At 34.8% G+C, this 115,343-nt stretch carries 100 protein-coding genes, 1 other RNA gene, 2 pseudogenes and 4 other annotated features (1 of these 107 cut by a window edge); of the genes and pseudogenes, 13 read left to right on the forward strand and 90 right to left on the reverse strand.

Features of this window, described 5'->3' with window-relative positions:
- The 12 genes from NKR20_RS11540 to alaS all read right to left on the reverse strand — a co-directional run.
- Positions 1-113, reverse strand: the 5' end (the start) of a protein-coding gene (locus NKR20_RS11540; protein ID WP_253426899.1) for a YrrS family protein. It extends 571 nt beyond the left edge of the window; 113 of the gene's 684 nt are visible here — the first part of the coding sequence; it begins with the start codon at positions 111-113; its stop codon lies beyond the left edge, outside the window.
- A gap of 189 nt (positions 114-302) precedes the next feature.
- On the reverse strand, positions 303-788 hold the full coding sequence (greA, locus tag NKR20_RS11545) for a transcription elongation factor GreA (RefSeq protein WP_121213358.1): 486 nt from the start codon (positions 786-788) through the stop codon (positions 303-305).
- 332 nt (positions 789-1,120) lie between these two features.
- Complete coding sequence (gene udk, locus NKR20_RS11550; protein WP_121213359.1) at positions 1,121-1,759, reverse strand: uridine kinase; 639 nt, start codon at positions 1,757-1,759, stop codon at positions 1,121-1,123.
- Complete coding sequence (locus NKR20_RS11555) at positions 1,760-3,025, reverse strand: peptidase U32 family protein (protein ID WP_211330861.1); 1,266 nt, start codon at positions 3,023-3,025, stop codon at positions 1,760-1,762. It lies immediately after the preceding gene.
- Positions 3,026-3,053: 28 nt separating this feature from the next.
- Entirely contained in the window at positions 3,054-3,986 is a 933-nt protein-coding gene (locus NKR20_RS11560; RefSeq protein ID WP_253426900.1) for a peptidase U32 family protein, read from the reverse strand.
- Between the two features lie 5 nt (positions 3,987-3,991).
- Positions 3,992-4,624: an O-methyltransferase gene (locus NKR20_RS11565; RefSeq protein WP_121213362.1), complete on the reverse strand. Its 633-nt coding sequence runs from the start codon at positions 4,622-4,624 to the stop codon at positions 3,992-3,994.
- A 232-nt stretch (positions 4,625-4,856) separates the two neighbouring features.
- A complete protein-coding gene (gene mltG / locus NKR20_RS11570) occupies positions 4,857-5,975 on the reverse strand; it encodes an endolytic transglycosylase MltG (protein ID WP_121213363.1) in 1,119 nt (372 codons plus the stop codon).
- A gap of 551 nt (positions 5,976-6,526) precedes the next feature.
- On the reverse strand, positions 6,527-7,048 hold the full coding sequence (locus NKR20_RS11575; RefSeq protein WP_253426901.1) for a DUF1292 domain-containing protein: 522 nt from the start codon (positions 7,046-7,048) through the stop codon (positions 6,527-6,529).
- A 70-nt stretch (positions 7,049-7,118) separates the two neighbouring features.
- Entirely contained in the window at positions 7,119-7,415 is a 297-nt protein-coding gene (locus NKR20_RS11580; RefSeq protein ID WP_121213365.1) for a DUF1292 domain-containing protein, read from the reverse strand.
- A 57-nt stretch (positions 7,416-7,472) separates the two neighbouring features.
- A complete protein-coding gene (gene ruvX, locus NKR20_RS11585; protein WP_097072701.1) occupies positions 7,473-7,889 on the reverse strand; it encodes a Holliday junction resolvase RuvX in 417 nt (138 codons plus the stop codon).
- Between the two features lie 7 nt (positions 7,890-7,896).
- Positions 7,897-8,163 (reverse strand): IreB family regulatory phosphoprotein, encoded by a 267-nt coding sequence (locus tag NKR20_RS11590; RefSeq protein ID WP_036176121.1) that lies wholly within the window; start codon positions 8,161-8,163, stop codon positions 7,897-7,899.
- A gap of 124 nt (positions 8,164-8,287) precedes the next feature.
- Complete coding sequence (gene alaS / locus NKR20_RS11595) at positions 8,288-10,948, reverse strand: alanine--tRNA ligase (RefSeq protein ID WP_253426902.1); 2,661 nt, start codon at positions 10,946-10,948, stop codon at positions 8,288-8,290.
- A gap of 123 nt (positions 10,949-11,071) precedes the next feature.
- Positions 11,072-11,298 (reverse strand) — a binding site (T-box leader).
- A gap of 123 nt (positions 11,299-11,421) precedes the next feature.
- Here alaS and NKR20_RS11600 point away from each other — a divergent pair.
- Entirely contained in the window at positions 11,422-12,111 is a 690-nt protein-coding gene (locus NKR20_RS11600; RefSeq protein WP_253426903.1) for a TerC family protein, read from the forward strand.
- Positions 12,112-12,507: 396 nt separating this feature from the next.
- Here the strand turns inward: NKR20_RS11600 and NKR20_RS11605 are convergent, their stop codons facing one another.
- From NKR20_RS11605 to recD2, 5 genes are all read right to left on the reverse strand, one after another.
- A complete protein-coding gene (locus NKR20_RS11605; protein ID WP_121213368.1) occupies positions 12,508-13,659 on the reverse strand; it encodes an MFS transporter in 1,152 nt (383 codons plus the stop codon).
- A 184-nt stretch (positions 13,660-13,843) separates the two neighbouring features.
- Positions 13,844-14,614: a sporulation protein gene (locus tag NKR20_RS11610; RefSeq protein WP_121213370.1), complete on the reverse strand. Its 771-nt coding sequence runs from the start codon at positions 14,612-14,614 to the stop codon at positions 13,844-13,846.
- A 58-nt stretch (positions 14,615-14,672) separates the two neighbouring features.
- The gene (locus NKR20_RS11615; RefSeq protein ID WP_121213372.1) at positions 14,673-15,101 is read right to left on the reverse strand and encodes a DUF1801 domain-containing protein; all 429 of its coding nucleotides are present in this window, start codon (positions 15,099-15,101) and stop codon (positions 14,673-14,675) included.
- Between the two features lie 14 nt (positions 15,102-15,115).
- The gene (locus tag NKR20_RS11620; RefSeq protein ID WP_253426904.1) at positions 15,116-15,763 is read right to left on the reverse strand and encodes an SIMPL domain-containing protein; all 648 of its coding nucleotides are present in this window, start codon (positions 15,761-15,763) and stop codon (positions 15,116-15,118) included.
- Between the two features lie 75 nt (positions 15,764-15,838).
- Entirely contained in the window at positions 15,839-18,313 is a 2,475-nt protein-coding gene (recD2, locus tag NKR20_RS11625) for an SF1B family DNA helicase RecD2 (RefSeq protein ID WP_121213376.1), read from the reverse strand.
- Positions 18,314-18,471: 158 nt separating this feature from the next.
- Between recD2 and hisA the strand changes: the two genes are divergently transcribed.
- A complete protein-coding gene (gene hisA, locus NKR20_RS11630; RefSeq protein ID WP_253428127.1) occupies positions 18,472-19,230 on the forward strand; it encodes a phosphoribosylformimino-5-aminoimidazole carboxamide ribotide isomerase in 759 nt (252 codons plus the stop codon).
- Positions 19,231-19,338: 108 nt separating this feature from the next.
- On the opposite strand, the gene NKR20_RS11635 is transcribed toward hisA, so the two are convergent.
- The 4 genes from NKR20_RS11635 to cymR are packed head-to-tail and all read right to left on the reverse strand — an operon-like array spanning position 19,339 to position 22,797.
- The gene (locus tag NKR20_RS11635) at positions 19,339-19,998 is read right to left on the reverse strand and encodes a tetratricopeptide repeat protein (RefSeq protein ID WP_253426905.1); all 660 of its coding nucleotides are present in this window, start codon (positions 19,996-19,998) and stop codon (positions 19,339-19,341) included.
- Positions 19,999-20,052: 54 nt separating this feature from the next.
- A complete protein-coding gene (mnmA, locus tag NKR20_RS11640; RefSeq protein ID WP_121213380.1) occupies positions 20,053-21,174 on the reverse strand; it encodes a tRNA 2-thiouridine(34) synthase MnmA in 1,122 nt (373 codons plus the stop codon).
- Positions 21,175-21,195: 21 nt separating this feature from the next.
- Positions 21,196-22,338 (reverse strand): cysteine desulfurase family protein, encoded by a 1,143-nt coding sequence (locus tag NKR20_RS11645; protein WP_121213382.1) that lies wholly within the window; start codon positions 22,336-22,338, stop codon positions 21,196-21,198.
- Between the two features lie 39 nt (positions 22,339-22,377).
- Positions 22,378-22,797, reverse strand: a complete 420-nt coding sequence (gene cymR / locus NKR20_RS11650; RefSeq protein WP_121213383.1) for a cysteine metabolism transcriptional regulator CymR — start codon at positions 22,795-22,797, stop codon at positions 22,378-22,380.
- A 118-nt stretch (positions 22,798-22,915) separates the two neighbouring features.
- Here cymR and NKR20_RS11655 point away from each other — a divergent pair, with 118 nt between their 5' ends.
- Positions 22,916-24,193 carry a replication-associated recombination protein A gene (locus tag NKR20_RS11655; RefSeq protein ID WP_121213385.1) on the forward strand — a complete coding sequence of 426 codons (1,278 nt, stop codon included), beginning with the start codon at positions 22,916-22,918 and terminating at the stop codon, positions 24,191-24,193.
- Between the two features lie 41 nt (positions 24,194-24,234).
- Here NKR20_RS11655 and NKR20_RS11660 read toward each other — a convergent pair whose 3' ends face one another.
- The 4 genes from NKR20_RS11660 to NKR20_RS11675 all read right to left on the reverse strand — a co-directional run bounded on the left by NKR20_RS11660 (position 24,235) and on the right by NKR20_RS11675 (position 29,631).
- Positions 24,235-26,400 (reverse strand): methyl-accepting chemotaxis protein, encoded by a 2,166-nt coding sequence (locus tag NKR20_RS11660; RefSeq protein WP_121213387.1) that lies wholly within the window; start codon positions 26,398-26,400, stop codon positions 24,235-24,237.
- A gap of 282 nt (positions 26,401-26,682) precedes the next feature.
- Positions 26,683-27,201, reverse strand: a complete 519-nt coding sequence (locus NKR20_RS11665) for a hypothetical protein (protein WP_121213389.1) — start codon at positions 27,199-27,201, stop codon at positions 26,683-26,685.
- Positions 27,202-27,414: 213 nt separating this feature from the next.
- Positions 27,415-27,792 (reverse strand): aminopeptidase, encoded by a 378-nt coding sequence (locus NKR20_RS11670; protein ID WP_121213391.1) that lies wholly within the window; start codon positions 27,790-27,792, stop codon positions 27,415-27,417.
- A 411-nt stretch (positions 27,793-28,203) separates the two neighbouring features.
- The gene (locus NKR20_RS11675; RefSeq protein ID WP_253428046.1) at positions 28,204-29,631 is read right to left on the reverse strand and encodes a DDE-type integrase/transposase/recombinase; all 1,428 of its coding nucleotides are present in this window, start codon (positions 29,629-29,631) and stop codon (positions 28,204-28,206) included.
- 166 nt (positions 29,632-29,797) lie between these two features.
- Between NKR20_RS11675 and NKR20_RS11680 the strand changes: the two genes are divergently transcribed.
- Positions 29,798-31,270: a methyl-accepting chemotaxis protein gene (locus NKR20_RS11680; RefSeq protein ID WP_121212856.1), complete on the forward strand. Its 1,473-nt coding sequence runs from the start codon at positions 29,798-29,800 to the stop codon at positions 31,268-31,270.
- A gap of 68 nt (positions 31,271-31,338) precedes the next feature.
- On the opposite strand, the gene NKR20_RS11685 is transcribed toward NKR20_RS11680, so the two are convergent.
- The 5 genes from NKR20_RS11685 to hisS all read right to left on the reverse strand — a co-directional run bounded on the left by NKR20_RS11685 (position 31,339) and on the right by hisS (position 36,544).
- Positions 31,339-32,100: a tRNA threonylcarbamoyladenosine dehydratase gene (locus NKR20_RS11685; protein ID WP_121212855.1), complete on the reverse strand. Its 762-nt coding sequence runs from the start codon at positions 32,098-32,100 to the stop codon at positions 31,339-31,341.
- 156 nt (positions 32,101-32,256) lie between these two features.
- A non-coding RNA gene (gene ssrS / locus NKR20_RS11690) (6S RNA) lies at positions 32,257-32,450 on the reverse strand.
- Between the two features lie 368 nt (positions 32,451-32,818).
- The gene (gene tnpA / locus NKR20_RS11695) at positions 32,819-33,292 is read right to left on the reverse strand and encodes an IS200/IS605 family transposase (protein WP_253424246.1); all 474 of its coding nucleotides are present in this window, start codon (positions 33,290-33,292) and stop codon (positions 32,819-32,821) included.
- Positions 33,293-33,469: 177 nt separating this feature from the next.
- The gene (aspS, locus tag NKR20_RS11700; RefSeq protein WP_121212854.1) at positions 33,470-35,242 is read right to left on the reverse strand and encodes an aspartate--tRNA ligase; all 1,773 of its coding nucleotides are present in this window, start codon (positions 35,240-35,242) and stop codon (positions 33,470-33,472) included.
- 33 nt (positions 35,243-35,275) lie between these two features.
- The gene (gene hisS, locus NKR20_RS11705; protein WP_121212853.1) at positions 35,276-36,544 is read right to left on the reverse strand and encodes a histidine--tRNA ligase; all 1,269 of its coding nucleotides are present in this window, start codon (positions 36,542-36,544) and stop codon (positions 35,276-35,278) included.
- A gap of 181 nt (positions 36,545-36,725) precedes the next feature.
- Positions 36,726-36,961: a binding site (T-box leader), on the reverse strand.
- 195 nt (positions 36,962-37,156) lie between these two features.
- Here hisS and NKR20_RS11710 point away from each other — a divergent pair.
- Complete coding sequence (locus NKR20_RS11710; protein ID WP_253426906.1) at positions 37,157-38,803, forward strand: N-acetylmuramoyl-L-alanine amidase family protein; 1,647 nt, start codon at positions 37,157-37,159, stop codon at positions 38,801-38,803.
- A 54-nt stretch (positions 38,804-38,857) separates the two neighbouring features.
- On the opposite strand, the gene dtd is transcribed toward NKR20_RS11710, so the two are convergent.
- From dtd to NKR20_RS11740, 6 genes are all read right to left on the reverse strand, one after another.
- On the reverse strand, positions 38,858-39,304 hold the full coding sequence (gene dtd / locus NKR20_RS11715) for a D-aminoacyl-tRNA deacylase (RefSeq protein WP_121212851.1): 447 nt from the start codon (positions 39,302-39,304) through the stop codon (positions 38,858-38,860).
- An 18-nt stretch (positions 39,305-39,322) separates the two neighbouring features.
- The gene (locus NKR20_RS11720; protein WP_253426907.1) at positions 39,323-41,521 is read right to left on the reverse strand and encodes a RelA/SpoT family protein; all 2,199 of its coding nucleotides are present in this window, start codon (positions 41,519-41,521) and stop codon (positions 39,323-39,325) included.
- A 201-nt stretch (positions 41,522-41,722) separates the two neighbouring features.
- Positions 41,723-42,235, reverse strand: a complete 513-nt coding sequence (locus tag NKR20_RS11725; protein ID WP_121212849.1) for an adenine phosphoribosyltransferase — start codon at positions 42,233-42,235, stop codon at positions 41,723-41,725.
- 16 nt (positions 42,236-42,251) lie between these two features.
- Entirely contained in the window at positions 42,252-44,585 is a 2,334-nt protein-coding gene (gene recJ / locus NKR20_RS11730) for a single-stranded-DNA-specific exonuclease RecJ (protein ID WP_253426908.1), read from the reverse strand.
- 150 nt (positions 44,586-44,735) lie between these two features.
- Positions 44,736-47,003: a protein translocase subunit SecDF gene (gene secDF / locus NKR20_RS11735; protein WP_253426909.1), complete on the reverse strand. Its 2,268-nt coding sequence runs from the start codon at positions 47,001-47,003 to the stop codon at positions 44,736-44,738.
- 173 nt (positions 47,004-47,176) lie between these two features.
- Positions 47,177-47,503: a post-transcriptional regulator gene (locus NKR20_RS11740; RefSeq protein WP_121212846.1), complete on the reverse strand. Its 327-nt coding sequence runs from the start codon at positions 47,501-47,503 to the stop codon at positions 47,177-47,179.
- A gap of 91 nt (positions 47,504-47,594) precedes the next feature.
- Between NKR20_RS11740 and NKR20_RS11745 the strand changes: the two genes are divergently transcribed.
- Positions 47,595-49,112, forward strand: coding sequence for a putative polysaccharide biosynthesis protein (locus tag NKR20_RS11745; protein WP_253426910.1), 1,518 nt, complete (start codon positions 47,595-47,597; stop codon positions 49,110-49,112).
- Here NKR20_RS11745 and NKR20_RS11750 read toward each other — a convergent pair.
- The 8 genes from NKR20_RS11750 to NKR20_RS19460 form a co-directional block, all read right to left on the reverse strand.
- Positions 49,083-49,733, reverse strand: coding sequence for a DUF421 domain-containing protein (locus tag NKR20_RS11750; protein WP_253426911.1), 651 nt, complete (start codon positions 49,731-49,733; stop codon positions 49,083-49,085). The two genes, NKR20_RS11745 and NKR20_RS11750, sit on opposite strands and share 30 nt — an antisense overlap.
- A 159-nt stretch (positions 49,734-49,892) precedes the next feature.
- Positions 49,893-50,153: a preprotein translocase subunit YajC gene (gene yajC, locus NKR20_RS11755; protein ID WP_121212843.1), complete on the reverse strand. Its 261-nt coding sequence runs from the start codon at positions 50,151-50,153 to the stop codon at positions 49,893-49,895.
- A gap of 126 nt (positions 50,154-50,279) precedes the next feature.
- Positions 50,280-51,425 carry a tRNA guanosine(34) transglycosylase Tgt gene (tgt, locus tag NKR20_RS11760; protein ID WP_121212842.1) on the reverse strand — a complete coding sequence of 382 codons (1,146 nt, stop codon included), beginning with the start codon at positions 51,423-51,425 and terminating at the stop codon, positions 50,280-50,282.
- 37 nt (positions 51,426-51,462) lie between these two features.
- Positions 51,463-52,500, reverse strand: a complete 1,038-nt coding sequence (gene queA, locus NKR20_RS11765; protein WP_253426912.1) for a tRNA preQ1(34) S-adenosylmethionine ribosyltransferase-isomerase QueA — start codon at positions 52,498-52,500, stop codon at positions 51,463-51,465.
- Between the two features lie 15 nt (positions 52,501-52,515).
- Positions 52,516-53,520: a Holliday junction branch migration DNA helicase RuvB gene (ruvB, locus tag NKR20_RS11770; RefSeq protein WP_121212840.1), complete on the reverse strand. Its 1,005-nt coding sequence runs from the start codon at positions 53,518-53,520 to the stop codon at positions 52,516-52,518.
- A gap of 12 nt (positions 53,521-53,532) precedes the next feature.
- On the reverse strand, positions 53,533-54,153 hold the full coding sequence (ruvA, locus tag NKR20_RS11775; protein WP_121212839.1) for a Holliday junction branch migration protein RuvA: 621 nt from the start codon (positions 54,151-54,153) through the stop codon (positions 53,533-53,535).
- Between the two features lie 144 nt (positions 54,154-54,297).
- Positions 54,298-55,149 (reverse strand): phosphotransferase, encoded by an 852-nt coding sequence (locus tag NKR20_RS11780; protein ID WP_121212838.1) that lies wholly within the window; start codon positions 55,147-55,149, stop codon positions 54,298-54,300.
- A 1-nt stretch (position 55,150) separates the two neighbouring features.
- The gene (locus NKR20_RS19460) at positions 55,151-56,404 is read right to left on the reverse strand and encodes a LysM peptidoglycan-binding domain-containing protein (RefSeq protein WP_366519725.1); all 1,254 of its coding nucleotides are present in this window, start codon (positions 56,402-56,404) and stop codon (positions 55,151-55,153) included.
- Between the two features lie 143 nt (positions 56,405-56,547).
- On the opposite strand from NKR20_RS19460, the gene NKR20_RS11790 reads away from it, so the two are divergent.
- Positions 56,548-57,078, forward strand: coding sequence for a transcription repressor NadR (locus tag NKR20_RS11790; RefSeq protein ID WP_253426913.1), 531 nt, complete (start codon positions 56,548-56,550; stop codon positions 57,076-57,078).
- Between the two features lie 93 nt (positions 57,079-57,171).
- Here the strand turns inward: NKR20_RS11790 and NKR20_RS11795 are convergent, their stop codons facing one another.
- The 23 genes and pseudogenes from NKR20_RS11795 to NKR20_RS11905 form a co-directional block, all read right to left on the reverse strand.
- The gene (locus tag NKR20_RS11795) at positions 57,172-57,558 is read right to left on the reverse strand and encodes a thiol-disulfide oxidoreductase DCC family protein (RefSeq protein WP_253426914.1); all 387 of its coding nucleotides are present in this window, start codon (positions 57,556-57,558) and stop codon (positions 57,172-57,174) included.
- A gap of 13 nt (positions 57,559-57,571) precedes the next feature.
- On the reverse strand, positions 57,572-58,444 hold the full coding sequence (gene pheA / locus NKR20_RS11800) for a prephenate dehydratase (RefSeq protein WP_121212834.1): 873 nt from the start codon (positions 58,442-58,444) through the stop codon (positions 57,572-57,574).
- 123 nt (positions 58,445-58,567) lie between these two features.
- Complete coding sequence (locus NKR20_RS11805; RefSeq protein WP_121212833.1) at positions 58,568-59,023, reverse strand: ACT domain-containing protein; 456 nt, start codon at positions 59,021-59,023, stop codon at positions 58,568-58,570.
- 31 nt (positions 59,024-59,054) lie between these two features.
- The gene (gene obgE / locus NKR20_RS11810) at positions 59,055-60,344 is read right to left on the reverse strand and encodes a GTPase ObgE (protein WP_121212863.1); all 1,290 of its coding nucleotides are present in this window, start codon (positions 60,342-60,344) and stop codon (positions 59,055-59,057) included.
- A 10-nt stretch (positions 60,345-60,354) separates the two neighbouring features.
- The gene (locus tag NKR20_RS11815; RefSeq protein ID WP_253426915.1) at positions 60,355-60,882 is read right to left on the reverse strand and encodes a Spo0B domain-containing protein; all 528 of its coding nucleotides are present in this window, start codon (positions 60,880-60,882) and stop codon (positions 60,355-60,357) included.
- Between the two features lie 230 nt (positions 60,883-61,112).
- The gene (locus NKR20_RS11820) at positions 61,113-62,321 is read right to left on the reverse strand and encodes an ISL3 family transposase (RefSeq protein ID WP_253422723.1); all 1,209 of its coding nucleotides are present in this window, start codon (positions 62,319-62,321) and stop codon (positions 61,113-61,115) included.
- Positions 62,322-62,533: 212 nt separating this feature from the next.
- Positions 62,534-62,833 (reverse strand): 50S ribosomal protein L27, encoded by a 300-nt coding sequence (rpmA, locus tag NKR20_RS11825; RefSeq protein ID WP_121212831.1) that lies wholly within the window; start codon positions 62,831-62,833, stop codon positions 62,534-62,536.
- Positions 62,830-63,186, reverse strand: coding sequence for a ribosomal-processing cysteine protease Prp (locus tag NKR20_RS11830; RefSeq protein WP_253426916.1), 357 nt, complete (start codon positions 63,184-63,186; stop codon positions 62,830-62,832). Before NKR20_RS11830 ends, rpmA begins: the two co-directional genes overlap by 4 nt.
- Before the next feature lie 17 nt (positions 63,187-63,203).
- Positions 63,204-63,512, reverse strand: a complete 309-nt coding sequence (rplU, locus tag NKR20_RS11835) for a 50S ribosomal protein L21 (RefSeq protein ID WP_097072744.1) — start codon at positions 63,510-63,512, stop codon at positions 63,204-63,206.
- 14 nt (positions 63,513-63,526) lie between these two features.
- Positions 63,527-63,605, reverse strand: a sequence feature (ribosomal protein L21 leader region).
- Between the two features lie 39 nt (positions 63,606-63,644).
- Positions 63,645-64,283, reverse strand: coding sequence for a site-2 protease family protein (locus NKR20_RS11840; protein WP_245987380.1), 639 nt, complete (start codon positions 64,281-64,283; stop codon positions 63,645-63,647).
- On the reverse strand, positions 64,256-64,807 hold the full coding sequence (locus NKR20_RS11845; protein ID WP_253426917.1) for a peptidoglycan DD-metalloendopeptidase family protein: 552 nt from the start codon (positions 64,805-64,807) through the stop codon (positions 64,256-64,258). Before NKR20_RS11845 ends, NKR20_RS11840 begins: the two co-directional genes overlap by 28 nt.
- 226 nt (positions 64,808-65,033) lie before the next feature.
- The gene (gene minD, locus NKR20_RS11850; protein WP_121212828.1) at positions 65,034-65,831 is read right to left on the reverse strand and encodes a septum site-determining protein MinD; all 798 of its coding nucleotides are present in this window, start codon (positions 65,829-65,831) and stop codon (positions 65,034-65,036) included.
- Position 65,832: 1 nt separating this feature from the next.
- Entirely contained in the window at positions 65,833-66,501 is a 669-nt protein-coding gene (locus tag NKR20_RS11855) for a septum site-determining protein MinC (protein WP_121212827.1), read from the reverse strand.
- 26 nt (positions 66,502-66,527) lie between these two features.
- Positions 66,528-67,052 carry a rod shape-determining protein MreD gene (gene mreD, locus NKR20_RS11860; protein WP_253426918.1) on the reverse strand — a complete coding sequence of 175 codons (525 nt, stop codon included), beginning with the start codon at positions 67,050-67,052 and terminating at the stop codon, positions 66,528-66,530.
- Positions 67,053-67,055: 3 nt separating this feature from the next.
- Complete coding sequence (gene mreC, locus NKR20_RS11865; protein ID WP_121212825.1) at positions 67,056-67,976, reverse strand: rod shape-determining protein MreC; 921 nt, start codon at positions 67,974-67,976, stop codon at positions 67,056-67,058.
- Between the two features lie 11 nt (positions 67,977-67,987).
- Positions 67,988-69,007, reverse strand: coding sequence for a rod shape-determining protein (locus tag NKR20_RS11870; RefSeq protein WP_121212824.1), 1,020 nt, complete (start codon positions 69,005-69,007; stop codon positions 67,988-67,990).
- Positions 69,008-69,557: 550 nt separating this feature from the next.
- Positions 69,558-69,698: pseudogene (locus NKR20_RS11875) on the reverse strand (JAB domain-containing protein); the annotation flags it as partial.
- 183 nt (positions 69,699-69,881) lie between these two features.
- Positions 69,882-71,084, reverse strand: coding sequence for a reverse transcriptase/maturase family protein (locus NKR20_RS11880; RefSeq protein ID WP_253426919.1), 1,203 nt, complete (start codon positions 71,082-71,084; stop codon positions 69,882-69,884).
- Positions 71,085-71,803: 719 nt separating this feature from the next.
- Entirely contained in the window at positions 71,804-73,717 is a 1,914-nt protein-coding gene (ltrA, locus tag NKR20_RS11885; protein WP_253423357.1) for a group II intron reverse transcriptase/maturase, read from the reverse strand.
- Positions 73,718-74,447: 730 nt separating this feature from the next.
- Positions 74,448-74,969: pseudogene (radC, locus tag NKR20_RS11890) on the reverse strand (RadC family protein); the annotation flags it as partial.
- Between the two features lie 38 nt (positions 74,970-75,007).
- On the reverse strand, positions 75,008-75,595 hold the full coding sequence (locus NKR20_RS11895; protein ID WP_121212821.1) for a Maf family protein: 588 nt from the start codon (positions 75,593-75,595) through the stop codon (positions 75,008-75,010).
- A gap of 95 nt (positions 75,596-75,690) precedes the next feature.
- Positions 75,691-76,335, reverse strand: coding sequence for a hypothetical protein (locus NKR20_RS11900; protein WP_253426920.1), 645 nt, complete (start codon positions 76,333-76,335; stop codon positions 75,691-75,693).
- 152 nt (positions 76,336-76,487) lie between these two features.
- Positions 76,488-77,744, reverse strand: coding sequence for a bifunctional folylpolyglutamate synthase/dihydrofolate synthase (locus tag NKR20_RS11905; protein ID WP_253426921.1), 1,257 nt, complete (start codon positions 77,742-77,744; stop codon positions 76,488-76,490).
- Positions 77,745-77,838: 94 nt separating this feature from the next.
- Between NKR20_RS11905 and NKR20_RS11910 the strand changes: the two genes are divergently transcribed.
- The gene (locus tag NKR20_RS11910; RefSeq protein WP_121212818.1) at positions 77,839-78,708 is read left to right on the forward strand and encodes an ATP-grasp domain-containing protein; all 870 of its coding nucleotides are present in this window, start codon (positions 77,839-77,841) and stop codon (positions 78,706-78,708) included.
- Complete coding sequence (locus NKR20_RS11915; protein ID WP_121212817.1) at positions 78,705-79,499, forward strand: ATP-grasp domain-containing protein; 795 nt, start codon at positions 78,705-78,707, stop codon at positions 79,497-79,499. Before NKR20_RS11910 ends, NKR20_RS11915 begins: the two co-directional genes overlap by 4 nt.
- Before the next feature lie 52 nt (positions 79,500-79,551).
- On the opposite strand, the gene NKR20_RS11920 is transcribed toward NKR20_RS11915, so the two are convergent.
- From NKR20_RS11920 to NKR20_RS11930, 3 genes are all read right to left on the reverse strand, one after another.
- Positions 79,552-80,196 (reverse strand): hypothetical protein, encoded by a 645-nt coding sequence (locus NKR20_RS11920; protein ID WP_121212816.1) that lies wholly within the window; start codon positions 80,194-80,196, stop codon positions 79,552-79,554.
- A 9-nt stretch (positions 80,197-80,205) separates the two neighbouring features.
- The gene (locus NKR20_RS11925) at positions 80,206-81,984 is read right to left on the reverse strand and encodes a hypothetical protein (RefSeq protein ID WP_253426922.1); all 1,779 of its coding nucleotides are present in this window, start codon (positions 81,982-81,984) and stop codon (positions 80,206-80,208) included.
- 81 nt (positions 81,985-82,065) lie between these two features.
- Positions 82,066-84,717 carry a valine--tRNA ligase gene (locus NKR20_RS11930; protein ID WP_253426923.1) on the reverse strand — a complete coding sequence of 884 codons (2,652 nt, stop codon included), beginning with the start codon at positions 84,715-84,717 and terminating at the stop codon, positions 82,066-82,068.
- A 42-nt stretch (positions 84,718-84,759) separates the two neighbouring features.
- Positions 84,760-85,009 (reverse strand) — a binding site (T-box leader).
- A gap of 166 nt (positions 85,010-85,175) precedes the next feature.
- On the opposite strand from NKR20_RS11930, the gene NKR20_RS11935 reads away from it, so the two are divergent.
- Positions 85,176-85,385, forward strand: a complete 210-nt coding sequence (locus tag NKR20_RS11935; RefSeq protein ID WP_121212813.1) for a hypothetical protein — start codon at positions 85,176-85,178, stop codon at positions 85,383-85,385.
- Here NKR20_RS11935 and NKR20_RS11940 read toward each other — a convergent pair.
- From NKR20_RS11940 to NKR20_RS12015, 16 genes are all read right to left on the reverse strand, one after another.
- The gene (locus tag NKR20_RS11940) at positions 85,362-86,546 is read right to left on the reverse strand and encodes a hypothetical protein (protein ID WP_253426924.1); all 1,185 of its coding nucleotides are present in this window, start codon (positions 86,544-86,546) and stop codon (positions 85,362-85,364) included. The genes NKR20_RS11935 and NKR20_RS11940 overlap by 24 nt on opposite strands.
- 625 nt (positions 86,547-87,171) lie before the next feature.
- On the reverse strand, positions 87,172-88,461 hold the full coding sequence (gene hemL / locus NKR20_RS11945; RefSeq protein WP_253426925.1) for a glutamate-1-semialdehyde 2,1-aminomutase: 1,290 nt from the start codon (positions 88,459-88,461) through the stop codon (positions 87,172-87,174).
- A 1-nt stretch (position 88,462) separates the two neighbouring features.
- On the reverse strand, positions 88,463-89,443 hold the full coding sequence (gene hemB / locus NKR20_RS11950; RefSeq protein ID WP_121212810.1) for a porphobilinogen synthase: 981 nt from the start codon (positions 89,441-89,443) through the stop codon (positions 88,463-88,465).
- Positions 89,440-90,201, reverse strand: a complete 762-nt coding sequence (locus NKR20_RS11955; RefSeq protein WP_253426926.1) for a uroporphyrinogen-III synthase — start codon at positions 90,199-90,201, stop codon at positions 89,440-89,442. Before NKR20_RS11955 ends, hemB begins: the two co-directional genes overlap by 4 nt.
- Entirely contained in the window at positions 90,194-91,123 is a 930-nt protein-coding gene (hemC, locus tag NKR20_RS11960; RefSeq protein WP_253426927.1) for a hydroxymethylbilane synthase, read from the reverse strand. Before hemC ends, NKR20_RS11955 begins: the two co-directional genes overlap by 8 nt.
- A 19-nt stretch (positions 91,124-91,142) precedes the next feature.
- A complete protein-coding gene (ccsA, locus tag NKR20_RS11965; RefSeq protein ID WP_253426928.1) occupies positions 91,143-91,970 on the reverse strand; it encodes a cytochrome c biogenesis protein CcsA in 828 nt (275 codons plus the stop codon).
- 152 nt (positions 91,971-92,122) lie between these two features.
- Positions 92,123-93,481 carry a glutamyl-tRNA reductase gene (hemA, locus tag NKR20_RS11970; protein WP_253426929.1) on the reverse strand — a complete coding sequence of 453 codons (1,359 nt, stop codon included), beginning with the start codon at positions 93,479-93,481 and terminating at the stop codon, positions 92,123-92,125.
- A 372-nt stretch (positions 93,482-93,853) separates the two neighbouring features.
- Positions 93,854-96,706 carry a VWA domain-containing protein gene (locus tag NKR20_RS11975; protein ID WP_253426930.1) on the reverse strand — a complete coding sequence of 951 codons (2,853 nt, stop codon included), beginning with the start codon at positions 96,704-96,706 and terminating at the stop codon, positions 93,854-93,856.
- Between the two features lie 14 nt (positions 96,707-96,720).
- Positions 96,721-98,184, reverse strand: coding sequence for an S-layer homology domain-containing protein (locus NKR20_RS11980; RefSeq protein WP_253426931.1), 1,464 nt, complete (start codon positions 98,182-98,184; stop codon positions 96,721-96,723).
- Positions 98,185-98,252: 68 nt separating this feature from the next.
- The gene (locus NKR20_RS11985; protein ID WP_253426932.1) at positions 98,253-99,917 is read right to left on the reverse strand and encodes a DUF5666 domain-containing protein; all 1,665 of its coding nucleotides are present in this window, start codon (positions 99,915-99,917) and stop codon (positions 98,253-98,255) included.
- Positions 99,918-100,112: 195 nt separating this feature from the next.
- Positions 100,113-100,697 carry a ribosome biogenesis GTP-binding protein YihA/YsxC gene (gene yihA / locus NKR20_RS11990; protein ID WP_253426933.1) on the reverse strand — a complete coding sequence of 195 codons (585 nt, stop codon included), beginning with the start codon at positions 100,695-100,697 and terminating at the stop codon, positions 100,113-100,115.
- The gene (gene lon / locus NKR20_RS11995) at positions 100,698-103,019 is read right to left on the reverse strand and encodes an endopeptidase La (protein WP_121212804.1); all 2,322 of its coding nucleotides are present in this window, start codon (positions 103,017-103,019) and stop codon (positions 100,698-100,700) included.
- A 289-nt stretch (positions 103,020-103,308) separates the two neighbouring features.
- Positions 103,309-104,577, reverse strand: a complete 1,269-nt coding sequence (clpX, locus tag NKR20_RS12000) for an ATP-dependent protease ATP-binding subunit ClpX (protein WP_253426934.1) — start codon at positions 104,575-104,577, stop codon at positions 103,309-103,311.
- Between the two features lie 219 nt (positions 104,578-104,796).
- Positions 104,797-106,089: a trigger factor gene (gene tig / locus NKR20_RS12005; RefSeq protein ID WP_121212802.1), complete on the reverse strand. Its 1,293-nt coding sequence runs from the start codon at positions 106,087-106,089 to the stop codon at positions 104,797-104,799.
- A 106-nt stretch (positions 106,090-106,195) separates the two neighbouring features.
- Positions 106,196-107,197, reverse strand: coding sequence for a tetratricopeptide repeat protein (locus NKR20_RS12010; protein ID WP_121212801.1), 1,002 nt, complete (start codon positions 107,195-107,197; stop codon positions 106,196-106,198).
- 274 nt (positions 107,198-107,471) lie between these two features.
- On the reverse strand, positions 107,472-108,356 hold the full coding sequence (locus NKR20_RS12015) for an NAD-dependent epimerase/dehydratase family protein (RefSeq protein ID WP_121212800.1): 885 nt from the start codon (positions 108,354-108,356) through the stop codon (positions 107,472-107,474).
- A gap of 141 nt (positions 108,357-108,497) precedes the next feature.
- On the opposite strand from NKR20_RS12015, the gene NKR20_RS12020 reads away from it, so the two are divergent.
- Positions 108,498-109,010 (forward strand): DUF3231 family protein, encoded by a 513-nt coding sequence (locus NKR20_RS12020; protein WP_121212799.1) that lies wholly within the window; start codon positions 108,498-108,500, stop codon positions 109,008-109,010.
- Between the two features lie 44 nt (positions 109,011-109,054).
- Here NKR20_RS12020 and NKR20_RS12025 read toward each other — a convergent pair whose 3' ends face one another.
- Positions 109,055-110,143 (reverse strand): acyltransferase family protein, encoded by a 1,089-nt coding sequence (locus NKR20_RS12025; protein ID WP_253426935.1) that lies wholly within the window; start codon positions 110,141-110,143, stop codon positions 109,055-109,057.
- Between the two features lie 94 nt (positions 110,144-110,237).
- On the reverse strand, positions 110,238-111,278 hold the full coding sequence (locus NKR20_RS12030) for a Cj0069 family protein (RefSeq protein WP_253426936.1): 1,041 nt from the start codon (positions 111,276-111,278) through the stop codon (positions 110,238-110,240).
- Between the two features lie 168 nt (positions 111,279-111,446).
- Between NKR20_RS12030 and NKR20_RS12035 the strand changes: the two genes are divergently transcribed.
- Positions 111,447-112,193 carry a glucose 1-dehydrogenase gene (locus tag NKR20_RS12035; RefSeq protein WP_253426937.1) on the forward strand — a complete coding sequence of 249 codons (747 nt, stop codon included), beginning with the start codon at positions 111,447-111,449 and terminating at the stop codon, positions 112,191-112,193.
- Positions 112,194-112,422: 229 nt separating this feature from the next.
- Here the strand turns inward: NKR20_RS12035 and NKR20_RS12040 are convergent, their stop codons facing one another.
- Both NKR20_RS12040 and NKR20_RS12045 read right to left on the reverse strand, forming a co-directional pair.
- Positions 112,423-113,700 carry an L-lactate MFS transporter gene (locus NKR20_RS12040; RefSeq protein ID WP_121212794.1) on the reverse strand — a complete coding sequence of 426 codons (1,278 nt, stop codon included), beginning with the start codon at positions 113,698-113,700 and terminating at the stop codon, positions 112,423-112,425.
- Positions 113,701-114,239: 539 nt separating this feature from the next.
- Positions 114,240-114,662: a universal stress protein gene (locus NKR20_RS12045; RefSeq protein ID WP_121212793.1), complete on the reverse strand. Its 423-nt coding sequence runs from the start codon at positions 114,660-114,662 to the stop codon at positions 114,240-114,242.
- Positions 114,663-114,814: 152 nt separating this feature from the next.
- Here NKR20_RS12045 and NKR20_RS12050 point away from each other — a divergent pair, with 152 nt between their 5' ends.
- The gene (locus tag NKR20_RS12050; RefSeq protein ID WP_121212792.1) at positions 114,815-114,991 is read left to right on the forward strand and encodes an asparagine synthase; all 177 of its coding nucleotides are present in this window, start codon (positions 114,815-114,817) and stop codon (positions 114,989-114,991) included.
- Positions 114,992-115,343: the final 352 nt, after the last annotated feature.

Raw genomic sequence — 115,343 nt, forward strand, 5'->3', positions numbered from 1 at the left:
ACGATAGCGATAAGTACATTTAGAAGGCGATCCATCTTTTTACGTGGCTTTTTAGCTTTATAACGTTGTCTTTTTTCATGACGTGTAGAATTTTCAGACTTACCATTATTCATTAGATTGAAACCTCCTTCACATCTTAAATATACTATATTTTATCAATAATCGACCTATCATTTCCATTGTAAGCCCTGTATTTAATATAACTGTTACAAAATTGAAAAAGTCGACAAAATCAAATTGTTGATTTGTCGACTATAAATTAAATGGCTATGTATGAAAAGTTAGCCAAATCAATTATGAAATTATTTTGCAGCGCTAATTGAAACGATGCGAACTTCCATATCTCCACCTGGAGTTGTTAATTTTACGATATCATCTACTTTACGTCCTAATAATGCTTTTGCAATTGGTGAGTCATTTGAGATTCGGCCTTCGAAAGGATCTGCTTCAGCTGAACCAACAATTGTATATTCTTCTTCCTCACCATCAGGTAACTCGATAAATGTAACTGTTTTCCCTAAAGTGACGATATCGCTTGTACCTGCAGTTTCTTCTATAATGATTGCATTACGCAACATTGATTCAATAGCAGAAATACGACCTTCAACGAAGCCTTGTTCTTCTTTTGCTGAATCGTATTCAGAGTTCTCTGATAGGTCTCCAAAACTACGAGCTATTTTAATACGCTCTACTACTTCTTTTCGTTTAACTGTTTTAAGGTACTCTAATTCCTCTTCTAATTTTTGTTTTCCTGCTAATGTCATTGGGTACTGTTTTTCATTTGACAAGACAATCACTCCTTAAATACTCGCAATAAATTTATACGAAACAATACTATACACCTTATTTCGAAAAACGCAATCGTTTTCATTTTTGCGTTTATCAAAGGGTAGAATTTGTTTCATTTGTTTCATTCGGTTTTTAATATTGCTCCAACAGTATATACTTCGTTGAACAATATTAAAAAATCTAATAATAAAACCCGGTTAGTAGTTAAGCATATGAGACACTTACTTCAAATAGAAGCAATATTGTCAACTTAACTAGTAACCGAATTTTACATTTCACATATTAAATATCAATTAGTAATTGTAATTAATACCAACTGTAACACATCATATTACACATTGGTCATAGTTTCAAGAATTGTTTTAATTTTTGTAACCATTAAATCGATTGCGACTTCATTTTCTCCACCTTCTGGGATAATAACGTCAGCATATCTCTTTGTTGGCTCAATAAATAAATTATGCATTGGACGGACAGCAGTTAAATATTGTTCTATAACAGAATCAATTGTTCTACCACGTTCCTTAATATCCCGCTCTATACGACGAATTATACGTAAATCCGCATCGGTATCAACAAAGAGTTTAATATCCATTAATTCTCGTAAACGACTATCTTCTAAAACGAGAATACCTTCTAATATAATTACATCTTTTGGTTCAACATGGATAACTTCCTCTGCACGAGTATGATTAACATAATCATATACCGGCTTTTCGATAGCTTGACGATTCAATAAGCGATTCAAGTGCTCGATTAGTAAATCATTATCGAAGGCTAATGGGTGGTCATAATTTGTTTTTAAACGCTCTTCAAATGTTAGATGACTTTGATTTTTATAATAGAAATCTTGTTCAATGACAACAACAGAATGCTCTCTGAAAACATCATAAATGGCATGGGTTACACTCGTTTTACCCGAGCATGAGCCTCCTGCAATCCCTATTACTAGAGGACGCTTCTTTGACATTTATTTATTCTCCTTCCGCATCATGTTGAACTTGAACAACGGACGATCTACTTTAAACTTCACAATTTGTAATGGATGATTTGCTACTTCAATTTCTTGACCCTCTTCATCCCAAATTTGACCAACTTCCATTTTGAATGAATCAATTTCAGGACCGAAAAATTCAATTGTGTCCCCCGGTTTGAAGTAATTTCGTTGTTGTAATGTCACCATGTTAGTTTCTTCATCATAATCAAGGACTAGTCCTGCAAAATCCCATTTCATTTTTGGTGCATGGAATCCAAACATTTGTTGTTTATAACTTGGTTCACCTTCAAAGAAAGCCGATGCAGTTGCACGATTCGCACAACGATCAAGTTCCTCTAACCATTCTTTTTTGATTTTAAAGTTTTCTGGGTCTGCACAATATGCATCAATCACTTTACGGTATACAGAAATAACTGTTGCCACATAGTGAATAGATTTCATACGACCTTCAACTTTTAATGAATCTATACCTAACTCAATCATGTGAGGAATAGATTCGATTAATTTTAAATCTTTAGGACTCATCGCAAATGGCGCGTCACCTTCATTGAATAACGCTTTTTCTTCTCCATCTACATTTTCATAAAGATCATAGTCCCAACGACAACTTTGACAACATCCACCACGGTTGGAGTCACGAGCAGTCATATGGTTTGATAATACACAACGTCCAGAATACGCAATACACATTGCTCCGTGAACAAATGCTTCAATTTCTATATCCACTTCTTCTTTCATTTTCAGCATTTCTTCTGCACCGACTTCACGTGCTAAAACGACACGATGCAAACCTTCTTGCTTCCAATACTTTACTGCTTTCCAGTTAGATAAAGATTGCTGAGTAGAAAGGTGGATTTCGAGATTAGGTGCTACACGACGACAAGTTTCGATAATTAATGGATCGGCAACAATGATACCTTTAACTCCAGCACCTTCGATGGCTTGTAAGTATTCTTCAAGACCATCCATATTTTCATTATGAGCGAAAATATTTGTTGTAACATAAATTACGGCACCGTATTTATTTGCAAATTCGACACCTTCACGCATTTCTTCAATTGAGAAGTTGTCCGCATTTGAACGCAAGCCGAATTCTTGACCACCAATAAAAACTGCATCTGCCCCATAATGTACTGCAACTTTTAACTTTTCTAAACTTCCAGCTGGTGCTAATAGCTCAGGCTTTTTTGTGATAACAGTTTTTCCATTAACAACTTCACGTATATTTTTATTTTCAATTAGTTGTAACAAGTCGTACCCTCCGTTCTTAATACACTGTTTCTTTGTAGATGAATCCTGTATCTAACGGACGAATAGCAGGTTGAATTTCTTTAATTTTTTCTAATAGTTCGTCCTTAATTTCATCATACGCATCTTCACCGTTATCGAAGTATGCATCAATTGCTTGACGATAACAATTTGTAACAGTCGTAATATATTCTTCAGTTTGTAGAACACCATCAAATTTTAATGAATCAATTCCCGCTTCAAAAAGGTCCGTTAATTCATCAATTAGGCACATATCATTTGGCGAGAAAATATGTGTACCATTTAAGTCTTCATAAATTGGATATTTATTTTTTCTCTCTTTATCATGTAAAAACATATTTTTATTTTCTTTACGGTTCTCAATCTCCATTACTTCACCGCGATATAAGAAATAGTTTCCTAGTAGTGAACGCTTTGATTGGAACATCGCCGTCATACCATGAATTTGGACTTCAATTTCAGCTTTTGCATTTTCTTTTATTTCTACTACTTCATCCAATGACAACTCACGTGCTAGAACTGCACGTTTTGCACCTCGTTCGTTCCAGTAGTTTACTTGGAACCAGTTCGTTGCAATTGTTTCAGGATTCCAATGAAGTGGAATAGTAATGCCTAGTTCACGAACAGCCATTACAACCGCAGGATCACCGAATAAAAGTGCATCAACACCAATTCGTTGCATTTCTTTTAAATATTCATCTAAATCATCTAATCGATCGTTATGGAATATAGCATTTACAGCAACATACACTTTTTTACCAGCTTCATGAATAATTGTTGTTGCTTGTTCTACATCATTTACAGAAAATTCTCCAGCTAAACGTAAGCCAAATTTTTGTTCACCAATCACAAATGCGTCTGCACCAGCTTCAATAAGTGCTTTAATATGATCTACAGATTTTGGTGTAACTAATAATTCTGGTTTTTTCAATTCATTCACCTCTTCAAACAAATTAACAATCCATCACCAATTGGGAAAAATGTACTTTCATAGTCTGGATGGTTCATAATCCAATCGGTAAAATTTTTCAAATTACGTATCATCGTTCTTTTACGACGAGGAACATCTTTTAAATCTAAATCAGATAAGCCGTGCATGTACATATTATCAATATACAAAATTCCTCCTGATGGTACTAGAGGAGAGTACTTTTCAAAAAATCGTTGGTATTGACCTTTTGCGGCATCTATAAAAATTGCTTCAAAAGTAGAGTGTATCGATTCCACATCTACTTCTAATGCATCCCCTTCAATGACTGTAATTCGGTTACCTTCTACAGAACGAGATAGAAAATGTTTTGCCATTGTTACTCGTTCAGGATCCCTTTCAACAGTTACAATTTTACAATCAGGTAAAGCAATAGCCATTCGTAATGCTGAATAACCAATTGCTGTACCTATCTCTAAAATATTTGATGGCTTTTGTATACGAAGAATTTGGTTCAATGCATCAATTGCAGGCAATTGCATAATCGGAACATGATGAATTCTTGCATACTCTTCCATCTCCATTAATAATTCATTACGTGGTTGAACTAAGGATTCTATATAAGCATCTGAAAATTCCATTGACGAACCCCTTTTATACATAATCTTCCGCCGAACTATGTCTGAAAAAGAAAAAAAACCAAACATGAAAGTTGGCACAATAAATTTAATAGTTTATGACAAAAAAATCACAATTTATAATATCACGAAAATAGAAGGAAAGCGAATAAACTTTATTAATTCTCTAGTAAAAAGTTTAAAAGTCAAACTTTTTTACAGAAATAATAAATTACACAATCCTTCTATCTCACAATTACTTTATATATTTTTCAACATTCACAAGGTGTTCATCATATGTTTTTGCAAAATGATTGTTACCTTCACTATCAGCTAAGAAATATAAATATTCTGTATTAGTTGGACTAAGGGCAGCTTCGATAGATATTTTCCCTGCATTAGCAATTGGCCCAGGTGGTAGCCCTTGGTTTACATAAGTATTATATGGATTATCCACTTCCAAATCTTCATATAATACACGATCTTTATGTGATCCTAAAGCATATAACACAGTTGGGTCCGTTTGTAATGGCATATTAATTTCCAAACGATTATAGAAAACACTAGCAATTGTTTCTCGGTCCGTTTTTGCCGTTGCTTCTTCTTCTAGAAGTGAGGCAAAGGTTAATAATTCATGAACAGACATTTCTTTTTCTTCAAGCATAGGTTTGTATTCGACAAGTATATCATTTGTTTGTGAAATCATTGTCGATATTATTTCCTCTAATGTAGGATTTTCTTCATAAAATGGATACGTTGCAGGATACAAATATCCTTCAAGAGCATAGCGAATATTACCATCTAATACTTCTTCTGTGATTAAATCCGGATACGTTGCCATCATATTTTGAATAAACTGTGGATCAACTATCTTATCCATAAATTGCTTAGCGGTATATTCTGTTTTCTTTTCAACTCTTTTTGCAATTTGCTCTAAAGTAAGTCCTTCAGGAATTGTTAATGCAAAGATTGGTTCACGGTATACTTTGCCCGTTTTTAAACTTTCAATAATTTCATCGAAAGTCATTGCCTGGGTCATTGAATAATTACCTGCTTGAAAGCTAGATTCATTTTTAAACTTTGTATAATACTTAAATATCCGCGCATCTTTAATAATCTCTTTTTCTTCAAGGATAGATGAGATTGCACTTATACCAGAACCCATTGGAATCTCCACTGCTATTTCTTTTGTAGATTCTGGATCAATAGGTTTTAATGCAGATTTCACATAAAAATAACCACTAACACCAACTATAAGTACGATTAATAAAACTACAAGTGTCACCATCGAAACTATACGGCGTACTATTTTTCCTTCTTTTTTACGCTGCTTCATTTTATCCATCATTTCTATTTTTTTTGCTTCATTATCCACCGACTTACCCCCTTGTATCTTTTAATATGATACAAGAAAACACAAATTGTGACAACAAAACCTGACACAAGGACTTGTGTCAGGTTTTGTCTGCACCGAAAGCGATAGCGGCAGGCGCAATACACTCTATTGGAAAGAGTTCCAAATTATGGAATAGAGGCGTGTTGTATCTGCACCGAAAGCGTAGCGACAGGTGCAACATTTCACTATTTCGAAGCGAATCTGTTTTGTGTCAGGTTTTGTCTGTGCCGAAAACGAAGTGACAGGCACAATACTTATATCTGCGCCGAAAGCGTAGCGACAGGTGCAACATTTCACTATTTCGATGAGAATCTGCTTTGTGTCAGGTTTTGTCTGCGCCGAAAGCGATAGCGGCAGGCGCAATACACTCTATTGGAAAGAGTTCCGAATTATGGAATGTAGGCGTCTTATATCTGCGCCGATAGCCGTAGCATCAGGTGCAACATATTAAGTATAATTTTTCCCCTTTCCCTACTACCAAATACAAAATAAAAAGTGCTATGACACAAGGCCATAGCACAGAACATTCACTATTCTTGATTATTTAAAGAAGCTAGTTCTTTCTCAACATACTGCCATTCTTCATCTGTTTCAATTGGTAGAAGCTCTAACACTTCTCCCTTTTCTCCAGCAATGTAAGCTGCAGCAAATATTTCGTTAATTTCCTCTTGATCTGCATAAGCATACAATATATACGATTTATTGTATTTTTCAATTTTAAATCGATGCAACACTTCGCAAACGATCTCTTCATCATCTTCGGAAGAGATTGTAAAGAAATCTTCAGCTCCATCAAACTCAGCAATTAACGTATTCATTACTTCATCGACCATATCCCATTCTTCCTCAGATTCAATGTCAGTGAAGTTCGTCATGTTGCCATTTTCATCTAACTCATATTTCAGAGCAGAGATGTCTCCACTTTCTTCATTGTTATTATTCACTAAGGAATAAAGAACATATGAATGTTCATCTGAATCAAAAGTGAAAATCACTTTACATCGTTGTTCTGAACCATCCTCTAATTGTACTGTGAAAAATTGCTCGTCCACACTAACACCTCCAAAAAAATAAAAGGTAGGCAATGCTTGTGCCTACCTAATATGTTCAAAAATTTAATTTTTACTCTTCTTCATCAAATTCATCTTCAAGAGAATTTAAGAAGTCTTCAATTATATCCCATTCTTCTTCAGTTTCGATTGGCTCTAACTCTCCATCTTCACCGTTTTCAGAAGGAACAAATGATGAAGCGAAAATTTCGATTTGACCATCTTCATCTTCTTCTGCACCAACTAATGAATATAAAACATATGATTTACCGAATTGTTCTGAATAGAATGTGTCGATAACCTCACATAGTTGCTCATTGCCATTTTCGTCTACAATTGTAATGTGTCGTTCTTCGTGTTCATGTCCCATAGATGGTCACCTCATCAAAATAGTTATAGTTCTTATGGAGCTCTATTAGTATAAAAATTAATTTTTACTATCTAGATATCCTTGTAAGATCATTACTGCAGCCATTTTATCAATGACTTTTTTACGTTTTTTTCGGCTAACATCAGCTTCAATTAGCATTCGCTCCGCAGCCATTGTCGTTAACCGTTCGTCCCACAATTTTACTGGTAAGTTAAATGTTTCTTCTAGTAATTTTTTATAATTCTCAGAAGCTTCACCACGAGGTCCGACAGTGTTATTCATATTTTTAGGATATCCTACTACAAATTCTGTAATAGAATATTCCTTCACTAGTTCTTTTATACGTTCGATACCAAAATCGCCAGTTTCTTCGTTAATCTTAACGGTTTCGATACCTTGCGCTGTCCAGCCTAGTGCATCACTAATAGCTACACCGACTGTTTTTGAACCAACGTCTAATCCCATTACTCTCATGTTAATATTATGCCTCGTTATTCTTCCTAATATAAAATTTTACGAGCTCTTCTAGAATTTCATCGCGTTCGAGCTTGCGTATTAAGTTTCGTGCATCCTGATGGCGAGGGATGTATGCCGGATCACCAGATAAAAGATAACCTACAATTTGATTAGTAGGGTTATACCCTTTCTCTTCTAGTGAAGAGTACACCTTCAACATCACTTGCTTTACTTCTTGTTCCATTGATTCTTCGGGAAAACTAAATTTCATTGTTTTATCAAACGAACTCAAGACCAGCACCTCGCTTTCAGAAATATAGAGTTGAATCTCACATCTCCATTTTCTTTATTATAACCGATTATATGCTTCAATCAAATAATCAACAGTTATTTCTAACCAATAATTTCAAATATTATTAGATTGATTTAACGTAATCATACACAGAAGATAGTGCTTCTTCAAGTTTTGATGCATCTTTAGCGCCAGCCATCGCCATATCAGGACGACCGCCACCTTTACCGCCACAAGCTTCTGCTACTGTTTTAACAATGTTTCCAGCATGGAAGTTTCCACCTACTAAATCCTTTGTCACTCCAGCACATAACATTACTTTTTCGCCATCAACTGCACCAAGTACGATAACTGCAGATTGAAGTTTTTCTTTTAAATCATCCATCATTTGACGAAGTTGATTGTTATCTTTAGCATCAACACGTGTTGACAATACTGTTACATCGCCAATTTTTTGCGCTGCATCTAAAACTGCGCTACTTTGTGCATTGGCAATTTTTTGTGATAGTGAAGCATTTTCACGTTGTTGTTCTTTTAATTCTTGTTGTAGATTTTCAACTCGTAAAACTAAATCTTTCGGGTTTGCTTTTAATAGAGCAGCAGTTTCTTCTAAAATACGTTGTTCTTCTTTTACAGCTTCATATGCTGCTTTACCAGTAACAGCTTCGATACGGCGAGTTCCTGCACCAATACCGCCTTCTGAAACAATTTTAAATAAACCAATTTCAGAAGTACTTCCTACATGGATACCACCACAAAGCTCAACAGAATAATCACTTACTTGAACTACACGTACAATATCTCCATATTTCTCACCGAATAACGCCATTGCCCCCATTTCTTTTGCTTGTGCGATTGGCATTTCTTCAATGACTACTTTAATATCTTCCCAGATTTTTTCGTTTACAATACGTTCAATTTTCTCCAACTCTTCTTTAGTAGCTGGCCCGAAGTGAGAGAAGTCAAAACGTAGACGATCTGGTCCAACATAAGAACCTGCTTGGTTAACGTGTTCACCTAAAACATCTTTTAATGCGCGTTGCATGATATGAGTTGCTGTATGGTTTTTCACAATTAAGTTACGTTCATCACGATCAACTGTTGCTGTTACAAAGTCGTTTAAATGTAATTCACCTGATTCAATTGTAATTGTGTGAAGGGATTGTCCATTTGGCGCTTTTTGTACGTCTTTCACAAATGCTTTACAAGTATCACTTACAATCGTACCATGGTCAGCTACTTGTCCACCCATTTCAGCGTAGAATGGAGTTTCAGCTAAAATTACTAGAACTTCTTCCCCTTCAGAAGCTACTTCAATATTTTGACCATTACCAACCATAGCAACTACTTTTGTTTCAGTTTCTAATGTGTCATATCCTACAAAGTTTGATTCTACTGTAATATTTGCTAATACTTCAGATTGAACTTGCATTGAATCAACATCAGCACGAGCATTACGAGCACGTTCACGTTGTTCTTCCATTGCTGCTTCAAATCCTTCAAGGTCAACTGTCATACCAGCTTCTGCTGCATATTCTTCTGTTAACTCTACTGGGAAACCATATGTGTCATATAAACGGAATGCATCGCTACCTGGAATTGTGTTTAGTCCAGCTGCCTTTTCTTTTTCGATAACTTCAGAAAGGATTGCTAAACCACCATCTAATGTTTCATGGAAACGATTTTCTTCATTTTTAATCACACGTTGGATAAATTCTGTTTTCTCTTTTACTTCTGGGTAGAAATCTTGCATAATTTCGCCAACAGTTGGAACTAATTCAAACATAAATGGTTTTTCAATTCCGATTTGTTTTGCATAACGTACTGCGCGGCGAAGTAAACGACGTAATACATATCCACGACCTTCATTTGAAGGAAGTGCACCGTCACCGATTGCAAATGCAACTGTACGAATATGGTCTGCAATTACTTTGAATGGTGTGTTTACATCTTCTTCACTACCAAAAATTTCTTTTAAATCAATTTCCCCTGGACGCATATATTTACGGTTAGCAAATTCTTCAATCTTCTCGATGATTGGCATAAATAAGTCTGTATCAAAGTTTGTAGGAACGTTTTGTACAACAGATGCCATACGTTCTAATCCCATACCTGTATCGATGTTTTGTTTTGGTAGTGGTGTATACGTTCCATCAGGATTATGGTTAAATTGAGAAAATACTAAGTTCCATATTTCTAAATAACGTTCATTTTCCCCACCTGGATATAATTCAGGGTCGTTTTCATCATTACCATATTCAGGACCACGATCGTAGAAGATTTCTGAGTTTGGACCAGATGGACCTTCTCCAATATCCCAGAAGTTCCCTTCAATACGAATTAAACGATCTTCCGGAATACCAATTTCATTTTTCCAAACGTCGTACGCTTCTTGGTCTTCAGGATGTAGCGTGATCGATAACTTTTCTGGATCAAAGCCCATCCATTTAGGGTCAGTTAAAAATTCCCAAGCAAAATGAATGGCTTCTTTTTTAAAGTAATCGCCAATTGAGAAGTTCCCTAGCATTTCGAAGAACGTATGGTGACGAGCAGTTTTCCCTACATTTTCAATATCGTTTGTACGGATTGATTTTTGCGCATTTGTAATTCGTGGATTATCTGGAATAACGCGTCCATCAAAATATTTCTTAAGTGTTGCAACACCTGAGTTAATCCAAAGTAGAGATGGATCGTTAATTGGAACAAGTGGTGCGGATGGTTCTTGTGCATGTCCTTTTTCAATGAAAAATTCTAAATACTTTTTGCGTATTTCTGATGCCTTCATTAATTATATCCTCCTAAAATTGCGTTCAATGATGGTGTAAGTATAGTTTTCGTTGAATGTTATCCGCCAAAATATTAAAATATCCGCCTATCTTGTAAACAAAATAAAAAAGCCCCCATCCCATGAAGGGACGAGGACGTAATCTCGCGGTACCACCCTAATTTATAAATCGGCTAGCCAAATATATATAAGCCAACTTATATCTCAAGCACTGTAACGTAAGTGAACGTCAGGGATTAGCTGCACTCTGGAGTAGCATTCAGTTAAAACTCGACGTAAGATTCTTGCAGCCTATGGAATCTCTTTCTTCAACGCTTGTTTAAACTTACTTTTTCCATCATCGTTTTAATTTATTCTGTTGTAAATTATATGAGAATGCAACTGCCCTGTCAATTATAACTAGCTTCTAAAATAATTTGGACAACATATAATGTCACATCTAACAGTATAAAAATAGAAAGGGTGTGGTAATATTGGAGATTTTATCTGTAGAATTTTTTACAGCGCTAATGTCGATTATTTTTATTGATTTGGTTCTTGCAGGTGATAATGCATTATTAATTGGTCTTGTCGCAAAAAACTTACCGCGTAAACAACAAAAAGCCATCATTATTTGGGGAACAGCTGGGGCGATTGCGATTCGAATTGCCTTAACATTAATTGCAGTTCAATTATTACAGTATGATGGACTGCTTCTGGTCGGGGGCATATTGTTAGTATATATATCTTATAAATTATTACTTACTGAAGAAGAAGTAAATGTCAACCCAGGAAAAAAGACTTTTCTAGGAGCAATTGGCACCATCCTTTTAGCAGATTTATTAATGGGTATGGATAATATTATCGCAGTAGCAGGAGCAGCTCAAGGCGATATGCTACTAGTTACCATTGGATTACTTATTTCTATCCCAATTGTTGTGTGGGGAAGCACAATAGTTACTCGTTTAATGGAACGATTTCCAATTATTATTGTTGCTGGTGCAGCGGTTCTAGCATGGACTGCAGCAAAAATGATTGTCAAAGATGCTTATGTAGATCAGTTTTTTCAAACAAAAACAGAAATTTTTACATTTGAAGCAATTCTCGTCATTATCGTTATTTCAATCGGCTTAGTAGTAAAAGGATTCACACAACGAAAAAAACAAACAGAAGAGTCCGTCTGAAAAGCATTTTGAGACGAACACTTTGTGACTGACGCTTACGCTTTCGTCACAGATAATAAGTGACGCAATCACCTCAGGAACAAAGCTTTGTCTTAAAATTTTAATATAAATAAAAGTTTGGGACAAAAAGTGTTCTTTTAAATTTATTTAGAAATATTAGTAATGAAAATCTATTATTTAGAAAAAGTTGATTGGAATGGAGTGTGGCTGACTCCTGCGGGAATAGCATGAGCCGAAAATCCATTTTTGCCGGCCATAGACGGCAAAAATTAGTTGAGGCCATGCCCGCGGAAAGCGTCCACACGGAATGGAAATCAACTTTCCCCACATCAAAAAAATCAACATTTCTATTTAAGAGAAATGTTGATTTTTTTGTTTTGTCCCAGACTCTCTCTTTTAATATTGATATTTTTTCCTAGTGGCATAAATGATTAACACAGCAGGGATCGTAAATACAATCATGCCTAAAAACGAAAGACCCGGTTGAATTTCGTATAAAAAACCACCAAACAAAGTTAACAGTGCAGCACTTAAACTCATTCCTAATGCGGAATAAACACCTTGAGCATTTGATAGCTGTTGTTTTGGTAATGTTTTTGAGATGTACTGGATAAAAGCAAAATGAGCCATCGCAAAGGACAATGAATGCAAAGTTTGAGAGATAATAAATGCCCAAACATTTGGAAATACGAAAATCATTATCCATCGAACTGTTGAAGCAATGCCTGCAACAATTAATAATTTAGAAGTTTTCCAATGCCCAAATCGATCAGCTTTCAATAAGTAAATAATCTCAGAGATAACAGCTATATTAAGGATAATCCCAATATATAAAGGATTAACATCTAAATATTGTTGTAAATATAAATAACTATAATTGTAATAGGATGCCATTGAGCCTTGTAGTAAAACCACTACTAATAGAATAATTGAAAATCCCTTTATTTTAAATAAACCTATCATGGAGGAGGATTTTCCACGGTCCTCTGCTGTAGGTTTTACTAATAACACAGCTGGCGTAGGAAGTGTTTGCATCAAGAGCATAATAGAAAGAAATGCAATCATGCACCATAAGATTGCTCTTTCCCCAGCAATACCAACGATGAAACTTATAATTAAAACTGCAATGACAAAACCAATCGACCCATAAGAACGGCTTTTCCCATAATTAATTTGGCTAGTTTGCATAAGTGTTGTTGCACTGTTTTCTATCGCGGGTAACAATGCGGGATAATTTAAACTAAATAAAAACGTAATCATTAATATTGTTTCAAAAGAATTCGCCGGTAAATATAATAGTGTAACAACAAGGGAGGCAACAACTAAAACAAGGATTAATTTTTTCCCACTCAAAAATTTTGTCGCAAAGGGAAATGCAAACATAGTTGCAACTGCTCGTGCAATCAGACCAATTCCCATAATATAACCAACTTGGGAGGCTGTTAATCCTTTCGCTTCACTAAGCCAACCTGACCAATATTGTAAATACACGCCCCATGTAAAGAAAAATATAAAGTAGCTTTGTGAGAGCCAACGTTGATTGTTCATGTAGATATTAATCCTCCAATTACTGCAAAATCATTGTAGTTAAGAAGTTTATTGCGAATGTAAACCCCACACTAATGTCAGTACACCATAGTTATCAGATTCAATAGAATTCTTTTATATTAACCGAAAACAAATAAAAAGACTAGTTCTTAGGTTTAGACCTAACAACCAGCCTTAAATCGTTTTAAGCGTATCTTGCAATCGTTTGTCTTAAGATTTCCCCCAAATTATGTAAATCTGATTGAGAAATCGTCATACGTACATGTGTTTCATCAGCATCTAATGCTTCCGCTAAGAAACCTACTAACCCACGGGCTTTACGGTCCACTTGCATAATAACATCTACTGATGATTCTGACTGAGAAACAAAGACTATTTCAAGCTCATCTAAACGGCCTCTAAACGTGCCGCCAACTGGAACAAATTCAAACTCTTGAATAAATGGGTATTTGCTACGATATTTATAAGAAGCTTGCTCACATTCTGCTTCTCGAAGTCTAAATCCTAGAGATTGAATTTCATCAAAAATTCTAGATGCGATTTTCGATGGTCGAATTTCAATATAGTCTTTATCTGTCGAGTCAACCCCACTACGAATATCTAATTCTGTTGCAACCCAAACTTTAGTTCTTCCGACAGTGATTGGTAAGTCAACTGGTAAATGGAATGAAAATGGGATGATTTTCGTTTCATTTGCACTAATTGTAAATGGTTCACTTACTTTAAATTTTTCTATCGGTGCTTTTGAAGTATATTTTTTATCATCCACTTCTTTAATGTATGTTGTATAAAGTGTTAAGTAGATAGCATCAATTTGCTGGTCTACATTACCACCGTAAATTTCAACTTCACCACGAAGTAATTCCCCAGCTACATAACTTGATTTTTCTAGTTTCGTATCAACTTTTGCTGAACCTACACCAATACTTGCTAGCATTTTATTGAAAAAAGACAAATTCAACACCCCTTAACAATTGTATGGTTAGTATTACGTGTAATAAATGTTAAAAGTTTCAATTATTAGGATACATTTTTTGTAAGAACCTAATAGATTGTGTGATTAAAGATCTTAATACCTCTATGTCTACATCCGCTAACTTGTTTATATATACACAAGCTTTTCCCGTAGTATGTTTTCCAAACTTCTCTAATAAATTTTCCCTTTCCGTATCGCCCGTTGCAAAATAAAGACTTATTTTTGCTTTTCGAGGGGAAAACCCTACGAGTGGTGCGTCTCCTTCATGACCTGTTTCATATTTGTAATGATACGATCCAAATCCAATAATACTAGGGCCCCACATCTTCGCTTCAAATCCCGATGTCTCTTCGAAAATTTGCAACAATTTATAAGCATCTTCACGTTTTTTAGGACTATCTACAGATTCAATAAATTCAATAACACTTGCATCAGTTTCTTTTGTTTTTTGTTCGTACTTTGCCATAGTGTTTCCTCCGTTTAATATTGATATTTCACCCTAAGAGTAGCCTCAATCATAATCGTTCCTTGTTCAATGGGAGTCGAACCCGTTTCAGCTGACATAGAAACAGTTTTATATAATATTGGCCCGCTAACACTTTCCTCCACAATTTCAATTGCTAGTGGTAAATGGGATAATCGTAAAGATACTGCAAGAGCTTGAGCCTTCTCATTTGCGTTTTGGAGTGCTAATTGAAGAGCACCTTTATAATAATTCTCTTCATTTTCCAATTTAAACGTAAGTTGAGAAGTCGCATTTGCCCCATTTTTTATCGCTGTATCAATTACAACCCCTACTTCAGTGATATTGCGAATTTTAACTGTAATCGCATTTGTTACTTCATAACCCCTAAAAATTCGCTTACCTTCTACGTAATCATAAGCCGGAGTAACATTGTAAAACGAGGTTTGTATGTCATTTCGATCAATATTTAACGCTAATAATGATTGAATTACTTGATTCATCTTTGCTGCATTTTGCCTTTGTGCCTCAGAGACATCTCTTGATTCTGTTCTAACTTCGATTTGCAGCTCTGCATAATCTGGTTTTGTCTCCAATTTTCCATTTCCCGTAACAGTAATCGTCCTAAATCGATGCGAACCATGATGGGCATTAGAATAATCCAATTTTTCCACCTTTCGTTTTGTTCATCTACTAACTATATGCACGAAAAGTATACTATTTGTCACAGGATTAATTCATCAATGTTCGTCATCCATAAAATCATAAGGCGATACCCCATTCATACCAATCATCGGATGAATGTATGGAGCCGTTTCAGCATTTAACACAGGTTCAATAATTTGATCTCCTACAAACATTGATTCTTGTTGTACTTCTTTAGAAGATGTAATCGATACTTCCTTTTCAGTTGTTTGAACAATTTCTATTTCAACAGCCTCTTCTTGCATTGGATTTAACCGCGCTTTTAAGCTGGTGAAACGTTGCAAGTCATCAGTTTTTGAGAGACCATTCGCAAATTCATCCGGATCTCCACATAATATTAAAAAGTTTTTAGCCCGAGTAATCCCTGTATATAGCAAGTTTCGGCGTAACATTTTCGAATAGCTTCGAACAATTGGCATGATAACTGTTTGATACTCACTACCTTGAGATTTATGAATGGAGCAACAGTACGCTAAAGTAATTTGATTTAAGTCTCCTCTGTTGTATGTGACCTCATTTCCATCATATGAGACAACTAATTGATCTTGTTTTTCGATGGTTTCCTTTGCTTTAAAAATGGCTATAACTTCACCCATATCACCATTAAATATATTGCTTTCAGGTTGATTCACCAGTTGTAGCACTTTATCCCCAATACGATAGACAACATCGCCAAAGACTAATTCTTTCCGTGATCCATCTGTATTGGGATTCACTAGTTCTTGAATCTGTTTATTCAACATATCAATTCCCGCAGGACCTTTATACATAGGTGCTAATACTTGGATATCTCGTATTGATTGTCCCTTTGACATGGCACTTTTCACTACTTGTGTGACAACACTTGCTACTTGTTCTGCTGAAGCTTTAATAAAAGAGCGATCTGTCGTCTTTTCAGCTAATGTATTAGGGATATTGCCCTTTTTAATTTGATGGGCTAATTCAATAATAGTAGAACCTTCTGCTTGTCGATAAACATCCTTTAGTTCTACAGTTGGTACCTGTTGTGAAGCTAATAAATCTTTTAAAACTTGTCCAGGTCCAACTGGTGGTAATTGATCTTGGTCTCCAACTAACACTACTTGAACATCTTCTTTTAAACTTTTTAACAACTGATGAGCTAACCATGTATCGACCATAGACATTTCATCAATGATAATAAGTCTACCTTCTACTTCTCTATCTGTTTCTTCCTCTTTTTCTTGACCATTAAACCCTAATAATCGATGAATTGTCATTGCCGGTAATTCTGTTGACTCGGCAAGACGTTTAGCAGCTCTTCCTGTCGGGGCTGCAAGGACAATTGGGAATGGTTCTTCTTTTTGCGCGTAGGTTTTTGGATTTAACGAAAGTCCATGGAGTTCAGCATAAGCCTCAACTAACCCACGAATTACAGTTGTCTTTCCTGTACCTGGACCTCCAGTTAAAATCATAATGGAGGAATTTAGAGCACACTCAATTGCTTTCGCTTGAGTTTCTGCATAGGATACCTCTAGTCGTTCTTCTACTTCACCAATTGCTTTTCGAATTTCGTCATTCGTAAATCGTTGATGTTTATCATTTTGTTGAAGTAACTCTAAAATTTTCGATGCTATTCCAATTTCGCTAAAATAAAGGGATGGTAAATAAAGCCTTGTTTCTTCCCCACATATTTTACTTTCTTCCCGCATTTCTATGATTGCCGATGAAATTTTATCGTAGGGAATATCAACACGTTGGCTTTGTTCTAGCATCGATTTTGCTAACGGCAATACATGTTCCGCATCTAAGTAAACATGCCCTTCTGAAAGTGCAGAATTCGTTAAAATATGCAAGATTGCCGCTTTTATTCGATCTGGATGGGCTCCTGTAATGCCTAGTCTACTTCCTAATTCATCCGCGCGGCCAAACCCTACCCCTTCAACATCTTCAATTAAACGATAAGGATTTTCCGTAAGAAGTTGAATGGTTTCTTCTTGGTAAGTTTGATAAATCTTCATTGCCAATTGTGGTCCAAAACCCCACTCATTTAATTGGATCATTACTCTTTCAAGGCCAAGGTTTTGTTCCAAATTTTGACGAATAAGTTCTTTCTTATCGTTAGATAATCGAGGGACAGCATCTAATGCATTTGGATCTTCTAATATTTTTTTAAATGTATCTAGACCTAATGTTTGAACAATCGTTTCAGCAGTTTTTCGTCCAACACCCGGAAACAAATCGCTCGATAAATAGTGGATAATTCCTTGTTCAGTTGCAGGTACTTCTTTCACAAAAGTTTCAACTTGAAATTGCTGTCCGTACTTTGGATGATTTTTTAAAATACCTGTAAATCGATATAGTTCTTCTTCATTTAAAGGCGGAAAATATCCAACAACAATTATTTCTTTATCATCATATTGTAAATTCGTTTCTTGTATTTTAACTCGAACAATCGAGTACATATTTGTTGCATTATGAAAAATAGAAACAATTGGACGGCCAAGTATAAATAACTTATTGACTTCGAATAAATCATAGTTTTCTGCCATCCTACAAACTCCTTTATGTACATAATTTATTTCGATTTTATCATATGTAAGAGACACTGTCTTACTTAATCCCACCTAAATGGAAACTCGATATTTTTAATGCCTAATGATATGATGAGTATAATCTGTTATTGATAAAGAAGGGATTCGTGAATGTTATGGAATTTAGACCTTGTATCGATTTACATAATGGGCAAGTAAAACAAATTGTCGGTAGCACTTTAGGACATAGTAACCAAGAAGTAGTTGAAAACTTTATTTCTGAGAAAGATTCATCCTATTATGCAAATATGTTTAGAGAGGATCAATTAACAGGTGGGCATGTGATTATGCTTGGCCCTGGGAATGAAGAAGCTGCAATACTGGCTTTAAAAAAGTATCCAAATGGGTTACAAGTTGGAGGCGGAATTAATGCTGAAAATGCAAAAAAATATATCGATGCTGGAGCAACCCATGTAATCGTTACATCATTTATTTTCCATGACGGTAAATTGGACATGGAACGATTAACACAACTAATTGAGGCAGTAGGTAAAGAGCATATAGTAATTGATTTAAGTTGTCGCAAGCGTGATGGAAAGTGGTTCGTTGTAACAGATAAATGGACAAAATTTAGTGACTTTGAAGTTAATGAAAAAACAATACCTTACATAGAACAATTTTGTGATGAATTGCTCATTCACGCAGTAGATGTCGAAGGAAAACGTAGTGGTATGCAAGAAGAATTAGTCCAAGATTTAGCAAATTGGACGTCAATTCCGACTACTTATGCTGGTGGCGTTCGGTCATTAGAGGATTTAGAGAAATTCGAGAAAATATCAAATGGCAAACTTCATGTTACAATTGGAAGTGCACTTGATATTTTTGGCGGAGACCTACCTTATGAGGATGTCGTTTCTTATTGTAAAGATAAATAATAATAAAGGAAAGGCGTATATACTAAACAAAAGTTATACGCCTTTTTCGTTCTAATTTTTCATCACTACACTTCACAAAGAAAAAGCCGACCTCAAATTAAGGTCGACTTAATTTACACGTTGGCTTACCATATCATAAATATATTTTGCTTGATCGAATTTTGGTTCGATTGTAAATGCTTCTTTCAAATGATACATTGCCGCTTCCGTATTGTCAGTTGAAACTGCATATAACACACCTAAATTATAATGTGCATCCGCATTTTTCGGATCTTTTTCTAACACAAATTCAAGTTCAGTCTTTGCATAATCAAACATTTCTAATGTGCAAAGTAAAATTCCATAGGAAAGTCTTATTTGTAAATCTTCAGGTGCAAGCTCTGCTGCTCGTTGCATATATGGTAGGGCTAATTTTTGCTTTTCATCTTTTTCAAATGATTTTGCTAGCATATAATATGCATCTGCACCTTGAATGCCATGTTCAATTGATTTTTGATAAAGCTTTGCCGCTTCTACAAAACGCTCAGCATTATAATATAAATTTGCTAAACCGTAATAAGCAGTAGCCGTACTTTCATCAATTGTAATCGCTTTTTGGAAAAAACGTTCTGCTCTCTCTGCATCATTCATTGCCGCTAATAAATTCCCAAAATTCACGTAACCAATGGCATCATCTGGATTGTTTTCAATTGCTTCTGTGAAAGCTTTTGCAGCATCTTCATATCGTTTTTCTTGAAATGCTTTAATTCCGATTTCATTAAAGTTCATTAAATTTACACCTCAAAATCAAAATGATAGACGACCAAATTGGCCGCCTATAAATTATCCAACATACGTTAATTTTTCATTTTCTTTAAATACTTCATCAATAGTACCGCCACCAAGACAAACTTCCCCATCATATAATACAACTGCTTGACCTGGAGTGATTGCTCGTACAGGTTCAGCAAATGTAATATGAGCTGTTCCATTTTCTAAAAGTTCCACTTCAACAGGTGAATCTTCTTGGCGATAACGGAATTTTGCCGTACAGCTAAATTTAGACGGTTTCGGTTTGTTTGATGTGAAGCTCATCTTAACAGCTTTTAGAGAAGTTGAGTATAATGCATCATGATGGAAACCTTGTCCAACATATAACACATTGCGCTTCAAATCTTTCCCAAGTACAAACCATGGATCCCCATCGCCACCAATACCTAAGCCATGGCGTTGACCAATTGTGTAATACATTAATCCATCGTGAGTACCCATTACACGTCCATCAAAGGTTTCCATTTTGCCTGGTTGAGCCGGTAAATATTGACTTAAAAATTCTTTAAAATTACGCTCCCCAATAAAACAAATACCTGTAGAATCTTTTTTCTTTGCCGTTGCAAGACCAGCTTCTTCCGCGATTTTTCGAACTTCCGGTTTCGCAATATGACCAATTGGGAACATAACATGCTTTAACTGCTCTTGGGATAATTGATTTAAAAAGTACGTTTGGTCTTTATTATTATCAATACCACGAAGCATCAGCACTTCTCCATCACATTCTTCCACACGAGCATAATGACCTGTAGCTAGGTAATCTGCTCCTAATTTCATCGCATGTTCTAAAAATGCTTTGAATTTTATCTCTTTATTGCACATTACATCCGGATTTGGTGTGCGGCCAGCTTTATATTCTTCAAGGAAATAAGTAAATACTTTATCCCAATATTGCTTTTCGAAGTTTACTGCATAATAAGGGATGCCAATTTGGTTACAAACTTTAATTACGTCTTCGTAATCTTCAGTTGCTGTACATACACCAAATTCATCTGTGTCATCCCAGTTTTTCATAAATATTCCGATTACGTCATAACCTTGTTGTTTTAACAAATAGGCAGCAACTGACGAATCTACCCCACCAGACATTCCGACAACTACACGAATTTGTGATGGGTCTTTCGTTTCTACCATTCTCGTTCACCTTTTCTAACTTTAATTCGTAAGTCTTTGTACTATTTTAGCAGTACGTTTTGCTGCTTCTATCACTAACTCTTCAGTTAAACCAAGTCCGAAACTAAAACGAATTGAATTGCGAAGTTCTTCTGCTCCTGATCCAAACATTGCAACTAGTACGTGAGACGGATCTATTGAACCTGCAGTACATGCAGAGCCACTAGAAGCGTACACATTATTCATATCTAAATTTACTAAAAACGATTCAACATCCATTCCTTTAAAGCTGATATTTAATACATGCTGTAAAGAATTATCTCTGTTACCGTTTACATGGTACACGATGTTTTCTTCATCTAAAATTGATAAAAATAACCCTCGGAAATTTTGATAACTTTCGCGTTTTGATTCCATTTCGGCTTGCGCAATTTCTACTGCCTTTGCAAATCCAACTGCAGCCGGGACATTTTCTGTACCTGCACGTCTTTTCTTCTCTTGTGATCCACCAAGAAAAGTCGCATTCAAAGGCGTACCTGTTCTTTGATAAAGGAAGCCAATCCCTTTAGGACCGTTCAATTTATGACTTGATACACTTAATAAATCGACTTTTAACTCTTCAACATTTAGTCGTTCAATTCCAAAAGCTTGAACAGCATCTGTATGAAAAATTGCTTGATGATCTTTTAAAATTTCACCTATTTCTGCAATCGGTTGGATCGTGCCTACTTCATTATTTCCATACATAATTGTTACAAGAATTGTATCTTCACGTAACGCATTCTTAAATGTATCAATTGAAATACGACCGCTTTCATCAACAGGCAAGTAGGTAACTTCAAAGCCATCTTTTTCAAGTTTTTCACATGCATGTAATACAGCATGATGTTCAATTTGAGTTGTAATGATATGTTTGCCTTTTGATTGTAAGGCTTGACTTACTCCAAAAATTGCAGAATTATCAGCTTCCGTACCACCACTTGTAAAAATAATCTCGTTATCTTTAGCACCGATTGCACGTGCTAGAGTTGTGCGAGCATCATCTAAAACCTTTCGCGCTTGTCTTCCTGCTGTATGGATGCTTGAAGGATTTCCAAAAATCGTTTCGAAAGCCTTCGTCATCTCTTTTATTACTTCGGGGTGCATTGGTGAAGTCGCTGCATGGTCTAGATAAATTAATTCCATGAAAATATTACTCCTTTAAATTGAATCGTTTTGATAAGGTTAAATATAGAACATATAACCATCAACTTCTGATGGATCATTGTATTTTGCTAAATCTTCAATTGTTGTTGTATCAAGAACATGCTTAACTGCATCTCGAATACGCATCCACAATTGTTGTTGTGGCGCTTCTTCATTTTCAATACCTTCTACTGGTTGAATTGGCCCTTCAAGCACTTTAATTACATCCGCAGCAGAAATCTTGCTAGGTGGTATTGCTAATAAATATCCACCATAAGCTCCTCGAACACTTTTTACTAACCCAGCAATTCGAAGTGGTGAAACTAATTGTTCTAAATAAGCTTCCGATAAGTCTTTTTCCGCAGCAATTTGTCTTAACGGAATAGGTCCTTCACCATAATGCTTCGCTAATTCAATCATAATCGTTAGTCCGTATCTACCCTTTGTAGAAATTTTCATTATAACACCTCATGTTTCTTTGTCCATAATTTAGCTTAAGTATACCATAACTCCTTTTATTCCACTCGGAAAAGGGCTAATATTAATTAATAAAAAGTATATTTGGAGGATTGCGACAATGCAAAATGAACCGTTAGCTTTCCGAATGCGTCCGCGCAATATTACCGAAATCATTGGGCAACAACATATTATCGGAGAACATACAACTTTATATAAAATGATTCAAAATGGTCATGTTCCTTCAATGCTTTTATATGGGGAGCCAGGCATAGGAAAAACATCTATTGCCTACGCGATTGCAGGCAGCTCAAAGTTACCATTTTTTGCTCTAAATGCAACACATGCTGGAAAAAAAGATGTAGAACAAATAGTTACAGAAGCAAGAATCTCAGGTAAAGTACTACTTTTTTTGGATGAAATTCATCGTTTTAACAAGCTACAGCAAGATACATTGCTTCCCCATGTAGAAAATGGGTCAATTGTATTAATTGGGGCAACTACTGAAAATCCCTTTCACGATGTAAACCCGGCAATTCGTTCTCGTTGTGGGGAAATTTTACAGCTAAAACGTCACGAGCAAAAAGATATCGTCCAACTCATTACAGTTGCTTTACAAGATAAAGAGAGAGGACTAGGAAAATATACTATAAAAATTTCAGATAGCCAAATTGAAAGAATCGCACTTGCTTCAAATGGTGATGCAAGAAAAGCATTAACATTGCTCGAATCAATCTATTACGCTTCAGATGAAGTGGAAGGTGAAACTATTGTGGTGGATTCAACCATCGAACACCTTTCAAATCGTATTGGGGTTTATGGAGATAAAGGCGGTTCCCACTTCTACAATTTACTTTCTGCACTGCAAAAATCTGTTCGTGGAAGTGATACAAATGCCGCACTTTATTATTTAGCCCATTTGCTTGAAAATGGAGATTTAATTGCTGTATGCAGACGTTTATTAGTGATGGCATATGAAGATATCGGCCTTGCTAACCCTTCTGTAGGTGCCCATGTCTATGCTGCATGTGAATCCGCTAAAGTTTTAGGTTTACCAGAAGCTCGCATCCCATTAGCAAATGCGGTGATTGAAATGTGTTTATCACCCAAATCAAATTCTGCCTACTCTGCCCTTGATGCAGCAATTAATGCAATCCATGAAGGGAAAACTGGTGATATCCCATCCCATTTAAAAGACGCTCATTACGCTGGTGCAAAAACATTAGGACATGTTGGTTATAAATATCCCCACGACTATCCAATTGGTACATTTGGTGGTTGGGTAGACCAACAATATTTACCCGATAATGTGAACCTTGAATTTTATAAACCTGTCATAGCTGGCGAAGAGAAAAAGATGGCCGCAATTTATGATAAATTAAAGACCTTTAAAAAATGATAAAACTGGTGAAGAAGAGTTAATCTCTCTCCACCAGTTTTTTATTGTTGGTCAATATGAAACTTTGATACGGTTTGTGCCAAAGTTCCAACTAATAAAGAGCTTCGTTCAGTATCATGTTGGGCACCTCTTATTAATTCAACCATTCGTTTCATTGAATCCTCAACAATTTCAACAACTCTTACATTCTGTTCGCTTCCTGCAGCAATATTTTGAATAATATCTCTCATTTGTTCTGTTACATTAATTTGATTTGAAGGTGCATTGGTCATTGAAGATAATACTTCTTTAACAACGCCAATATACTCAGAACCTTTTTCAACTTCTTGACTATTATTTTCAATGGCATTTTGAATTAATCTGGAGTTACTTTCGATTAAATGTAATGTTTCATCAATTTCTTCCGTTGCATGCTTAGTTTGTAAAGCAAGTTTTCGTATTTCCTCAGCCACAACCGCAAAACCTTTACCATGTTCCCCTGCTCTAGCTGCTTCAATGGATGCATTTAAAGCAAGTAAATTCGTTTGTTCTGCAATTGCATTGATTGTCACTACCACTTTACTAATACTAGTAGAAGATTCCATGAAGGTCTCTGTTAAATGTAACGTTTCTCGAACTTTTTCAACAATTCCATTCATTTTCTCATCAATACCAACCACTTGATCTTGCGCTGCACATAATTGTTCTGTTGATTGCTGTTCCATATGTTCCATAGTTTTACTAATTTGATCAACTTGTAACATAGCATTTCGAACATCATCGAGCTGATGTTGAATGGTTAAAAACATCTCTTCCATTTGAGCGATTAACTCATTCGAACTATATTCTACGTTTTTCGTTTGTTGTTGTAGGTTGGTGTTCGTTAATTGTACATCAGAAGTAGATTTCTGAACTTTCTGAATAAGGGAAGCTTGAGAATCTACAAAATTATTAATCCAGCGTCCCATTTCCCCGGTTTCATCATTCTCAAGTAGTGACTTATCGATTCGAATCGTTAAGTCTCCCTCTCCTTCTGCTATGGTTTGTATCATGGATGTAACTTTATTAATTCGATCGATAATTGGTTTTAATCGTTTCCTAGTAAAATAAAACGTACCTATAATTCCGTAAATAACATTAATTGCAAGAATGATTAAAGGATGAAGAAAATGAAATGCATTTAATACTTGGAATAATAAAATATTCATCATCATAAATGAGATAAAACTAATTCCTAATCGAAAGCCTATTGAACGCGTACGATACACTTCTTCTAAGTCCGCCTCACACATCATACCCCAAACGTCCGGACAGTGGGGCATTTGGAACGTAACACCCTTCCCAATAACTGGTATGTGACGATAGTCTGAATATCCTGGGAACTCTACAAATAAATTCGATCCGTTTTTTATCGTATTCGCAACACCTGGATGCAACTCCTTAGTAGCAGGGTCTGTAAATCGAATTTCAAATTCTGTGTGACGTTTTATTTTTACCGTTCCCCAATGTTTTGTGTTAACACCCGCTTTTAAATTTTCTCCTAAAGTAAACGTTTCATCTTCAAAACGGCTGCGGGATAAGGCAGTTCCAGGTTGAATAAGAGGATCCAAAACAGATTTTGTCATAAATAAATAGTTATCACCAGAATCTTCATAAATATGGCCTGCTTCTCGTTGAATCAAATCAGAAATTACATCATTTGGTACTCGAGCAGCAAGAATAAATTGCACTACATTATCTCGAAAAACTGGTTGTAAAAATAAAAGCGTTACTTCATCATGAAATTTCGATGTTCTTGGTCCAATATCTAAAGTAATTGGATCAATAAATGGCCCATATAAAAGAGGTTTACCTGATTGCCAAACTGAAGCTACAGCTTTTTCATATACTTGTGTATTTTTATAGCTTGTCCCAATGTGTGTTGGAAAACTTGATGCAAATACTTCAATATCTTTATTAAGTAAAAAAAGTTCCGTAAAGTAAGTACTCTTATTTTTAGATTCTACTAAGTATTGGTTCAAGTAATTCGGTGCAATATTCAGGATTTCATAAGCTCGAGTGTCCAAAGAAGCCCAACGATCCTTTGTCCACCCTTGTAATAAATTCACACGAGTTCTCGCAATACTCTCAAAAATCTCTTCCTTTTGTTGTACCGTTCCTTTATTTAATTTAAATGACCACCATAATGGTAATCCTTCTTTAAAATTAAGCCAGCCAAATACACCCATTAACATACCTCCTCAAAACAAACCATTATCAAACAATTAAATTGCACCTTATGTTATAATAGTTTACATGAAAAACCCAAAAACTTACAATACCGAACATACATACGAAACCATCATATCCCTTACAAAGAGGCATTTTTCCAGCTATTCTAGAAACTTTTAACTAAATAAAATTTGTTCAAAAATACATAACCATGTTACAAAACGTAACAATTCTTCTCATTTACGTAGGTTTCATTACAAAAAAAGTGAACCCGACATTTCGGATTCACCTTAAATCTTTTATTTTTTTAATAATTGAACAAATTTCGAAAAATGCTCAAAACAAGTTTGAGGTTTATTATTTTGATTTAATATCGTTCTTTCAAATGATCCCTCTTTAACATTCAAAAGTTCTAATTCTTCATAGCTACTTGCAATTTCATTTAAAAATTGTGCATTAACAATTTTTTGTACATTCGGTATACAATTTGCAGCAATTGTAAATAACTCTTTAACTTCCTCAATTACCTTAACAGATTTTTCAGTTTGCATTTTATAATACGAAAGACTATGGAAAAAAATTAGTTTTGAACTTATATCTAAAAACATCATCCAAAATGTATTTTCTTTAGGGGACTCATCATTTGCCACAGCAGTATTATAATAGTCTACAAAACGTTCTAATAGTTCACCAAGACTTAAATAGGCTCTTTCCCAATTTTGAGATGTATCAATATCATTGAATATTATTTCATCCATCTTTTCCTTCAATCGAATTAACTTCACAGCTTCATTCGTCATTGGAACCTTTGTTGTCATAACTAATCCTCCCATGCTCCGTTTAATATTTTATAAGATAACTATAACAATAATATCCAAATAATTTTCTTTAAAATAAAAACTGATGAAAAAAGTGTGATACAAATGCGAAAAACCTTCATTTTTAAGAATATTCAAGAATGTCCATTTATTATTTCTCACTGCAAAATTTGTCGAAATATACTATTTTATGAAAACAATATAGTATAAACTTTATAATATTCTGAGGACATACTTCTCATATAAATTCTCCACATTATGTATTTCTATAATCTTCTTAACTACCCCATTCTCAAATTTAAAAACCTTACCAGGAATATAAAAAATCCATGTAATTCCTTTCACCCACTCGTTTAAATTTTTATCGTGATTATTACTAAAGAAATATTTGTTATACAATACTTTTGTCATATTAATAAAAGAATCATTCACAACATAACTTTTAGTAGAAAAGTCATACTCAGGTGGTACAACTTGATTCTGGTCATAAAGATGGATCACTTTAGAATCATTATCTATAGCTATTTCCACGACACCAATCTCATCAAAAATATTTAAACCACGATATTCAATTTCAAAAATACTTGACATAATTTTGCTCCTTCAATTTTCAATTATTTTATTAATATATCTAATTTTTTCACTAAATTTAAAATCACTGATGTTTATACACATAAGTACATTGGGTATAGAATATATACCTAAAAACAACATTTTCTCTCTATAATTTTGGTAGTGTCAAAACTTCTATGAAAAATTGAAAAACACAAGGTATTGGGCGATAAGTACTCTCCGAACGAGGGGACAATCGCTCTTGACAAACATTCCGAAAAGGTTGCGCCCATATTTTTGAGGGCGAAGGGGAAAAAGTAGGCACACCAAATAACCCTCGCCAAATACCAATTTTAACCTTTTCTCCATTCGGTTTGTCAAGAGTTCGCTACGCCGATTGTCATTCGTATGTAGTTATTTGAGGACTCTGCTAAAAAAAGTAGGCTGCGGTTATTTCGTTAACTCCAATTGGGCCAGTTCAATCAGTTTTGTCCAACGTGCTGGCATATGTGGCATCTGGTCCAACTCTGGAATCATGACCGGCACACGCTTTTCCAGCTTTGCATGCGGTCGAAGGAAATTAAAATAGGCCACAAACATCGTCACAAACGATACCGAGCCAGCTTCGGAACCAAAGCCTGTTGTCGCACGGTAATGCCCTTTAAATGTCCGGTTTAGACGTTCGATAATTTGTTTCAACCAACGATATTCGGCTGACACTGGATCTTCGTTCGTTAAGCCTATCACTTGTGTCACATCAAACCAAATGTCATGTTGTGCGAAAAAGTGTTGTGCTAATAAGTAAATGGGGTTGCCATCCACGATTAAATTCAGGTTTTCGGGAATCTCCTTGAACTTTTGTAAAACATCATCGATTGCTTTAATGGCAGACAATGTATCGCGATTAGGCGAAACACGGTAAGAGAGAATAACTTTTTTCGCCGCATCAAAGAAAAAGAATAAGTAATGCCATTTCCCATTAACCCGAATATACGTTTCGTCGCCACAAAATTGATCGGACAGTTCATAAGGATAACCATCAACGAAGGGCTTCATCAAGATGGAGACACTGTTCACGTAATTTAATATCGTTTGATGTGAAATGGAAACATTATGTATGTCTTGCATAATCGCTGCTGTTTTCCGTGCTGAAATACCGTAATTCACATGGTATGTCAAAATCAATCCAAGTGTATGGGATGACGTATGAATCCGTGATAAATCTACACGTGGTTTTACTGGTGATGCTGGAGATAAAGGTTGATAATCAAACAAAAATTCACGATAAATATAACGCACTTTAAACGCCTGTGGATCTTGTTTAAATCGGGTCTTTTCTTCCTTACTCATTCGACCTATATTGGATAAATAATAGGAACACTGATTACTTTTACACTTCCAAATGTGAAAATCTTTTCGCTCTTTAATTTTCTCTAAGGTCTTCATACAGTGGGGGCAACGAAGAATAGCCTCTTTCTGATAGCGACTTTTTTGATTAAATAAGCAATCACATACCTTACATTGATATTGTCCTTTTGCACCATTATTCGCATACAAATACGAGGAAGGTGCACCACACTTAGGACAACAGAGGTTTTCAGGTACTTTTGATTTGGACTTGGCGTGTCGTCTTACAGGCTTTAATTCTTTGCCATGTTCATGGAAGTAGGCGATTAGTAAATCCTGAAAGGATGCTTTTTCAGGTTGATACAGAATGGGTAACTTATCAACTTGTAACTTGCGGTATTCTTTATTAATTGGCTGTTCAGGACGCACACTTCCAACAGCCTTACCAAATATTATCACCATTAATATTTTAATTATTTTTTCTTGGTACTTGATAAATTCAATTAAATACGCTAATAATTGAGGGTACAAACTTGTCACTTCCTTTTTGGGTAGTTTTGTGTGTGGTAACCTCAACTAACACCAAAATCCAGGGGGTGGCAAGTTTTTTTGCGTAAAAGACTATAAAACCAACGATTATTAGCGATTTATATATATAAGTTTTGACAATACGATAATTTTTCAGGGGGTGGCTTTTATGAATTTTGACTTGTTAAGAAAGAAAGATTTACAGACGAAAAATAAGATTTTAATTATCGTTTACGCTCTAGCCGCCAATTTAGGAGGCATTGCTCAATTTATCATTGGTCGACCAATCGGAATTGCACTATCTTTAATTATTCCTGTTTTCATTACTTTAATTATTTTTGCTATACAACATAAAATTGAAACAATTCGTCCGATTTTCCCATATGTAGTTATAATCTCTGGTGTCATTACCGTTTTCGGAACCATCGCCAGTTATAAAGTTACTTTAGCAACTATCATACTAAGTTTTTTTGTTTTAGTTTTAGCAAGTATTCATAATCAATTGAGTATATTTATTGTTGGATTTATCGGTTCTGTCATTTGTTTACTTTTTAATGTAATCCTTGATACAACAGGATTTATGGTAGAACCGGCGAATGTATTTGTCGTTCATTTTTTAATGGGTCTCGCAATCTTTTTGCAAGTACGTCAAAACAAAAGATTATTGGAAAGTATCGAATCTTTAAGTTTAGCATCCCATGAAATGGCAGTTAAAGAACAAAATTTACACAATCAACTTGAAATTGCTGTTAAAAAAATTACATCCAAACTTCAAACAATTACTGAAAGTATGACAAAGGCTTCTAGAGCGCAAAGCGAAATGCTCGCATCAATTCACGAAGTAAGTGTTGGTTCCCATAGTCAATCTCAATATGTCTTAAATATAGTAAATAGTGTCGAAGCAACATCAGCTGAATTAACAACTATGTTAAATCAGCTAAATCAAATTGTGAAAAGTGTCAATCTTGCTAGTCAGAGTGCAACAGTTGGAAACGAAGTAATGAATCAACTAAAAATAGAAATTGACTCATTTAGATCATTTTTCAATGAACTAAATGAAACATTTCTACTTCTTTCTAAGAAAATTGAAGAAACAAATCAATTTACATCAGACATTCAAAAAATTACAACACAGACAAATTTACTAGCATTAAACGCCTCTATCGAAGCTGCAAGAGCTGGAGACCACGGAAAAGGGTTTGCAGTAGTAGCAGATGAAATACGAAAATTAGCCAATATAACAGACCAAACTTTAGTAAAAATTGATGAAAATTTAGATCAAGTAAATAGTTACAACAAAGATACACTCCATAATTTGACTACCGGGTTGCAGCGTATTTCATCTCAAATCGAAACAGCTGAAAAATCTAACAATACCTTTACACAATTGTTTCATGCGATGGGACAATTACAAACTGAAATTAAAGATTTCACATTTGCTGTAAATACTATCGAAAATAATAGTAAGTCTATACAAGAAAGTACAAACGAATTTGCAGCAATTATCGAACAAAGCTCCTCTGCGATTGACCAATTGAGCACCATTCTTAGCGAAGTTAATAAAGAACATAATCAAATTTCTGTATTTGTAGAGGAAACATATAATGAAACAACCAATATTCAAGGTGTACAAGCTATATAACGTATAAAGAAAGGTGCGCCCATTAATTTGGACGCACCTTCCCATATAATTATGACTGCGGTGGTTAGTTAATTCTGAACTCTTGTGATTTTTATATCTTTTAAAATATTGTTAATTACCCAACTAGCTGCAATTAAGCCTGCGACAGAAGGACAAAATGCGTTTGAAGATGGTGGCATTTTCGCTTTACGAATTTGAGCATTAGGGTTACCTACGTGTTCCACTACTTCTGGACGAGCGATGATTGGTGACTCATCTGAGAACACAACCGTAACACCTTTTCGAATTCCTTCTTTACGAAGCTTAGTACGTATTACTTTTGCCAATGGATCTGTATGAGTTTTTGAAATATCTGCTATTTGGAATCTTGTTGGATCCATTTTATTTGCAGCACCCATACTTGAAATAATAGGGATATTTCTTTTCAAACATTCTTTCATTAAATGAATTTTATACATAACAGTGTCCGAAGCATCGATTACGTAATCAATTCCTTGTTCAAAGAATTTCTCATATGTTTCTTCTGTATAAAACATATGCATATCAATAACTTCACACTCTGGATTAATATCTGCAATACGCTCTTTCATCACAGCAGATTTTGATTTACCCACTGTCGATAAATAAGCCACTAATTGACGATTAACATTTGTAATATCTACATTATCTTTATCAACTAAAATAATACGGCCTACTCCACTTCTAGCACATGCTTCCGCAGCAAAAGAACCAACGCCACCAACACCTAGTACAGCAACCGTAGTATTTTTTAACTTTTCTAAACCTTCTTTACCAATTGCGAGTTCGTTTCTAGAAAACTGATGTAACATGTTTTATGCCTCTCAATCTATATTTTACTACTCGGAATTATAACATATCGAAATAATGAAGTAAATTTACTTTGTTGCTTATTTAGGATGTACAAAAGTTCGAAAAATAGCAAAAAAATAAAACCCTCCTGCAATTACAGAAGAGTTTTGCATGGTACGAATCCCGATAATACCGTAACCCTTGTTGTTTTGAACCCACTACCCTTGCAGGTGGGTGCTCTCATTAACTTTTTAAACTTCCCTCAGCGTCCAGGGCTTGTTTGCCAAGTTAAAATTTGAACTCCCTTTTAATTGTTGTTCGGTCAAAACTGTAATGTCAAGAAGAGTACTTACGTGTAATTCAGGATTCGTGTTGTTATTATCTTATCATCAATTATCTGAATTTTCAATATAAATTAGAAAAAATATTAAATTTTTTTAAAACTATTACTAAATTTGATTATTATTCTATTAAATAATCTATTAATAATCACACTTGAATATATTATTACCAAAAAAGATATTTTTGTATTAATTTTTAATAATTTTACTAGAGATAAAGCTTTAAACGACTTTTATTTATAAAACGCCAATATACCTAATGAGATAAATAAAAACCACCAGTCGAACTGGTGGTTTTCTCTGCGCGTGAAACGCTGGGTTACTGGCCCACGTCTAAAGACGCGCTGAATGGTCTGCCAACCGCACTACGTTTCCGACTACCGCTAAAGCGGCTATTTTATTTTTTGCTTCGATTTATTTCTTCTCCTGTGAATGGGTCAATGAATTCTTTCATGGTCATTTGATCTTCCAGAATATCTTCTTGCAACTGATTTTTGATATATTCTTGAATCGCTTTTTTATTTCTTCCTACTGTATCGACATAATACCCTCGACACCAAAATTTTCGATTCCCATATCTGTATTTTAAATTTGCATGTCGATCGAATATCATGAGACTACTTTTCCCTTTTAAATACCCTACAAAACTAGAGACACTTAACTTTGGTGGAATACTTACTAACATATGTATATGATCAGGACATGCTGTTGCTTCAATAATTTCCACGCCCTTTCGCTCACATAACTGCCGTAATATTTTACCGATATCTGCTTTAATTCGACCATAAATAATTCGTCTTCTATATTTAGGTGCGAACACAATGTGATACTTACAATTCCATGTTGTATGTGCTAAACTTTTATTATCCATATGGATCTCCTTTCGTACATAATTGGTTGACCAGACCATATATTATTGTACGATTGGAGTATTTTTTTTGTCCATAGCTAAAAGCTTTTTGGAACCCCCTGCATAGCAGGGGGTTTTCATTTAACCAAAAAAAGAAGCATTCCATTTTTAATGGAACGCCTCTCTTATTTCAAATAATTAATCTTCTTTTTTCTTATTTACTGTCAGATTTAACTCTTGTAATTGTGCTTCTGAAACTTCACTTGGTGCTGAAGTTAATAGACAGCTTGCCGTAGCCGTTTTCGGGAAGGCAATTGTATCACGTAAATTTGTGCGTCCAGCAAGTAACATTACAAAACGGTCTAAACCAAATGCAAGTCCTCCATGTGGCGGTACACCATACTCAAAGGCTTCAAGTAAGAAACCAAATTGTTCTTGCGCTTCTTCTTGAGAGAAACCTAAAAGCTTGAACATTTTTTCTTGTAAATCACGTTCAAATATACGTAATGAACCTCCACCTAACTCATAACCATTTAAAACGATATCATAAGCTTGTGCACGTACACTTGCAGGATCAGTTTCCATTTTTTCAATGTCTTCATCAAATGGACGAGTGAATGGATGGTGAGCTGCAGTGTATCTTCCAGCTTCCTCATCATACTCAAGTAATGGCCAATCAGTTACCCATAAGAATGCATATTGATTTTCATCAATTAAGTTAAGTTCTTTACCTAATTTGTTACGTAATGCACCTAATGCCGCGGCTACTACAGATGGTTGGTCAGCAACGAATAATAGTAAGTCTCCAGCCTCTGCATTTGTTGCACTCATTAAGTTTTCTGCAATTTCACCCTCAAAGAACTTCGCGATTGGACCATTTAAGCCTTCTTCTGTTACTTTTAACCAAGCTAAACCTTTTGCACCGTAAATTGCAACAAATTCTGTTAAAGCATCGATATCTTTACGAGAATATTTGTCCGCGCTTCCTTTTACATTAATTGCTTTTACTTCTCCACCATTTTCAACAGTTGAAGCAAATACTTTAAATGACGAACCTTTTACAATTTCAGAAAGCTGAACTAGTTCTAATCCGAAACGCACGTCTGGTTTATCAGAACCGAAACGATCCATTGCTTCTTTATAAGGCATACGTGGGAATGGAAGTTGAACTTCAACACCTTTTGCTTCACGCATTACCGTTTGAATTAAACGTTCGTTCATTTCAATAATTTCGTCCATTGTCATGAAAGAAGTTTCAATATCTACTTGTGTAAATTCTGGTTGACGGTCTGCACGTAAATCTTCATCACGGAAACAACGTGCAATTTGGAAATACTTCTCAAAACCAGAAACCATTAATAATTGTTTAAATAATTGCGGTGATTGTGGTAATGCATAAAATTCACCATCATGTACACGAGATGGCACTAAATAGTCACGAGCGCCTTCAGGTGTTGATTTTGTTAAAATTGGTGTTTCCACTTCTAAGAAACCTTCAGTTTGTAAAAAATTACGAATCGAACGTGTAATGTCTGAACGTAATTTAAACGTGTTGTACATTACCGGTCTACGTAAATCTAAATAACGGTATTTTAAACGAAGATCTTCTCCAATTTCTACTTTATCATCAATTGCAAATGGAGGGTTTTTTGCTTCGTTAATAATTGTAATTGATGAAGCAACAACCTCAATTTTACCTGTTTTTAGGTTCGGGTTAATTTGACTTTCATCGCGAAGTACAACTTTTCCTTCTACTTCAATAACATATTCATTTCGAATTTTATCAGCAATTGCTAGGGCATCTTTTGCTTCATCGCCAAATACAACTTGAACGATACCAGTACGATCGCGAACATCAACGAAAATTAATCCACCTAAGTCACGACGTCTTTGTACCCATCCTTTTAAGACAATTTGTTGTCCCTGATGCTGTTCTGAAATTTCACCGCAAGCATGCGTTCTTTGTGCCATTTTCATTTCCTCCAATTTTTACAACAAAAAAATTTATTTATGTTCTAGTAAATAGTTAACCAAATTATGGAATTCAACCTTTTCTTGGTTTCCTGTTTCCATTTCTTTTACGTTTACAGCGTTTTCTTCTAGTTCAGATTCACCAATTACGATGACAAATTTCGCGCCTAATCGATCAGCAGACTTCATTTGCGCTTTCATTTTACGGTCGACGTAATCCATATCTGCAGCAATTCCTTTTGTACGGAATGAGCTAATTAATTCAGCCGATTTTAATTTTGCTTCTTCACCCATTGCCACAACATAAATATCTAGTGCATCTTCAACTTCTAGTTCAACACCTTCAGCTTCAAGGGCTAATAGAAGTCGTTCAATAGACAATGCAAAGCCGATACCTGGCACATCTGGTCCTCCAATATCTTCGACTAAACCATTGTAACGACCGCCACCACAAAGTGTTGTAATAGCACCGAATCCTTTAGCTGTACTCATGATTTCAAATGCAGTGTGATTGTAATAATCTAATCCACGAACTAAGTTTGGATCAACTTCATATTGAATACCTAATACATCTAAGTAATTTTTCACTTGACTAAAATACTCTGCTGAAGATTCAGTTAAATAATCTGTTAGTGCAGGTGCAGTTTTCATTAATGGGTGTTCGTGATCTTTCTTACAATCTAAAATACGTAAAGGATTTTTTTCTAATCGATTTTGACAATCTGAACAGAATTCTCCGATACTCGGTTCAAAGTGTTTAATTAATGCTGTGCGATGTGCATCTCTTGTTTCTTTATCTCCTAAAGAATTAATGACTAATTTCAGGTCTTTTAATCCGACAGTTTGATAAATATCCATCGCTAATGAGATTACTTCAGCATCAATCGCAGGATCCGCACTTCCAATTGCTTCGACTCCATATTGAACGAATTGACGATAGCGACCTGCTTGTTGTCTTTCATAACGGAACATTGGCCCCATATATGAAAGTTTCACAGGTTGATCAGGATAGCCAAACATTTTATGTTCTACATAAGCACGGACTGCTGCTGCCGTTCCTTCTGGTCGAAGTGTCAGTGAACGTCCTCCACGATCTTCAAATGTGTACATCTCTTTTTGAACGATATCCGTTGTATCTCCAACCCCACGTTGGAATAATTCCGTTTGTTCAAAAATAGGTGTACGAATTTCTTTATAACGATACACCCGACTTAATTCACGTAGAACCGATTCAACTTTCTGCCATTTTGGTGTTTGTTCTGGCAAAATATCTTGTGTTCCTCTAGGTACTTTAAAAGCCAATTTGATTACTCCCTTCTATTAGAAAAGCGAAGAACGCCCGCTATGCTCCGCGTTGCAAAATCACCACGTCCTTATGTCTTATCGACATTACTTACATCAAGTTCGAGAATCTTGTGTTCGCAGTTAGACATTTTAAAAATTTTATTTTCCAAAATAAAAAAGCTTTCATCCCATGCATTACGCAAGGGACGAAAGCTTAAATTCTTCCGCGGTTCCACCCTAGTTGATATACAAAAGTATATCCTCTTCATTACGGATAACGGCCGTTTCCGTTTTTCCCTACTAGGTTTATTACTTTTCGAGAAAAAACCTCCCAAGTGTTTTTCACATTTACTTACTGTAGGAAAGATTTCAGCCTAAGTCTTTCCCTCTCTTGTCAGCAGTGGTAATTGCTACTTGCTTGATCATAGGTGATTTAAATTTTTCACATTAAATTTATCTTAGTCAAGTAAATCATCATTGTCAACTACTTTTAAAATCCTACCAACTAATTCTTCTGGCCTAAAATAGATTAGTACAAATTAAGGGTGGTTTTAGCTTATAATTGAACTTACAATAAGTATTATATGTTAATTCCACTTTTTTTAACCAGTCAATAAAGGTAGGTAAAATATGAAAAAGAAAATAATACCTTTGATACTTACAAGTACTCTACTCTTTCCTACATTTTTCTATAATTCTCATCACACTAATATAGTATATGCAGAAGATAACGAAAATGCAGATTTAATTGTTTCTGCAGAAAAATTATATTTAAGAGAAGGACCCGGTCTATCCTACGCTATTCTTTCTACTTTAACAGAAGGACAAGAATTAGAATTTATTGAGAAACAAAATGATTGGTATCATGTTAAATTTCAAGGTAACGAAGGATGGGTCGCATCATGGCTAACATCATCAAAGGACAAAGTAGAGCAATCCTCTACTAACAAAACGATTATTTCACAAGTCAATCATTTAAATCTAAGGTCTGAACCTAATATTTCATCTCCTGTATTAGGTCAATTAAATATAGGGAATGAAGCAACTATCATTCAACAAAAAGACAACTGGCTTCAAGTTATTTTTAATGGAACAACTGGTTGGGTTTCTACTCAATATGTTTCAATTAATGATAACGACAATTTAATTGAAGAAGAACCTAAAGAGATTGAAAATGAAAATGATAACGATGATAACGAAAAAACACCTTCTGAAGTACAAGTTGAAATTGATCCAAATGCATTTACTATTACAGTCGATGCGGTAAATATCCGAAAGAAACCTGATCTGTCCTCAAAAAAAATTGGTATTGGGAAAAAAGGAGAACAATATGAGGTATTGGAACGGAACAATAATTGGGTAAAAATTCAATTTGGAAAGAAAAAAGGTTGGGTTTATAGTTTTTATGGAAGTTTTAATGTAAATAAAACAGAAACCTCCTCTTCTACCAGTGAAATTACTGATAACTCCCCAACAAGTAATTTTGTAACCATTATCTATAATGGGACAAACCTTCGTGAAGCACCGTCTACTTCATCAAATGTTGTAGTTCGTGCAGATGCAGGTGATACATTTAATATAATTGATACAGATGGTGATTGGTTCGAAGTTGATTTAACTGACGGTAGAACCGCATTTGTTGCAAATTGGGTTGTTTCTTTAAATGATGAAACTGCGAAAATGGAAAATGTAGAAAAGAAAAATAAAAAAGAGAAACGTAAAGAAGGAACATTAAAAGGAGTTACAATCGTTATCGATCCAGGTCATGGTGGAAATGATAAAGGAACTACTGGTGCTCGAGGAACTGAAGAAAAAGAGATTAATATGGAAACTGCTGAATTATTAACTTCTAAATTGAGAGCGAACGGTGCAGAAGTAATTCTTACTCGAGAATCGGATGTTTACGTTGATTTACGGAAGCGAGTATCGATTTCCCATCAATATGAAGCAGATGCATTTATCAGTATTCATTACGATGCAACAGATGATAGTTCAATATCTGGCTTCACAACCTATTATATAAACAATTATCAACAACCATTAGCTCAATTCGTCCATGAAAGTCTTGCTGAAAAAGTAAACTTGCGAGACCGTGGTGTACAACCTGGCAATTATTTAGTTTTACGGGAAAATAAACAAAATGCCATCTTGATTGAATTGGGTTATTTAAGTAATCCTAATGAAGAAAGAATCGTGACAACAGATATGTATCGTGAACAAGCAACACTGGGTATATATCAAGGGATATTAAATTATTTTGATAGTTTATTAGAGTAATGTAAAAGGCTGACTCCGATTTTTTTAGAGTCAGCCTTATTTATTGGATTAATTTTATTTACTTTTGGATTCTACGATAACAGTAACAGGACCGTCATTTACAAGTGATACATCCATCATTGCACCGAAAATACCCGTTTCAACTTTTAATCCGAATTTTCTTAGCTCCTCATTAAAGGCTTCCCATAAAGGCAAAGCCACTTCAGGACGTGCTGCATCGATAAAACTTGGTCTTCTTCCTTTGCGAGTATCACCGTATAGCGTAAATTGCGACACTGAGAGTATGTCTCCCCCGTGTTCTATTATCGATTTATTCATTTTGCCCTCTTCATCTTCCCAAAGACGAATTTCAGCAACCTTTTTTGCAACATACTGTACATCCTCTAACGTATCTGTATGTGTTAATCCAACCAGTAATACATAACCATAATCGATGGCCCCTGTAACCTTATCTTCAACAGTTACAGAAGCCTTTTTACTCCGTTGTATAACAACTCTCATATTTATTACCTCAAAATTTTAATTGATAACTCGTTGAACAGAATAAATATCTGGTAATTGTTTAATTCGTTCAACCACTTTGTGTAAACCAGTAATATTTGAAATGCTGATAGTTAAATGAATTGTAGCAATTTTATCATGATCCGCTCTACCTGTTACAGCAAGAATATTCGTTTTTGCTTCTGTAACCGCATGCATAACATCGTTTAAAATTCCCGGACGATCAAAGGCAGATACTTCAATGTCAACTGGATATTCTTTTCGACTAGGTGATTCACTATGCTCCCACTCTACTTCGATAAGTCGGTCAGCTTGATCGCCTTCTTGTATATTTGGACAATCTGCACGATGGACGGATACCCCACGACCTTTTGTGATAAAACCAACAATTTCATCCCCTGGTACAGGTGTACAGCAACGTGATAAGCGAATTAATAAATTATCGATTCCTTTTACAATAACGCCAGACTCTGTTCTACGCTTCTTCGCAGATGCATTTTGCATTTCTTTTACGATTTTTTCTAGAGCTTCTTCCTGTTCACGCTCTTTACGTTTCTTCTCTGCCAGGCGATTAACAATTTGTAAAGGAGTGATTCCGCCAACTCCTACAGCAGCATATAAATCTTCTTCGTTTGTATAATTTAATTTTTCTAAAACACGTTTAATGTTTTCAGTAGATAAAACTTCTTTTAAATCATAATCTTGAGCTTTAATTTCTTTTTCAATCAGCTCTTTACCTTTGATGATATGTTCTTCACGCAGATGCTTTTTGAAGAATTGTTTAATTTTATTTTTCGCTTGAGAACTTTGCGCTATTTTTAACCAATCACGGCTAGGTCCGAAAGATTGCTTAGAAGTTAAAATTTCGATAATATCGCCTGTTTTTAAAGGCGTATCCAGGGGAACCATTTTTCCATTTACCTTTGCCCCAATTGTTCGATTTCCAACTTCCGAGTGTACTCTATAGGCAAAATCGATAGGAACAGAACCTGCTGGAAGTTCAATTACTTCCCCTTTAGGCGTAAAGACATACACCATATCCGAGAATAAATCGAATTTCAATGATTCCATAAATTCTTCAGCATTTGACGATTCATTTTGGAATTCCAAAATTTCACGGAACCAAGTTAACTTTTGGTCAATACTTTCTTTATTGTTATTTACAGATTTTCCTTCTTTATATGCCCAGTGAGCAGCAATCCCGTATTCAGCGATCTGGTGCATCTCTTTTGTACGGATTTGCACTTCTAAAGGATCTCCATATGGCCCAATTACCGTAGTATGTAAAGATTGGTATAAATTTTGTTTTGGCATTGCAATGTAATCTTTAAAGCGGCCAGGCATTGGCTTCCAAAGGGTATGCACAATTCCAAGAACTGCATAACAATCTTTAATACTATCAACTAAGATACGGACAGCAAGTAAATCGTAAATTTCATTAAATTGTTTATTTTGTAAAACCATTTTTCGATAGATGCTATAAATATGCTTTGGACGACCATATATTTCAGCATCTATTTCTACAGATTTCAGTTGGGATTTTATTTCATCCATTACATTATCCAAATAAGCTTCTCGCTCAACTCTTTTACGTTTCATGAGGCTGACGATTCGGTAATATTGTTGTGGATTTAAATAACGTAGTGCTGTATCTTCAAGCTCCCATTTAACTTTAGAGATTCCTAGGCGATGAGCAAGTGGTGCAAAGATTTCCAATGTTTCATTGGAAATCCTACGTTGTTTTTCGGCAGATAAATGTTTTAATGTTCGCATATTATGAAGACGGTCTGCAAGTTTAATTAAGATAACTCGGATATCCTGCGCCATTGCAACGAACATTTTTCGGTGATTCTCAGCCTGTTGTTCTTTTTTCGATAAATATTTAATTTTCCCTAGCTTTGTAACCCCATCGACCAACATTGCAACTTCTTCGTTAAATTCCCGAACTAAATCTTCACGAGTTACAATTGTATCCTCTACAACATCGTGAAGAAAGCCTGCTGCTACAGTTTCAGGATCCATTTGTAGTTCTGCTAAAATCCCCGCTACTTGAATTGGATGGATAATATACGGTTCACCAGAACTACGGAGCTGTTCTTTATGTGCTTCATTCGCAACTTCGTAAGCCTTTTTTACGAAGGCGACATGTTCATCATTCATATAAGTTTTGACCTGCTCGAATACATCCTCGGGCGTCAAAATTTGCTCTTTCGCCATTAGTTGTCCACCTTGTTAAAAATAATTTTTCAAATTTGATATATAAACTTAATTGTATAAAATCTATGTATAAAAAGTAAAGACAAGTCATAAAATCATTTTGCGATTCCGACAATTTAGAACATTTTTCGAACTTTTTACTCTCTAGTTTATGAAAAACCTCTTTCAAAGTGATAAATATCATGAAAGAGGTTATTGTAATTAATATTCAATTAATGTTTTTACTGGGAAATCACCAATTTTATTTCGACCGTTTAACTCTTTTAATTCAATAATAAATGCACAACCTGCAACAACGCCACCTAATTTTTCAATTAGCTGAATTGTAGCATCTACTGTACCACCTGTTGCTAAAAGGTCATCTACAATTAACGCTTTTTGACCAGGCTTAATTGCATCTTTATGCATCGTTAAAACGTCTGTACCGTATTCTAATCCATATTCCACTTTTACAACTTCACGAGGTAGTTTTCCTTCTTTACGAACAGGTACAAAACCAACCTCTAATGCATAAGCAACAGGGCAACCGATAATGAAACCACGTGCTTCAGGACCGACAATAACATCTGCACCTACTTCTTTCGCAAATTTTACGATTTCATCTGCTGCATATTTGAAAGCAGGGCCGTTATCCATAATTGTTGTAATATCTTTGAAGCTGATACCTTCTTTCGGCCAATTTTCCACTGTTGTTACATATTGTTTTAAATCCATTATTTATTTGTCCTCCTTAGGAATAATTATATTCCTTCATTCGATCGTTAAACCATTGTTTTAATTCTAAGTATGGTGCGTATAAAAGGGTTTGTTCAATTGCAATTTGTTGCTCTCTTTTTTTATAGCACTGTGCTTCACTTAATGCCCGTTTTGGTGCATTACTATCTACAGTTGTCAGACCATTATCTATTTTAACAAATCCTAACTCAAAAAACACGTTTGTCATGAATTTTATTACTTCAGTATTTAAGCCAATATGTTTTGAGAGTTGATCGATATGTAGTCTTAAATTAAATGCTGGTCGTTTTTTTAAGAATGAATAATACCATGCAAAATGTTCTCGCGTTGGCATCCCGTTAAAGAACTTTGATTCCTGCACATGAAAAATTGCATACACTCGCTTTGGCTTAATTGACTGAATAACTTCTTCCAATTTCTCTAAACTATCAGGAAGATCGAGAAGTACGATGTATTGTGAGTTTACCAACATAGTATCTCCATCTTTCAATAAATTAATTGAAGTTTGGATGATTGGTTGAAACATTTCAATTGTCGTTTCATTGAATGCAATAACTGAACATGTATTTAAAGGAATCGTATTCATCCATTTTTGTACTAAACTCTTTCCGCGATAATCAAACAATTGCCACTCATTCGATTGTACATCTTCTATCATAAATTGTGGCTTTTTCTTACCTTGCCATTCATTAATTTGTAAATCTCCTACAACAGAAATGTTTACTCCGTATGAAATTTCTTCATGTAAATAGCCTTTACTAAAACCAATGGCGTCAATTGTTCCATATTTATCTTCTAACTCCATTTTCAAATGGTCTTCCCCTGCACCAATTTTACGAATAGAACGTACTTGAACATCCTGCAACGCAAAAATAGGTTTGGCAAAGCCCGTTCCAAATGGTCCAAGTTTTCGAATTTCTTCAATGGATTCTACTGTTATTTCATCTATTTCAACTGGAACATCAATGAATAATTTAGGGACAAGCATTTCCTCAGTTAAACATTCTTTAGCTTGTTTATGAAGGCGAATACGTAATTCGTCTACATATTCTAATGGGAATGTCATACCGGCTGCCATAGGATGTCCACCAAAATGCGGCAGTATTTCTCGATTTTTCGCTAATTCATTATATAAATGAAATCCTTCAATACTTCGACCAGACCCCTTTGCAGTACCTTTTTCAATATCAAGAGATAATACTATAGTAGGCTTATAATATTTTTCTACAAGTCTTGAAGCAACAATCCCTATTACCCCTGGATTCCAGCCTTCTTTCGCAACTACAAGTACAAGTGAATTCGATATAACTTCATTATTTTCAATCATTTCGATAGCTTGTTCTGTAATTTCACTGACAATTTCTTTTCGTTCAGTATTTTTAGAATTAAGCAGTTTAGCACCTTCTGCTGCATCGATATCATTTTCACTCATTAAAAGCGCAACTCCAGGATCTGCATCTCCTAATCGACCAATCGCATTTAATCTCGGGCCAAAATAAAAACCGATAACCTCTTCGTTAATCTCGTTTTGTTTCACACCCGCAATATCGCATAATGCTTTCACCCATGGATTAGGAGAAATTTTTAAATGCTTTATTCCTTGTTGAACAATATAACGATTTTCACCAACAAGTGGTACAAGGTCTGCTATTGTCCCTATTGCTGCGAACTCATATAGATGTTCAGGTACTTCACCATACAAAGCATGAGCTAATTTAAATGCAACCCCTACTCCTGCTAAATCTCCAAAGGGATAATGTCCTTCTGGAACTCGAGGATGGATGATAATATCTGCCTCAGGTAATACGTCTCCTGCTTCATGATGGTCTGTTACGATTACGTCCATACCAAGTTCTTTTGCAATTCGAATCGGTTCGATGCCACTAATCCCATTATCAACCGTAATAATTAATTGTACCCCGTCTTCATATGCTTTTCGGAAAAGCTCTTCATGGGGACCATATCCATGAGTAAAACGATTCGGTATACAAAAATCTACATCTGCACCTAAATCAAGTAGTACATTCATCATAATCGTTGTACTTGTAATTCCGTCTGCATCATAATCGCCGTACACTAGTATTTTCTCACCATTATTTAATGCTTCTTCAATCCGCTCTACAGCTTCAGCTATCCCATTTAAAAGGAATGGATCATGTAGCTGGTTTTCGTCCATTTGAAGGATTGATTTCGCTTTTGCCGGCGTTTCATAACCTCTTGCTATTAATATTTTAGCTGCAAGAGAAGATATATTTAATTCATTTTGTAATTGAGTGATAGTTTCTTCATGTGGTTGATGAACAATCCACTGCTTTTTTGATTCGATCATTTTGTCACTTCCTCAATCACTAATTATACAAAAAAATATCGTTCTCTACTAACTTATAAATCATTTAAAATATTAGAAATTCTTTTTTGCACATATAAAAATAAAAAAAAGACAAAGTGCAATAAACACTTTGCCTCTTTTCTAGAAAGTTTACACAACTGGCTCGTCTGAACCCCATTGTTGTTTTTCTTTTTTCTCTACAACAGTACCTTTTTTACCCATTTCACGAGTTTTTAAAGAATACCAAATTTGAGCTGCAATACAAATTGATGAGTACATACCTGTTACTAAACCAATTAGTAAAGCAATTGAGAAGTTACTAATAGCAGGAGCACCGAAGATTAATAATGCTACAACTACAATGATAACTGTTAGAACTGTATTAATGGAACGTCCCATTGTTTGACGTAGAGACTTGTTTACAATATCTGCAAGTTCTTCCTTCGATGTAATTTTACCTTTTCGATCGATATTTTCACGAATTCGGTCAAAGGTAACAATTGTATCATTAATTGAGTAACCAACAATCGTTAAAATGGCCGCAATAAACGTAATATCTACTTCTATTCGGAATAAACTAAAGATTGCTACCATGAAGAATACGTCATGTACTAATGAGATAATTGCCCCAATACCCATTCTCCATTCGAATCGGAAGGCAACGTAAATAATGATTCCTAAAGCTGCAATTGCAAGAGCTTTAATTGCGTTTTTAACCAACTCTCGCCCTACTGTTGGTGATACAGTACTTACACTCGGTTCATGACCATAATCTTTTAATACTGAAGCTTTTAAATCTAAAATCTCTTTTTGACTTAAATCTTCCTTATATCGAATGCTAGCATTATTTTGTTCCTCACCAGAAATAATTACATTTTCAGATGGGAAGCCAATCTTATCAATATACTCTGTTATCTCTTCTTGAGTAATCGATTTATCTGCTAAAATTTCTACTCGTGTACCACTAGAGAAGTCAATACCTAGGTTTAATTTGAATACACCTAAAATAATTGCCCCAACTAGTAAAATAATTATTGAAAACGAGTAAAATTTCTTACGATTATGAACGAAATCGAAACGATCGTAATTCGTTGATAAGTCTAATGATTCTAAACCTTCTGAAGCATCGTGAATTTTAGATTTGCGAACACCGTAAAAGAATGGACTATCGAAGTAACCACTTTTTACTAATAAACCAAGTAAAATTCGTGATAACCATACAGCTGTTACGAAACTTAGAACAATTGATATCATTAAAGTTGTTGCAAAACCTTTAACTGAACTTGTCCCAAAGAAGAATAAAACCGCAGCAGCAAGTAATGTTGTTAATTGTGCATCCACAATGGCAGATAACGATTGTTTCATACCAAGATGGAATGCTTCTTTTGCCGTTTTACCTACACGTAATTCCTCACGAACACGCTCAGCACTTAGAATGTTTGCATCCACTGCCATACCGATACCAAGTACAAGGGCAGCTATACCAGGTAAAGTTAGAACAGCATTAATACCATTAAAGACTAATAAAACTAAGTATGTAAATACCGATAATGTAATGATAGAAATAAACCCTGGTAAACGGTAATACAATAACATGAATACGAAGATAAGTAGAACACCAATCACACTTGCAAATACAGTACTTTTTAACGCTTGTTCACCAAATTGAGCACCAACAGATGTTGAATAAATTTCTGTTAACTTAACAGGAAGTGCACCAGCGTTTAAAACACTTGCAAAGTCCTTTGTTTCTTGAACTGTAAAACTCCCGCTAATCATAACATCCGTTGTGTTTAACACTTGACTAACTGTTGCAGCAGAAACAAATTTTGGATTTGGTTTTTGAGACTCAGCTGCGTATGAATCTACACCTTCTTGGAAATCAAGCCATACTACTAAAAGATTTTGTCCAGCAGGCATTTGAGAAATTTTCCCAGTAACATCCGCAAATTTTGATGCATCTTTTAAAGTTAATGTTACGATTGGACGATTTTGTTGGTCGAATGAAGCTTTTGCTCCACCTTCTTTTAAATCTGTACCATCAAGTAACACATTGTCGTTAACATCACGGAAAGTTAAATTTGCCGTACTAGAAAGCAATTCCCGCGCAGATGATTGATCGTCAATCCCCGCAAGTTGAACACGGATTCGATTTTCTCCTTCAACCTGAATACTTGGTTCGCTTACACCAAATTGGTTGATACGATTCGAAAGGGCTGTTGTCGTATCCGTCAAAACATCCTGAGTTATTTTTTGATCTTCTTTTAGAGGTTCAACTTCATATAAAACCTCAAACCCACCTTGTAAATCAAGCCCGAGTTTTACGTCCTTTAAAACTCCCTGTACTGTTGTTCCCATTGCTGCTAATATAACTACAACAACAAGGACAAAAGTAAAAATCCGGCTTTTTAATTTCATTTTAAAAATCCTCCTCAATACGTGTGTATAGTCCTCATATACACACAAACACGCATAAGCGAACTGCGCCAAAAAATGATTTTAATCCCACCTTGATTTGGAGGAAAGCCCAAATCAATACATTATGTAACATACTAATTATGAGTTACAGAGGCTAAACTGTCAAACCGTATCTATATGGAATTATCTTCATTTTTTGATGGGTTCGGCTTTAATAATTCATTTAATTCCTCACTACTAATTTCACTAAACCAATTCGCAACTTGAAATTGTTGAATTTGAAAATGACTAATAATTTCTGACGGTTTTATTGTAAATATGGTTGCAACCATTTCGTGTAAATGAATCTCTTCAATTTTTTGTTTCCGCCATTTCTTTTGAATACAGAAGTTCCAAATATCTTCTATTGTGACGCTATTATACTCGTAATATCTGATTTCCTCCATTTTACTCTCTAATACTGGTAACACTTTTCTAAAAAGCTCTTCGTACTGAATCATAACATTCACCCCACCAGTAGTTTTAAGTCTCGTCCCCTTTGCATACAGTTATTGTAGCTGATATTTCTTTAAATGAGAAGGGATTGAATGAATGGGATCGTTCGTTAAAGGTACAATTTTTCTAACGTTTGTCATCTTCTTATCGAAGCTTTTTGGCTTTATATATAGGATGCAATTTATGCGGGTTGCAGGAGAAGAAGCGGTAGGAATTTACATGACCTCCTATCCAGCTTTTGTTTTTTTTATTTCCCTCTTACAACTAGGCATTCCAATTGCTCTTGCTAAAATAGTGGCCGAGCTTCATGCAAAAAGACGTGATGGACAATTAAAATCTGTAATGCAAACAGCAACGCGATGGTCAGTCGTATCAATCATTTTATTCGCACCAGTTCTTTATTTCTTTATTCCATTTTTAGCAGGTACTCTATTACATAATGAAGCAACCAAACTTACATTATATATTGCATTAGGTGCTGTTCCAATCGTTGTTTTCTCAGGATTAATTAGAGGATATTTACAAGGTATTGCTGTCATTTCAGCTACTGCTTGGTCTCAAATGTTAGAACAATTAGTACGAATCGGCTTAATTACAATTTTATTACCACTATTTGCAACACCAGATAACCCAGCACAAACTGCAGCCTATGCAATGGCAATTACTGCAGTAGGTGAATTAATATCTTTCATCTACTTATATATCCACTATTCATTTAAGAAAAAAAGACCAAAACAATCTGAAAATGTAAAGCCTTATCCTGCTATGCCAATGTTGCGTATTGCAGTTCCTTCAGCAGGAAGTAGATTGTTTGGTACATTTACTTGGTTTTTAGAACCTATTGTATTTTTAAAAGCATTAACTGTTTCGGGGTTAACAGCTGTTGGGGCAACAACTTTATATGGAATTATTTCTGGTGTCCATATTCCATTGTTATTATTCCCTTCGTTTATTCCGAATGCTCTAGCGATTGTATTAATACCAGCAGTTAGTGATGCTGTAGCAAGAAGCAATCATCAATTATTAAATGAACGAATTGGCGTTTCTTTGCGTTTATCATCTGTAATTGGATGTTATGCAGCTACTTTCTTCTTTTTACATGGAGACGAGCTGGCAATGAGACTATTCCATTTGGAAGAAAATCGAGGGTTTATGAGAGTATTAGCTCCAATTTTTTACTTTTACTATATCCAAAGTCCGCTACATTCCATTTTACAAGCAATGGATGAAGCTCGACCTGCCATGATGAATTCAATTTACGGGGGTCTCGGTAAATTATTTGTAATGTTTGTACTAGCCTCCCAACCATTTATCCAAGAATTTGGAGCAATTATTGCAATTGGTTTTGGCGTTTTAATTACGTCCTTCTTACACATTGCAACGTTACGCCAACATAAGATGATAGCAGCAGGCTTTAGATTTTTTGTCATTCCGTATGCAATGTTTATTCTAGTTTGTGTGGCTCAAACCTTTGCCCAACCTTATTTAGCATTCGATTTTTGGACAAATTGTGCCATCACAATTCTTCTATTAACAATCGTACTGTTATTCACTAATCAACTTAAATGGCAGGACTTTAGCTACTTAAAGTCCATTATTTCTAGACGCTCTTAATTGTACATGGAGTTCGTTATTTTCATAGCAACAATAGAAAATTTCTTCAATATCGTTATATCCCTTTTCAGCTAATTGTTGTAAAAGCCAATCTTTATCTTGATTTATATAATTCAAATGATTTTCTACAATATAGCCATCAACGATAAGTGGAAAAATCAATGGATCATCTTTTTTTAAAAAAATTGATAATTTCCCTGAAGGCTCAAGGAATGCATAAGCAATTTGTTGTACAGAAGGAATTCTCTCTTCACGCATTTGTTGGAATAAGTCATCGAGATTGTATCGTTGCTTTCTCATCTCTTCCTGATTGATGACACCATTATGCACAATAATAGAAGGATCACCATCGATAAGATCACGGACTTTTTTACTTTTCAACGTGATGAGAGAATTCAAGTATTGAACTGCGAAAAGAATTACGATTGGAAAAACATTTTGTAATACTGGTTTTTCTACTTCATCAATTGCGAATGCAACACATTCCGCAATTAATACAAAAACAACTAAATCCATAATACTTAGTTCGCCAACTTCTCGTTTACCCATTAAACGGAAGACGATTAAAATAAATATATATAAAAAAATGGTACGTAAAAAAAGCACCAAATAAATTTCCACATTGACCTACCTCCCTTTTCACCCATCATTTTAGGCACAACCAGGAAGGACTATTCAGATAAAATGACTTTCTCCTTTTTTGTTTCTTAAGTACTACATTCATCAAAATAAAAAAGCTTACTATTGTCAGAACTTGTCCGACAATAGTAAGCTTTTAATTTACTCAGTAATAACGCGACCAATTGCTTGACGCTCGAATTTTAAACGTGTGTTTCCATCTACTTTAATAACAACAGTAGCATCTTCAATTGATTCAACTTCTCCATGAAGTCCACCAATTGTTACAACACGATCTCCTCGTTTTAAACTGTTTTGCATTTGAGCAGTTGCTTTTTGTCTTTTTTGTGCAGGACGAATTAAAATAAACCACATTGCAACGAACATAATAAGGATTGGTAGTAAGCCTGTAAGCGTATCCATGTATAAATCCCCCTTTCTAAATCTCACTTAAATAAGTATAGTATAAAATCAGTATAAAAAGCGATTTCAAAATACTATTTTTATGAAAGAAAAGATAATTTTTATAATAGAACCAATATTTTCAACCTAGAAATTCTTTGCATCCGGTTTATTAAATCCGTATTTTTCGAAGAATTCTTCACGGAAGTCACCTAATCGGTCTTCACGAATTGCTTGTCTAACTTGTTCCATTAGTTTTAATAAGAAGTGTAAATTATGATAAGTCGTTAAACGGATACCGAATGTTTCTTCCGTACGAATTAAATGACGAATATATGCACGAGTATAATTTTTACATGTATAACAATCACAATTTGGATCGATTGGGCTAAAATCACGGGCATATTTCGCATTTTTTACCACTAAACGACCTTCAGATGTCATGAGTGTACCATTACGGGCAATACGAGTTGGTAATACGCAATCAAACATATCAACCCCACGAATTGCTCCATCAATTAATGAGTCTGGTGAACCGACACCCATTAAATAACGCGGTTTATTCGTTGGTAATAATGGTGTTGTAAATTCAAGTACACGGTTCATAATATCTTTTGGTTCTCCAACTGAAAGACCACCAATAGCATATCCTGGGAAATCTAGTTCTACTAATGCTTCTGCAGAACGTTTACGTAAATCCTCATATTCCCCACCTTGCACAATACCAAATAAACCTTGATCTTCCGGACGTTGATGCGCTTCTTTACAACGTTTTGCCCAACGAGTCGTACGATCAACAGATGCTAACATATAATCGTAAGTTGCTGGATATGGTGGACATTCGTCAAAAGCCATCATAATGTCTGAGCCTAAATCATTTTGTATTTCCATTGCTTTTTCTGGACTTAAGAAAAGCTTGTCCCCATTTAAATGATTTCTGAAATGAACCCCTTCTTCTTCAATTTTACGAAACTGGCTTAGTGAAAATACTTGGAAACCACCAGAATCCGTTAAAATTGGACGATCCCAGTTCATAAATTTATGAAGACCGCCTGCTTCTTTTACAATTTCGTTTCCTGGACGAAGCCATAAGTGGTATGTGTTCGATAAAATAATCCCGGCATTCATTTCTTTTAATTCTTCCGGTGACATCGTTTTGACTGTTGCTTGTGTTCCAACCGGCATAAATGCAGGCGTTTCAAATGATCCATGGGGTGTATGGACAATCCCTAGTCGAGCACCAGTTTGTTTACATGTTTTAATTAATTCATAAGTTACAGCTGGTTTTGTCATAAAAAATAATTTCCTCTCTGAAAAAAATCCTTTGAAGTTATCGAATTGGGCGAATAAACATTGCATCACCAAAACTGAAAAATCTATATTTTTCCTCTACTGCTTTATTATAAGCATTTAAAATAATTTCTCTAGAAGTAAGTGCACTCACTAACATAACTAGAGTCGATTTTGGCAAATGGAAGTTTGTAATTAGTCCATCAATAGCTTTGTATTCAAATCCTGGATAAATAAAAATGTTTGTCCATCCTTGTTCAGCTCGTATTTCTCCATCGTATTTTTGTGCAATTGTTTCAAGCGTACGTGTTGATGTTGTACCAACAGCAATAACTTTTCCGCCATTTGCTTTTGTACGATTAATTGTTTCTGCTGCACTTTCTGATACGCTATAAAACTCAGAATGCATATCATGATTTTCAATGGAGTCCACACTAACAGGACGGAATGTGCCTAAACCTACATGTAATGTAATAAAAACTATTTCTACACCTTTTTGTTTAATTTGTTCTAAAATTTCATTTGTAAAGTGTAATCCGGCAGTTGGAGCAGCGGCAGAACCAATTTCTTTTGAATAAACTGTTTGATAGCGTTCACGGTCATCTAATTTTTCATGAATATATGGTGGAAGTGGCATTTCTCCTAATTTATCCAAAATTTCATAAAAAATTCCATCATATGAAAATTCAAATAATCTACCACCGTGATCAAGTTCACCGATACAAGTTGCTTTTAGTAATCCTTCACCAAATGAAATTACTGTACCAACCTTTACTCGTTTTGCAGGTTTTGCTAACGTTTCCCATACGTCACCTTCCCCTTGCTTTAATAGGAGTAATTCAATATGGGCTCCTGTTTCTTCTTTTACACCCATAAGTCGTGCTGGCATTACTCGTGTATCGTTTAATACAAGGCAATCACCTTCATGTAATTCATCTACAATACGTTTGAAATAACTATGTTCCACTTCTCCAGTTTTTCGATCCACAATCATTAATCGACTTGATGTGCGATCCTCTAGAGGTGTTTGTGCAATTAGTTCTTCTGGTAAATGGAAATCAAAATCTTCTACTTTCATCGTTTTCTTCCTTTTTTATGTTTGTTCTGGATAAGTATAACCAAAATGTTCATATGCTATTTTCGTAGCAACACGGCCTCTTGGTGTACGTTGAATAAAACCAATTTGTAATAAATACGGCTCATAGACATCTTCGATTGTTATCCGTTCTTCACCAATCGATGCAGCTAGTGTATCAAGCCCCACTGGACCGCCTCTAAATGATTCTATCATGCTAATCATTAACTTATGATCTATATGGTCTAGTCCTTGCGGGTCAACTTGCAACAGTTCTAATGCTTGGTTAGCTAAAGCTAACGTTATCGAACCATCCCCAATTACTTGGGCATAATCTCGTACACGCTTTAATAAACGATTAGCAATACGGGGTGTCCCACGGGAACGCTTTGCAATTTCCCTTGCTGCTAGATGGTCAATTTCGACATCGAATAATTTGCTGCTACGAATAACAATCTCAGTTAATGCGTTTTCATCATAATATTCAAGTCGTAATAAAACGCCAAAACGGTCTCGTAATGGAGCGGATAATGAACCTGCTCTAGTTGTAGCACCGACAAGTGTAAATGGTGGTAAATCAAGACGAATAGAACGTGCTTCTGGTCCTTTTCCCACAACAATATCTAAACAAAAATCTTCCATCGCTGGATAAAGTACCTCTTCTATTGCCCGTGGTAGTCTATGAATTTCATCAATAAACAGTACATCACCAGGTTGAAGTGAGCTAACAATTGCAGCTAGATCACCGGGTCTTTCAATGGCTGGTCCACTTGTAAGTCGAATATTAACATCCATTTCATTGGCAATTATAGCTGCTAATGTCGTTTTCCCTAATCCAGGTGGTCCATAAAGCAAGACATGGTCAAGGCTCTCTTGTCGAAGTTTGGCAGCTTCTATAAAAATAGTTAGATTATCCTTTACCTTTTGTTGTCCAATATATTGTGATATTTTTGACGGTCGGAGTGAAAGTTCAAATTGTTCATCATATTCGTTTACTTCACTAGAAATGATACGATCAGACATTTCTCTCCCTCCTTACTTTGTTTTTAACAATAACTGAAGTGCATGTTTCATATAACTTTCCGTTGTTGTTAATTGTTCATTTTCTTCAAGTTTCGGCTTTATTTTTGCTAACTCTTTTTCTGAGTATCCTAAAGCCATAAGGGCAAGTAGCGATTCTTCTAGTTCATGCTTATTCGGATTTACCCCAAATAACGGCAGTTCATTTTCTGCACTTGGTAATTCAACTTGCTCTAGTAATGAACCTAGTTTTCCTTTTAAATCTAGTATCATTTGTCTCGCTGTTTTTTTACCAACACCAGGAAACTTTACTAAGAACGCTTCATCTTCTAATTCAATTGCTGAAATTACTTGGTTCGGATTTCCACTAGCTAAAATTGCTAATGCACCTTTAGGACCTATACCTGACACTTGAATTAACTTTCGGAACAATTCTCGTTCTTCTAATGTTTTAAAACCAAAAATCAATTGTGCATCTTCTCGAACATGCATATGTACAAAAATCTGTTGTATATCTTCTTTTATTCGAAAAGCAAATGGGTTAGGTGTAAAGATTTGCCAACCTATTCCTTGTTGCTCTAACACTACGTATTCTGGCGTAATTCTAGTAATTTTACCTATGATATAATCGTACATCGATCTCCCCCACATTTCACTTTTAAAATTATAGCATAACATAATCAGACCACGTACTAAACATTCCTTTTAAACAAATAGAAAGACCGCCTATTTCCTAGACGGTCAAAATTCATCTTATAATAGTTTAATAGTAACATAGTTTTATTTTGATTGTAATTTTTCAGTTTCAACAACTAATTGAGGCCAATGTCTTAATGCTTTTTCTGTAAATGGCATTAAATAGTCTAAGAAGGTTTCTTTTTCATAGTCACCTAATTGCAAAACATAAAGCCATTCTCTTAGGAGTTCGTTTGGGTATTGTAAATAAAACAGTTTTTGCCTACAAAGATCATATAAAAATGGATTTTCAGTAAAAAGCTTTTTAATATTGTAATTCATTGTTGGTAATGCTCGGTGCATCCATAGTATCATTTCTTCTGCGGAATCACCAACAACGGCTAAATCAAAATCAATTAGTTTCATGGTTTGGTCTTCACAAATTAAGAAGTTATGGTGAACAACATCCCCATGAAGTAAAGTGATTTTCCCACTAACTCTCTGTCTTTTCCTACGCATTTGTTTTAACACCCTACTTGCGTAGAGAACTATGTCATAAAACCCTTCATTTAAATAGGGCAGTAATTCCTTTTCACTCAATATAAAACGTTCAAGTCGTGCATTCCATTTTTGGTATAAATGTTGTCGTGGAATGCGATAATCATTTTTCCAATCAATCAAGTTACTCGTATCATGTAACTCATTTAAAATTTTTAACGCTTGTTTTCGCTGATGTTCATTAGAGAAGTCTGCACTCAAGCTATTATTTTGCCAAACTTGAACGAGCAAATTAGGCTCTTTGCTCTTCTTTAATGGTATAACATATGGAAACTGGATAGATTCTAGTTTATTGTGTATCAGTTTTACTTTTTCATATACTGCATGATTTTCGTACTTTTTTATAAATAAAGTACCTTTAGTCGTCTCGTGCTTCCATATATTGTTTTTTATTTGCATATTAATATTTCCAAGGTGTGTAATGTGGTGAATAAGGGTTCATATATGGATAGCTTTGACAGTTCGGATACATTTGTTGAGGCATCATGTTGTCATACATTGGTTGTTGTTGCATCGGCATCATATGGTGTGGCATATGCGGCATCATATGATGAGGACTGTCATAATGGCCATCATAAGCTTGAGACTTCGGTAAGAATTGACTATCTAACTCATACATCTCATGATATTCATCAGCTACTTTTGAATCGTCAAAAGCAAGGTCATGGTGTTCATCCTTCATTTCATCATATGCTCCCATTACCTGTTCAGACTGCTGCAGCTCAGTAGAATCTTTTAACCAATCTGGCAAACCACCTTGTTCTTCTTGGTGTGGGTAGTCCTCTTCCATAATAGGTGAAATATCATAATTTGGTTCGAAATATGGTACACCATAAGGCATCATTTCAGCACTTTGACTTCCACCACATCCGCATGGTGAAGGTTGCATATATTGTTGTTCATGTTGAACATATTGTTCTTGACATCCACATGGTGGTTTTTGATAATGATGTTGTTCATGGCAACCACACGGCGGCTCGTAATAGTGTTGTTCATGGCATCCGCATGGCATTGGATAGAAATGTGGCATTACTGGAACATAAATGATTTGTGGTTGTGGAACAGGTACATATTCAATTTCCTTTTCCTTATCCGTCACTGGTTGCATATGTGTATGTTGCATATGAATATCTGGCATCTCTATAAAAATTGGCTGTGGTTGAGGCATTGGCATTGGTTGTGGCTGTGGTTGTTGAAAATGCATTTGCGGTGCAAAATCTAAATGGAATTGTGGTGTCATATCAAATTGTGGCATTACAGGTTGTGGCATTGGTTGGACAGGTGCTGGCATTTCTTGTGTCATTTTTTCTTTTGGCGATGGTGGCATCTCCATTTGTGGCATTTCTTGTGTTACCATTTCCTTAGGTGCTGTTTGCATTTCCTTAGGCGCTGTTTGCATTTCTTTAGGCGCCGTTTGCATTTCTTTAGGCGCCGTTTGCATTTCTTTAGTTGGCATCGGTGCAGTTAGCTGTTCCTTTGTCATATTACTTTTTGTTGGTGTTGCAGAATCAGGTAAAATAATTTCCATACCAGGAACAATATAATCAGGGTTTGCTAAATGTGAATTTAAGCTTTTTAACTCATCGAGACCAATCCCGTATTGTTTAGCAATTCTCCAGAGTGTCTCACCTTTTTGTACAATATGAATTCGCACAAACATCCTCCTTTTCTCGTTTTATAATATGATAAGCAATTGAAAAGGACACAAAAAAATTCTAGGAATAAGTTCCTTCGTGATAAACTATGAATTAGGGAGTAATAGATATACATGAATTTCACTTTGAAAGAGGTGTGAATATGAAGAAATTATTAGGTGAAGAACGACGTAATGAACTATTATCCTTATTAAAAAATGCAAAAAGACCAATTACAGGGACGGATCTTGCAAAACATTCAAATGTATCTCGGCAAGTAATTGTCAATGATATGAATTTATTAAAGGCACGTAATGAACCAATTATTGCCACTAGCCAAGGTTATTTTTATATGTATAAGGAAGACACTGCTTCAAACTACGAACGCAAAATTGTTTGTTTACATACTGCGGAGCAAGCAGAGGATGAGATGCTAACTATTGTAGATTGCGGTGTTACGTTAAAATCTGTTATCGTAGAACACCCTGTATATGGAGAAATTACTGCTTCTATGATGTTATCAAATCGAAATGATGTTCAAAACTTTATTGACCGTGTAAGTGAAACAAATGCAAATTATTTATCTGCTTTAACAAATGGTACCCATCTTCATGTTATTTCCGCTCCTGCTATTGAACAATTGAATTTAGCCGAAGAAAAACTACGAGAGAAAGGTTACCTCGTGGAAGGATAACATTACGAGATCATTCCTCAAAAATAATACAATAGTATATGTGAGCAGATATTAACTAAGCACAAAAATACCTGTTAATATCTGCTCACTTTTTTAAATAAAACGATCCAAATCCTCTTTAGAAGGAACCATACATGCATTGTTTTGTTTTAAAAGTTTGTGACGATTTTTTGCAATGATATCATAAATGATATTTCGTAAAGGTACTGGTACGAGTAAAAATACGTACAATAACTTCCAATATCGGTCAAGCCCTAAAGCAATTCTTAATACAGCCGAAGATTTAGTATAGGCACGATCATTGTCAACTAATACAACACTATCAATTGTTTTTGGAATGTTATGCTTTTCTACTAATTCTCTTCCACTTGTACTTTGAAGTGAAGCAAATTTGAATTGTATCCTCTTATCACGCTTTATGATAAATTGAACACTTTGACTACAGAAATTACACTCACCATCAAACAGAACGACCTTCATATTAGACCTCTCCTCACTCAGGTGTTAAATATGTATAATATGTACCTAGCGACTTCACTGTACAACCAAGCGCACCTAGCTCCTCCACTGCCCCTTTTACCATTGGCTCATTTTCATCTGCTAATACATCAATAATAAAGAAGTAATCCCCTAAACCTGTTTTTAATGGTCTTGATTCAATTTTACTTAAATCAATTCGACGCCAAGCAAAAACAGAAAGTACTTGATGCAATGCACCGGATACATTTTCTGGTAGTGTTAGCATAAATGTCGTTTTTGATTTTCCTTCTGATGTCTCAATTGGTAGTCTAGAATTCTTTTTAGCTAATACAAAGAAACGTGTGTGGTTAAAATGGAAATCATGAATATTTCTTTCTACAATTTCTAAACCATATTTTTCTGCAGACGAAGTATTTCCTATTGCTGCAATACATTTATCTGGATTTTCTGCCACATATTTAGCCGCAGCTGCTGTTGAGGATGTTTGGTTTAATGGAACCGAACTAAAACGGTAAAACAAGTATTTATGACACTGTGCTAATGCATGGGAATGGGAATAAACCCCTTCAATATTTTGCCAGTTATTTACTTGTTCTTTATTTACCATAAGGTGTTGTTGAATTTTTGATAGCACTTCACCTACAACATATAAATCTGCCTCATGATATAAATAGTCAATTGTTAGCGTAACTGTTCCTTCTAGAGCATTTTCTACCGGAACAACGGCAAAATCAACACGATCATTCGAGACTGCTTCAATACAATCTGGTATTGTTGTAAACGGCATTAACCATTCATTTGGAAAAAGACCTTTAGTTGCTAAATATGTAAAAGAAGCTTCCGGCCCTAAATAGGCAATTCGTTTCTCCCATTGTTGATGTTTCACGTATAAGCCCCCTACTTTTTTAATTATTCAGTAATTTTAACATAAAAAAGAGTCCAATCATATAGACAAGATTACTCGGTTTAAATAAAAAAGAGAGCAGACTATTTTGCTCTCTTCCCTCACTTATAACGCTCCAGAACTAATTACTTCTGCAGACTCAACAAACTCTAATTTTTTCAGTAATTGAATTAACTGATCTAATTCAATGGCCATACTTGTTACGTCTAGTGATAATGTAACGTTTGCACGTCCTTGAATTGGAATAGTTTGATGAATTGTAAGTACATTACAATGTGACTCTGAAATAATTTCTAACAACTTTGCTAATGCACCTTTTTCATCTTGTAACTGGATAAAGATCGTTAAAATTCTTTCTCTCACTATGGAGTGGAAAGGAAAAACGGCATCTCGATATTTGTAAAATGCGCTCCGTGATAAATCGACCTCTTTTACTGCATCCCATATAGAAGATACAGAACCACTTTGCAATAGATGCTTTGCTTGTAATGTTTTTTGCATTGCATCCGTTAATACATCTTCACGAACTAAATAATACCGTTGATTCGCAACGTTTTTCATACTCTCCCCCCAAAATCCCTAAAAACAAACTCTATTCGATAAATTCAAATTCAAATTCCATTAAACGAACAATGTCACCATCTGTTGCACCACGTTCACGTAATGCATCATCTACTCCCATTGCACGTAATTGTCTTGCAAAACGACGAATTCCATCTTCACGACTAAAGTCAGTCATTTTGAACAGACGCTCTATGCTGTAGCCAGATAAAACAAATGCTCCATCATCATCACGAGTAATTTCGAAGTCTTCTCCTTTTTTCTCGTGTTTATAAAGTACTGTTGTGTCGCTTTCTTCTTCGACTATTTCATGTAGCTCGAACTCTGGTGTTACTTCTAGTAAATCTGCTATTTCAAATAATAAAGGCTTTAACCCTTGACGAGATATAGCTGAAACTGGGAATACTTTTACAGTATCGCCAACCTTTTCTTTAAATGCAATTAAATTTTCTTCTGCATCAGGCATGTCCATTTTGTTCGCCACAACAATTTGTGGACGTTCAGTAAGGCGTAAATTATATTGTTTTAGTTCTTCATTAATCGTAACATAATCTTCATATGGGTCACGACCTTCCATTCCGGACATATCGATTACATGGACAATAACTCTTGTACGTTCGATATGACGTAGAAATTGCATACCTAAACCGACACCTTGGTGAGCACCTTCAATTAATCCAGGTAAGTCTGCCATTACAAAACTTCTGCCGTCTTCTGTTTCAACCATTCCTAAGTTCGGAACGATTGTTGTAAAGTGATAAGCTCCAATTTTTGGTTTTGCCGCTGATACAACAGATAACAAAGTGGATTTCCCCACACTTGGGAAACCTACTAAACCAACGTCAGCTAATACTTTTAATTCTAATATAACATTTAATTCTTGTCCTGGCTCCCCTTTTTCTGCAAGTTCTGGAGCAGGATTTGCAGGTGTTGCAAAACGCGAATTTCCACGTCCTCCACGACCACCACGTGCAATGATAGCAGTTTGACCATGTTCAACTAAATCTGCAATAACTGCTTTCGTTTCTTCATTTATTACCACTGTTCCAGGAGGCACTTTAATCACTGTATCTTCCGCATTTTTACCGTGCATGCCTTTACTCATTCCGTGTTCGCCACGTTGAGCTTTAAAATGACGTTTATAGCGGAAATCCATTAATGTTCTTAAACCTTCTTCTACTTGGAAGACAACATTCCCACCATGTCCTCCATCTCCTCCTGCTGGACCACCATTCGGTACATATTTTTCTCTACGGAAAGCGACCATTCCATCGCCACCATCTCCGCCTTTCACATAAACCTTAACGTGATCAACAAACATACTCATACTATCACTCCTGTTCCAAGCTTAAAACATATTTCCATATCTTATTAGTTTGCTCATACGTTTGAACTTTCATATTCGGTAATTCTTGCTGTTTAAACTGTGGGGCATCCCAATATCCTCTTAAGTCCAAAGTTAACTTGAATTCATTCTTATTAGTTTCGACTTCGATAAATAGTTGTTGCTCTGTATATGGATCTAAATGATCATAAACATGAATAATTGTCTTTTCTAAGTATTCTACTATTTGCACATCTTTTTTCATATTAACAGGATGTTCTACATGACTTTTTAAATTAAAGTCTATGGAAGGATATCTCCATTGAAATGTTTGTAGCCACTCTACCGTTTTTGGTAAATTAAGTTTATTTAAATTCGATAAGGTTTTGCAGTTTTCCGAAATATTTTCAATCGTATTTTTTGCTTCATCTACCTTACCTAATTCTAAATACATTTTAATCAATTGTAGATGGTTCATAAAATCGTGATTTGCAAACCTTATAACTTCACTATTAGAGAGAGAATGAATCTTCATTTTGAACCTCCAAACTAACTTAAAAAACTACTACTATTATCTTTCTAAGTATAACAGTTTTTCTTATATTTTCCTCTCTAACATTCTAAAAGAATTAATACTTTGAGAAAATTTCAATTATCCAGTATACAGATACTCATTTCGTACTAGGAAGTACTCTAATTGTTAATCCTTCTCTAAATGGTTCTTAGTCAAATGTTGGGGTGATGTGTTCTTGCACGTCACCCTTGTTAACCTAAATGAACCCCGATTTCTTTATATAAATCATTTAATAAAATCTTTGCTTTAAAATGCTTAAAACTTCTAAAACCATAAGCATTTCGTTTCATTACCTTCGATTTATTATTAATGCCTTCTAGAAATCCATTTGAATACCTAAAACTAAAGCTATTCAAGATCTCTACTTGCCAATTCTTAAAAGTTTGAATCGCTTTTATGAATGCTGGAATCTTTGCTTCTTCTACCTTACGGTAAAAAGCTTCTAATCTCTTTTTAACTTCTGTTATATCATCAGTTGTTTTTGCCCAATCAAACCATTTACAATAGGCTTCCTTAAGTTCATAGGCTTTTCTCAATTCACTAGACATCCCTGTATAGCGTCTTAAATACCAGCGATTCTTCTCTGTTAACTTATCAAACCGTTTATATAAGACATGGCGCATTTTCTTACACTTTTTACGATCATAAGGATGCCATTCTTTCTGCACTTTACGACGTACTTCATCTAGTGCCCAATAAATATAACGAGAAAAATGGAATCGATCTGCTACGATAATGGGGCGATTTAATGCTTTTCTAACAGCTGCCTTAAAACTTGGATTCATATCCATTACCACTACTTCTACAGCTGCTCCATATTTCATTAAATAATCCTTAATCGTTTCTTTGCGTCGATTTGGTAAAATATCAATCGGTTCGTGTGTTTCAGCGTTCGCAATAATTAGTTGATAGGTCCCTGCATCGGTATCTCCCTTATATTCATCGATTGCAATACATTTCGGTAAATGTACTCCCTCTTTTAACTGTTCTTTTACAACATTTTTAAAGCGACGAATTACAGTTGAACTAGATGTTCCAAGGACTTCTGCAGTTTCCTTAAATGTCTTTGCTTTTACTGAACGAATTCCAACAACTTGGTTCCATTCTTTTGAGTAACGTTGATATTTATCCACGAAAGGGGATTTTTCTGAGAAGCGTTTTCCACATTCGCATACATAACGACGGCGTTTATAAAAAAGGATAGTTAATCTTTCAAACCATTTTAAATGCTTAATTTTTTGAACTCGATAATCATGAATTTTAGAGGTCATTCTCTTACAAACTGGACATTGATGTTCTTTCTTCGGAAGCGACACGTATAAAGCCACACGGTCTCCAATCTCCTCCATCTTATGAATTGTTACATCTTTTAATCCTGGTATATTCATGTTAAAATTCATATTGCACGTATCACCTTTCATAACTTGTTTCTCGTCAATTCAAGTATATCGAAATCGGTGGTTACGTGCTTTTTTATTGTCAAAAATTGTAGTAAAACCCCAACAAATATTATAGAACCCTCTAAATTAGTATGGTACTTATTCCGTACCTTTTAGCATTAAAATCATAAAAAAGGACTGCTGGCTAGCAGTCCTTTTGCATTCGTATAATATTAAGCTTCTTGAGCAACTGGGTATACACTTACTTTTTTCTTGTCGCGACCTAAACGTTCGAATTTAACAACGCCGTCAACTTTAGCGAAAAGTGTGTCATCACCACCGCGGCCTACGTTTGTACCTGGGTAAATTTTTGTACCGCGTTGACGGTAAAGAATTGAACCACCAGTTACGAATTGACCATCAGCACGTTTAGCACCAAGGCGTTTTGCTTCAGAGTCACGTCCGTTCTTTGTAGAACCTACCCCTTTTTTCGAAGCGAAAAATTGAAGGTCTAAAGATAATAACAATTTCATTTCGTTCCACCTCCTACTTGATTGTAGTTGATTCGAATATATTGTCCATAGTTTTGAACCATCGAGTAAACTTGAGCAGTCATAACTTGGACAATAAGCTGTAATTTTGCATCAATATCAGCATCTAATTCAGTAGGAAGATCTACTCGTAAGTAACCTCCACCTTCAGTTGCTTGATCAACTTCCGGTTCAATATTTAAAAGTGCGTAGATAGCATTTACTGTACCAATGGCAATAGTAGATGCACCAGCACATACTAAATCTCTACCAGTTTGATCATATTCAGCATGACCTGAAAATTCAAATGCAGATACATGTCTATTTTCATCGTGATGAATCGTAACCGTAATCATTCGGTTCACCTCATTAATTAAGCGTTGATTGATTCAACAACTAATTTTGTGTATGGTTGACGGTGACCTTGTTTACGACGGTAGTTTTTCTTCGCTTTGTATTTGAATACAGTGATTTTTTTAGCGCGACCTTCTTTAACAACTTTCGCTGTTACAGTAGCACCTTCAACAGTAGGAGCACCTACTTTTACTGTTTCGCCACCTACGAATAAAACTTTATCAAATGTTACTACTTCGTCAGCTTGAACACCTAGTTTTTCAACATAGATTTCTTGTCCAGCTTCTACTTTGATTTGTTTTCCACCAGTTTCGATAATTGCGTACATTTACCTGCACCTCCTCTTAGACTCAGACTCGCCTGTAATGAAAGGTGATCTTAACGATACTTAATAACCTTCCCAGAGCGGTTGTAGCACGGGTGCTACAAACAACATTAAAATACTAACATATATATTTTTTCAAGTCAACCGTTTCATTACATGTTTCTCAAATGCTAGACGATATTTCCTATATCGCCATTCACTTACTAATCTTAAGAAAATAAAAATTGATAACACTAATAAAAATAACGTTTTTGGTAACAAAATAAAAGTGATAATCATTGTTAATATTGTCAAAATAAGTGATATGGATAAGTACATTTCATAAAAACGTGCTTTCGGATAAATCAATAATATTAACGATAGAATAATTCTTCCACCATCAAGGGGCCAAATTGGAATTAAATTAATGCCAAGTAAAATTAATTGGATTTTTAATAAAGGGTCGGCCAATAACGGATCGAGGAAAGGGACAACACATAGACAAAGCAGGGTAGCCATAGGACCTCCAATAGCAATAATAAGCTGCTTGTTTGGCGATAATGAAATGCCACCCTGTAATTCAATTTCACCACCATAAGGCATAATTACACAACGCTCTACCTTAACTTTACATAAAAAAGCAGCAACAATATGCCCTAACTCATGGATTATTAACGATGTTAAGATAAGTGCATAATATGAAACATTCCCAGATAAGATCATTGAAAACAAAATAGGCAAAAATAATGGATGAATTGTCATCCGCATCATGGTTGCGTATGCTCTTTCATCCATTGTAATGTTTCTTCAAGATTTAAAACTCGCCCATCTTGTTCAATTTTCAAATATAGATCCCCTGGTTCTTTATTGGCAATCGTACTACCTCTTTCAATCGAAGTATAAGGTAAGAGAGAAAATGAGTCCACATTTCCATAAGTCACTGTTGTATTATCTTCATAATAAACCGAAATTGTTTTACCTGTTGTCTTAGAATGTCCAGTATAAACAACCAAGCCATTTTCAATAGCAAGAATTGGAATTGTCTCTTCGAAGCTTAATAAATAGCCATTATCATAGGGTTTGATAGCAACAAAAGAAAGCAATTCTTGATTTACTGGCTCAGATGACACAGTAATTTTCGTATCTGATTCTTCACCAAAAATTTCTCGAAGAACATTACGCATTACCGTCAAATCCTCAGAGCTATATACAATTTTCTTTACATCGATATTAATTTGTCCCCGTTCCTGCATCCCATTGCCAATCAAGACAAGTGCACATAGAAGGAAGGCTGCAATCCATTTCCACTTTTTGTTCACTACCTCATCCATTCTGCATTTTTCATAGTATATGAAAAATATGAAAATACGATTCAATGAGATTTAGAAAAATATTAAAATAGTCAACGAGAATGATGCAACCATCGCAGGTCCAAAGAGTTTTAACTTTTTTGGATACCCTCATTCAACTTATGAATAAACAAAGAGAGATGCCTCAATAACCGTTGAGACACCTCCTAAATTGTTTGTTATTAAACTTTCACTCTTACTTTGAAAAGATAGAAATTAATTTTTTAAACATCCCTTTTTGCTGATCTTCTAAAGTCATAAGCGGGACGGATTCACCTAAAATTCTTCTAGCGATATTGCGATATCCCAAAGAAGCTTTGTTGTTTGGATCCATTACAATTGGTTCACCTTTATTGGATGAACTAATAACCTCTTCGTTATCTATGATTATTCCTAATAAATCAATAGATAAATGAGTTGTGATTTCTGTAATGTCCATTGTATCCCCATTCTTCATTAAATCTTTTCGAATGCGGTTAATGATTAATTTTGGCGGTTCGATCGCCTCTTTTTCTAACAACCCAATAATTCGGTCTGCATCTCGAACAGCAGAAATTTCTGGAGTTGTTACAACGATGGCACGATCAGCACCTGCTACTGCATTTTTATATCCTTGTTCAATCCCTGCAGGACAATCGATTAATACATAATCATATTCACGTTTTAATTCATCTATTAAACTCTTCATTTGCTCAGGCGTAACAGCATTTTTATCTGTTGTTTGAGCAGCCGGTAATAAAAATAGTTTCTCATCTACTCGTTTATCACGAACGAGCGCTTGATGTACTTTACAGCGGCCATTAATAACATCAACTAAATCATAGATTATACGATTATCTAATCCTAAAACTAAGTCTAAGTTTCGTAAGCCGATATCAGTATCAACTAAACATACTTTCTTCCCTTGAAGAGCCAATGCAGTTCCCAGATTGGCAGTTGTTGTTGTTTTACCTACCCCGCCTTTACCTGAAGTTATTACGATTGCTTCACCCACATCAGCTTCCTCCTTTTACCTTATTAAAAAATGGACGTATTTTTCTTACTTCTTGTAAACGTTCATACGAAATTATGCCGTCTCTATTAAGGTATGCAAACAATTGTTCTGAGCTGTTTTGCACAACAGGACTTTCATTTGACATAATTTCAATAGAGTCAGCAATTAAAACGTGGGTAGGTTTAAATTGTGATGCAGCAACAATCGCATCACGATTTCCTTCAATTCCAGCGTGTACTATACCTCTTAAATTTCCTAACACATAAATATTTCCGACTGCCTCAACTTGACCATTCGGATTAACATCACCAATAACTATGATATCGCCGGCTGATTTCAATACTTGGCCTGAACGAACAATTCCGACATATGTATCGTACTGTTCCGTTATTAGTTTTTCATTACTCTCTATTATTGGTATTACATCACTATGCAATTTTGCAACTTGCATACTACCAGAGTTTTCTACAATATTAATTAGTTCAACTTGCTGTTCATTAGAGAGGTAACGATTCCCTAAATGGAGTTGTACATCTACTATCCCATCAATACTACCTTCTGAAACTTTATGACTAAGTTCCTCTACTAAATCTGCGTAGGCGCACTGATCATCAAGCCGAAGTACTAACCCTTCTTTTGTCCCTTTAATATGGACAAGCTGTTTTTTCATAAAAAGCGACACCTCACGCCATCAAATTAAGAAGCATCTCGGGCATGCTGAATTACTCGCGCATTAATTAAATACTTAAAAGCCCACCCAAGCATACTTAAAAACAATAAATTTGCAATAATTGTTGGAAGTAAACGATTACTTAAAAAACTTGTTAAAGGTATCGTTGTTAGATTAATAAAAGAGAAAAAATAGTATAGTACTAATTCCATAAGTGCCACTAAAAATAAAGACAATATAGTTGTTACGCTTAGATGTTGATGAATAAATTTAATCGCAGATCCAGCAACGAAGCAAACAAGTGGATATAAAAAGGAATATAATCCAATAATATCAATGTAAAAGACATCATACAAGAGTCCAAAAAACAAACCGTACAAACATGCACGTTTGCGACTATAGTAAATCGATATAAAAATTAAATATAAGATAAGAAAGCGGGGTACTAAATATAGAATATCGTCCCCCCACTGTATAGGAGAAAACAGTGCAAATTCAGGCTCTAATAAAAATAAAACTACGGCTACAAAAGGAATTAAAAAGCGAATCATATTTTATTCTTCCCCTTCACCTGTAGACTCGTCAACATCATTTGTTAAGTCTGCATTCGTTCCATTTCCATCAGATCCGTCTACTTCATTAATATTTCTTTTAGCAATAATAACATCCTCCAGCATTGAAAAATCTGCTGCAGGTTTGATATAAGCCATTTTTGTTAAACCAAAATCATCTGTTGTTACTTCTGTTACTTCTCCAATTAAAATCCCTTTAGGGAATATCCCTCCTAGTCCAGAGGTTACAACTTGTTCACCCTCATTTACATCTAAGCTAGAATCAATACGTTTTAATATTAATTCATTACGTTCAGTGTCATATCCTTCTAACAAACCAAAAATATCCTTTTTCTTTCCATGAACAATGGCAGATACTCGGAAATTTGGATTGTTTGTTTGTAATAATTCAACTTCAGAAGTAAATGGAGTAACAAGACTAATTTTCCCAATTAATCCTTTAGCTGTCATTACAGCCATGTTTAATTTTACACCATGAGAAGATCCTCTGTTGAGGATGATTTTTTCTTCCCATTGATCCGGATTTCTCGCAATCACCGTTGCCTTAAGTGGATTAAAATCTTTTAAACTACTTTCTTTTTTCACTAGCTCTTTTAAAGATTCATTTTCTGATTGCAATGTATTAACTTCTGCTTGAAGCACGGCAAAATCTTCCAAACGCATTTTTAAACGTTTATTTTCTTCGTACGTATTTAATAAAGAATTAATATCATTAAAAATACCAGTTATGTAATTAGCTGGCTTAGCAACAATAGATTGTGCAAAGCCAACTGTGTCTTTAATAAATTGTTCGGGAAGATTAGCATTTTGTCGATCACGTAATGAGAAGCTAATCAATGCCACAAGGAAAATTATACCAACTAGGAGCAGTATTAATTTCTTGTTTGAAAAAAACTGTGGCATTGCTATCCCCCCTATTTTTTCATTTGCTGTGAACGAACTAAATCAATATGTTCTAAAGCTTTACCTGTTCCGATTGCAACACAGTCTAGTGGATTTTCTGCGATAAATACAGGCATGTTCGTTTCATCACTGATTACTTTATCAAGATTACGTAAAAGTGCTCCACCACCTGTTAATACAATCCCTCGTTCCATAACGTCTGCAGAAAGTTCAGGAGGTGTTTGCTCTAACGTTTTCTTAACTCCATCAGTAATTGCAGAAATTGCTTCACGTAATGATTCAGAAATTTCTTCTGATGAAATTTCGATTGTTTTTGGTAGTCCTGTTAAAAGGTCACGTCCACGGATTTCCATTTTTTCATTACTGTCATCTACTCGAGCTGTACCAATTTCAATCTTTATTTTCTCAGCTGTACGTTCACCAATTGTTAAGTTATATGTTTTTCTAATATAACTAATAATTGATTGATCCATTGCGTCGCCACCAATGCGAACTGATTCACTAGTAACGATACCGCCTAAAGAAATTACGGCAACCTCAGTCGTTCCTCCACCGATGTCTACAACCATAGAACCCGTTGGATCCCATACTGGCAAATCAGCTCCAATCGCTGCTGCGAACGGTTCTTCAATGGTAAACGCTTCTTTAGCTCCAGCTTGTCTTGATGCATCGATTACTGCTCGTTGCTCAACTGAAGTAATGCCATAAGGAACACAAATCATTACATTTGGTTTTTTCCAATTTGAACCTGAATTTTTTAATGCTTGTTTTAAATAATATTGAATCATTGCAGTTGTGATATCAAAATCTGCAATAACCCCATCTTTCATTGGACGAATTGCAACAATCGACCCTGGTGTACGTCCAATCATATTTTTCGCATCATTACCAACAGCAACGATGTCTCCAGTTTTAGTATTTTTTGCGACAACAGAAGGCTCACGTAAAACGATACCTTTTCCTTTAATAAATACAAGTGTATTTGCTGTGCCAAGATCAATCCCGACATCTTTATTTCCTAATCCAAACAATTTTGTACTCCCTTTCTCTTTTTAGACCATTCTCATTCCAATGCCTAAAATCATAAAATTTATTATAGCTGAAAAGCTCGAAAAATTATAGTATCACATGTACTGTTCTACCACATTTGTCTATTGACAATCAATTTTAATCGACATTTTTCATTGTATTTCGATTGTGGCTTTGAAACAAATAAAATAAATATGTAAGTTTTTACAATCGTGTAACAACTTCACCATTCAAATGACGAAATTTAAAAGAAATGGTTCGATGAAATAATACAGTAATAAAATTAATTTTCAAATCTTAATTTTACTCCTTTTAAGGAAATATTAGTAATGTTTTTAACATCGATTTGTTACTTTATTTTTACTTTAATTTACCCAAATTTGAAGGGAAAATCCGTCTTAATAAAAAAGTAAGAAAGATTCCATCAAAAATGGACGTCTCAAAGTTCTTGAGGCGTCCATTTTCCTTCTAACTATTACTTCAACATTATAAGTATACGTAAAAATATTCAAATTTACGAATCCTAATTTGAAAAAATTCAAGTTCTAACAATTACATATATCCTTTTTCTTTTAAGCTGATAAATTGATGATCACCAATTATGACATGATCAATCAATTCAATGCCTATGATATATCCCGCTTCTTGTAAACGTTTTGTTACATCAATGTCCTCTGGGCTTGGTGTAGCATTGTAGTGTAGAAATGATGCGCCGTGTTATGTTACCATAACCGGTTTCAAAATTCCCCACTCAGAACCGTACGTACACTTTTCAATGTATACGGCTCGCCAGTTGTTTATTCTGGAATTACTTCTCGTAAAATGTTTGCTTTGGGTCCATTTCTAACAGCATGATTTCGTATTTGTGAATCACCACTACTTTTTTAAATCTTTAAGTTTAAGGAATGTATGTACTATTTGATTACCTTGCTTGTGCTGAACTAAACATAAACGCCCTTGTTGATATCGTCTCATCCTCATTGCAACCTTTTTAGAAGTACTTCTTCTTTTAAAGGCAATAGTTTTAAGAAAACTGCGTTCTGCTAAATAAAATAATTTGTTTAATATGTGAAAGTTATCTGCTAGTTTATAATAATTTGCGATTTTTTCTAGCTCTTTATTATAAGTTAACAAAATTTCGGTATCAGAAAGATTTGTTAGTTTTCTTCTGGGCTCCACCGTGAAATTTTGTAAATTCCCATAACCATTTTTTGATGCAAAGGTTTGTATCCTTTTAGCAGGTATTTTTATCATAATAGATTGTTTCCTTTGTTTGTTTAAAGTAAATTCATATCCTAAAAATGGTATTTCCTTTTCAATGTGAGTGATTAGAGTCTTTTCTTCACTAAGATGTAACTTATCCATTAGAAATTCACGAATTAAAAATTGTATCTTTCGAGCACTTTCCTTTGTACCAACAACCCCAATTACAAAATTATTAGCATATCGAACATGTTTTATATTTAAATGGTATTCTATAAACGTATCAAATTCATGTAGATAAATATTTAGAAGCAATTTTGAAAAGTTGCATATTTGTGTTTCATTCATTTGCCAACCATCTAGAACACCACATTTAAGGGCATGGTGAATAAGTAATAAAAAACGCCGATCTTCTATTTTTTGGCCTAATAAGTTCAATAATATTGGAAAATGAATCAGACTACAATGTCCCCCAATTTCACCATGAATACACCAAGTAATCCCTCTCCAACTATCTTTAATATCAAGTAATGCCGTATGGTAATTGCGATTTTTTATTGAACAATGTGAATGCTCGCTGAAGATTGGTTCATATATTTTTTGAAGCATCATATTCAAAACCTCAAACATTAATCTATCTTGAAAATTTATTTGACTTGTTTGTCGAATTGGGAAGAAGCGGTATGTACCATGTCGTAATCTTTCAATGATATTTTCGATAATTTTTTCATCAATATTAGTGTTTGGATAAAGGTTAGTATATGCTTTGTTCCACAATTCTTTGTGATAAAGTAGACGATAACAATCTTTTAACTTTTTATTTTTACGAGAAATATTCCAGTAAACGTCTAACTGTTGAAATGGATTTGATGCCATGTTCATGACTCCTTCCAGCCTAAACGTTTAAGAAACAACCTGTCTTCCTTCCCCTTGCTAAACTCATTACAAGCAAACGTTGAGTACTATGAAGACTCCGTTGCCATATGTGATTTTCAAATACCTTTATATTATAGCCAATAAGGCACTCACACTTAGGCAATCCCTGCATTACATATAAATTCAGTTTCGTGATGGTTAGGTATCCCTTTCGACATTTTCCTCTACCAGAGGATTGAAGGATAAATCTCACTATGGATAGGAAAGCGGAAAATTCCAATAGACTTTAATTGTCACCCATTTTATCCTCATTACCTGTTAGCTATCGTAGGCAATGGCACACCCAACACTCATCTGTCTAGGATTCAGGCAGTATAGCTTTTACCATACATCACTTGGTCTGAAGAACTGATTCAATGTTGATAGCTACATTGTCTATTCTCCTTTTCACGTCATGCTATGTTCCCTTTAAAAGTTTCCTTGCAAGGTAAGACGTTGACCATAGAACATTGTGAGAAGTTCTAGTTTTCTTTTGAAAACGCTGAATTTATATACATTACAGGCGCACTCCGCTTGATAGCAATAGGTAAGGTTTTGATGTCATCTCCACCTTTTCCCCTGCTCCACACCGTGCATGCAACTTTCATCGCACACGGCGTTCCATCGTTCATTTTGTTATTTCGTTTAGCTCAAACCACGATTATTTCAATTTCCCAATTTTAAATAGCCTCGTTGCCAACCATCTTTCTTAACTGATTAATTTTTGTTTGTTGTTCCGAATTTGGTTTTATCTTGTCTACATATTTTAGAATGGTTTCTTCCTTTGTCGCATGAATCAATCTATGTACATCTCTTGATATTAAAACCAAGTTCACATAACGGTCATCCTTCGTTTCACGCCATAGCGTTTTATGGTGACAATCCATCTCTGTTAAAATTAATTCATCGCCCATGACAGCACATTTGCCGTTTTGTGCGACAAACAAGGAAATACGGTTGTCATTTAATTCAATAGTTGCACGCTCGCTATTTATCGGATGCTCCCGTAGCCATTGTAGCTTCCATTCTAAGACACTGTTTTGGTCTCGATGAATTAGTGCACGTCCTTCTGATGTAAATTTACAGACGCCATTTTTGGGCATAAGTGCATTTCTTGTTTTGATAAAACCAATTGGAATAATGGGGTAACCGTTGATATACCTTGTCATTTCTGATTTTAGATACGGTCGAATTCCTTTATCATTTATCCGATGAGCTGGTGAGCGTTTCTTTAAGGACAGATGTTTGAAGCGGTGTCGTTCTACTATTGTTAATTGATATTGAATTGGCATCAAACTCGCATTTACTTGTGTCGCGATTTGGTAATAATTATGAATCCCAATAACCATACTGTTGTAGACTTGAAGTTGCTTCATTAGTTCTTGTCCATTCGGTGCTCGTTGAATCACCTTTATTTGATTTTTCAACTGTTCTTTAATACGCTTTCGTGCTTTTTCTGTAATGTGTGATTGACAGACAAACTTCTTATTTCCAACTCGGTCATAGCCTTTTCGCTCCATTTTTAAATCAAACCCTAAAAATTCACTGCTTTTCTTTTTCAAGTTCGTAATCTGTGATTTTTCTTCTGAGATAGGAAGTCCCAGTCGTTCTTCTAACCACATTTTACTCGCAATGAAAATCTTATTGGCATTCGCACGTGACGTGGTGAAAATTTTAAAATCGTCTGCGTAACGAACAATATACATTTCTTTTAGCGCTGATGTTTTTCTTAATTGTCGGTAACGATATTGATGGCTATATAAACCCGTACTCTTCACATAATAATCATTAATTGAGCGACATTTCTTACTCTCCCATTGATTCGCAATCCACCAATCGAACTCATTAAGATTGATATTGGCAAGTAGTGGGGAAAGAATGCCTCCTTGTGGAGTTCCTTTTGTCGGATATGTTATGTCACCATTCGGTAGAACAACGGGTGCCTTTAGCATTTTCCTCAATATAACGAGTAACTGCTTATCTTGGATACCCATCGTCCAAATCTGACGCATGAGTTTTGTATGTCTCACTTCATCAAAGAATCCTTTAATATCAATGTCTACAACGTACTGCATTCGATTATTATTAATACGACCGGCTGCTAATGATATCGCATTTTCAGCAGACTTTGTTGGTCGAAATCCGAAGCTATATTTATAAAACTTCGCTTCACAAATCGGCTCAAGTACTTGTAATATACAGTGTTGGGCGATACGGTCCCACATTGATGGAATACCTAGCGGTCTCATTTTTCCATTTGGCTTTGGGATTTCTACCCGTTTCACTTGGCGTGGATGATAATGTTGAAAGCGTTTCTTAACAGTTATGATAAAGTCCGCCGTACTTAATTTTTCTATATCATTAATGGTTACACCATCAACGCCCGCTGTTGCACTACCATTATTTCGTTTAATATTACGGTAAGCGAGCAGAATATTGTCATCTGATGTGATGATGTGCATCAGATTTTTAAATGGTTGGTTTTCTTTACTTTTGGCATATAATTCATCAAAAGTTTCCGTCATACCATAATACTCGGCATGTCGTAGCCTTGTGTTTTTCATTCTAGGAATCTTCTTGAAGTTTTCGCTCATGGTGTATCACGCTCCAATCTTGGCTCGTGACCTTTTTAGTCATACGAGAATCCCTGAAGGTTTGAGTTGAAATACATTAAGTGAACGACTTGAGGCTATTGCTCCATTTCCATTACAGAAACTTCAACGCTCCTGCCTCTACTCTCACTACCATAAAAGAAAGTTATAGTTAGATACCTTTCCTTTCTACCACTTCATCGCGTGTGTCCGCTCCATGTTGGTAGCTTTCCACGTTCCCTTCACTCTATCAATGTCCTAACTTAGGTGCTAGCTCTTACCTGGCGTCCTCTCCACCGCCTGTAACGGTGCATGGAGCTTTCGAAACCACCATACTTACTCGCCCACGGAACGCACTTGTCTCTTTCAACAAGTCTATTCATTTCTGAATACTCGCCACTCACAGATAGTTCATTCGCTAGTTCGTCAGTGTTTTACCACATTCTCACCATATTAGGTTTTTTACGACTCCCGACCTATCCGTTACAGCCCCTACCTCTAGGTGCCTTTCGGTTACTATATTAGCACTACGGTAACGTTCAGCCGACTTCACCGAGCTTCACACCTTATTCAATTACACCTTTGAATAACGCATGTCGGAGTATTAGAGTAGGCGTTTTGAGGCGTTACCCTCTCATTCCACCTATTGAGTGAAGAGTTCACGACTCTCTTACTTGTCATTTAGACGTTCGGACAGCGTGCGCAACCTTTTCAGTTACGAACGTGTCGCACGGTGATTATGTGCACATATAATTGATGCTGCTGATCGTTTAACGGCTTCACGGAATATTTCGCGTGGATGGACGATACTTGAATTTAAGCTTCCGATAAATATTGTTTGTTTGTGCAATACTTGATTTTTAACATTTAAGAAAAGAACTACAAAATGTTCTTGTTGAAGCGAGGACATTTCAGGCATTAGGAACGTAGCAGCATCTTGTGGAGATCGGATGGTAAAGCGCGAATCTACTTGTTTTTGGGCTAATCTTCTTCCGAGTTCAATGGCTGCAAGAAGTTGTACAGCCTTTGCTTCACCAATCCCTTTAATCGAGACTATCTCTTCTAAAGTAGCGTGTTTTAACCCATGTAATTTTTCAAAATAATTTAAAACGCGATTAGCAAGAGTTAACACTGACTCTTGCTTTGTACCAGTACGTAATAAAATCGCGATTAGTTCTTGATTAGATAAACTTTGAGCACCTTGATTGATTAACCTTTCCCTCGGTCGATCGTCTACATGGACATCACGAATCATCAACTCTGGAAATGGAATCGTCATCCCTACCACTTCCCTTATATTTTAATAATATCTAGTTCAACTAATTTTTCGAATAGACTAGCTAAAGGGAGTCCTACGACATTGTTATAATCACCATTAATATGGTCGACAAATAAAACACCGTCAGTTTGAATTCCATAACCTCCTGCTTTATCAAAAGGGTCACCAGTATCAACATAGGCTTCAATTAATTTTTGCGACAGATTTTTAAAGTACACTTCTGTAACTTCTACAAAAGTAAATTCTGTACTATCCTGCTGAATGATTGCAACACCTGTCATTACCTGGTGATGGTTGTTAGATAACTTTTGTAAGTGAGTTATAGCTTCTTCACGTGTTTTAGGTTTATGTAGTAGTATGTCTTCAAAAACAACTATCGTATCAGCCCCAATAATTGTTTTCCCCACTACTTTTTTTGCCACGTCACGAGTTTTTAACAAAGCTACATCCCGAACATAATCTAACATCGTATTAGCAGTTACCGTTGTCTCAATAACATCACTTGTTATAACCTCAAAAGGAATTCCTAGTTTTTCAAATAGTTCTTTCCTTCTTGGTGATGCTGAAGCTAAAATAATTTGTTCATCAGTAGTAAAATTCATTTCCATTCCTCCTAACTATATAATAGCTTAGGAAGTGCATTTTGAAAAATTTCGAGGAATTCCCTAAATCCTCTTTTTACCCCAAAAACGACCTATTATAATTTAATTTTCATACAGTCGTTTTCATTAAAATAATGTGTAATTAGGTGTAATCTCACAACACTTAAATCACCTGAAATGCTTGATAATGCTGAAGTTATGGAATCCCAATCAGATGGAATACTGTCAGGTTCTTTCGTATCTTCAAAATAAAATTTTGACGGATTATTACTTTGCAAATGTGTTGGTAAAGATTGTAACGCGGGGTTAGAACAAGCTGAACCGGAAAAAGTAAAAGATTTAGCAAAAGATGTCGGATTGTCTGAAATTACAAGTTCCTCTTTTACAGGTGTAACAGAAGACCAAACGTAAAAGTTCCCATCTATTTCAACGATTGCGCTCGTATTTAATGAGGCGTAACCAGCGATAAAATCCAAAGCTGATTTATGACTTGAGAATACACCATGTTGGTTTGCGAAAAATTCCACTGCCATTTTGTCTACTTTTGGTTCTTCAGATGATTGAACTGGTATTACTTCTTCTTCCTCAACTTGATTCGTTGCCTGTTGCTGTTGTTGTTCATTAGGATCCATTGAACTTAGTAATAATATGAAAAATAGAACACCTGCTAAGCCTGCAACTGATCCAATTATCGCCGCATGCATTAGATCTCTTTTTCCTATAACATTTGGAAATTTCATTCGCTTCACCTCATATTAACCGTATCAAAAATAGAACGAAAAAAAGCGAAACTAATGTCGCCTCGCTTAAAAAATAATTCGCAAATAGTACTATTAAACGATAAATTCCAACATTATTACTTATCACTATTTGCATATTTTTTTGTTTTCAATCATTCAACGTTTAAAATCTCTTTTCTTAAATCCGTTAATAAATAAAGTGATCCCGTGACAATTGTTTTCCCTGGTAATTTTGTGCAACTTTTAATGAAACCTTCCCTATCTTTCAACACGTTTTTCTTTGTTGCATTAGAAAGTTTCAACATCTGCTCAGCATTCATTGCGCGTGAATTTGAAAAATCAACAAAATAAAATTCATCACTTACCGTCTCCAGAATAGCAAGCACATTTTTAACGTCCTTATCCGCTAACATGCCAATGATGAAACGGATATATTCATTGGGAAATTGTTGTTTAATAGTGCTCACTAGCATTTGTGAACTTGCAGGATTATGTGCTCCATCAAAATAAACATTTTGCAGCACTTCCTCAAATCTACCTTGCAGTTTAGAATTGTGCACACCTTCCTTAATTTTTTCAGCGTCTACTTTTACTGAAAAATGTTTTGCCACTTCTAAAAACGCGGTTATTGCCAAAGCCATGTTTTCACCTTGATGATCACCTGGAAGAGTTCTGTTTAAATGAGAAATATCAATTCCTAGAATTTCATTTAAATAGCGGTCTCCATTAGTAGAAGGTATCACATAAATTTGTCTACCCAGAACATACAAGGGCGAATTTTTTTCAGAGGCTTCGTCTTCAATAACATTCATAGCATCCTCAGGTAATACCCCCACTACAACAGGCTTTTCATGTTTTATAATTCCAGCTTTATGCTTTGCAATACTTGAAATGTCAGATCCTAAAAATTTGGTATGTTCCAACGAAATACTTGTTATTACAGAGACGATTGGAGTGACAACATTTGTACAATCTTCTCGCCCTCCCATCCCTGTTTCAAGTAAAACTAAATCGACTTTTTTATTGACGAAATAAAGAAATGCCGCGCATGTTAAAAGTTCGAAATCTGTTAGTTTCCCACTTAATCCAGCACGTTGCATTCGTTCAAAGATTTGATTGAATTCTTGCTCTGTAATTGATTCACCATTTGATTGAATCTGGTCATGTACATCAACAATACATGGCGACATAAATTTGCCCACATTTAATCCATGGTGCATTGCGATTTGTTCAATAAACGTTAATGTAGAGCCCTTTCCATTCGTCCCTGCAATATGGACAACAGAAAGTTTATCCTGTGGATTATCTAATAAGTTTAATGCATGTTTAATTGCATCTAATCCTGGTTTAATTTCATTACTACTTTTTATATTCCATTCGTTTTTATACTTATCCAATCCTACGATCAACACAATACACCCTTTAACATTTAATTAAGTTACGTTCAATTATAACATTATCAAATACTTATTAGAGTGTTAAACTATACTCAAGGAGGTTCTTATGACAAACTGTTGGATTATTTATAATGGAAGTCTTATATCAGAAAAATTTGTTGACCAAGCTAATTTAATGGCTGAAGCCGTAAAAAAATATAATGTGGAACCTGTTGTATTAAAAAACTGTGATGTAATGATGAATTTACAAATTGACTTAGAAGATCGACCAGATTTTGTCATTTTCCTCGACAAGGACGTTTTATTAGGCCAATTTCTAAAACAACAAGGTATACCAGTATTTAATGACCCGGATATTATTGAAACATGTGATAATAAAGCAAAACAATACTTAAAATTATCCCAAGCTAACATACCAATTCCGAAAACAATTATTGCTCCAAAAATTTATAAAAATTTCTCAATAAAACAAACCGGTTATTTTGAAAAAGTAATCGCACAACTAAAATTGCCAATGATTATTAAAGAAGGACATGGCTCTTTTGGGATGAAAGTATATTTAATTGAGACAGAAGAACAATTTTATGAAAAAGTTGAGGAATTAAATGGTGTAGACTTTGTGTTCCAAGAGTTCATTGCATCAAGCAAAGGCCGAGATATACGAGTAAACATAGTTGGCGAAGAAGTAGTAGCTGCTATGTATCGCCATTCTGAAACAGATTTCCGCGCAAATATTACAAATGGCGGTACTGCAGAGCGTGTCGAACTTACAGAAAAACAAATTAACATTGCCAAACAAGCTGCGAAAGCATTAGGAGCAGAGTATGCAGGTGTAGACTTGTTATTCGGGAAAAATGAAGAACCTATTGTATGTGAGGTTAATGCAGCTGCCCATATTCGAAACATTTATAATGTGACAGGTGTAAATGTTGGAGAAAAATTAACAGAATATATATTAAGGAAGCTTGCACTATGACAGTGGGATGGTTATTTTACTCTGAACAAGATGCTAAGAAAAACAAATCGTTTATTGATGAACTTATCGCTGAAGCACGTACACAACAAATTGAACTAATATTAAAATTTGAACACGAATATAATTTACATCACCACTTCGACATAGATTTTGTTTGGAACCGTACACGAAATTACAAAGTAGCCCTTTATTTTGAACAACAAAACATTAAAACCTTTAATAATCATTTAGTTAATAAGTTAGCAAATAATAAATGGGATACTTATCAATTTGCAAAAAAATTGAACATTCCTTCCATCCCATCTTGGAAAGCATTACCTGAACAAATCACTTATCCCGTGGTTGTAAAATCTGTATCCGGGCATGGTGGACAAGAAGTTGTACTTTGTAAGACGGAACAAGAAGTAAATCAGTACATAAACCAATTTGGTAAGGACTCATCAATCATTCAACCTTTTATGCCATCGAATAACCAAGATATTCGAGTGTGGATGCTTGGTGAACAAATACTTGGTTCAGTATTAAGAACTGGTTCAGATAATTTTAAATCCAACTACACACTAGGGGGAACAATTGAGCATTTTCTTATACCAGAAAATTTAAAAAGTTATCTTTACAAAATTACCCGCGAACTTAAAAGTGACTATATTGGTATTGATTTTATAAAAAGCGATGGTGTTTATTACTTAAATGAATTAGAAGATCCTGTTGGTGCACGATCATTCTATAACCTATATGATGTCAATTTACCTCAAGTCTTAATTTCATATATTAAAAAGATGCTATCTTAGAAATTGAAAGCTCATCAATTCCATTCCCAATGGTTTTGATGAGCTTCTTGATTCACTGATCTTTTAAAATTTTTAAAATACTATTCGTTAGTGAATCTATTACCCCTTGAACTTGATGATTAGGTGAAGCTAAATCAAGTAATCTCCAATTTATTTCAATTTGAATGCAAGGGATTCCAACTGTCTTTGAGACTTCTGAAGAAACTGTATTTTTATAACCACCAGTAAAGAGCTCGTCTATAATCACTGGTGTTATATTTTGACTTTCAAACGATTCTTTAATAATGCCCGCATATTGGGGATTGTTAAAAACATTTTTTCCGTTACCGGTTCCAATTTCAATCGCACTCGGTCGTTTACTAGACATAATATGCAAATCAAATAAATACTTAAGATTGAACTCTGTTACCACTTTTTTTATAACTTCTTTATATGGATGAAAACCATCGTAATTCGGATCAGTCAAATCATTTTTCGTTTTCGTAATGGCAAAACAATTTAACCTTTTTTGAAGGATCTTCACTAATGCCCCTGTCATGAATTCACCTTGTTTTATCTTGCCCTCTCGAAAATGTGTAACACTATGAGGGCTAGATAAAATAATAGGAAGCTCTCCTTTAAGTATTTCAAATGATTCAGGGAAATCTTCTTTGATATAGGCTTTTTCCAAACCCATTATTTCTTCAATGAGATCCATATTTTCCTCCTAAAGTTTAGGTATTTTCTCACGCACTGCTGATAATGTTAGATAACTAGATAAAGGAACGATAATAATAATCATAGCAACCTTTATCCACCAATCATCAATCTTTAACTGCGTGATAGTAAAAATCGTAGCAAGGACTGGCAAAAACTGTGTGTTCACACTTTTTCTAAATAAATAGAAGAGGTCCCTTTCAACATCACAAATCTTACCAATTTGTTTAATCCCCAACTTATCTCTTAAATGTGCTGGTATCCCTATGGAGATGTTGATACTACTTTCATTTGAAATTATATTTGTTTCTTTAATTAATTCAGTAGATGCAAGTTCAAGTACAGGTACAGTTATTGTTCTTCCACGATAATGAAGAGTAATTAAATCATTTTCAGCTATCCCCAATAAACTCATCACACTTTTTGACACACGTACAATATTACTCGATTCATCTGTACTGTATGGACGAATTACTTTCAACTTTACTGAAGAAGGACGAATTGACCATCGCAGGTAAAAATAAAACAGTTTTTGTAACGGATTTAATTTCTTCCTTCTCCGCTTCTCAGGCAATGGATAAATCACCGCTCGATTATATCCAACTTTTTGAAGAAGTTTCTTAGCCTTTACTTTCTCCTCATATGTATCAATCTTATGTACTTTATTATGACTATAGTGTTCTGCTAAAAAGTTCAATTGCTCATCAGTTAGTTCAGGTGTACTACTAAATAATTGGTAATAATAATCAGATAGTGTATCAGGTGGATGTTCAAAATTTAAAAATTCCCGCTGTAAGTAACTTAATCTGATTGTTCCAGCATCTAAAGAACTATCTAATATAATTTTGGAACGCTCCAAATCGATAGATGCGGAAGTTGCCCTATTTACAATTTCAAAATGTGATGTACCGATTTCATTAACCTTTTGGAAAATATCATCAGATACAGTAATACTGCCGTCAGCAATCTTTTTTACCGCCTGAATTTGGATTTTCGAACTAATAATTTTCTTTAAAGGATGGAACACGATTGCAGATGGTAGTTCTAATTTTTTCTTAATTGAAAAACTTAAAATAATTTCATCAGCCATCGATTTCTTTGAGCTTTTAATGCATCCTATGGCAAATTTGCTATTCATTGGATTATATATAACAACATAATCATTCTCTTGTAAATTCAATTGTTCCAATACTGAAGGATTTAGCTCAACTCGATTAAAAGGAATGTTCTGCCCTACTTTTTTCCCACTCACACGATATATCTTACTTTCCCTATGTTCTAATGATAATTTAGGATGTAAGTGAATATAGGAAGTAAAGAAGGCAAAAAATCGATGATAATTTTTTATCTGACCAATTTTAATTAAAGAAGTAAAACGGCTTGTCCTAAACGTTTTTACATCTTCCTTATTCAAATTAACTTGCTGTTCATTATTGGTTGATAGTGATTCTGATAAAAAAGAGTACAAACTATCATCTTCTGTTGAAATAACAATCCCCTTATTAGTAGCTTCTATATCAACTACAATTACCGAGGCAATATTGTTTTTATTTATATAAGAATCGATTTTTTGAGAATTAAATAACGTTACTGCTAAAACATGAACATTATAAATTTTATGTAGTTTTCTCGCCCAAAACTTTGCTCTGTTTTTATTTTGGGTATCTTTCACAACAATTAAAATTTCCTTTTCACCTTTATACATACTTTTTGAAAAGGAAAAAGACTGTTTTTGTTCGTAAACAAATAAGTGATTTATTTCATTTTCGAACGATGGATTGCTTGCCATCAATTTACCTCCTAATATGAGGGCATTTTATATTAAAAAAGGAGAAGTAATTAGAACCTAATTACTTCTCCTCATATTTTATTACATATTACGTAACTCTGCTAAACGTTTTTCAACTGCTTCATGCTTTTCTTGATAATCTGCTAATTTTTCACGTTCTTTAGCAACAAGGGCTTCTGGTGCTTTTGAAACGAATTTTTCATTTGAAAGCTTACCAGATACTAATTTCACTTCTTTTGCCCATTTTTCTAATTCTTTTTCAAGACGCGCAATTTCCTCGTCTAAGTTAATTAAACCAGCAAGTGGTAAGAATAATTCAGCTCCAGTAACAACTGCTGACATTGATTGGCCTGGTGCTTCTAAGTTTACACCAATATTTAAATTCTCTGGATTACAGAATTTTTCAATGTAAGCACGATTGTCATCTAAAATGCCTGCTGTTTCTGGATCTTTAGCTGCAATGTATAATGGAACTTTTTTACTCATTGGTGTGTTTACTTCTGCACGAATGTTACGCACTGAACGTATAATGTCCATGAGTAGTTTCATACTTGTAGCTTCTTGTGCAAAATTAAATTCTTCTTTCACTTTTGGCCATGCAGCTACTGTAATTGATTCTCCTTCGTGTGGAAGGTGTTGCCAAATTTCCTCTGTAATAAATGGCATGAATGGATGTAATAGGCGCATTGTTTGATCTAATACATATGCTAATACTGAACGTGTTGTTTTCTTAGCCGCTTCATCTTCACCATAAAGAGGAAGTTTCGCCATTTCAATATACCAAGAACAGAAATCATCCCAAATGAAGTTATATAATTCGCGACCAACTTCACCAAATTCATAACGTTCTGCAAGATCTGTTACACGTGCAATTGTTTCATTTAATCGAGTTAAAATCCATTTATCAGCAACATTTAAATTACCTGTTAAATCGATTTCTTCAAATCTAAGACCTTCCATATTCATTAATGCAAAACGTGAAGCATTCCAAATTTTATTCGCAAAATTCCATACTGCCTCTACTTTTTCAGTTGTATAACGTAAATCTTGACCAGGTGACGAACCAGTAGCTAAGAAGTAACGTAGGGAGTCAGCTCCGTATTGTTCGATAACTTCCATTGGGTCTACACCGTTACCAAGAGATTTACTCATTTTACGGCCTTCACCATCACGAACTAAACCATGGATTAATACATCTTTAAATGGACGTACGCCAGTAAATTCTTTACCTTGGAAAATCATACGGCTTACCCAGAAGAAGATGATATCATAACCCGTTACTAATGTGTTTGTTGGGTAGTAACGTTTAAATTCTTCGTTTTCAGTATCTGGCCAGCCCATTGTTGAAAATGGCCATAATGCTGATGAGAACCAAGTATCAAGAACGTCTTCATCTTGTGTCCAGTTTTCGCTATCTTCTGGAGCTTCTTTCCCAACATAAATTTCGCCTGTTTCGTTATGATACCAAGCTGGGATTTGGTGACCCCACCATAATTGACGTGAAATACACCAGTCATGAATATTTTCCATCCAACGATTGTACGTATTTTCAAAACGATTTGGTACGAAGTTTACTTTCTCGTCTTCATTTTTTTGAATTGCTAGTGCCTGTTCTGCAAGAGGTCCCATCTTAACGAACCATTGTGCTGAAAGGTACGGTTCAACCACCGCTCCTGAACGTTCAGAGTGACCTACTTGATGAGTATGTGGTTCGATTTCAACAAGTACACCAGCTTCTTGTAAGTCTTTTACAATTTGTTTACGGCATTCAAAACGATCCATACCAGCATATTTGCCAGCTAAATCATTCATAGTACCGTCTTCGTTCATTACTAAAATACGTTCTAAATTATGACGATTACCTACTTCAAAGTCGTTAGGGTCATGAGCAGGAGTCATTTTTACTACACCTGTACCGAATTCCATATCTACATATTCATCTGCAACGATTGGAATTTCACGACCTACGATAGGTAAAATGACAGTTTTACCAATTAAGTGTTTATAACGTTCATCTTCAGGGTGAACGGCAACCCCTGAGTCACCTAGCATTGTTTCAGGACGTGTAGTTGCAACACGTAGTTTACCTGAACCATCTGCTAATGGGTATTCCATATGGTAGAATGCACCTTCAACTTCTTTATGGATTACTTCGATATCAGATAATGCTGTTTTTGCTGCAGGGTCCCAGTTAATGATACGTTCCCCACGATAAATTAACCCTTTTTCATATAATTTTACGAATACTTCTTTAACTGCATCCGATAAACCTTTATCAAGAGTGAAACGTTCACGTGTATAGTCTAGACCTAACCCTAATTTAGCCCATTGTTGACGGATATGACCTGCATACTCTTCTTTCCATTCCCAAGTTTTTTCTAGGAATTTCTCACGACCAAGGTCATATCGAGTAACGCCCTCTTCACGAAGTTTTGCTTCTACTTTTGCTTGTGTTGCGATACCAGCGTGGTCCATACCAGGTAACCAAAGCGCATCATAACCTTGCATGCGTTTCATACGGATAATAATATCTTGTAATGTTGTATCCCAAGCATGACCTAAGTGTAATTTACCTGTAACGTTTGGCGGTGGAATTACGATTGAATACGGTTGTTTTCCACTTTCAGGTTGTGCTTCAAAATACTTGCCTTGTAGCCACCATTCATAACGACCAGCTTCAATATTTTGTGGATCGTATTTCGTTGGCATTGAAATGTTTTGTTGTTCTGTCATGATTGTTTTCCTCCTTAGAAAATAAAAAAACTCCATTCGTCAAAAAAGGACGAAGGAGTTTATATAAAATTCGCGGTACCACCTTTATTCCAAATTAACTTAAATAATCAAGTTGTATTTAAGAAAACTTGGCACTTATTAGGGTAACGGTTTTACCGGCATTTTGCTACTAACGTTCACAAAAGCTGCTCCTAGGCTACCTTCAAATGAGCACATGCAGAAACTTTTCAGCTACCGTTTCCTCTCTTTTGCATGTAAGAATCATTTTACTCTTCCTATTCATAGCATCAACTATTCATTTTCACTTGAAACACAGCTGTCTCGGAGCAAAAGGAATTTAATCCTTATCGCTTCCCTATTCATAGGATAGGGAACCAAAATGCTACTGTATACATTGTATAATATTACAACAACTGTTTTCAAGTTACAACGAATATCCCGAAAGGTGTGTGAACAAATTGAAAAAAAAGGGCTTCCAAGGTAGAGGCTATAATCCATATTTATTGCCACCATGGCTAAGGAAAACAAGATTTTTCTGTAAACAAATCATTATTCCAATTACTGTTTTTCAGGGAATACGAACAATCATCATACCAACGACAGGTGACATTATTTTTCTATTAATTTTAGCTGGGTTATGCTATTTATTCATTACGGATTTTATTTGATATATTTAAAATCGTATAGGACTCTTTCAAATCATTATAAAAATCATCAGCATCTGTTGGGAAATATTGATTGGAGTGAATTATTTTCTCTTTCTTTTGTGGTTCTTCAACTTGAGAATAAACCTGGTTTTCATCGCTATCTTGAACGATTGTACCTCTGTTAACTACAACATCTGTAGCAAGGTCTAAAATATTACTATCACTCTCATCAAACGTATTTAGATGAACTTCTTTGATTGCTGTATTTTTTGTTTTTGGTGCTTCTTCTTGCAATTCAACTGGTTGTATCGTTTGTTCATCCACTGGAGTTGGTTGAACTGCTGGGGCTACATTTTGAACTGGGGCTACTTCATTTATAGATTCCTCTTGTTGCAGTGGTACTGCTTCTTGAATTGGTTCCACTTGTTCTTTTGGAACTACTTCATTTACAGGTACCTCTTGTTGTGGTGGAACTGCTTCTTTTATCGGTTCCATTTGCACTGGAGCAATATCATCAATTGGTGCTACATTTTGTTCTGGGGCTACTTCTTGTGACGGTGAATAGTCTTCAGTACTTGATGGAGTTCCTTCAAAAGTTTGTCCATCCTGAATAGTTTCTGTTACATCTAGTACTGGGAAATCGCCAAAGTTTGGCTCTTCAGGGAAAATGGCATCATGACCGAAACGAATTTCCTGAGTTATATCTTGTTGTGGTTCCTCAGCTCGATAATCGATAATTGGAGGTTCATTTACCGGTTCATGATTAAATAATGCCCCATGTACTGGTTCTTCAAAGGCGCAGTTTACTTCCCATTTAAATGTACAACTGCAACCATCGTAAACTAAAAATTGAATGTTATCTACAGCTAATTCCGGTTTGTTATCTTGAGCAACTTTCTCACGGGGTAAATCTACATTTAAAGGCAATGCATATTCAAAATAGCCATTATTTCCATCAAACTCTAACTCTTCTATTAACGTGCCTTCACTATATTGTGGCAATTCATGTGGGTTAAAACGAGCAACTGCCGTAATATGATAGATTCCATGAAGTTGAATCGAATCTTCTGTTTCAATTTGTTGCCAACGAGGTATGATATTGCACGAAATAACTTCTTCGACTAAGCCTAATTCTTCTGGAAAAACAAATTGTGTCATCATATCCCAATTAATATTTTGCATATGATATCCCTCCCGTATCTACCATATGCGCAAAAAATTGAAGTATACCAAGAAAAGCGGAGCGCGTTCGGTCAGCCGTGAACGAAACTGGAGACTTCTGACAAGTGTGCTAGCACACGTAGGAAGAAGTTGAAGTTTCCGAACGGCTAACGCGCGCAGCTGGACATTAGAAAAGCGGAGGCGGCTCGTTTAGCTCCGATAGAAACTGGAGGCTTCTGACAAGTGTGTTTACACACGCAGGAGGAAGTCGAAGTTTCCGAGGAGCTAGCCGCCGAAGCTAGACAATAGAAAAGCGGAGAACGCTCGCACTGCTCCGACAACAACTGGAAGAATCGGCAAAAGGGCGCTTTTTGCCTTTGAAGACGATTCTGAAGTTGTCGAGGAGCAAGCGTTCGGAGCTAGACAACTAGAAAAGCGGAGGCGGCTCGTTCAGGCTCGACACGCGCTGGAGACTTCGACTAGAAGGCGCTCTTTGCCTTCGTAGGAGAAGTCGAAGCGTCGCGAGAGCCTAGACGCCGGAGCTAGATACTAGAAATGCGGAGGCGGCTCAGATTGGAAAACACAATATCCAAAACAAATAAAGGCAATCATGAATTGAAAATCATGATTGCCTTTTATATTTTACTTATCGAGCTAATTTTGCAAACACTTTATGGAAAGCATCTACAGTTTTTGCAATATGCTCTTCTGTATGTGCAGTAGAAATGAATAATCCTTCAAATTGAGATGGTGGTAAATATACCCCTTCTTCAGCCATCAATTTAAAGTATTCTGCAAATAGCGCAAGATCAGAAGTTTTCGCAGTTTCAAAATCCACTACTTCTTCATTTGTTAAGAATAAACCAATCATTGAACCTGCACGATTTACTGTGTGTGGAATGTTATATTTCGTAGCAGCTTCACGAATACCAGCTTCTAATTGATCTCCTAACTTTTTGAAATACTCATAGCTTTCAGGCGTTAGACGAGATAATGTTTCAATACCTGCTGTCATCGCAAGAGGATTTCCTGATAATGTACCTGCTTGGTATACTGGTCCAGCTGGTGCAATATGCTCCATAATTTCACGTTTACCGGCAAAAGCACCTACTGGAAGTCCTCCACCAACAACCTTTCCTAAACATGTTAAGTCAGGATTAATGCCGAAATACCCTTGAGCACAATGATAGTCAACACGGAAACCTGTCATTACTTCATCAAAGATTAATAATGCACCGTGGTCTTCTGTTAACTTTCTTAATCCTTCTAAGAAACCTGGCTTAGGTGGAACAACTCCCATATTACCTGCAACTGGCTCTACGATAACACCGGCGATTTTGTCTCCTAACTTCTCAAATACCGTTTGAACAGCTTCTAAATCGTTATAAGCAACTGTTAATGTATTCTTCGCAATATCTGCTGGAACTCCTGGGCTATCTGGTAAACCTAGTGTAGCAACACCAGAACCAGCTTTAATTAATAAAGAATCTCCATGGCCATGATATGAACCTTCAAATTTTAAAATGATATCACGGCCAGTGTATCCACGAGCTAAACGTAATGCGGCCATCGTTGCTTCAGTACCAGATGAAACGAAACGAACCATTTCAATAGAAGGTACACGTTCAATAATAATTTGTGCTAATTTTGTTTCTAATAGAGTCGGTGCCCCAAAAGAAGAACCTTTTGCTGCTTGTTCTTGGATTGCTTTTACCACTTCAGGATGAGAATGACCTAAAATAAGTGGTCCCCAACTTAATACATAATCGATGTATTCGTTCCCATCAATATCTTTAATTATTGCACCAGAGCCAGACTCCATAAAAATTGGATCTGCATTTACCGATTTAAATGCACGAACAGGGCTATTTACCCCACCTGGCATTAAGTGAATACTTTCTGAAAATGCTTGAATGGACTTGTCATAACGATTCATATTATTTTCCCTCCAACCAACGAGCAACATCTTTTGCATGGTAAGTTAAAATTAAATCTGCACCTGCACGTTTCATACCTAGTAAAGTTTCCAGTACTACTGGTTTTTCTTCAATCCAGCCATTTTGTGCAGCTGCTTTAATCATCGCGTACTCACCAGATACGTTATAAGCAACAATCGGTAAATGATAATTGTTGCGGACATCTCGAATAATATCTAAATAAGATAATGCTGGTTTCACGATTAAGAAATCTGCACCTTCTTCAATATCAGATTCAGCTTCACGGAATGCTTCTAAACGGTTAGCAGGGTCCATTTGATACGTTTTACGGTCGCCAAATTTTGGAGCACCTTCTGCAGCTTCACGGAATGGACCATAATAGCCAGAAGCATATTTTACAGCATATGACATAATTGGAACATCTTCAAAACCTGCTTCATCTAATGCAACACGAATTGCAGCAACAAAACCATCCATCATATTAGAAGGAGCAATAATATCAGCACCAGCTTTTGCTTGAGAAACTGCTGTACGTGCCAAGATATCTAATGAAGGGTCATTTAAAATCTTCTCACCTTCAACTACTCCACAATGTCCATGATCTGTAAATTCGCAAAGACAAGTATCTGCAATTACAAGTAACTCAGGGTGACGCTCTTTAATTAAGCGAGTTGCTTCTTGAACAATCCCGTGATCATGAAAAGCACCTGTTCCAACAGCATCTTTTTCTGCAGGGATACCGAATAAAATAACAGATGGAATTCCTAATGAAACAACTTCATCAATTTCTTCCTCTAATTTATCTAAAGAGAATTGGAAAACACCAGGCATTGATTTTACTGGGTTCTTAATATTTTCCCCTTCCACTACGAAAATAGGGTAAATTAAGTCCTCTTTATGAAGATATGTTTCTTTTACCATTGAACGCATTGTAGCAGATGAGCGTAAACGGCGATGTCTTTTAAAGTTTAAATTTGTCATTGATTCGCATCCTCTTTCTTTACTATTTCTTCAATAACAGATTCCATTGTATAAGTTTTTGGTTTATATGTAACGTCCAAGCCATTGCGATGTAATGCAGCCTCCGTAATATGACCAATTGCTGCATATTTAACATTTCGTTCCTTAATTACAGGCGCTATATGTTTCGCATAAACATCTACAGCAGACGGACTTGCAAAAATAATTATTGGCCTTTCAACAGTTTGAATTAAGTGAATTAGTGGATCCACTGTTGCAAGGTTTTCAACTGTTTCATATACATTCCATTCTTTTATGCGAAAAGGTAACCCTTTTTTCAAAGTATCTTTTGCTTTCTTCCCACGCACAAACAAACATCGAGGGTTATTGCCAGCTATAGCAGGGAATTCTTTTACAAATACATCTGCACTATATACAGAAGGCATGAAATTTACTTGAAAACCATGATATTCAATTAATTCTGCTGTTTTTTTACCGACAGCTGCAATTTTACCTTTAAATTCAGTTGGTTTAACGCTGTTTCGCCTTAATTTATCAATAAAGACTTTAACAGCATTTTGACTAGTAAAAATAAGCCAATCTAGGTTTCTTGCCATTTGTATTTGAATATGATCATATGGTTCTATAATTTCTTTCGTATCAATAAGTGGATAGGCAAGTGCCTCTCCACCTAATGAATGAACTTTTGAAAGGATTGAAGTTGTTATTTTAGTACCTGTTACAACAACCGTAATTCCTCTTAAAGGGAAATTATGCATTTTCTTCAGCCTTCACTTTTTGAATGAGATCAAAGGCTCCTTGCTCTGTTAAAATCTTCGCTAGTTCTTTTCCTAATTCTTCAGGGTTATTACCTTTTATCGTTTCTTTATAAATGATAGATGCATCAGGAGCAGCTACTAAACCTGTTAATGTAATTTCATCACCATTTGTCGTAGCATATCCAGCAATAGGAACTTGACATCCACCATCCATTGCAGCTAAAAATGCGCGCTCAGCATGGGCTTCGTTCCAAGTTGTTTGATCTGTAATTTTCGCAAGGGCTGCTAATAATTCTTCATCATCAGCTCGGCATTCAATTCCTAATGTACCTTGAGCTACTGCTGGTAAACATATATCAACATCTAGATATTCAGTCACAACGTCATCATTCCAACCAAGACGTTTTAAACCTGCTGCTGCTAAAATAATCGCATCATAATCTTCATTCTCTAATTTTGATAATCGAGTATCAACGTTTCCGCGAATCCATTTAATCTCAAGGTCAGGTCTTGCCTGTAAAAGTTGCGCACTACGTCTTAATGAGCTTGTTCCAACAACAGCACCTTTTGGAAGATCGGCAAATTTAACATGATTTTTTGAGATAAATGCATCACGAGCATCTTCGCGTGGAGGAATACAACCAATTACTAATCCTTCAGGCAAAATGGCAGGCATATCTTTCATTGAGTGAACAGCAAAATCAATTTCTTTATCGTAAAGGGCTTGTTCAATTTCTTTAACAAATAACCCTTTTCCACCTACTTTAGATAATTGAACATCTAAAATACGGTCACCTTTTGTCACGATTTCTTTTACTTCGAATTCAAAAGGAGCACCTGCATTTTTTAATTCATTAATAAACCAATTTGTTTGTGTTAATGCTAATTTACTTTTTCTTGATCCTACGATGATTTTTCGCAATGTAAATCCTACCTTTCTGCTAATACCAAATGTGGAAGTTTGAAAGCTTGCTTCCTAAGAAGAAATTTATAACTACAAGTAAAAATGTATATATTTGAGCCCATGCAAAATTCAATCCTGTTAATTTTCCACTTCGATGTAAAACTAAAACGATTAAATAAATAACCATTATGACAAAGGATCCAATGATTTTAGTATCAAGTATAGATAACCCTTCTAATTTTAAATAAGCCCACTCTAAACCCAATAATAAGCTTATAAAGATAATTGGTATCCCAACGACAATTGAATACGTCATCCATTGACCCATTTGATGTAAGCTTGGTAATCGAGACCACATTTTGGGAAACTTTTTCTTTTTCAAAATATTGTACAAGATTAAATACAACAATGAAAAAACAAAGGAAAGTGTGAACGCTGCATAGGATAAAATAGCAAATGAAATATGAATAAACAGCATTTCTGATTCTAAAGATTCTACTAAAGGATTTCTTACTTGATTTGGAGCAAACAAATGAATTGTTACAAAGATAAAACCTAAAGCATTTATTAAAAATACAGGTAAATCGACCCGTACAATACAATGCAAAATAATAGAAATCGTAACTAACAACCAAGCATAAAAATATATACCTTCAGATAGTGAAAGTATTGGAAAACGCTTTGTTACCAAAATGTTCAACAAAAAGAAAGAAGTTTGTAAAATCCATACGACCGAAACAAACCAAAAGGCTACCCGTCGTACTTTTACTTGTTTAAAGAAAAAATCAATAAAATAACAAACAATCCCGATTGCATATAGGACAACCATTATTTCATAAAGTCTAGCCATCACTATTTGTGTCATGTAGCAACCCTTCTTTATCTTTAACAACTTTTACTACAGTAATACGAAACATTTAGAATTTCAGTAAAATTTATGTAAAATCCCAAAAGAATAAGCGTTTACGTATCTATAGTTTACCATACAGATACGAAAACGCCTCACATTCTTTCTCCTTAATATGACAATTTTCGATTTAAAATTGTCTCTTTTTGTGAACTTACTGCTTGTACAACTTCTCGGTTTTGTTGTTGAACCTCTTCTTGTACATCCTCTTCAATTCCAAATATTTGTTGGAACAATTGAAGTTGTTGGCTAGCCTTTGGTGAGTTTGCCAATTCTTTTGCTTGTAAAATTGGTTCCTTTAATAATTGGTTAATAATCGATTTCGTATGTTTGTTTAATATTTTACGTTCACGTTCAGTTAAATTCGGCATTTTGTTTTCAATACTAACCATTGTTTCTTGCTGAATTTTATTTGCTTTTTTACGTAACGCAGAGATAACAGGGACAACGCCTAAAGTGGCAAACCAATCTTTGAATTGTACCACTTCTTGTCCAATCATATCAGTAATTTGTCTTGCAGCCTGCTCACGTTCAGCTAAGTTTGCTTCTACAATTCCTTGTAAATCATCAATGTCGTATAAGAAAACATTTGGTAAATCACCAATGCGTGGATCTAAATCGCGTGGAACAGCAATATCAACCATGAATAATGGCTTACCTTTACGCAAACGTTCTACAAATTGCATTAATTCGCAATCAATTACATAATCCGTTGAACCAGTTGAACTAATCAGAATATCAGCTTCAAGTAGTACACATTGTAATTCTTGCATTGATTTTGCATTACCTTCAAATTTAGATGCAAGGTGTTTTGCTTTTTCAAAAGTACGGTTAACAACGGTTACTTTACCAACACCATTCCCGTATAAGTTTTGAATCGCAAGTTCCCCCATCTTACCAGCACCCAAAATTACTACATGTTTATGTTTTAAGGAACCAAAGATTTTTTTCGCTAATTCTACTGCGGCATATGAAACAGATACTGCGTTTTCATTGATAGTTGTTTCACTATGTGCACGTTTTGCAAACGTAACTGCTTGCTTAAATAATTGGTTATAAATAGTACCAGTTGTCCCTACTTCTTGAGCTTCTAAAAAGCTTTTCTTAACTTGTCCAAGAATTTGAGTTTCACCTAATACCATTGAATCAATTCCCGCTGTCACACGGAACAAATGATGAAGAGAGTCGTCATCTTCACGGATATAAAGATGTGTATCAAATTGATCAACTGGAATATTAAACCATTTAGATAAGAATTGTTTAATATAGTAGCGACCTGTATTTAACTGATCGACAACAGCATATATTTCAGTTCGATTACAAGTTGATACAATGACGTCTTCTAATATACTTTTTTCTTTTTTCAACGCTGCCATTGCATCCGGTAATTCGCTTTCAATAAACGACAATTTTTCTCGAATTTCGACTGGCGCAGTTTTATAATTCAAGCCTACTACAAGTGTATGCATGAACTTTACACCTCACACGTTCTTTTTCATAAATTCTATTCTAACACAAAGATTGCATAAACCAAACTTTAATTATGAATAAGTTATGACGACATTTACAAATTAGAATAATTCTAAAGTAAGTCTAACAAATATCTATAGTACTTTCAATGAAATTCACTCAGATGTCGAATTTAAAGAAGTATTTCATATACATATTTATATTGTAATACATAATGCGACAGAAATAAACTACTTATTGATATTTAGTTTTTCTTAATAGTAGATATTTTATCCAGTCAAAGTAAACAATGTTTTATATGAGGAAAACATAAAAAGGTGACTGGAAAAGTCTATTTCATCGACTTTCCAGTCACCTAAATTTAATAATAACTATAATTGATCTACTCTAACAGTTTTTTTACCTATTATATTACCGTTCTTATCAAAGGCTAAAAATTCAACATCTAAATTTAAATAGTATGTTCGATGCATCTCAGCTGGATAGTTTGCCCGAAATACACCTTGTCCTCGTTCAATTAAATCGTATTGATACTGACCATGTTGTGATGAGAATCGAACAGATACTTTATCAATATTGCTACAAACTGGGTTTGTTGTTGCATGCATCATAAAATCAGGATAACGTAATCTCGCTTCTGCCTCATCAAATACATTATCTATAGGACAAACATCTGTAGAAACAGTTGTGCCACAAAGTATAGCATCAATGATTTTCTGGTATATACCATGTAAATCTAAAACATCTTCTATATAGAAGAATTGACCACCCGTACCATTTGAAATTTGTTGCATTAATGCAATACTGCTTTTACTCTGTTTACCCACTAATACAGTGTGAATCGTAACATTTTTATCTTTGGCATCTTTAATAATTTGATTAATTTGACTTGGTGAAGATTTTCCGTCTGATAATAATAGAACGTATCTTGGGAGATTATCACTTGAGAAATTACTATAAGTTTTTTCTAAACCTTTTGCAATATTTGTTCCACCCTGAATTGTCTTATCTTGATAAATTGGCGGATTTTCATCAGTTACAGTAGGTGCATTGCCTTTGTCTTCTAATGTCCCTGAAGTATTAAAACGTACCGCAACATTATACTCTTCATTTAAATGTTTAATGAGTTGTTTTGTTTTAGCACCAACATAGTTTTCAGGGTCAACTTTTAACATCGAACCGGATTGATCGACAACAAACCCAACTTCGACATCTCGTTCGCATCGTTTATCATTGAAAACAGGGTTTGTAAAGACAGTTTTAGTAATTGGCGTATCTAAAAGGTTAGCGAAATTAGTTTTATGGCTACTATTAGGAACAGAAGAACTTGGAATCTGAACGGAAACTTTTGATTCTCCATAATTAAGGTTAGAGTCTGATTCTAATGTAGCAGTACCATTACTAAATCTAACTGTTTTGGTAATTCCATTAAATTCAACAACAGCATCTCCTGAGAATGAAGAAGCTTTAAATCCACCCTTTTCAATCATTGAAATTGTGATTTTTGTATATGGTTTTCTATTGGTATCTACTTCCGGTGTGTTGGGATTTTGAGGTTGTGCTCTATCCTGTTCGGTTTTTAATTGATCAACAATTCTTTCATCATCTAATAGTTTATTAATTTGCTCCCTATAAGTTCTAAGTGGTGATAACAAATATGCTTTATCTGTATCTAGTAGAAAATCATACATTGATTTTATAGCTTTAACACTATCATAGTGAGTTAGTGTAACGTTGTTAGGTAGTAAACTAATTAAATATAATACTTCCTTTGAATTAAATGATAAATCTTTATCTGGATAATAGTCTTCTAACCAGCTTGTATTAATATTATAAACTGGCCATCCTTCAAAGTTTGTATAATAATATACAGAAATAGACCAATAAGAATTATTAATTACTTGCTCAAATAACCATTGAGGTATATTAATCCCATTAATTTGTAGAACTGCGTTATTATATTGTGCAGAATCTACATACTGTTGAATATCCCTTCCAGTAAATGTCTTTGTTGTAGTGTTAATCGAAATAATATTTACTAATCCTTGAGAAAACTTTGGTAATACTGGAAGAATTGGATTACCCCGATCATCTATAATAGGGTTTTTATTAACATCTCCCCAATCCCAATCAGGCTGCTTCGGATCATAATATTCATACTCAATACGCACTTCAGGTCTTGGTTCGTACGTTACTGGGATTTCAATTTTTCTAATATGATCGTATTTGGAGTTGTTATTATTTTGTAATTCTAAAGTAATCGTATCGCTTAATGTCGTCGTACTTCTCTTACCTTCTACATAAAAATTGACTTCTCCACCATCCGATACAATGAATGTTGAACCTGTTTGTTGGCTAGTTGGACTTTTTCCTAAATCCGTATTTAACTTAGAAGTCACCTTAAACGTCAATGTCTCTTCATATGGAATTTCATTTCCATACTTATCCTTTAATTCAATTGTAATTAATGAAGATTCATAGCCATTTGCAGTAATTACTGAATCTCCTTTAATCGTCACAGCTTCACTTTGTGTAACAGTATTAGTAGATGAATTCCCACTACTAGGTGGTTGTGTAGCAGTTCCTCCTGTATTTGACGGAGGCTTTAATGTCACAGTTCCAGTGTTCGTAAAATTTGGTGGTAGTGTTATTTTGTCATCGTCCCGTCCAGCTGCACTTCTTTGTAATCCTTCATAAGATAGTAAGTTGTTACTATCTATGCGATATAAAAATACCGCTAAATCACCGCGTGTTAGATTATTGTACGGTTTATAGTCATTGTAAGTTTTCTTCTCAGACGTTCCTGTTGTAATTTCGTTCATATATAAATATTGCACTGCTTCAACAAATGATAAATCCATTCCATTTAACGCTGCCACTATTTTAGCAAACTGTCCACGTGTAACATTTCCGTCCCATTTTAAAGGCAAGTTTAAATCGCTGTAAAAGGAGTAAACGTCATTCTCTGAATATGAACTCGAATAATAATTAGGATCTAGCTTTGCAATAGCACGTAATAATTGATATTCCGTTACATAAGAATTTGGTGAAAACTTATTCCCTGAAACTGTTGGAATTATCTTATTATCTACTGCCCAATTAATAGCTTTATATTTTGAGTCAGTCGTTTTTACATCATTCAATTGTGCCGCTTCTGTAACAATCGGAGAAAAACTTGAAAATGTCAGAATCGCACATATTAATATAACGAAAAGTTTTTTCATCTACCCATCACCCCTTAGTCGAAGAAGAGTATGTCATCACGATAATTTTGCTGTAAGTCATTTTCTAAATATTCTAGGAATCTCACAATAATTGCGGCTGCTTGAGCACGAGTTAATTGTTGTTTCGGATTGAATCTTCCTGTTGTAGTATCCCCTGTCATTAATCCTAATTCCGTCGCTACATAAACAGCATCACGAGCATAATCATAAATTTGAGCATCATCTCTATAATTCGTTTTATAACTTGGATCTGGTGCCTTTGTTTCTAACCCAAGTGCTCGAACTAAAATTGCCGCTGCCTGTTGACGAGTCAAATACCCTTCTGGATCAAAAGTTGTTTTTGTCGTGCCTGTAATTATTCCTTTATCAACAGCAGAAACTAGATAATTATAGTCTTTTGCTGTTCGCTTCACATCTTTAAAAATACTTGCTGTTTGTGTCTTCTTTTTCTTTTTATCATCTTCCAATACTCGTAAATCTACTGCTTTACCAATTGCAATAGCAAAATCATAACGTTGCATCTTTGCATTTGGCGAAAAGAAATTCGATTGCTCATCTAAAATCCCTAATGAATAAAGCTTTTCGATTTCATCCTTTGCCCAGTGAGAAGAAAGATCGCGAAATTTTGGAACAATTAGTCGTTCTACTCTAGGTGCATGTTCAGTATTTAAATCAATCTTCCCTTTTCCGTAGTTCGGAAGATCATAAGTATATTCAGAGATAGAGTTAGCATTACTAATAACAGAATATCCACCATAAAAACTACCTAATGAGGCTGGATTTTTTTCATAGTTTAAAACACGGGATTTTGTTGAGGATACACGGTTTTTCACATAACCGACAGCCCCATTATCAAAAGTAATTTGGTACTCAGTGATTTGTGTATCTGTTGCACCCCAGAAGTTTTCATAACCAACGTTTTGATTATCTATTTCAACTGTAATCGTTTGTGCTTTTATCCCTTTTTTTGTATCACCTTTTGTTGTATATGTTTTTCTTGCTAAAGCATTTCCTGAATAATAGTCTGAAGCTGGTCGCTTATCTGTTACTGCACCTTTTGTAAATTGATAATCTGATAATTCGTACTTTACATCTCCAACTTGGATTGTTTCTTTTGCACTTTTTGAGACAACTTCCCCATTTGCGGTGCTTTGGCCAATTTGATCATAATTCGTAACCTTTGATATATATGTGTAGTTACGTGTTAATTTCTCACCATTCTGACCTGTTAGGGTTAAATTGAAGCTTTCTGTTAACTCGCCTTTCTTTTCATTAATTTTTTCACTAATTTTTATGTTTTTACTAGTTCCTGTAAATTTAATTGGTTTACCAGTAATAAACACAAGTTCTTCGTATGTATACTCGTTTTGAATACCGCCGTTAACATCTAATGCCTTGGCTTGTGCAAAATTAGGCACACTAATAATCGATAGCATCAAAATAGCAATGAGTGTTATTAATGATATTTTCTTTCCCATGAGTAACTTCCCTTCCTTTATAGAAAGAGCATGTGAAGGTTATTTAGTTCTCCACATGCCCTCAAAACTTATTCTTCGTTTAATAGAAGAACATGGCCATTAATTGTGTTTGTAGTAATCAATACTGCTCTGTCATTAACCCTAATATCTTTTGGTTCAATGACTTTGCCATCTCGAATAATTAATGCTTTGTTAATACTTACATTTGGCATTGAGCCCATTTCAGTCCATGAATTATCCATCCAGCGACTTACATTTTTCAATGTAACTTTTTCATTATCAGTCATTGTATCTACACTTTGTACTCGTCCAGATGAAACAACTTGTCCAACCCATTCTTTAGAGGTAATAAAGTGAATTGCTTGAATATGTCCATCTTTTACGTAGAAGTAGCCATAGTCTGAAATCTTCCATTTTAAATCCATATTCGGAATAACTCTTATCGTAGCACCACCATAGTTTTCTTCTGCGTGAGTACTATTACTAAATGAGAATTCTGTTGATTTCATTGATGTCCAAATATGATTTTGTAATTGATACAAGTTAGTTAATTTCACATCGTATCCTGAAACCTCTGATAATTGACCAAAGTATAGATTATGCGTATTTAAGTTTGGTGCCATAAATCCATCATTTGTAATGTTAATGACTTGAGCATAATTGCTCTTCGTTAATCCATCTGTTACTACAAAAGCTGTACCGTATGCAACAAGAGTTGATGGCTCAATTAAACGACCATGACGTACAAGAATAGTTCCTTCGTGGAAATTGATTTTTCCTGCATCTTTTAGACGGATAAACTTCGATGATATATTTACAGCCGTCATTGGCTCGTAATACGTACGCTCATAGTTTTCTAATACCATAATTTTTTGTACTATTTCTTTTCCAAATTGCTCGATTGTTACAAAATAAACATCGCTCGTACGATAGTTTTTTAAGTCATTTTTTGTAATTTTTTTATTCCCTGCATAAATTGGTGTGTTTTTTGCAAATTCAAATGTACTCAGGCTAGTACTATTTCGTGTGCCAAATAACCAGTTTACAAAAGGTTGTGCATTTTTAACTGTCATCTTATTAGAAGCAGTATTCACTGATTGGAATTCTGCTTTGTATAAATTTTTGATAACTATTCCTATTGTAACAATTTCCACTTCTGCTAAAACTGATGTTGTAGCAGTTGAAAATTTTAAATGTACTCGGTCTCCTTCGTAAAGAGTACTTAGATCAACAGAATCATTTCCTTTCAAGAAATCCGTATTCTTATTTACGTAGAAAGTTGTCTCACTACCTTGATCAAGTTTCACAACAATGAACATGCCATTCGGGTCTATCTTTGTCACAATACCTGACTTTTGTTTACTCTTTGGAATAATTTCTCCCTCTTCAACTTCGGAAGTTCCGCGCAATTCGGTAACTTTTCTTAAATTTACTTTCGCTTCAACTTTCATACCTTTCTTGAAGCCTTCAATCTTTGTTACGGTGTTATTAATGTATAAATAAGTACGATCGTCTATATTTAAGGTTGTCGTTTTACCTGCGCTATTTTTCAGCGTAATTTTACTTAGTTTTTTTTCAATGGTACCGTTCTTTAGTTCCTTTTCATCATATGTCACCTTAACAAATGTTCCTTTAAATGTTGTGGTTGCTGCTTCAACCTTTTGTGTGTAAGGAAGAGTAGCAATTATCAAACTAAAGAGTAGCGCTAGTATGTATAATGACTTTTTTGCCAAATGATAAACCTCCTAATAGATTAGTAGAAATATGAGAAATTATCCACCTAAAGTAATTATCGGTAGGAATTAGATATAATCCACTTTTCACCCAAAATTTCCATTAATTTTAGTATAACAAAAAAAGATGCTTTATTAAAACTGACTATAAAGCCAGTATTAATAAACCATCTTTAATAAAGAAGTATGTAGAAATTAGCCCATGCGTTTTTCAATTTCTGCCCAAGCTTGGTCAAAGCCATGACCAGTTTCAGATGAAAAGACAACAAGTGGATCATTTTTACCCATTTGCAATGTTTCTTTTACTACTTTTTTATGCTTGTCTAATTTACCCTTTGGAATTTTATCTGCCTTCGTTGCAATAACAATACTTGGGATATTGTAGTATTTTAAGAAATCATACATCATTACATCATCATTTGTAGGTGCGTGTCGTAAATCAACAATAAGGATAACAGCACGTAACTCTTTACGCGCTGTTATATATTTTTCAATCATTTTTCCCCAGGCTTCACGTTCTGTTTTTGATACTTTTGCATAACCATATCCTGGAACGTCTACAAAAAATAATTGATCCTCAATTTTGTAAAAGTTCAATGTTTGAGTTTTACCTGGCTTTGATGAAATTCTTGCCATTGATTTACGACCAATCATCTTATTAATAAACGATGATTTTCCCACATTTGATCTTCCTGCTAAAGCGAATTCTGGCAGTCCATCTTCTGGATATTGTTCTGGTTTAACAGCACTGATGACCATTTCTACGTTGTGGACTTTCATTTATTCAAAACCTCCAACAAGTGCTATTTTAAGCACTTCTTCTGCCGATGACACCGGTTTAAAAGTAAGCTGTTCGCGAATACTTTCCGGAATTTCATCAATATCTTTTTCATTATCTTTTGGAATAATAATTGTTGTTAATCCAGCACGGTGAGCACCTAATGATTTTTCTTTTAAACCACCAATTGCTAATACTCTTCCACGTAATGTGATTTCACCAGTCATACCAATCTCACGTTTTATTGCTTTATTTGCAATTGCTGATACTAATGCCGTCATCATCGTAATCCCTGCTGAAGGACCATCTTTCGGTACTGCACCTTCTGGAACGTGAATATGAATATCATGTTGTTCAAAGTAATCTGAATCAATTGCTAGTTTGTCGGATAATGAACGAACATAACTCAATGCAGTTTGAGCAGATTCTTTCATTACTTCTCCAAGCTTACCTGTTAGCATCAGTTTACCTTTTCCTGGAGTTAGTGACACTTCGATTTGTAAAGTATCTCCTCCTACAGTTGTATAAGCTAAACCTGTTGCTACACCAACTTGGTTTTCAGTTTCCGCTTGACCGTAATGGTAACGATGTTTTCCAAGCATTTCTTCTAACACTTTTGAATTTACCGTAACTCGTTTTTTATCTCCAGAAACAATGATTTTTGCAGCTTTACGGCATAATGCTGCAATTTGGCGTTGTAAGTTACGAACCCCAGCCTCACGAGTATAATAACGTATTAAATCAATAATTGCTTCATCTTTTATAGTCAGTTGGGATTTCTTTAAGCCATTTTCTTCAATTTGTTTCGGAATTAAATGATTTTTCGTAATTAAAGTTTTCTCAATTTCAGTATACCCTGGAATTGTGATTACTTCCATTCGGTCAAGTAACGGTCCAGGAATTGTACTTAAATCGTTTGCAGTCGCTATAAACATAACTTGAGATAAGTCGTAAGGTTCTTCAATATAATGATCGCTAAATGAATTGTTTTGCTCTGGGTCTAAAACTTCTAGCATCGCTGCAGAAGGATCTCCACGGAAATCATTAGACATTTTATCGATTTCGTCTAAAAGGAATACTGGGTTAATCGTTCCAGCTTTTTTCATGCCTTGAATAATACGCCCAGGCATAGCCCCTACATACGTACGACGGTGACCACGAATTTCAGACTCATCACGAACTCCACCTAATGAGATACGAACAAAGTTACGATCTAAACTTTCTGCAACAGAACGCGCTAAGGACGTTTTACCAACCCCTGGCGGACCAACAAGACATAAAATCGGACCACGTACTGAATTCATGAGTTGACGAACAGATAAATACTCTAAAATACGTTCTTTTACTTTTTCAAGACCATCATGATCTCGATTTAATATTTCTTCAGCGTGGTGTATATCAAGTCGATCTGTAGTTGTTTTTGTCCAAGGAATCGTAATTAGCCATTCGATATAGTTTCGAATAACACCACTTTCAGCACTTGCTGCAGGTAGTTTTTCATAACGATCTAATTCTTTTAATGCCGTCTTTTTAACTGATTCTGGCATTCCTGTTTCATCAATACGTTTTCGTAAATCAGCTACTTCACCAGTCTTTCCTTCTCTGTCACCTAACTCCGCCTGAATCGCTTTCATTTGTTCACGCAAATAGTATTCCTTTTGCGTGCGTTCCATTGCTTGCTTCACTTTTGAGTTAATTTTCTTTTCAAGATTCAATACTTCTTGCTCATCATGAAGTCGGATAATTAAATGATCTAATCGTTTTTTAATATTAAAAATGCTTAATACTTCTTGTTTTTCAGCAACTTTAAATGGTAAATGGGAAGCGATGATATCAGCTAAACGGCCAGGTTCATCAATGTCTACAACAGAATCAATTGTTTCTGTTGTAATTTTGTTCGAAGACTTTGCATACTTCTCGAAATAACTTATTAGTGTCCGCATTAAAGCTTCGATTTCAACATCTTTCGTTGTATCATCTTCATGTAGTTCTAAATCAACTACAGTGAAATCTTTTTCTTCTGTGTAATTTGTAATTTTTGCTCGGCTAATACCTTCAACTAAGATTCGTAAAGTACCATTCGGTAACTTTAACATTTGTTTTACATTCACGAGTGTACCGATTGAATATAATTCTTCTTGTTTAGGTTGTTCTACACGTAAGTCTTTTTGCGTTGCTAAGAATATTAAATTTTCATTCATCATTGCGTGCTCTAATGCAGCAACAGAACGAGCTCTACCAACATCAATATGTAAAACCATTGAAGGGTATACTAATAAGCCACGTAAAGGTAACAATGGAATATTTGTTTTCGTATTGCTCATGCGGGCGTTCACCTCCATCCAGATTTTCCGTATTAACCCGCGTCCATAGTATGTGATAAAAACAAAACATTTCACTTACATAATCATAGTAATTTTTGCAAATTTTAATTTCAAATCCTTCGTTAAAAAAAGATGGTATTACTATTTATTATGTAAAGAAAAAAATAATATTTGTATGTAAATCTTGGTAATGAAGAAATTTGAAAAAAAACTGACTTACGACCTAGCGGATTAACGCATGTTCGAAGTCAGCTTATTACTGTTTTATTCAACGCTGAACTTAAGCTATTTATGCTGAAGTTTTTTTGCCTTTTTTATTCAATTCAGTACCATCAGTTAGAATTAACTTTGGTGTAGCTTTCTCAGTAATCGTTTCTTCTGTTACGATACATTTTGCAATATCATCACGAGAAGGAAGTTCATACATCATATCTAACATTGTTGACTCAATAATAGAGCGTAAACCACGTGCACCTGTCTTACGTTCGATTGCTTCTTTAGCAATAGCTTTTAATGCCTCTTCTTCAAATTCTAACTCCACTTTATCAAGTTCAAGCATTTTTTGATATTGTTTCACCAAAGCATTTTTTGGCTCAGTTAAAATTCTCACTAATGCTTCTTCATTTAATTGTTCTAAGGATGCTAATACTGGTAAACGTCCAATAAACTCTGGAATTAAACCGAATTTTAGTAAATCCTCAGGAATTAATTGAGAAAGTAATGATACATTGTCATCATCTTGTTTTGTTGGATTAGAACCGAAACCAATTACTTTTCGACCTTGACGACGTTTAATAATCTGTTCAATACCGTCAAATGCTCCACCAACAATAAATAAGATATTTGTTGTATCTATTTGTAAAAATTCTTGATGAGGGTGTTTACGTCCACCTTGTGGAGGAACACTTGCTACAGTACCTTCAAGAATTTTAAGTAATGCTTGCTGTACACCTTCACCTGATACATCACGAGTGATTGAAGGATTCTCAGATTTACGTGCTACTTTATCAATCTCATCGATATAAATAATTCCTTTTTCCGCACGTTCAATATCATAATCTGCAGCTTGAATCAGTTTTAATAAAATGTTCTCTACATCTTCACCAACATAACCTGCTTCTGTTAGAGATGTCGCATCGGCAATTGCAAATGGCACATTCAAAATACGTGCTAATGTTTGTGCTAATAAAGTTTTACCACTACCAGTTGGTCCGATTAAAACAATATTTGATTTTGCTAACTCTACATCATCTATTTTACTGTTTGAATTTATACGCTTATAGTGATTGTACACAGCTACGGCTAGTGCTTTTTTGGCGCGCTCTTGTCCAATAACATATTCATCTAAAATTGATAATATTTCTTTTGGTTTTGGAATATCTTGAAAATCGATTTCTTCTTCTACTCCAAGTTCTTCAACTACGATTTCAGAACATAGCTCTATACATTCATCACAAATATATACACCTGGTCCAGCTACTAATTTACGTACTTGTTCTTGCGGTTTTCCACAAAAAGAGCACTTTAAATTGCCTTTTTCATCATTAAATTTGAACAATTTGCTTCACCCCTATTCAAGCAACAATCTTACAAGATTCTTAAGCCTTAATCAAATAGATTGTTTCGAGTTTGCTCATAATATAATTATTATAAGCAATTTATGTTTATGTATTAGTATGTTAAAACAAGGCACGGTAAAACGCCGTACCTTGTTTTACATGAATTTTATTGTAACATTATTTCAAAATTCTACTAGTATTTTGAATTGGTTTAGAAATTATTCTGTAATTTTAGCGTTTTCAACTAAAAATTCTACAGTTTTTTGAGTGCGAATATCATTTTCAAGAATTTCAGTGTTTCCACCTAAAGCTGAAATGATTTGCTCATTTGTCATACCGAATTGACCGCCCATTTTTTCTAATTCAGCGTTAATATCTTCTTCTGTTACTTCGATATTTTCTGCTTTACCGATTGCTTCTAAAGTTAAAGAAACACGTACGCGGTTTTCAGCTTCTGGACGCATTTGCTCATGAAGAGCTTGTTCATTTTGACCAGAGAATTGGTAGTAAAGATCTAAAGACATACCTTGCATTTGTAAACGTTGAGCGAACTCATCGATCATGCGGTGAATTTCGTTATGAATCATTGATTCTGGAATGTCGATTTCTGCGTTTTGAGAAGCTTTTTCCACTAACTCATCGCGTAATGAGCTTTCAGCATCAGCTTTCTTTTGTTCAGCAGTTTGTTCTTTAAGTTTAGCACGTAATGCTTCTAAAGATTCAACTTCTGGATCGATTTCTTTAGCGAATTCATCGTTTAATTCTGGTAATACTTTAGTTTTAACTTCTTTAACAGTTACTTTGAAAGTAGCTTCTTTACCAGCTAATTCTGCTGCATGGTATTCTTCTGGGAATGTTACTACAACATCTTTAGATTCTCCAGCTTTTAAACCTACTAATTGTTCTTCAAATCCAGGAATGAATGAACCTGAACCGATTTCTAGTGGGTAATCTTCACCTTTACCACCTTCGAATGCTACACCATCTTGGAAGCCTTCAAAGTCGATTACAGCTGTATCACCTTCAACGATCGCTTCGTCTTCTTTGATTTCTAACTCAGCTTTACGAGCTAATTGTTCTTGGATTTTCGCTTCGATTTCTTCGTCAGTTACTTCAACTGAAGCTTTTTTAACTTCTAAACCTTTGTATTCACCAAGTTTTGGTTCTGGTTTAACAGTTACTTTAGCAGTAAAAGTAAAGTTTTGGCCTTTTGCAAAGTTTTCAGTTCCATCGATTTCTGGGTAATCTACTGGAATAATACCAGTTTCGTCGATTGCGTTTGAGTACGCATCTGGAACTAAAATTTCTAAAGCATCTTGGTAAAGAGCTTCTACGCCGAAACGTTTTTCAAATAACGGACGAGGCATTTTACCTTTACGGAAACCAGGTACGTTGATTGTTTTTACTACTTTTGCAAATGCTTTATCTAATGCTTTATTTACTTCTTCAGCTGGTACTTCGATTGTTAATGTACCAACATTTCCTTCTTGCTTTTCCCATTTTGCTGACATTTATAATACCTCCAAAAATAGTTTACAATTGTTAGACAAACTACTCGTTTATACGATTTTGACAACCATTTTAGTATAACATAGTCTACAATAGTTTCAACTTTTTTCATACTTCTTGTAGTTCTGTTAACTTTTCAAGCATCTGTAAAAATTGGACAAGTTCGTAATCCATCTCTTGTACACTACCAAACATTGTTCTTACAAAATCAATATACGCTAACGCAACATCTTCATCATCATATTCCAACCACTCAAATGGATAGGTTACAATTGCATGTTTCGCAATTAAATATTCAACCATTTCTAATGTTGACGGTTCTTTCTGTAGTTTTTCTGAAATCATTTTCGTTATATTGATAAAATGCGGTAATTTAGTTGGTAGTTCTAAAGTACTTGGATTAACTACGCTGCTTTTATCTAATTTAGATAATCTTATTTCTACATTTACTTCTTGTTCTACAAGTAAAATTAAAATAATGCTTTTAATAAAAGGATGGGTTTGTTCATACTCTATAATTGATTTTAATTGCGTTACTAATGGACGGATATTTGTTGTAGTTAATTCATGAACTTTATTTAACTGTTCTGTTGGTGGTAAAGACAAAAAATTATCTATAGAAAATGCATCAGCATCAACTTCATTCCGCACATTATTGCTAATGTCTTCTTGCTGATTTTTATTCTCAGCAATATTTGCATTAAGTTCTTTTAGCCGTTGAAATTTCTCTATTTTATCGTTAGGTATAGCACCTTCTTCGATAAGAGACGTAATAATTTGTTCGACTTGTTTATATTGTTTTAACTGCATACAAACAGTTAAATATAATTCCATTATTTCTAAATACATCGTGGGGCCTAAACTTAAAACCCTTTCACAAATTTCCTTCGCTCTTTCAAAAGATTTCGTTTCATATAGGGAGTATGCGTAAACACTTAAGGTAAATTCGTCACCTTCACTATACTTCAGAGCTTCTTCAAAGGTTTCATTTGCTAAATGATATTGATAACTTTCAACATACTCATGAGCTTTTTGGATTAATCTTTCAACCGTCCCAGGAAATATTACGACATTATCGAATGTTGTGTATTTTTTTAGTTTTCTTTTCAAAACTTCTCACTCCCGGATGTCTACAAAATATTTCCATAGTATTTCTTCATTTTACCTTTTATTGAACATCAGAACAATACAATTATTTTGAGATTCGAATTATTTACCATTTCTGCAAATCTCCTCATTAATTCTGCCAAAATTGTACTAAGTTAACCAAGTATTTGCCTTCAAAATACATTTTTAATCGGTCATTTATAAATTACTTAAGCATAATATTCGTTCTAATTTACGAGAAAAAGGCTTGAAGAACCTTTATCTCCAAGCCATTTAATTAATTATTTTCTTTTGTAATGTCAAGAATTAAAGATGGTAACCAATTAAGTAATGTCTCACATGTAAAACCTGCATTCATGGATTTCACTTGAGACATATACCAATCATCTGGTAAAGAGAAGGGTGAAGTACTTTCGTTATCTTCTTCAACCACTATATTGGCTTTTTTCCCTACCATCTTTTCAATTAAAACCATTAATTCTTGCATAGATATAGTGCCTGTTGATGTGGCATTAAATGGCCCCTCAATATCTGATAAAAAGGCAAATTTTAAAAATTTAGCCGCATCATCTGATGAAATAAAAGACATTCGTGCATCTAGATTAATAAAATGAATTGGCTTTCCTTCTATGACGCGTTCAATATGATAATGTAAACGTCTTGTATAATCATCTAATCCTAATACAATTGGAAAACGAACAGCTACGATAGGAAAAGTTGCTTCTTGGAAAAATACAGCCTCAGCTAACCTCTTTCCTTCCCCATAAGAAAAATCTTGGCTATTACCATAGCGAATTTTATAGGTATATGGATTAAAATCTTCTTCAGTTAGCTCTTTTCCCAATAATCCATCATAGACACTCAATGTAGAAGTGAATATGTACTTCTTTGTTTTACCTTTAAATACTTCACAAGCAGTCAACGCCTCATTTGGAGAATAACAAATATTATCAAAGATGACATCCCAAGAGGTATTTTCAAATACTGTTTTAAATTCCTCGGAGTCAGTACGATCGACAATGATTTGTTGTACTTTGTCTCCAAATGGATGCGGAGTGATACCGCGCGTTGCGATAGTGATATCAAAACCATCTTCTATTAAAAGTTCCACTAGTCTTTTACCAAAAAAACGTGTTCCACCTAGCACTAATATCTTTTTCATAACACCCTCCCCAATTTTTGATAATTTTTTATTTTCTATCTCTTTTATTTTCTATTCCATAAATTGAATTCCTTCTAACATGTATAATTATTTGATACTTGTCTAGGCTAGTTCTGTACAATTAAACAAGGAGTGGTATAGATGGGTATTATGAGTAGAAATCCAAAAGAAGAGCCATTACATTATGGGGAAGTATTTACAATTTGGTCACATCTGTTATCAAACAATGGTATGGTTGCTGCCTATCAAACACTTTATAACCATACTGGAGATCAAGAATTATTAAAAATATTAGAAGAAGCTATTGTGGGTATTGAGGAAGAAAATAAAAAACTAAAAGAAATCTTAAAAGTAAATGGTGTTGGCTTACCTCCTGCACCGCCTGAACGACCAAATGCGAGACGTGATGACATTCCAGTAGGGGCAAAGTTTATGGACCCAGAAATCAGTGCAAAATTATCAGCCGATGTAGCTGCTGGCCTCGTTGCTTGTAGTACGGCAATGGGGATGTCAACTCGTGAAGATATTGCCTATATGTATGGTCAGTTCCATATGGCTAAAGCTCAACTGGGTGCAAAATTATTAAGACTAAATAAAGCAAGAGGTTGGTTAGTACCCCCACCATTACAAGTAAGCCCACATGATGAAAGATAATCTTTAGGATAGGAGACAAAACGAGTCTTCTATCCTTTTACTATTTAACCCTTTAATCCAAACAGTAAGCGTAACAACTCCACATTTCTAATAACAAAATGATATAAAAGCATAATAAGGATAAAAGATGTTGTAATTAAAACGAATGCTTTTATAGCAATAGGCCATGAAAGCTCATAAATAAAATATCCAACAGCAACAATGATTGGCTGGTGCAATACATAAAAAGGCATCGATGCTTCACTTGTATACTTCAAAAAATTATTTGAAAAAGTTAAATACTTATTACCTAAATAAAAAATGACTAATATCCAACTCCAACAATTGACTGTTTTCACTGCATAAAAAATAATATCTTGTATACTATTTTCTTTTGGGAAAGCAATCATAAACCAAACAATATAGATAACGGAAGTTGATAGTGCTATAGGCAATATCCATTTAAACGATGACACTAATGCAGGTTTGAACTCAGGACTCGATAAAAAGTAATATCCAAATATGAATGTCATGAAATAAAATATAATATCCCATCCACCAATACCCATTGTTTCAATCACACCCGATAAAAATAACAGAAACGGAAGTAAAACAAATAAACTTTTTCTAAACTTTCTCCTAGCTATTGTTTTAAATAATGGGACGGAAATGATTGAATAAACAAGTAGTACAAGTAAATACCAAAGATGCAGTCCCGAAAAAGCAAAATTTCCCCTTCCACCAATATCTAAATATAATCCATCAAAATAATGCGGAATAAAATTTATGAATGATCCTGAAAATTGATAATTTGTCACCCGTTCGATATAGACTTGTGGTGGGGATAATATAAACATCCCGAATAACAATGGTACACCTAATCGAACAAGTCTCTCTTTAATAAAATTTGATGTACTTCGATTGTTTAAGGAATAAGTAACACTAATTCCTGAGATAGCAAAAAATAACGGCATTAGCCATACTCCTAAAAATAACGAAAATACGAGTATCCCATTTGTATCTACTTCATTATTTTTAACATGCCAAGGAAACGGATTAAAAAACATTGAACAGTGATACAAAAATACTCCTAATGTTGCGATTACTTTAATCCAATCGTAATCATAATATCGAACTCTTTTGCCCCTCCCCATAAAACACCCCTATCCGTAATTACTATAATACAAAGAATATACAGATAGACATAAAAAGGAAAAAGTTATTTACAACTTTCTCCTTCTAAATAAATTATACAGTTAGTGTATTTTCCTTAATTGCTGCAATAATTTCTTCTGCCACATCATAGGCAAGTTCTAATTGCGAAGTAAACCCAACGCAAGAACAGTTCATTTCACCTAATATATATTCATCTTCTAAAGCTTCATTTGTATCTAGTATAAAGTCCGCTGTCCAAATGAGAGGTAGATCATAATTGCCAAGTAATGAACGTACTTCAGGTAATTGGCTTAAAAAACTTTCTACAAGATTTGACCATTGTTCAGGTGTATCATAACGGTACTCAGCTCCTGAGAAAAGAGTGGCACTAAATGCATCTTCAGTTTCTGCTGGTTTTTTATGAACAACATAAAATGGTTTATCGCGCAGCATAAATAGACGGATTTCTCCTTCTTTAATTCGCGGTAAAAAACGCATGTCCACAATCATTCCGTTTTCTCCAGCAATATATTGTTCACAATAATCAATGAATTCACCGAGTTGCCAATATTCAACATGGTTATCTTTTGCTTCCGTACATTTAATTTGGGCATCTAATGGCGCTTCATCTTGCCCCTCTAGCGCTTCAACTAACTGAACACGCCATATCCCTTCCCCAGTCGATCCACGATTTTGTTTTAATACTCGTTCACCATAAGCTAATGATTTCGGAAATTGTTGTCTAAAATTCTTCTTATCATAATAGGCAAATGTATCATCCGGAACTAATGTAGTTGTTTTCAGTTTAACTAAAACATCTTTTGATCCGTATCCAATCATTGCATCAGGATGTGGCATACCGATCACCCCATCTTCACAAAGACGTCTAAGCATTTGAAAATAACTTTGTTCCTCTTTTAAATTACCTGGATTAATGCGAGATACATATGCAATTCCATTTAAAGATACATAATTATAGATTTCTTCTTCTCGCGCTTTGTCATAAAAAATAACTTCTGCATCTACGCCTCGTTCCTTTAATGCATTCACCATCGGCATCGTATCTTTACGAAAACCATCTGCACCTTTGTCATTTCCACCTTGTACTTCAAAGAATACAACTTTACTTCTCATAAAAGCCCTCCTTTTTTCCATTTATTACTAATCATTATAAAGGAGAATAATCTCATTATTTTACAGTAATTGTAAACTTTATGTGTATTTTTAATTACCAGTTCTGAAATTTGTAAATACATATTATTTTAATTACATTAAATTAAGGATGAACTTAGGAGGTTAGATATGTTTCAAAATAAAGTTGTTATTGTCACAGGTGCTGCCCAAGGGATTGGAAAAGAGGTTGCAACTCAATATGCCAAATCAGGAGCTAAAGTTGTATTAGCCGACCTGAACGAACAATTAGGAGAAGCAATTAATGATAATTTAAAGGAACAAGGTTACAATACTACCTTTGTAAAAACCGATGTTCGCCAGGAAGCTGATATCATAAATCTTATGAAAACTACCGTCGAGCGATATAGTACCATCGATATATTAATTAATAATGCTGGTGTCTTTAAAATCTGCTCACCTTTAGATTTAGACATTGATAGTTGGGATGATGTAATCAATACCAATTTGCGAAGTGTTTTTTTATGTTCACGGGAAGCTGCAAAATATATGCGATTAAACCAAAATGGAGGGGCTATTGTTTCGATGGCTTCTACAAGAGCATTTATGTCAGAACCAAATACTGAATCCTACGCTGCTACTAAAGGGGGTATCATTGCACTTACACATGCTCTAGCTAGTTCCCTTGCACCTAACAAAATACGAGTAAATTGTATTTCACCTGGTTGGATTGAAACTGGAGAATACGAAAAATTACGTCCAATTGATCATCAACAGCATTTTTCCGGAAGAGTTGGACAGCCAATCGATATTGCAAAGGCTTGCTTCTATTTGACCGATGAACGAAACGATTTCGTAACAGGAACTAATATAACTGTAGATGGTGGAATGACGAAAAAAATGATCTATGAGGAATAGGATTTTACTATTTTTTCCCTGTACTAAAACACAAATATTCTGGTTCAACATGAATTTTTTTAAAATTGATACATTAAAGTTGACTTGAAATAACATCTGTATTACATTATAAAGGAATCGATTCTGTTGTTATATAACAATAAGCCACACTATTTTCTTTCTTAACATTAGAAAACCGAATAATAGCCATCTGCCAATGACTACTATTCGGTCCTTTTTGCCATATTTATTAATACGTAGTTGAGAGATCTCCAACTTTTTCTTTTTTGTCTTTTTCGATTTGTTTTTTCTTTTTATTAACTTCTGAACGAAGCAACAATGAAATTAATAATGAGATAGCAATTAGTCCTGTAAAGATATAGAAAACAGGAATATAACTATTAGTCATATTTTTCACTGTATTCACTAATATTGGACCAAAAATTCCACCTAGTGACCAAGTTGTTAATAAATAACCATGAATAACACCAAGTTGTTTCGTACCGAATAAGTCACTTGCGTAGGCTGGCAAGTTCGAGAAACCACCACCATAACAACTAACTACAAGGAAGATGAAAACTTGGAATAATAAAACGTTTGTTGTAAATGGTAATACTGCAAATGTAATGATTTGAATAACGAAGAAGATGACAAATATATTTGGACGACCAATATAGTCAGAAACCGCTGCCCAGATAAGGCGTCCCCCACCATTAAACATTCCCATTAAACCTACCATCGCTGCTGCACCTGCAACAGATAAACCTACAATTTCCTGTGCCATTGGAGATGCTACAGAAATCATCATAATACCAGCTGTTACATTCACTAAATGCATTGCCCAAAGCATCCAGAAGTACTTTGTTTTCACAGCTTCTCTAGCCGTCATTTGTGCTAAATCTTGTTTTACTTTTGTTTTACCAGCAGTAGCTGCATTTTTCATACCCTCTGGCATAAAACCTTGTACAGGGGGCGCGATATAAGATGCACCTAAAATCATTAACGTAAAGTAAGATGCCCCTAAAATAAAGTAAGTTGTAGAAATTCCTACGCCTTCCATTAAGTTCGCTGCAACCGGCGCAGTGATTAAAGCTCCAGAACCAAATCCTAATACTGCCATACCAGTCGCTAAACCACGACGATCTGGGAACCATTTTACTAATGTCGATACTGGCGCAATATAACCTATCCCCATACCTAATCCACTAAGAAGTCCATATGTTAGCCAATATAAAACTACAGAATCCATTAAAATTGCAAGTCCAGCACCTGCTTGTCCTGCTCCAAATAGAACAGCTGCAACCATCGCCGATTTTCTAGGTCCTAATTTTTCTACCAAACTACCAAAAAGTGCCGCTGCAAAACCAGCAAGCCCCATCATAATTGTGAATGCCACAGTTACATTCGTTTCACTCCAACCCATTTCTGTAACAATTGGCAGTTTATATACACTATAGGCATAAGCTCCGCCAATCGATAGGTGGATTGCAATAGCAGAAAGTGCAATTAGCCATCGATTTTTTTTCATATCTTCTCTCTTACCCTCTTTCTTTCTAAATGTGAAAAAGTTGTGACAACTACTTTACCAAGATAACATTAATAAAATATGAAAATCAATAGTTTTGCAGAAAAAATTATTTTTATAAAGTAGATTTTATCTGCAATAAGTAGAAGATAATTATATAAACGCGAAAATCAACTATATACAACATTATTCTGAAAATTGATATCAGTTATTATAAAATAATTTAATCATCTTATGTATATACAGTTTTTATAACGTTTTAATCATCAAGAATGTTGAGTTAATAACGTTTATAACTTAGAAATAAATAGTATAATCTAGAAAAAATTTATCAATTCATAGTTATTATGTTATGAAACAACTAATTTCGAACTCAATTATTACAGATATAAAATTATAATTAATTACCAATTAAAGATTTTTTGATAATATATTAAAAAAGTTGCAACATGACATAAATATGTAAACTTCATTTTCAATTGAATACTATTTAACGAAATAAAACACCTTTTAATGACTTCATTAAAAGGTGTTTTATATCATTATCTAACTATTAAAACATCATATTTAGAAAAACGAAGGATTCGTTCAGCAACAGAACCAATAATTAACTTTTCGATTTGGTTTACTCCCGTTGCTCCACAAATAAGTAAATCGATTTCAGGTAGTTGTGTTAAAATTTCTTTTGGCGATCCGGTCTCTACTTTTACTTCTACATTCAAAACCCCTGTAGTTAGAGCTTGTCCTTTTAATGCCTCAATTTTTTCTAATCTTTCATTCTTTAATTGATCTGCGTATTTTAAGTCATACGCAGCAATGGCACCAAATGATTTAGTATCAACAACATTTACTAGTTGTAAAATTGCCTCATTATTTTTAGCGATTTCAACTGCACGTTCAAATGCCTTGATGGATTGTTCAGAAAAATCAATTGCAACGGCAATCTTTTTATAATTATTTACCATATTCACCCTCCTTTGTTAATCAAATCATATTCGATATTTATATTTTTAACAAGAAAACTATTAATTAAGTAGTGTTTGTATATAAACAGTGTTATTACAAATAATAAAAAAGGTGTTTTATCACCTATAACAACGATGTGGAGGGATATGTAATGAATAACATTCGTGAAGGCTTAATCCCTACAGTATTAGGGTCAGCTGTTACCGCTGCTGGATACGCAATGAAACAAAAAAGTGGATCTAACAAAATGTTAGCAAACACTATTTTCGGATTCGGCTTAGCACATATTGTGTTAGGGGCAATTGACCTTGTTGAGCATCGTCGTTAGCTTAAAGGAGAGCGCAACGATTGTGCTCTCTTTTTTTACCTTTTTAGTTCCTTCAACATTAGATATCAAATCTAGATAATTGATAAATAGAAGAAAAATTAAGGTAAACGTATGGGAGAACTCTTTGTAATTTTGCTTATTGTACAAATTATTGGGAATGTCATTTACTTTTTTAAATGGTTTAAGATGACGACACGGGAAAGAGAATGGGATCGTAAAAAATCAAGAAGAAGCAGTTATGACTCTGGTTCATCCGATTCTTTTTGGTCCTTTGACACTAGCAGTTCGGAGAGTGGAGGGGGATATGATTAATTATTCAAACACACATGTTAACTATTCTATCAAAATAAAA

The organism is Ureibacillus endophyticus (assembly GCF_024159215.1).
Taxonomy (GTDB): Bacteria; Bacillota; Bacilli; order Bacillales_A; family Planococcaceae; genus Ureibacillus; species Ureibacillus endophyticus.

Bases quoted from the DNA above. Each gene is read 5' to 3' on its own strand.
- udk (WP_121213359.1), bottom strand. From the start codon at position 1,759: ATGTCAAAGAAGCGTCCTCTAGTAATAGGGATTGCAGGAGGCTCATGC.
- NKR20_RS11565 (WP_121213362.1), bottom strand. From the start codon at position 4,624: ATGGAATTTTCAGATGCTTATATAGAATCCTTAGTTCAACCACGTAAT.
- NKR20_RS11580 (WP_121213365.1), bottom strand. From the start codon at position 7,415: ATGGGACATGAACACGAAGAACGACACATTACAATTGTAGACGAAAAT.
- ruvX (WP_097072701.1), bottom strand. From the start codon at position 7,889: ATGAGAGTAATGGGATTAGACGTTGGTTCAAAAACAGTCGGTGTAGCT.
- alaS (WP_253426902.1), bottom strand. From the start codon at position 10,948: ATGAAGGCATCAGAAATACGCAAAAAGTATTTAGAATTTTTCATTGAA.
- NKR20_RS11605 (WP_121213368.1), bottom strand. From the start codon at position 13,659: ATGAACAATCAACGTTGGCTCTCACAAAGCTACTTTATATTTTTCTTT.
- NKR20_RS11615 (WP_121213372.1), bottom strand. From the start codon at position 15,101: ATGGCAAAGTACGAACAAAAAACAAAAGAAACTGATGCAAGTGTTATT.
- recD2 (WP_121213376.1), bottom strand. From the start codon at position 18,313: ATGGCAGAAAACTATGATTTATTCGAAGTCAATAAGTTATTTATACTT.
- hisA (WP_253428127.1), top strand. From the start codon at position 18,472: ATGGAATTTAGACCTTGTATCGATTTACATAATGGGCAAGTAAAACAA.
- NKR20_RS11635 (WP_253426905.1), bottom strand. From the start codon at position 19,998: ATGAACTTTAATGAAATCGGAATTAAAGCATTTCAAGAAAAACGATAT.
- mnmA (WP_121213380.1), bottom strand. From the start codon at position 21,174: ATGGTAGAAACGAAAGACCCATCACAAATTCGTGTAGTTGTCGGAATG.
- NKR20_RS11645 (WP_121213382.1), bottom strand. From the start codon at position 22,338: ATGGAATTAATTTATCTAGACCATGCAGCGACTTCACCAATGCACCCC.
- cymR (WP_121213383.1), bottom strand. From the start codon at position 22,797: ATGAAAATTTCTACAAAGGGTAGATACGGACTAACGATTATGATTGAA.
- NKR20_RS11655 (WP_121213385.1), top strand. From the start codon at position 22,916: ATGCAAAATGAACCGTTAGCTTTCCGAATGCGTCCGCGCAATATTACC.
- NKR20_RS11660 (WP_121213387.1), bottom strand. From the start codon at position 26,400: ATGGGTGTATTTGGCTGGCTTAATTTTAAAGAAGGATTACCATTATGG.
- NKR20_RS11665 (WP_121213389.1), bottom strand. From the start codon at position 27,201: ATGACAACAAAGGTTCCAATGACGAATGAAGCTGTGAAGTTAATTCGA.
- NKR20_RS11670 (WP_121213391.1), bottom strand. From the start codon at position 27,792: ATGTCAAGTATTTTTGAAATTGAATATCGTGGTTTAAATATTTTTGAT.
- NKR20_RS11680 (WP_121212856.1), top strand. From the start codon at position 29,798: ATGAATTTTGACTTGTTAAGAAAGAAAGATTTACAGACGAAAAATAAG.
- NKR20_RS11685 (WP_121212855.1), bottom strand. From the start codon at position 32,100: ATGTTACATCAGTTTTCTAGAAACGAACTCGCAATTGGTAAAGAAGGT.
- tnpA (WP_253424246.1), bottom strand. From the start codon at position 33,292: ATGGATAATAAAAGTTTAGCACATACAACATGGAATTGTAAGTATCAC.
- aspS (WP_121212854.1), bottom strand. From the start codon at position 35,242: ATGGCACAAAGAACGCATGCTTGCGGTGAAATTTCAGAACAGCATCAG.
- NKR20_RS11710 (WP_253426906.1), top strand. From the start codon at position 37,157: ATGAAAAAGAAAATAATACCTTTGATACTTACAAGTACTCTACTCTTT.
- dtd (WP_121212851.1), bottom strand. From the start codon at position 39,304: ATGAGAGTTGTTATACAACGGAGTAAAAAGGCTTCTGTAACTGTTGAA.
- NKR20_RS11720 (WP_253426907.1), bottom strand. From the start codon at position 41,521: ATGGCGAAAGAGCAAATTTTGACGCCCGAGGATGTATTCGAGCAGGTC.
- NKR20_RS11725 (WP_121212849.1), bottom strand. From the start codon at position 42,235: ATGGATTTAAAACAATATGTAACAACAGTGGAAAATTGGCCGAAAGAA.
- recJ (WP_253426908.1), bottom strand. From the start codon at position 44,585: ATGATCGAATCAAAAAAGCAGTGGATTGTTCATCAACCACATGAAGAA.
- secDF (WP_253426909.1), bottom strand. From the start codon at position 47,003: ATGAAATTAAAAAGCCGGATTTTTACTTTTGTCCTTGTTGTTGTAGTT.
- NKR20_RS11740 (WP_121212846.1), bottom strand. From the start codon at position 47,503: ATGATTCAGTACGAAGAGCTTTTTAGAAAAGTGTTACCAGTATTAGAG.
- NKR20_RS11745 (WP_253426910.1), top strand. From the start codon at position 47,595: ATGGGATCGTTCGTTAAAGGTACAATTTTTCTAACGTTTGTCATCTTC.
- yajC (WP_121212843.1), bottom strand. From the start codon at position 50,153: ATGGATACGCTTACAGGCTTACTACCAATCCTTATTATGTTCGTTGCA.
- tgt (WP_121212842.1), bottom strand. From the start codon at position 51,425: ATGACAAAACCAGCTGTAACTTATGAATTAATTAAAACATGTAAACAA.
- queA (WP_253426912.1), bottom strand. From the start codon at position 52,500: ATGAAAGTAGAAGATTTTGATTTCCATTTACCAGAAGAACTAATTGCA.
- ruvB (WP_121212840.1), bottom strand. From the start codon at position 53,520: ATGTCTGATCGTATCATTTCTAGTGAAGTAAACGAATATGATGAACAA.
- ruvA (WP_121212839.1), bottom strand. From the start codon at position 54,153: ATGTACGATTATATCATAGGTAAAATTACTAGAATTACGCCAGAATAC.
- NKR20_RS11780 (WP_121212838.1), bottom strand. From the start codon at position 55,149: ATGCAAATAAAAAACAATATATGGAAGCACGAGACGACTAAAGGTACT.
- NKR20_RS11790 (WP_253426913.1), top strand. From the start codon at position 56,548: ATGAAGAAATTATTAGGTGAAGAACGACGTAATGAACTATTATCCTTA.
- NKR20_RS11795 (WP_253426914.1), bottom strand. From the start codon at position 57,558: ATGAAGGTCGTTCTGTTTGATGGTGAGTGTAATTTCTGTAGTCAAAGT.
- NKR20_RS11805 (WP_121212833.1), bottom strand. From the start codon at position 59,023: ATGAAAAACGTTGCGAATCAACGGTATTATTTAGTTCGTGAAGATGTA.
- obgE (WP_121212863.1), bottom strand. From the start codon at position 60,344: ATGTTTGTTGATCACGTTAAGGTTTATGTGAAAGGCGGAGATGGTGGC.
- NKR20_RS11815 (WP_253426915.1), bottom strand. From the start codon at position 60,882: ATGAAGATTCATTCTCTCTCTAATAGTGAAGTTATAAGGTTTGCAAAT.
- NKR20_RS11820 (WP_253422723.1), bottom strand. From the start codon at position 62,321: ATGAATTTTAACATGAATATACCAGGATTAAAAGATGTAACAATTCAT.
- rpmA (WP_121212831.1), bottom strand. From the start codon at position 62,833: ATGAAATTGTTATTATCTTTAGACCTTCAATTTTTCGCTTCGAAAAAA.
- NKR20_RS11830 (WP_253426916.1), bottom strand. From the start codon at position 63,186: ATGATTACGGTTACGATTCATCACGATGAAAATAGACATGTATCTGCA.
- rplU (WP_097072744.1), bottom strand. From the start codon at position 63,512: ATGTACGCAATTATCGAAACTGGTGGAAAACAAATCAAAGTAGAAGCT.
- NKR20_RS11840 (WP_245987380.1), bottom strand. From the start codon at position 64,283: ATGGATGAAAGAGCATACGCAACCATGATGCGGATGACAATTCATCCA.
- NKR20_RS11855 (WP_121212827.1), bottom strand. From the start codon at position 66,501: ATGAAAAAACAGCTTGTCCATATTAAAGGGACAAAAGAAGGGTTAGTA.
- mreD (WP_253426918.1), bottom strand. From the start codon at position 67,052: ATGATTCGCTTTTTAATTCCTTTTGTAGCCGTAGTTTTATTTTTATTA.
- mreC (WP_121212825.1), bottom strand. From the start codon at position 67,976: ATGCCACAGTTTTTTTCAAACAAGAAATTAATACTGCTCCTAGTTGGT.
- NKR20_RS11880 (WP_253426919.1), bottom strand. From the start codon at position 71,084: ATGGCATCAAATCCATTTCAACAGTTAGACGTTTACTGGAATATTTCT.
- ltrA (WP_253423357.1), bottom strand. From the start codon at position 73,717: ATGAGCGAAAACTTCAAGAAGATTCCTAGAATGAAAAACACAAGGCTA.
- NKR20_RS11895 (WP_121212821.1), bottom strand. From the start codon at position 75,595: ATGAATTTTACTACTGATGAACAAATTATTTTAGCTTCAGCATCACCA.
- NKR20_RS11900 (WP_253426920.1), bottom strand. From the start codon at position 76,335: ATGAAATTTCCAAATGTTATAGGAAAAAGAGATCTAATGCATGCGGCG.
- NKR20_RS11910 (WP_121212818.1), top strand. From the start codon at position 77,839: ATGACAAACTGTTGGATTATTTATAATGGAAGTCTTATATCAGAAAAA.
- NKR20_RS11915 (WP_121212817.1), top strand. From the start codon at position 78,705: ATGACAGTGGGATGGTTATTTTACTCTGAACAAGATGCTAAGAAAAAC.
- NKR20_RS11920 (WP_121212816.1), bottom strand. From the start codon at position 80,196: ATGGATCTCATTGAAGAAATAATGGGTTTGGAAAAAGCCTATATCAAA.
- NKR20_RS11925 (WP_253426922.1), bottom strand. From the start codon at position 81,984: ATGGCAAGCAATCCATCGTTCGAAAATGAAATAAATCACTTATTTGTT.
- NKR20_RS11930 (WP_253426923.1), bottom strand. From the start codon at position 84,717: ATGACAGAACAACAAAACATTTCAATGCCAACGAAATACGATCCACAA.
- NKR20_RS11940 (WP_253426924.1), bottom strand. From the start codon at position 86,546: ATGCAAAATATTAATTGGGATATGATGACACAATTTGTTTTTCCAGAA.
- hemL (WP_253426925.1), bottom strand. From the start codon at position 88,461: ATGAATCGTTATGACAAGTCCATTCAAGCATTTTCAGAAAGTATTCAC.
- hemB (WP_121212810.1), bottom strand. From the start codon at position 89,443: ATGACAAATTTAAACTTTAAAAGACATCGCCGTTTACGCTCATCTGCT.
- NKR20_RS11955 (WP_253426926.1), bottom strand. From the start codon at position 90,201: ATGCATAATTTCCCTTTAAGAGGAATTACGGTTGTTGTAACAGGTACT.
- ccsA (WP_253426928.1), bottom strand. From the start codon at position 91,970: ATGACACAAATAGTGATGGCTAGACTTTATGAAATAATGGTTGTCCTA.
- hemA (WP_253426929.1), bottom strand. From the start codon at position 93,481: ATGCATACACTTGTAGTAGGCTTGAATTATAAAACTGCGCCAGTCGAA.
- NKR20_RS11975 (WP_253426930.1), bottom strand. From the start codon at position 96,706: ATGAAAAAACTTTTCGTTATATTAATATGTGCGATTCTGACATTTTCA.
- NKR20_RS11980 (WP_253426931.1), bottom strand. From the start codon at position 98,184: ATGGGAAAGAAAATATCATTAATAACACTCATTGCTATTTTGATGCTA.
- yihA (WP_253426933.1), bottom strand. From the start codon at position 100,697: ATGAAAGTCCACAACGTAGAAATGGTCATCAGTGCTGTTAAACCAGAA.
- lon (WP_121212804.1), bottom strand. From the start codon at position 103,019: ATGAGCAATACGAAAACAAATATTCCATTGTTACCTTTACGTGGCTTA.
- tig (WP_121212802.1), bottom strand. From the start codon at position 106,089: ATGTCAGCAAAATGGGAAAAGCAAGAAGGAAATGTTGGTACATTAACA.
- NKR20_RS12015 (WP_121212800.1), bottom strand. From the start codon at position 108,356: ATGAAAAAGATATTAGTGCTAGGTGGAACACGTTTTTTTGGTAAAAGA.
- NKR20_RS12020 (WP_121212799.1), top strand. From the start codon at position 108,498: ATGGGTATTATGAGTAGAAATCCAAAAGAAGAGCCATTACATTATGGG.
- NKR20_RS12025 (WP_253426935.1), bottom strand. From the start codon at position 110,143: ATGGGGAGGGGCAAAAGAGTTCGATATTATGATTACGATTGGATTAAA.
- NKR20_RS12030 (WP_253426936.1), bottom strand. From the start codon at position 111,278: ATGAGAAGTAAAGTTGTATTCTTTGAAGTACAAGGTGGAAATGACAAA.
- NKR20_RS12035 (WP_253426937.1), top strand. From the start codon at position 111,447: ATGTTTCAAAATAAAGTTGTTATTGTCACAGGTGCTGCCCAAGGGATT.
- NKR20_RS12040 (WP_121212794.1), bottom strand. From the start codon at position 113,700: ATGAAAAAAAATCGATGGCTAATTGCACTTTCTGCTATTGCAATCCAC.
- NKR20_RS12045 (WP_121212793.1), bottom strand. From the start codon at position 114,662: ATGGTAAATAATTATAAAAAGATTGCCGTTGCAATTGATTTTTCTGAA.
- NKR20_RS12050 (WP_121212792.1), top strand. From the start codon at position 114,815: ATGAATAACATTCGTGAAGGCTTAATCCCTACAGTATTAGGGTCAGCT.